This window comes from Streptomyces sp. NRRL F-6676 (assembly GCF_000725625.1).
In the GTDB taxonomy this organism is placed as follows: domain Bacteria; phylum Actinomycetota; class Actinomycetes; order Streptomycetales; family Streptomycetaceae; genus Streptomyces.
Genome location: NZ_JOHS01000024.1, coordinates 1 through 86368, shown reverse-complemented (window position 1 = coordinate 86368; position 86368 = coordinate 1). Strand labels below are relative to the sequence as shown.

At 73.7% G+C, this 86368-nt stretch carries 72 protein-coding genes and 2 pseudogenes; 43 read left to right on the top strand and 31 right to left on the bottom strand.

Going from position 1 to position 86368, the window contains the following annotated elements:
* Positions 1-152 precede the first annotated feature (152 nt).
* Complete coding sequence (locus IO29_RS17440) at positions 153-1001, bottom strand: helix-turn-helix transcriptional regulator (protein WP_030380339.1); 849 nt, start codon at positions 999-1001, stop codon at positions 153-155.
* Between the two features lie 135 nt (positions 1002-1136).
* On the opposite strand from IO29_RS17440, the gene IO29_RS17435 reads away from it, so the two are divergent.
* The 5 genes from IO29_RS17435 to IO29_RS17415 all read left to right on the top strand — a co-directional run bounded on the left by IO29_RS17435 (position 1137) and on the right by IO29_RS17415 (position 7150).
* Positions 1137-1595 carry a nuclear transport factor 2 family protein gene (locus tag IO29_RS17435; RefSeq protein WP_030380340.1) on the top strand — a complete coding sequence of 153 codons (459 nt, stop codon included), beginning with the start codon at positions 1137-1139 and terminating at the stop codon, positions 1593-1595.
* Positions 1592-2446, top strand: a complete 855-nt coding sequence (locus IO29_RS17430; RefSeq protein WP_030380341.1) for an NAD(P)H-binding protein — start codon at positions 1592-1594, stop codon at positions 2444-2446. The genes IO29_RS17435 and IO29_RS17430 overlap by 4 nt, the downstream gene beginning before the upstream one ends.
* A gap of 37 nt (positions 2447-2483) precedes the next feature.
* Positions 2484-5411 (top strand): FAD-binding and (Fe-S)-binding domain-containing protein, encoded by a 2928-nt coding sequence (locus IO29_RS17425; RefSeq protein WP_078618313.1) that lies wholly within the window; start codon positions 2484-2486, stop codon positions 5409-5411.
* A gap of 198 nt (positions 5412-5609) precedes the next feature.
* Entirely contained in the window at positions 5610-6599 is a 990-nt protein-coding gene (locus IO29_RS17420; RefSeq protein WP_030380343.1) for an EamA family transporter, read from the top strand.
* 116 nt (positions 6600-6715) lie between these two features.
* Complete coding sequence (locus IO29_RS17415) at positions 6716-7150, top strand: hypothetical protein (protein WP_033226944.1); 435 nt, start codon at positions 6716-6718, stop codon at positions 7148-7150.
* Between the two features lie 25 nt (positions 7151-7175).
* On the opposite strand, the gene IO29_RS35565 is transcribed toward IO29_RS17415, so the two are convergent.
* On the bottom strand, positions 7176-9545 hold the full coding sequence (locus IO29_RS35565; RefSeq protein ID WP_051742681.1) for an NACHT domain-containing protein: 2370 nt from the start codon (positions 9543-9545) through the stop codon (positions 7176-7178).
* A gap of 352 nt (positions 9546-9897) precedes the next feature.
* Between IO29_RS35565 and IO29_RS39460 the strand changes: the two genes are divergently transcribed.
* The 9 genes from IO29_RS39460 to IO29_RS17360 all read left to right on the top strand — a co-directional run bounded on the left by IO29_RS39460 (position 9898) and on the right by IO29_RS17360 (position 20244).
* Entirely contained in the window at positions 9898-10563 is a 666-nt protein-coding gene (locus IO29_RS39460) for a TetR/AcrR family transcriptional regulator (protein WP_051708034.1), read from the top strand.
* 424 nt (positions 10564-10987) lie between these two features.
* Positions 10988-11800: a TIGR03084 family metal-binding protein gene (locus tag IO29_RS17395; protein WP_030380347.1), complete on the top strand. Its 813-nt coding sequence runs from the start codon at positions 10988-10990 to the stop codon at positions 11798-11800.
* The gene (locus tag IO29_RS17390; protein WP_078618315.1) at positions 11710-13719 is read left to right on the top strand and encodes an acyclic terpene utilization AtuA family protein; all 2010 of its coding nucleotides are present in this window, start codon (positions 11710-11712) and stop codon (positions 13717-13719) included. The genes IO29_RS17395 and IO29_RS17390 overlap by 91 nt, the downstream gene beginning before the upstream one ends.
* Entirely contained in the window at positions 13716-15314 is a 1599-nt protein-coding gene (locus IO29_RS17385) for an acyl-CoA carboxylase subunit beta (RefSeq protein ID WP_030380349.1), read from the top strand. Before IO29_RS17390 ends, IO29_RS17385 begins: the two co-directional genes overlap by 4 nt.
* Positions 15315-15334: 20 nt before the next feature.
* On the top strand, positions 15335-17203 hold the full coding sequence (locus tag IO29_RS17380) for an acetyl/propionyl/methylcrotonyl-CoA carboxylase subunit alpha (protein WP_030380350.1): 1869 nt from the start codon (positions 15335-15337) through the stop codon (positions 17201-17203).
* Between the two features lie 233 nt (positions 17204-17436).
* On the top strand, positions 17437-18609 hold the full coding sequence (locus tag IO29_RS17375; RefSeq protein ID WP_030380351.1) for an acyl-CoA dehydrogenase family protein: 1173 nt from the start codon (positions 17437-17439) through the stop codon (positions 18607-18609).
* Positions 18610-18636: 27 nt separating this feature from the next.
* Positions 18637-18867 carry a hypothetical protein gene (locus IO29_RS17370; protein ID WP_030380352.1) on the top strand — a complete coding sequence of 77 codons (231 nt, stop codon included), beginning with the start codon at positions 18637-18639 and terminating at the stop codon, positions 18865-18867.
* Positions 18864-19613 (top strand): enoyl-CoA hydratase family protein, encoded by a 750-nt coding sequence (locus tag IO29_RS17365; RefSeq protein WP_030380353.1) that lies wholly within the window; start codon positions 18864-18866, stop codon positions 19611-19613. The genes IO29_RS17370 and IO29_RS17365 overlap by 4 nt, the downstream gene beginning before the upstream one ends.
* A 37-nt stretch (positions 19614-19650) precedes the next feature.
* A complete protein-coding gene (locus IO29_RS17360; protein ID WP_030380354.1) occupies positions 19651-20244 on the top strand; it encodes a TetR/AcrR family transcriptional regulator in 594 nt (197 codons plus the stop codon).
* Positions 20245-20282: 38 nt separating this feature from the next.
* Here the strand turns inward: IO29_RS17360 and IO29_RS17355 are convergent, their stop codons facing one another.
* Together IO29_RS17355 and IO29_RS17350 are read right to left on the bottom strand one after the other, a co-directional pair.
* Entirely contained in the window at positions 20283-21161 is an 879-nt protein-coding gene (locus IO29_RS17355) for an alpha/beta fold hydrolase (RefSeq protein WP_030380355.1), read from the bottom strand.
* 517 nt (positions 21162-21678) lie between these two features.
* Positions 21679-22371, bottom strand: coding sequence for an iron-dependent transcriptional repressor DtxR (locus IO29_RS17350; RefSeq protein ID WP_030380356.1), 693 nt, complete (start codon positions 22369-22371; stop codon positions 21679-21681).
* Positions 22372-22619: 248 nt separating this feature from the next.
* On the opposite strand from IO29_RS17350, the gene IO29_RS17345 reads away from it, so the two are divergent.
* Positions 22620-23390: an SIS domain-containing protein gene (locus IO29_RS17345; protein ID WP_030380357.1), complete on the top strand. Its 771-nt coding sequence runs from the start codon at positions 22620-22622 to the stop codon at positions 23388-23390.
* Positions 23391-23753: 363 nt separating this feature from the next.
* On the opposite strand, the gene pdxH is transcribed toward IO29_RS17345, so the two are convergent.
* Positions 23754-24392: a pyridoxamine 5'-phosphate oxidase gene (gene pdxH, locus IO29_RS17340; protein WP_030380358.1), complete on the bottom strand. Its 639-nt coding sequence runs from the start codon at positions 24390-24392 to the stop codon at positions 23754-23756.
* Between the two features lie 286 nt (positions 24393-24678).
* On the opposite strand from pdxH, the gene IO29_RS17335 reads away from it, so the two are divergent.
* Positions 24679-25797, top strand: coding sequence for a citrate synthase 2 (locus IO29_RS17335; RefSeq protein WP_030380359.1), 1119 nt, complete (start codon positions 24679-24681; stop codon positions 25795-25797).
* Positions 25798-26060: 263 nt separating this feature from the next.
* Here the strand turns inward: IO29_RS17335 and IO29_RS17330 are convergent, their stop codons facing one another.
* The 4 genes from IO29_RS17330 to IO29_RS17315 form a co-directional block, all read right to left on the bottom strand.
* Positions 26061-27524 (bottom strand): PAS domain-containing protein, encoded by a 1464-nt coding sequence (locus IO29_RS17330; protein WP_030380360.1) that lies wholly within the window; start codon positions 27522-27524, stop codon positions 26061-26063.
* Between the two features lie 200 nt (positions 27525-27724).
* Positions 27725-29362, bottom strand: a complete 1638-nt coding sequence (locus IO29_RS17325) for a hypothetical protein (protein ID WP_051707796.1) — start codon at positions 29360-29362, stop codon at positions 27725-27727.
* The gene (locus IO29_RS17320; RefSeq protein WP_030380362.1) at positions 29359-30159 is read right to left on the bottom strand and encodes an ABC transporter ATP-binding protein; all 801 of its coding nucleotides are present in this window, start codon (positions 30157-30159) and stop codon (positions 29359-29361) included. Before IO29_RS17320 ends, IO29_RS17325 begins: the two co-directional genes overlap by 4 nt.
* A gap of 158 nt (positions 30160-30317) precedes the next feature.
* On the bottom strand, positions 30318-30995 hold the full coding sequence (locus IO29_RS17315) for a bifunctional DNA primase/polymerase (protein WP_199806892.1): 678 nt from the start codon (positions 30993-30995) through the stop codon (positions 30318-30320).
* Between the two features lie 362 nt (positions 30996-31357).
* Between IO29_RS17315 and IO29_RS17310 the strand changes: the two genes are divergently transcribed.
* A complete protein-coding gene (locus tag IO29_RS17310) occupies positions 31358-32779 on the top strand; it encodes an NsdA family TPR-like regulatory protein (RefSeq protein ID WP_030380364.1) in 1422 nt (473 codons plus the stop codon).
* Positions 32780-33177: 398 nt separating this feature from the next.
* Positions 33178-34659 (top strand): hypothetical protein, encoded by a 1482-nt coding sequence (locus IO29_RS17305; RefSeq protein WP_030380365.1) that lies wholly within the window; start codon positions 33178-33180, stop codon positions 34657-34659.
* Between the two features lie 27 nt (positions 34660-34686).
* On the opposite strand, the gene IO29_RS17300 is transcribed toward IO29_RS17305, so the two are convergent.
* A complete protein-coding gene (locus IO29_RS17300; protein ID WP_030380366.1) occupies positions 34687-36003 on the bottom strand; it encodes an ABC transporter substrate-binding protein in 1317 nt (438 codons plus the stop codon).
* Positions 36004-36120: 117 nt separating this feature from the next.
* On the opposite strand from IO29_RS17300, the gene IO29_RS17295 reads away from it, so the two are divergent.
* Together IO29_RS17295 and purU are read left to right on the top strand one after the other, a co-directional pair.
* On the top strand, positions 36121-36621 hold the full coding sequence (locus tag IO29_RS17295) for an SCO4402 family protein (RefSeq protein WP_030380367.1): 501 nt from the start codon (positions 36121-36123) through the stop codon (positions 36619-36621).
* A 133-nt stretch (positions 36622-36754) separates the two neighbouring features.
* On the top strand, positions 36755-37648 hold the full coding sequence (gene purU / locus IO29_RS17290) for a formyltetrahydrofolate deformylase (RefSeq protein ID WP_030380368.1): 894 nt from the start codon (positions 36755-36757) through the stop codon (positions 37646-37648).
* 13 nt (positions 37649-37661) lie between these two features.
* Here purU and IO29_RS17285 read toward each other — a convergent pair whose 3' ends face one another.
* Positions 37662-38972 (bottom strand): anti-sigma factor family protein, encoded by a 1311-nt coding sequence (locus tag IO29_RS17285; protein ID WP_030380369.1) that lies wholly within the window; start codon positions 38970-38972, stop codon positions 37662-37664.
* A 125-nt stretch (positions 38973-39097) separates the two neighbouring features.
* Positions 39098-39685, bottom strand: a pseudogene (locus IO29_RS17280) (sigma-70 family RNA polymerase sigma factor); the annotation flags it as partial.
* 407 nt (positions 39686-40092) lie between these two features.
* On the opposite strand from IO29_RS17280, the gene IO29_RS17275 reads away from it, so the two are divergent.
* From IO29_RS17275 to IO29_RS17265, 3 genes are all read left to right on the top strand, one after another.
* Complete coding sequence (locus IO29_RS17275) at positions 40093-40467, top strand: STAS domain-containing protein (RefSeq protein WP_030380371.1); 375 nt, start codon at positions 40093-40095, stop codon at positions 40465-40467.
* 189 nt (positions 40468-40656) lie between these two features.
* Complete coding sequence (locus IO29_RS17270) at positions 40657-41169, top strand: EF-hand domain-containing protein (protein WP_030380372.1); 513 nt, start codon at positions 40657-40659, stop codon at positions 41167-41169.
* A 440-nt stretch (positions 41170-41609) separates the two neighbouring features.
* The gene (locus IO29_RS17265) at positions 41610-42104 is read left to right on the top strand and encodes an ATP-binding protein (protein WP_078618317.1); all 495 of its coding nucleotides are present in this window, start codon (positions 41610-41612) and stop codon (positions 42102-42104) included.
* A gap of 409 nt (positions 42105-42513) precedes the next feature.
* Here IO29_RS17265 and IO29_RS17260 read toward each other — a convergent pair whose 3' ends face one another.
* On the bottom strand, positions 42514-43521 hold the full coding sequence (locus IO29_RS17260) for a GlxA family transcriptional regulator (protein WP_030380374.1): 1008 nt from the start codon (positions 43519-43521) through the stop codon (positions 42514-42516).
* A gap of 164 nt (positions 43522-43685) precedes the next feature.
* Here IO29_RS17260 and IO29_RS17255 point away from each other — a divergent pair, with 164 nt between their 5' ends.
* Complete coding sequence (locus IO29_RS17255; RefSeq protein ID WP_199806896.1) at positions 43686-44969, top strand: MFS transporter; 1284 nt, start codon at positions 43686-43688, stop codon at positions 44967-44969.
* Positions 44970-45006: 37 nt separating this feature from the next.
* On the opposite strand, the gene IO29_RS17250 is transcribed toward IO29_RS17255, so the two are convergent.
* Together IO29_RS17250 and IO29_RS17245 are read right to left on the bottom strand one after the other, a co-directional pair.
* The gene (locus IO29_RS17250) at positions 45007-45219 is read right to left on the bottom strand and encodes a nuclear transport factor 2 family protein (RefSeq protein WP_051707793.1); all 213 of its coding nucleotides are present in this window, start codon (positions 45217-45219) and stop codon (positions 45007-45009) included.
* A gap of 52 nt (positions 45220-45271) precedes the next feature.
* Positions 45272-46045 carry a helix-turn-helix domain-containing protein gene (locus IO29_RS17245; RefSeq protein ID WP_030380377.1) on the bottom strand — a complete coding sequence of 258 codons (774 nt, stop codon included), beginning with the start codon at positions 46043-46045 and terminating at the stop codon, positions 45272-45274.
* Between the two features lie 321 nt (positions 46046-46366).
* Here IO29_RS17245 and IO29_RS17240 point away from each other — a divergent pair, with 321 nt between their 5' ends.
* On the top strand, positions 46367-46867 hold the full coding sequence (locus tag IO29_RS17240) for a glycine-rich domain-containing protein (protein WP_234307546.1): 501 nt from the start codon (positions 46367-46369) through the stop codon (positions 46865-46867).
* Between the two features lie 73 nt (positions 46868-46940).
* A complete protein-coding gene (locus tag IO29_RS17235; RefSeq protein ID WP_030380379.1) occupies positions 46941-47570 on the top strand; it encodes a class I SAM-dependent methyltransferase in 630 nt (209 codons plus the stop codon).
* A gap of 92 nt (positions 47571-47662) precedes the next feature.
* On the opposite strand, the gene IO29_RS17230 is transcribed toward IO29_RS17235, so the two are convergent.
* Entirely contained in the window at positions 47663-47917 is a 255-nt protein-coding gene (locus tag IO29_RS17230) for a hypothetical protein (protein ID WP_158709358.1), read from the bottom strand.
* A gap of 257 nt (positions 47918-48174) precedes the next feature.
* Here IO29_RS17230 and IO29_RS17225 point away from each other — a divergent pair, with 257 nt between their 5' ends.
* A complete protein-coding gene (locus IO29_RS17225; protein ID WP_030380381.1) occupies positions 48175-48423 on the top strand; it encodes a GntR family transcriptional regulator in 249 nt (82 codons plus the stop codon).
* Between the two features lie 58 nt (positions 48424-48481).
* Here the strand turns inward: IO29_RS17225 and IO29_RS17220 are convergent, their stop codons facing one another.
* Positions 48482-49681, bottom strand: coding sequence for a flavin-containing monooxygenase (locus tag IO29_RS17220; protein WP_030380382.1), 1200 nt, complete (start codon positions 49679-49681; stop codon positions 48482-48484).
* A 144-nt stretch (positions 49682-49825) separates the two neighbouring features.
* Here IO29_RS17220 and IO29_RS17215 point away from each other — a divergent pair, with 144 nt between their 5' ends.
* The gene (locus IO29_RS17215; protein ID WP_078618318.1) at positions 49826-50551 is read left to right on the top strand and encodes a GNAT family N-acetyltransferase; all 726 of its coding nucleotides are present in this window, start codon (positions 49826-49828) and stop codon (positions 50549-50551) included.
* A 55-nt stretch (positions 50552-50606) separates the two neighbouring features.
* On the opposite strand, the gene IO29_RS17210 is transcribed toward IO29_RS17215, so the two are convergent.
* Both IO29_RS17210 and IO29_RS17205 read right to left on the bottom strand, forming a co-directional pair.
* Complete coding sequence (locus IO29_RS17210; protein ID WP_030380384.1) at positions 50607-51290, bottom strand: pyridoxine/pyridoxamine 5'-phosphate oxidase; 684 nt, start codon at positions 51288-51290, stop codon at positions 50607-50609.
* 446 nt (positions 51291-51736) lie between these two features.
* Complete coding sequence (locus IO29_RS17205) at positions 51737-52384, bottom strand: TetR family transcriptional regulator (protein ID WP_078618319.1); 648 nt, start codon at positions 52382-52384, stop codon at positions 51737-51739.
* Between the two features lie 161 nt (positions 52385-52545).
* On the opposite strand from IO29_RS17205, the gene IO29_RS17200 reads away from it, so the two are divergent.
* The 3 genes from IO29_RS17200 (at position 52546) to IO29_RS17190 (ending at position 56560) form a co-directional block, all read left to right on the top strand.
* Positions 52546-53301: an AfsK-binding protein KbpA gene (locus IO29_RS17200; protein WP_199806891.1), complete on the top strand. Its 756-nt coding sequence runs from the start codon at positions 52546-52548 to the stop codon at positions 53299-53301.
* 210 nt (positions 53302-53511) lie between these two features.
* A complete protein-coding gene (locus IO29_RS17195) occupies positions 53512-55881 on the top strand; it encodes a protein serine/threonine kinase AfsK (RefSeq protein ID WP_030380387.1) in 2370 nt (789 codons plus the stop codon).
* 118 nt (positions 55882-55999) lie between these two features.
* Positions 56000-56560, top strand: coding sequence for a hypothetical protein (locus tag IO29_RS17190; RefSeq protein WP_030380388.1), 561 nt, complete (start codon positions 56000-56002; stop codon positions 56558-56560).
* Positions 56561-56720: 160 nt separating this feature from the next.
* On the opposite strand, the gene IO29_RS17185 is transcribed toward IO29_RS17190, so the two are convergent.
* Complete coding sequence (locus tag IO29_RS17185) at positions 56721-56912, bottom strand: hypothetical protein (RefSeq protein WP_030380389.1); 192 nt, start codon at positions 56910-56912, stop codon at positions 56721-56723.
* A gap of 240 nt (positions 56913-57152) precedes the next feature.
* On the bottom strand, positions 57153-60104 hold the full coding sequence (locus IO29_RS17180) for an SARP-family global regulator AfsR (protein WP_030380390.1): 2952 nt from the start codon (positions 60102-60104) through the stop codon (positions 57153-57155).
* Positions 60105-60354: 250 nt separating this feature from the next.
* On the opposite strand from IO29_RS17180, the gene IO29_RS17175 reads away from it, so the two are divergent.
* Positions 60355-60861, top strand: a complete 507-nt coding sequence (locus IO29_RS17175; protein WP_030380391.1) for a DinB family protein — start codon at positions 60355-60357, stop codon at positions 60859-60861.
* Between the two features lie 30 nt (positions 60862-60891).
* On the opposite strand, the gene IO29_RS17170 is transcribed toward IO29_RS17175, so the two are convergent.
* Positions 60892-61287, bottom strand: a complete 396-nt coding sequence (locus tag IO29_RS17170) for a nitroreductase/quinone reductase family protein (protein ID WP_030380392.1) — start codon at positions 61285-61287, stop codon at positions 60892-60894.
* A gap of 156 nt (positions 61288-61443) precedes the next feature.
* Between IO29_RS17170 and IO29_RS17165 the strand changes: the two genes are divergently transcribed.
* The gene (locus IO29_RS17165; RefSeq protein ID WP_030380393.1) at positions 61444-64032 is read left to right on the top strand and encodes a bifunctional FO biosynthesis protein CofGH; all 2589 of its coding nucleotides are present in this window, start codon (positions 61444-61446) and stop codon (positions 64030-64032) included.
* Between the two features lie 67 nt (positions 64033-64099).
* On the opposite strand, the gene IO29_RS17160 is transcribed toward IO29_RS17165, so the two are convergent.
* A complete protein-coding gene (locus tag IO29_RS17160; RefSeq protein ID WP_030380394.1) occupies positions 64100-64717 on the bottom strand; it encodes a TetR/AcrR family transcriptional regulator in 618 nt (205 codons plus the stop codon).
* 107 nt (positions 64718-64824) lie between these two features.
* Here IO29_RS17160 and IO29_RS17155 point away from each other — a divergent pair, with 107 nt between their 5' ends.
* The 5 genes from IO29_RS17155 (at position 64825) to IO29_RS17140 (ending at position 69407) form a co-directional block, all read left to right on the top strand.
* A complete protein-coding gene (locus IO29_RS17155) occupies positions 64825-65778 on the top strand; it encodes an amidohydrolase family protein (RefSeq protein WP_051707790.1) in 954 nt (317 codons plus the stop codon).
* A complete protein-coding gene (locus IO29_RS38545) occupies positions 65775-65918 on the top strand; it encodes a hypothetical protein (RefSeq protein ID WP_158709357.1) in 144 nt (47 codons plus the stop codon). The genes IO29_RS17155 and IO29_RS38545 overlap by 4 nt, the downstream gene beginning before the upstream one ends.
* Before the next feature lie 140 nt (positions 65919-66058).
* The gene (locus IO29_RS17150; protein ID WP_030380396.1) at positions 66059-67174 is read left to right on the top strand and encodes an ADP-ribosylglycohydrolase family protein; all 1116 of its coding nucleotides are present in this window, start codon (positions 66059-66061) and stop codon (positions 67172-67174) included.
* Positions 67175-67273: 99 nt separating this feature from the next.
* Positions 67274-68728, top strand: a complete 1455-nt coding sequence (locus tag IO29_RS17145) for a sensor histidine kinase (RefSeq protein WP_199806890.1) — start codon at positions 67274-67276, stop codon at positions 68726-68728.
* A gap of 7 nt (positions 68729-68735) precedes the next feature.
* The gene (locus IO29_RS17140; protein WP_030380398.1) at positions 68736-69407 is read left to right on the top strand and encodes a response regulator; all 672 of its coding nucleotides are present in this window, start codon (positions 68736-68738) and stop codon (positions 69405-69407) included.
* Positions 69408-69452: 45 nt separating this feature from the next.
* On the opposite strand, the pseudogene IO29_RS36660 reads toward IO29_RS17140, so the two are convergent.
* The 5 genes and pseudogenes from IO29_RS36660 to IO29_RS17115 form a co-directional block, all read right to left on the bottom strand.
* Positions 69453-70142 (bottom strand): annotated as a pseudogene (locus tag IO29_RS36660) (phosphatase PAP2 family protein); the annotation flags it as partial.
* A gap of 115 nt (positions 70143-70257) precedes the next feature.
* A complete protein-coding gene (locus tag IO29_RS17130; protein ID WP_051707788.1) occupies positions 70258-71841 on the bottom strand; it encodes a sodium:solute symporter family protein in 1584 nt (527 codons plus the stop codon).
* 359 nt (positions 71842-72200) lie between these two features.
* On the bottom strand, positions 72201-72410 hold the full coding sequence (locus IO29_RS17125; protein ID WP_030380401.1) for a DUF397 domain-containing protein: 210 nt from the start codon (positions 72408-72410) through the stop codon (positions 72201-72203).
* Positions 72411-72666: 256 nt separating this feature from the next.
* The gene (locus IO29_RS17120) at positions 72667-73536 is read right to left on the bottom strand and encodes a helix-turn-helix domain-containing protein (protein ID WP_030380402.1); all 870 of its coding nucleotides are present in this window, start codon (positions 73534-73536) and stop codon (positions 72667-72669) included.
* Between the two features lie 336 nt (positions 73537-73872).
* On the bottom strand, positions 73873-74625 hold the full coding sequence (locus tag IO29_RS17115) for a GOLPH3/VPS74 family protein (RefSeq protein ID WP_030380403.1): 753 nt from the start codon (positions 74623-74625) through the stop codon (positions 73873-73875).
* A gap of 228 nt (positions 74626-74853) precedes the next feature.
* Here IO29_RS17115 and IO29_RS17110 point away from each other — a divergent pair, with 228 nt between their 5' ends.
* Both IO29_RS17110 and IO29_RS17105 read left to right on the top strand, forming a co-directional pair.
* A complete protein-coding gene (locus IO29_RS17110) occupies positions 74854-77277 on the top strand; it encodes a D-alanyl-D-alanine carboxypeptidase family protein (RefSeq protein ID WP_030380404.1) in 2424 nt (807 codons plus the stop codon).
* A 279-nt stretch (positions 77278-77556) separates the two neighbouring features.
* Entirely contained in the window at positions 77557-79407 is a 1851-nt protein-coding gene (locus IO29_RS17105) for an MFS transporter (protein WP_030380405.1), read from the top strand.
* Positions 79408-79464: 57 nt separating this feature from the next.
* Here the strand turns inward: IO29_RS17105 and IO29_RS17100 are convergent, their stop codons facing one another.
* Positions 79465-79983 (bottom strand): glutathione peroxidase, encoded by a 519-nt coding sequence (locus tag IO29_RS17100; RefSeq protein WP_030380406.1) that lies wholly within the window; start codon positions 79981-79983, stop codon positions 79465-79467.
* Positions 79984-80073: 90 nt separating this feature from the next.
* On the bottom strand, positions 80074-81051 hold the full coding sequence (locus IO29_RS17095) for a winged helix-turn-helix domain-containing protein (RefSeq protein WP_030383467.1): 978 nt from the start codon (positions 81049-81051) through the stop codon (positions 80074-80076).
* A gap of 83 nt (positions 81052-81134) precedes the next feature.
* Between IO29_RS17095 and IO29_RS17090 the strand changes: the two genes are divergently transcribed.
* A complete protein-coding gene (locus IO29_RS17090; RefSeq protein ID WP_078618597.1) occupies positions 81135-82499 on the top strand; it encodes an MFS transporter in 1365 nt (454 codons plus the stop codon).
* On the opposite strand, the gene IO29_RS17085 is transcribed toward IO29_RS17090, so the two are convergent.
* Positions 82393-82695 carry a zinc-ribbon domain-containing protein gene (locus IO29_RS17085; RefSeq protein ID WP_030383465.1) on the bottom strand — a complete coding sequence of 101 codons (303 nt, stop codon included), beginning with the start codon at positions 82693-82695 and terminating at the stop codon, positions 82393-82395. The two genes, IO29_RS17090 and IO29_RS17085, sit on opposite strands and share 107 nt — an antisense overlap.
* A 496-nt stretch (positions 82696-83191) precedes the next feature.
* Here IO29_RS17085 and IO29_RS17080 point away from each other — a divergent pair, with 496 nt between their 5' ends.
* Both IO29_RS17080 and IO29_RS17075 read left to right on the top strand, forming a co-directional pair.
* Positions 83192-84718 carry an FAD-dependent monooxygenase gene (locus IO29_RS17080; RefSeq protein ID WP_234307713.1) on the top strand — a complete coding sequence of 509 codons (1527 nt, stop codon included), beginning with the start codon at positions 83192-83194 and terminating at the stop codon, positions 84716-84718.
* A gap of 30 nt (positions 84719-84748) precedes the next feature.
* Positions 84749-86131, top strand: coding sequence for an SGNH/GDSL hydrolase family protein (locus IO29_RS17075; protein ID WP_051708044.1), 1383 nt, complete (start codon positions 84749-84751; stop codon positions 86129-86131).
* The last annotated feature ends 237 nt before the right edge of the window (positions 86132-86368 follow it).

Here is an 86368-nt window from a genome sequence, read left to right as displayed (position 1 = left end):
GCGCGTGGGGGTTCGAGGGGGGTGCGGGGGTGCGGTCACGCGGGCGTGCGCGCGAGGATCTGATGGCCAAGGTCGGCAGCCACCGGACCCACGCGGGCGTGCGCGCGGGTGTGCGGGTGTGCGGGTGCTTCGGGTGTTTCGGAGAGGCGCGCTCACGCCCCCGTGCCGTCGACGCGCAGCCGCTCCAGCGCGGCCGCGCTCGGACTGCCGGGCTCCGCGCTGTAGAGCACCAGCCGCAGCTCGGTGCCGGGCACGAGCAGCGTCTGCACGTCCAGGTCGAGCTCGCCCAGTTCGGCATGGTGCAGGCGCTTGCGCAGCGCCGGCCGGGGGTCCACCTCGTGGCTGCGCCAGCCGGCGCGGAAGTCCGCGTCGTGCGCGGCGTACGCGTTGACCAGCTCGCCCAGCACGCGGTCGCCCGGCAGCCGGACACTGGCCGCCCGCAGCTGGGCGGCGGACTGCCGGGCGAAGCCGCCCTCCGCGCCGGCGGGCGCCGAACAGAGGGTGCCGCCCAGCCGCACGGCCAGGCGCACGGTGTTGCGCTCACGGACGGGCAGCCGGCCGAAGTCGGTGATCAGCGCGGCCGCCGCCGTGTTCCAGGCGACGATGTCCTCGTGCTCGTCCACCAGATAGGCGGGCAGCGGACCGAGCCGGTGCAGCAGCCGCAGGGCGGCGTCGGGCACGGGTGCGCGGACCGCGTCGTCCGTGCGGGGCGGAATCTGCCCGGCCAGCCGCGCCAGGTGCTCGCGCTCCGCGGCGGTGAGCCGCAGCGCCGTGCCCAGCGCGGTCAGCACCTGCGGCGAGGGGCGCGGCGCGCGGGCCTGCTCCAGCCGCTCGTAGTAGCTGGTGGACATCCCGGCCAGGGCGGCCACCTCCTCCCGGCGCAGTCCGGGCGTGCGCCGGGGGCGGCGGCCGGGCGGATGGACGGCCCCGGCCGGCATCCGCCCGGGGTGCAGCGCCTCGCGCCGGCGGCGCAGGAAGTCGGCCAGTTCCGCTCTGCTCATCCGGCCAGGTTGGCACAGCGGCCCGCCGCGTAGCCACGGACCAGTGGTCCGGGGCTCGGCCGTGGGTGCCACGCCCGGGCTCGGGCGCCCAGTCTGAGGTGGTCATCCCGTTTCGCCGAACACTGGAGAACCGCCGTGCCCTCACGCACACCCGAACGCACACCCGAAGAGACCTTCCGCCGGCTGCTGGAGCTGTTGCGGGCGAAGGACATGAACGCCGTCGCCGACCTGTGGGCGGCGGACGGCACGGCCGAGTTCCCCTTCGCCGTGGGGGACGCGCCGCGCGAGCTGAACGGACGCGAGGCCGTACGCGCGTACCTGGCCGGCTACCCGGACCTGGTGGACGTGCGGGAGATCCCGGCCGTCACCGTGCACCGCACCGACCGGCCGGACACCGTCGTGGTGGAGTTCACCGCGCAGGGCCGCACGGTCGCCACCGGCGAGCCCTACCGGCTGGACTACATCACGGTGGTCACCACCCACGAGGGCCTGATCACCCGCTACCGGGACTACTGGAACCCGCTGGCCGTCGCCTCGGCGGCCGGCGCGCTGCCCGCCCTGCTCGGCGCGCTGCGTACGGAGGCCGTCCGATGACCGGCGTACTGATCACCGGCGGTACCGGGAAGACCGGCAGCGCCCTGGCCGGGCTGCTGCGCGCCGACGGCGTGCCGGTACGGGTGGCGAGCCGCACCCCGGCGGCCGACGACCCGGACGCCGTCCGGTTCGACTGGGCCGACCCCGCCACCCACCGGGCCGCGCTGCGCGGCACGGACCGGGTCCACCTGGTGCCCCCCGTGAACACCCTGGACCCGTTGCCGCTGGTCGAACCGTTCCTGGCCGAGGCCGACCGGCTCGGCGTGCGCCAGATCGTGCTGCTCGGCTCGGCCCTGGTGTTCCCCGGCGCCCCCGGTGCCCTGGAACTGGCCGCGCGGGTGCGGGCCAGGCCCGGCGGGGTGGTGCTGCGCGCCTCCGGGTTCATGCAGAACTTCCTGGCACCGCACCCCATGGGGGAGCGGATCCGGCGGGAGGGCGAGATCCGTACCGCCTCGGGCGACGGCCGGGTCGGCTGGATCGACGCACGGGACATCGCGGCGGCGGCCGCCGCGGTCCTGACCGCACCGGAGGACGCTCCTCACGGCCACACCGACGACCGGAGCGATTATCTGCTCACCGGTCCCGCGGCGCTCAGCTACCGGGGCGCGGCCGAGATCCTCACCCGGCACATCGGCCGGACGGTGCGGGTCGTGCCCGTGAAGCAGGAGGAGTTGGCGGCCGCCTACCGGGCCACGGGCCTGCCGGACGCCTTCGCGGCCTCGCTCGCCGCCGTCGACGCCACCATTCGGGACGGCCGCGACGACCAGGTCAGCACCGCCGTACTGGACCTGACCGGACACCCGCCCCGCACCTTCGCCGAGTTCGTCCGGGAGCACGTCGCACGGTACTGAACCGGTCACTGTCAGTGGTCGGTGGCATGGTGGGGGCATGACGGATCACGGGGAGTTCGGGGTCGGTGCGGGGGCGGCCGTGCCGTCCTCCGGTGTCGTGCGGGACGCGTTGCGGAAGGCCGTGCGCGGCGAGGTCGCCTTCGACGCGACCGCACGCGCCCTGCACACCATGGACGCGTCCAACTACCGCCGCGTCCCGCTCGGCGTCGTCGCGCCGCGGGACGCGGACGACGTGGCGGCGACGCTGGCGGTCTGCCGGGAGCTGGGGGTGCCGGTGGTGCCGCGCGGGGGCGGTACGTCGATCGCGGGGCAGGCCACCGGCACCGGCGTCGTGCTGGACTTCACGCGGCACATGAACCGCCTCCTCGACCTGGATCCGGGCAGCCGTACGGCCGTCGTGCAGCCGGGGCTGGTGCTCGACCGGCTCCAGGAGGCCGCCGCCCCGCACGGACTGCGCTTCGGCCCCGACCCCTCCACGCACGGCCGCTGCACCCTCGGCGGCATGATCGGCAACAACTCCTGCGGCTCCCACTCGGTCGCCTGGGGCACCACCGCCGACAACGTGGAGGAGCTGTCCGTCCGCACCGTGCGTGGCGACCGGCTGCGGGCCGGGCGGGACTGGCGGGGCGCGCCGGACGGCCTGCGGGCGCTGGTGGAGGGCGAGTTGGCGCGGCTGCGCACCGGCTTCCCGGAGCTGCCGCGCCGCATCTCCGGGTACGCGCTCGACGCGCTGCTGCCCGAGCGGGGCGCCGACGTGGCCCGTTCGCTGTGCGGCTCGGAGGGCACGCTCGGGGTGCTCACCGAGGCGGTCGTACGGCTCGTCGAGGCGCCGCGCGCACGGGCGCTGGCCGTGCTCGGGTACGCCGACGAGAGCGCGGCGGCCGACGCGGCGGCCGGTCTGCTGCCGTACGGGCCGCTCACGGTGGAGGGCATGGCCGCCGACCTCGTGCCCGACACCGCCGGGCTGCCCCGGGGCGGCGCCTGGCTGTTCGTGGAGGCCGGGGGCGACAGCGCGGGCGAGGCACGCGCGCGTGCGGAGGCGCTCGTGCGCGCCGCCGACGTCACGCAGGCCGTCGTCGTCACCGACCCGGCCGGGCAGCGCGCGCTGTGGCGGATCCGCGAGGACGCCGCCGGTACGGCGACGCGTATGCCGGACGGCAGAGAGGCCTGGCCCGGCTGGGAGGACTGCGCGGTGCCGCCCGCGCGGCTGGGGGCGTATCTGAAGGAGTTCCGCCGCCTGCTCACCGCCCACGGTCTGCGCGGCACGCCGTACGGGCACTTCGGCGACGGCTGCATCCACGTCCGCATCGACTTCGACCTGCTCACGGAGGGCGGTGTCGCGCGGTTCCGGCGCTTCTCGGAGGAACTGGCCGCGCTCGTCGTGGCGCACGGCGGCTCGCTGTCGGGGGAGCACGGCGACGGGCAGGCCCGCGCGGAGCTGCTGCCCGCGATGTACGGGCCCGAACTGGTGGAGCTGTTCGCCCGCGCCAAGGCCGTCTGGGACCCGGACGGCCTGCTCAACCCGGGCATACTAATCCGCCCCCACCGGCTCGACGAGAACCTGCGGTTCGCGCCGCTGCCCCGCCGCCCGGTGGACGTCGCCTTCGGCTACCCGGCCGACGGCGGGGACTTCACGGCGGCGGTGCGCCGGTGTGTCGGCGTCGCCAAGTGCCGTACGACGGAAGCCGGTTCGGGGGTCATGTGCCCCTCGTTCCGGGCCACAGGGGAGGAGGAGCACTCCACGCGCGGCCGGGCCCGGCTGCTGCACGAGATGCTGGCGGGCGAGGTCGTCACCGACGGCTGGCGCTCCACGGAGGTCCGGGACGCGCTCGACCTGTGCCTGTCCTGCAAGGGCTGCCGCAGCGACTGCCCGGTCGGCGTCGACATGGCCACGTACAAGGCGGAGTTCCTCCACCACCACTACGCCGGACGCCGCCGCCCGGCCGCGCACTACACGCTGGGGTGGCTGCCGCGCTGGCTCGCGCTCGTCTCCCGTACGCGCACGGCGGGCCTGGTCAACGCCCTGGCCGGGGTGCGCCCGCTGGCCGCCGTCGCCAAGCGGCTCGGGGGGATCGCCTCGGAGCGGGACGTGCCGCGGCTGGCGGGGGAGACGTTCGGGCGGTGGATACGGAGGCGCGGGCCGGTCAAGGATGGTGCCGGCAGTGCCAGTGGTGCCCGCGGTGCGCTCGTCGTGCTGTGGCCCGACACCTTCACCGAGCACTTCTCGCCCTCGGTCGGCCGGGCGGCCGTACGGGTGCTGGAGGCGGCGGGGCTGAGGGTCGTACCGCCGCCGCGGGCACGGTGGGGGGCGGCGATCGGCGACGGCGGCTCGCGCACCGTGCGGGCACTGGCCGCCGGGGCGCGCCGGGGCCGGGTCTGCTGCGGGCTGACGTACATCTCCACCGGCCAGCTCGACCGGGCCCGTACGGTGCTGCGCCGCACGCTCGACCTGATGGAACCGGTGACGGCGGGCGGCGCACCTGTCGTCGTCCTGGAGCCGAGCTGTGCCGCCGCGCTCCGCGCCGACCTGCCGGAGCTGCTGTCCGACGATCCGCGCGCGGCCCGGCTCGCCTCCCGCGTCGTCACGTTCGCCGAGGCGCTGGAACGGCACGCCCCGGACTGGCGGCCGCCGGTGGTGGACCGTCCGGTGGCCGGCCAGACCCACTGCCACCAGCACGCGGTCCTCGGCGACGCGGCCGAGCGCCGGCTGCGGGCGGCGGCCGGGCTCACCGGCGAGCTGAGCGGCGGCTGTTGCGGCCTCGCGGGGAACTTCGGCTTCGAGCGCGGGCACTACGACGTGTCGGTGGCCTGCGCGGAGGAGCAGCTCCTGCCGTCCGTACGGGCGGCGGGTCCGGAGACGGTACTGCTCGCGGACGGCTTCTCCTGCCGTACCCAGCTCGGCCGGCTCGCGGGCCGGGAGGGAAGACATCTGGCGGAGGTGCTGGCGGAGCACCTGGAGGACTGAACGCCTGGACAGGCCGGATATCCGGACGGACCGAGCCGCCGTGCCCGGTGCGGCCGCGCTGGGCAGGCAGTCCGTGACAGCCCCATCACCCCTACACACACCTGACCCAGTCCACTACCCTGGACCCGTCAGTACATCGCGATGGACGCCTCCCATCCGGACCCGTCCGCCGCGCTACTCCCAGCCCCTGGACCGCCCGTGAGCACCCCCAGCGCCGCCTCCACGCCCTCACCGGCCCCGCGCACGACCGCCGACCCGGCCGTCGGCCCGTCGTCCGGAGCGGCCGGCGACTCCCCGCACCGGTGGGGGTCCTTCGGCCCCGTCGGCCTGGTCCTCGCCGGCGGGGTGTCCGTGCAGTTCGGGGCCGCCCTGGCGGTGAACCTGATGCCGCGCGCCGGCGCGCTCGGCGTGGTCACGCTGCGGCTGGCGATGGCGGCGGTGCTGATGGTCGTCGTCTGCCGCCCGAAGCTGCGCGGCCACTCGCGCGCCGACTGGGGCACGGTCGTGGCGTTCGGTGTCGCCATGGGTGCGATGAACGGCCTCTTCTACCAGGCCGTCTCCCGCATTCCGCTCGGCCCCGCCGTCACCCTGGAGGTGCTCGGCCCGCTGGCCCTGTCCGTCCTGGCCTCGCGCCGGGCGGTCAACGTCGTCTGGGCCGGGCTGGCCCTCGCGGGCGTCTTCCTGCTCGGCGGGGGCGGCTTCGACGGCCTCGACCCCGCCGGTGTCGCCTTCGCGCTCGGTGCGGGCGCGATGTGGGCGGCGTACATCGTCTTCAGCGCGCGGACGGGCCGCCGCTTCCCGCAGGCCGACGGGCTCGCCCTGGCGCTGGTCGTCGCGGCGGCGCTGATCACGCCGCTGGGCATCGCCGAGTCGGGGTCGAAGCTGCTGGTGCCGACGACGCTGGGGCTGGGCGCGGCGGTGGCGTGCCTGTCCTCCGTCCTGCCGTACACCCTGGAACTGCTCGCGCTGCGCCGGCTGCCCGCGTCGACGTTCGCGATCCTGATGAGCCTGGAGCCGGCCCTCGCCGCGCTCGCGGGGTTCCTGATCCTGCACCAGTCCCTGTCGCTGCCGGAGGTCCTGGCGATCACCCTGGTCATCGCGGCGAGCATGGGCGCGGTACGCACACAGGTGGGCCGCGGCGCCCGGCGCGAGGGCCGGGTGACACCGGAGTCCGGGGTGAACGCCTGAGCGGAAACCGGGCGATCGCCGGCCGCGGGCACGTTACCTTTGACGGTCCGTGGACGTGTCGACCCCCGTGCGTGAGCGAGCGGGCGCGGTGGGCCGACAGGGTGAGGGGAGCGGCGATGGATCCGATCTCGGCGGCCGCGCTGGCGGCTCTGGCCGGGGGTGTCGGCGGCGAGGCCGGCCGGAACGCGTGGCAGGCGTTGAGCGCGCTGATCCGCCGCCCGTTCCGGCACGGTGAGGCCGACGGCGCGCCCGTGGTGAGTTCCGGCGAGGCCGAACTCACGGCGCTGACGCGGAGCCCCGGCGAGTCGGAGCGAGCTCAGCGGCTGAGTACGGCCCTCGCCGTGCGCGCCGCGCTGGACGCGGAGTTCCGCCTCGCCCTGGAGAGCTGGTGGCGGCAGGCGGAGCCGGCCTGTACGGGTGAAGGCGCGGTGACGAACCAGATCAGCGGGGGCACGCAGTACGGCCCCGTCGTCCAGGGCAGGGACTTCTCCGGTCTCACCATCACCGCGCACGCGACGCCTCCGGCCACGGGTGACACGCAGGAGGACTGAACCGGCGCCGCCGACGGGAACCGGCTCACGTCCTTCCGGCGAGGCGGCGCTGCAATTCGGCGTGGCGGAGCTGGTAGGTGGCTCCGACCTGCCGCAGCACTCCCCGCCGGTGCGCGTCCGCGAGAAACGACATCAACCGCCAGGGCACCCGGCCGCGCAGGGCGAGCCACCAGCGGGCGAGCGTGAACGATCCGTATCTGGCCTGGAGGAAGCCCCAGGCCAGACCGGTGGCCAGCCCGTCGGCCACCCCGGCCAGGGTCCCCCGCCACGGCCCCAGGACCGAGGAGATGACGACCGCGGCGGCGAGGCCGATGGCGAGGCCACCCGCCATGGCGGTGGTCAGGAACGTGACGCGGTCCTGGTCCAGTACGGTCTGCGGATCCGCCGCGACCGTCGCCTCGGCCGGCTTGGCCTCCAGCCCCGCGCCGAAGGAACCGCCGACGGCGGCGACCAGCCCCGACACGAGCCCGCCGAGCAGACCTGCCTGGAGGGCGACCGCGATCCCGATGGCCACACCGCCCCCGAGACCGGTGAGGATGCCGAGCGGTGACCAGCGGAGCCCTCGCGCCGGAAGGCGGCTGTGGCCCAGGGTGACCACGCAGGCGGCGGCGATGCCGAAACCGACGCTGTTGACCAGCGGCGCAGAGTCCCCCATCTCGGGTTCGCCGACGAACGCCCCGACGAAGGACGCCGCGAGGCCGCCTGCCAGCCCGGCCCGGAAACCGCCCAGGAACCCCGGCACCAGGCCCAGCGCGAGCCCGCTGACGAAATACCCCGCGGGGCTGTGGATCCCGAGCGCGAAACGCATGCCGAGCCCGAACGCGGAACCGAGAACGCTGCCGGTCAGACCTCCCGCCAGCCCACGGTTGAAGCTCAGGGCGGGCGGACTCCACCGTCGGCCGATCATTGCCACGGTGACGCCGACGAGCATGCCGACCCCGAGCCAGGCGCCGAACGGCATCAGCACACCGGCCGGCACCGCCATGAGTCCAATGGCCGCTCCCACCAGCATCCTCGGCGCCGCGTCGGCGAGGTCCCACCATCTGAGGTCGGTGGTGCCCTGCTGGCGATGTTCCAGGTCATGGGCGAGAAAGGTCAGGAAATGAGCCGCCTGGCCCCGTGTCCATCCGTGCCGTGATCCTGACGGCCCGGCCGGGGCCGGGGCCGAGGTCCGGTGCCGCGCGTAGGAGGCGGGGACGAAGGCGTCCAGCAGATGCGCCCGGATCGCCGTGGGCGTGGGGAACCGGGAGCGGTCCAGGAGTTCCAGCGGATGTCCGCCGGGTGCGTGGTGCTCGACGTCCTCCGCCGCGTCCGGCGAGGGGTTGTAGACGACGCGGGCGAGGTAGGCCATCAGCGGCGTCGTGAACAGCCGGCTCAGGGGATGAAGGTCGTGCTCGGCGGCCAGCGCCGTGAACACCTCCCGCCAGCGGGCCTCGTTGGTCGGTCCGCCGGCGGAGTCCAGTAAGTACGACGCGATGACGTCTAGGGCCAGCGGCTCGATCTCGACGCCCGCCGCTCCCGTCACCCGTACCTCGGGCCCTTCGCGGGGGCGGACGGTGGCGGCGAAGGAGGCGCTGCGGGAGCTGAGGACCATTCCGAGGTCCGGGCGGAGGCCGAGCGCGTTGTTGATCCGGGCGATCGCGCGGCCGCGCACGCGATCGGGGATCTCGTCCAGACCGTCCAGCACCAGCATGATTGCGCCGGCATCCAGCAGTTCCCGCCCTCTCTTGGTTCCCGTCCGGCCGGGTTCCCCGAGCCACGGGTAGTCGATCCCCAGCCGCTGCTCCAGCCACAGATCGAGATCCTCCCGGTCCGGGTCCCACGAGGCGAGCGAGACGAGCACGGGCACCGGGTCCCCGTGGCGGCGGTGCGCGAGCAGGTCCAGCACGAGCCGCACCAGCAGCATGCTCTTGCCGGATCCCGGTTCCCCGAGCACGACCAGGCGGCCCGTGGGCACCCTGGTCAGCACCTTCACCAGATCGCCGCCGCCTCCGGACAGCGCCTCCGGCCCGGAGGCCCAGCCGGACGGTGAGGCCGAGGAGGCACGGCCGACTCCGGTGGTGGCCAGCCGGACCAGCGAGCGCCAGGGCTCCATCAGCTCAGGAGGGGCGGGCCGCCACCGGACCGGAAGCGGATACGGATCGTTCAGCCGCCGCAGCGCCGCCTCCTCCCGCCACTGACGTCTGACGGCGAAGGCGAGGTCGTCCGCGGCCCGGGTCAGTGCCGCGTCCTCGGCGGACGAGGCCGGAGGACCGACGAATCCGTTGATCGTGACGTCACCGAGGAAGTCCCGCCCCTGGATCACGGGTCCGCCGGCGCCCGAGAACTCGTTGCGGATGTCTCCGTCCCCTGTGTTCCCCCCGGTGTTCCCCTCCCCCTGCACATCACGCTTCACGAACGTCCCCCTTCCGCCCGAGAGCCCCTGCCGCGTCTCGCACCGGCGCACACCTCGCCACCGGCCACCGCGTACGCGGCTGGTGAGTGGATCAGGTTACCCAGTCACCGGCCAACTCGGGCAGACCCGCGCATACTTGGCCGCTCCGTTGGTCCGCGGGGCCGAATGCCGTAGGCTGCGCAAAGCGGAAACTCTTTCCGTTACTGGTCGCGAGGGAGCCGTCGCCGGTCACGCGGGCGCGGACGGAGGTGATGTGGTGCCCCGGGAGAAGACCGCACGGGCGGGAAAGACGGCACAGGCGGGAAAGCCGGCCCAGGCCGGAAAGCCCGCACGGGCGGGAAAGCCCGCACAGGTGGGTAACCAGGAGCCCGGCACGACGACGGAGGAACCCCCCGGCGTCGCACCGGACGCCGCCGACCCGGCCCCCCGGCAGCGCCGCCGCCGTGCCGACGCGCGGCGGAACGTCGACGCGCTGGTCGAGGCCGCCCGCACCGTCTTCGCCACCTCCGGGGTCGACGCCCCGGCGAAGGAGATCACCGACCTGGCCGGCGTCGGCGTCGGCACGCTGTACCGGCACTTCCCGCAACGCGCCGACCTGGTCAAGGCGGTCGTGGAGAGCGGCATCGACGCCGTCGCGGACGCGGGTCCCGAGCTGAGCGCCGCACACCCCCCGGCGGAGGCGCTCGCCCGCTGGACCCACCGGTTCACCGCGCTCCTCGCGACCAAACGGGGCCTCGCCTCGGCACTGCACTCGGGCGACCCGGCCTTCGCCGGCCTGCCCGACTACTTCCTGCAACGCCTGGGCCCGGCCCTGGCCGCCCTGCTCGCCGCGGCGGTCGCCGACGGCACGGTCCGCGACGACATCGACGCCGAAGACCTGCTCCACGCCCTCGCCCAGCTCTCCCAACCGGTCCCGGGCCGAAGCGCCGAACAGACCCGGCGCATCGTCGACGTCTTCGTCGACGGGCTGTACCGGGGCAGCGCCGCCGGTCACGCCCCCGCCGCCCCGCCGGCCTGAGCCGCCGGTCCCCGCCGGTCCCCGCCGGCCCCCGCCGGCCCCCGCCGGTCTCGTCGGTCCCGCCGGCCCCCGCCGGCCCCCGCCGGTCTCGTCGGTCCCGTCGGCCCGCCGGCCTGAGCCGTCGGCCTGCCCTGGCAGTCCGTCGTGAGCCACCGGCCCGCGCGGCAGCGTCGGCGGCTCCGCCCCGCCGGCCTGGGCCGTCGGTCCCGCTGGCCCCGCCGGCCTGAGCCGTCGGTGCGTGGGCGGTGGCCGGTTGCGGGCCGGGGCGCTTCCCGTCCGGCAATCATGCAAGCACGCTTGCTTGTTTTCCGTGCCGCTGCCATGCTCCCTCGCACACCGCCGGGCCCCGACGGCCGGTGGTGTCGTACCGCCGTGCCGTGACCGTGTCCGTCCGTGCCGTGCCGTACCGGAAGGGGAGTGCCCCGTGTCCGATCCGACGCCCGTGTTCGACGATCTGCACGACGAGGGCGAGGAGCTCGACCGGCTCGTCGCGGGGTTGCCGGGGGAGCGGTGGGGCGGGGCCACCCCCGCGCCGGGCTGGAGCATCGCCCACCAGATCGCGCACCTCGCCTGGACCGACCGTTCCGCGCTCGTCGCCGTCACCGATCCGGACGGCTTCGGCCCGCTCGTCGAACAGGCGCTCGCCGCGCCCGACGCCTTCGTGGACCGGGGCGCGGAGGAGGGGGCCGCGCGCCCGCCGGACGCGCTGCTCGCCCACTGGCGCGAGGGGCGCGCGGCTTTGCAGAAGGCGCTGCGCGCCGCGCCCCCCGGCGCGCGCTTCCCCTGGTACGGGCCGCCCATGTCGGCCGCCTCCATGGCGACCGGGCGGCTGATGGAGACCTGGGCCCACGGCCAGGACGTCGCCGACGCACTGGGCGTCACCCGCACCCCCACCGACCGGCTGCGCCACGTCGTGCGCATCGGGGTACGGGCTCGCGACTACTCCTTCATGGCGCACCGACTCACGCCTCCGGCAGAGGAGTTCCGCGTCGAGGTCGTCGCACCGGGCGGGGCGTTGTGGACCTACGGCCCCGAGGACGCCGCCCAGCGGGTCACCGGAGCGGCGCTCGACCTCTGCCTCCTGGTCACCCAGCGCGCCCACCGCGCCGACCTCGCCCTACGGGCGGAGGGCGCCGACGCCGACCGATGGCTGGACATCGCCCAGGCGTTCGCGGGACCGCCGGGCACCGGGCGTGCGCCCGGGGGCGCGGGGTCCGCGGGGGGAGCCCGTCCGTGACCGAGCCCCCGCCCACCGCGCCCACGACCGCCCCCCTCCGCATCGGCAACGCCTCCGGTTTCTACGGCGACCGCTTCGACGCCCTGCGCGAGATGCTCACCGGCGGCCCCCTCGACGTCCTCACCGGTGACTACCTCGCCGAGCTGACCATGCTCATCCTCGGCCGCGACCGGCTGAAGGACCCCGTCGCCGGGTACGCCCGCACCTTCCTGCGCCAGCTGGAGGAGTGCCTCGGCCTCGCGCACGAACGGGGCGTGAGGATCGTCAGCAATGCCGGGGGGCTCAACCCCGCCGGGCTCGCCGACGCCGTCCGCGCGCTGGCCGGGCGGCTCGGCATCCCCGTCCGTGTCGCGCACGTCGAGGGCGACGACCTCACCGCCGCGCACCCGGGGACCCTGGCCGCGCACGCCTACCTCGGCGGCCACGGCATCGCCGCCTGTCTGCGCGCGGGCGCCGACGTCGTCGTCACCGGGCGGGTCACCGACGCCGCGCTCGTCACCGGGCCCGCCGCCGCGCACTTCGGCTGGGCGCCGGACGCGTACGACGCCCTCGCGGGCGCGGTCGTCGCCGGGCACGTACTGGAGTGCGGCACGCAGGCCACCGGCGGCAACTACGCCTTCTTCACCGAGCACCCGCGCGCCCGGCTGCGCCGCCCCGGCTTCCCGCTCGCCGAACTGCGTGCCGACGGCAGCGCCGTGATCACCAAGCACGACGGCACCGGAGGCGTCGTCGACCTCGGCACCGTCACGGCACAGCTCCTCTACGAGACGGCCGGCGCCCGGTATCCGGGGCCCGACGTCACCGCCCGCCTCGACACCGTGCGCCTCACCCAGGAGGGCCCCGACCGGGTCCGTGTCGAGGGCGTGCGCGGGGAGGCGCCGCCGCCCACCCTCAAGGTCGGCCTCAACCGCCTCGGCGGCTTCCGCAACGAGGTCGTCTTCGTCCTGACGGGGCTGGAGGTGGAGGCCAAGGCCGCCCTCGTGCGCGCACAGATGGAGGACGCGTTCGCCGTCGCCACGTGCCGCCCCCGGCATGTGCGGTGGGAACTCGTCCGCACCGACCGGCCCGACGCCCGCACCGAGGAGACCGCGAGCGCGCTGCTGCGGCTCGTCGTCCGCGACCCGGACGCCGACGCGGTCGGCCGGGCGTTCAGCGGCGCCGCCGTCGAACTCGCCCTCGCCAGCTACCCCGGCTTCCACGTCCTCGCCCCACCCGCCAAGGGCACGCCCTACGGCGTCTTCGAGGCCGCCCGCGCCGACCAGGGCGCCGTACCGCACCTCGCCGTCCTGCCCGACGGGCGGCGGATCGCCGTCGGCCCGCCCGCCGACAGCCGCGTACCCGACGCCGTCCCCGAGCCGCCGCTGCCCGCGCCCCTGCCGCCGGGGCCGACCCGGCGGGCGCCGCTCGGTCTCGTCGCCGGAGCCCGCAGCGGCGACAAGGGCGGCGACGCCAACATCGGCGTCTGGGTGCGGACCGAGGCCGCCTGGCGCTGGCTCGCGCACGAACTGACCACCGAACGGCTGCGGCAACTCCTCCCCGAGACGGGGACGGGGGCCGAGGGCGGCACCGGGGCCCCCGGTCTCGCTGTCACCCGCCATGTCCTGCCGAACCTGCGCGCCCTCAACTTCGTCGTCGGCGGCATCCTCGGCGAGGGCGTCGCCGCGCAGGCCCGCTTCGACCCCCAGGCCAAGGCGCTCGGCGAATGGCTGCGCTCCCGCCACCTGGACATCCCGGAGACCCTGCTGGACACCCCGGAGGCCCTGGGCGGCCCGCCGGACGATCCCCACGCCCCGCCGGACGATCCCCACGCCCCGCCGGACGACCCCGACGCCCCGCCGAAGGCCACCCCGGAACCCCCGCCGACGGCAACCCCGGAATCCCCGCCCGCGGCGACCGACCCTCCGGAGGACCCCCGATGACCGTCCTGACCTCCGCCCTCGACACCTCCACCCCCCAATACGCCCAGAACCGCACCGCCATGCTGGAGAAGCTCGCCGCGCTCGACGCCGAGCACGCCAAGGCGCTCGCCGGGGGCGGCGAGAAGTACGTCGAACGCCATCGCGAGCGCGGCAAGCTGCTCGCCCGCGAGCGCGTCGAACTCCTCCTGGACCCCGACACCCCGTTCCTCGAACTGTCCCCGCTCGCCGCCTGGGGCAGCGACCACACCGTCGGCGCCTCGCTCGTCACCGGCATCGGCGTCGTCGAGGGCGTCGAGTGCGTGATCACCGCCAACGACCCGACCGTACGCGGCGGCGCCAGCAACCCCTGGACGCTGCGGAAGGCCCTGCGCGCCAACGAGATCGCCCTCGCCAACCGGCTCCCCTGCGTCAACCTCGTCGAGTCCGGCGGCGCGGATCTGCCCTCACAGAAGGAGATCTTCATCCCCGGGGGCGCCCTCTTCCGCGATCTGACCCGGCTGTCCGCCGCCGACATCCCCACGATCGCCGTCGTCTTCGGGAACTCCACCGCCGGCGGCGCCTATGTGCCCGGCATGTCCGATCACGTGATCATGGTCAAGGACCGCGCCAAGGTGTTCCTCGGCGGCCCGCCGCTGGTGAAGATGGCCACCGGCGAGGAGAGCGACGACGAATCCCTCGGCGGCGCCGACATGCACGCCCGCGTCTCCGGCCTCGCCGACCACTTCGCCGTCGACGAACCCGACGCGCTGCGCCGCGCCCGCCGTGTCGTCGCCCGCCTCAACCACCGCAAGGCCCATCCCGATCCCCCGTTCGCGGAGCCGCCCAAATACGACAACGGCGAACTTCTCGGCATCGTTCCCGGCGACCTGAAGATCCCCTTCGACCCGCGCGAGGTCGTCGCCCGCGTCGTCGACGGCTCCGACTTCGACGAGTTCAAGCCGCTCTACGGACCCAGCCTGGTCACCGGCTGGGCCGCCCTGCACGGCTATCCCGTCGGCATCCTCGCCAACGCCCAAGGGGTGCTGTTCAGCGCCGAGTCGCAGAAGGCCGCCCAGTTCATCCAGCTCGCCAACCAGCGCGACATCCCGCTGGTGTTCCTGCACAACACCACCGGCTACATGGTCGGCAGGGAGTACGAACAGGGCGGCATCATCAAGCACGGCGCCATGATGATCAACGCGGTCGCCAACTCCCGCGTCCCGCACCTCTCCGTCCTCATGGGCGCCTCCTACGGCGCCGGCCACTACGGCATGTGCGGCCGCGCCTACGACCCCCGGTTCCTGTTCGCCTGGCCCAGCGCCAAGTCCGCCGTCATGGGCCCCCAGCAGCTCGCCGGCGTGCTCTCCCTCGTCGCCCGCCAGTCCGCCGCCGCCAAGGGCCGCCCCTACGACGACGAGGCCGACGCCGCGCTGCGCGCCATGGTGGAACAGCAGATCGAGTCCGAGTCGCTGCCGATGTTCCTGTCCGGACGCCTGTACGACGACGGCGTCATCGACCCGCGCGACACCCGCACCGTCCTCGGCATCTGCCTGTCCGCGATCCACACCGCCGACTACGAGGGCGCCCGGGGCGGCTTCGGCGTCTTCCGCATGTGAGAGGCGAAGGAAAACCAGTGATGATCACCTCGCTGCTCGTCGCCAACCGGGGCGAGATCGCCTGCCGGATCTTCCGCACCTGCCGCGACCTCGGCATCCGCACCGTCGCCGTGCACTCCGACGCCGACGAGAACGCCCTCCACGCGCGCGTGGCCGACGCGTGCGTACGGCTGCCGGGCGCGGCGCCCGCCGACACGTATCTGCGCGGCGACCTGATCGTCGAGGCCGCCCTCGCCGCCGGGGCCGGCGCCGTCCACCCGGGCTACGGCTTCCTCTCCGAGAACGCGGGCTTCGCGCGCGCGGTGCGCGAGGCGGGGCTGACCTGGATCGGTCCCTCCCCGGAGGCGATCGAGGCGATGGCCTCCAAGACGCGCGCGAAACAGCTGATGGGCATCAAGCCGCTGGACGCAGGCGAGATCACCGAGGCCGACCTCCCGGTACTGGTCAAGGCCGCGGCGGGCGGCGGCGGGCGCGGCATGCGCATCGTCCGCGCACTCGACGCGCTCGACGCCGAGATGACCGCCGCGCGCGCGGAGGCGCTGAGCGCCTTCGGGGACGACGAGGTGTTCGTCGAGCCCTACAGGGAGGGCGGCCGGCATGTGGAGGTGCAGATCCTCGCCGACGCGTACGGAACGGTCTGGCCGCTCGGCACCCGGGACTGCTCGCTGCAACGCCGTCACCAGAAGGTCGTCGAGGAGGCCCCGGCGACCGGCCTCTCCGACGAACTCACCGACGAGCTGTACGAGCTGGCCGTACGGGCCGCCCGCGCCGTCGACTACACGGGCGCCGGGACCGTCGAGTTCCTCGTCGCCGACGGGCGGGCGCAGTTCCTGGAGATGAACACCCGGCTCCAGGTCGAACACCCGGTCACCGAGGAGGTGTTCGGCCTCGATCTGGTGGCGCTCCAGGTGCGGATCGCCGAGGGGCACGCACTGGAGAAGTCCCCGCCGCCCGCGCGCGGACACGCCGTCGAGGCCCGCCTCTACGCGGAGGACCCCGCCCGGGGGTGGACGCCGGGCACGGGCACGCTGCACCGGCTCACCGTGCCGGAGGGCGTGCGGCTGGACACCGGGTACGCCGACGGGGACGAGGTCGGCGTGCACTACGACGCCCTGCTCGCCAAGGTCGTCGCCCACGGGGCGACACGGGCGGAGGCGGTGCGCAGGCTCGCGGGGGCGCTGGAGCGGGCGGAGGTGCACGGGCCCGTCACCAACCGCGAGCTTCTCGTGCGGTCGCTGCGGCACGAGGAGTTCGCCCAGGGGCGGATGGACACCGGGTTCTACGACCGGCATCTGGCCGCGCTGACGGTGCCGGACGTCGATCCGTGCGTGGCGGTGGCGGCCGCGCTGGCCGACGGGGTCGGGCGGTCGCGGTTCGGCGGGGGTGTCGGGGGGTGGCGCAATGTGCCGTCGCAACCGCGGGTGAAGCGGTTCCGGGTGGCGGGCCAGGAGTGCGAGGTGCGGTACCGGTGGGGGAGGGAGGGGGCCGTGGTGGAGAGCGGCGGTGGCGTGCGGGTGGTGCGCGTCGGGGCGGAGGAGGTCGTGCTGGAGGTGGCCGGTGTGCGGCGGGCGTTCGCCGTCGCGCGGTACGGCGAGGCCGTGTACGTCGGCAACACGCGGGTGGAACCCCTGCCGCGGTTCCCGGACGCCGCCGTCGAGCAGGCTCCCGGGTCGTTGGTGGCGCCCATGCCGGGGACGGTGGTGCGGGTCGCGGACGGTGTGCGGGTGGGGGCGCGGGTGGTGGCGGGGCAGCCGTTGCTGTGGTTGGAGGCGATGAAGATGGAGCACCGGGTCGCGGCGCCTGTCGCCGGCACGGTGTCGGTGCTGCACGCCGTGCCGGGTGAACAGGTGGGGCTGGGCTCCCTGTTGGCGGTGGTGCGGGAGGAGTGAGGGCGCGCCCTTGTTTTTTCGCCCCCGCCGCCCCTACCCGTCCCATCCCCGGGGGCTCCGCCCCCGGACCCCCTTTTCGTGCGTGGTCGGCTGCGGGCCGGTGGGGGCCGTTCGCGCAGTTCCCCGCGCCCCTTGAAAGCCAGGGGGTGCCCCCCGTCTTCCAGGGGCGCGAGCAACCACGAACCAGCCGCAGCCTCCCGACAACACTCACCCCCTCCCCCTTAGGAGCCCCCATGTCCCCCCTCATGGAAACCGACGACCACAAGGCCCTCCGGGCGGCTGTCGCCGCGCTCGGCAACCGCTACGGCCGCCCGTACTTCACCCGCACCGTCACCGCCGGAGGCGCCCCCACCGAACTCTGGAAGGAGGCCGCGGACCTCGGGTACCTCGGCGTCAACCTGCCGGAGGCATACGGCGGGGGCGGCGCCGGCATCGTCGAGCTCTCCCTCGTCCTCGAGGAACTCGGCACGGCGGGATGCCCGTTGCTCATGCTGATCGTCTCCCCGGCGATCTGCGGCACCGTGATCGCCCGGTTCGGGACGGACGAGCAGAAACGGGAATGGCTGCCCGGCCTCGCCGACGGCAGCCGGATCATGGCCTTCGGGATCACCGAACCCGACGCCGGCTCCAACTCGCACCGCCTCACCACCACCGCCCGCCGCGACGGCACCGGACCCGGCGCCGACTGGATCCTCAGCGGCCGCAAGGTCTTCGTCTCCGGCGTCGACATCGCCGACGCCACCCTCATAGTCGGCCGCACCCACGACGCTCGCACCGGCCGCCTCAAGCCCTGCCTGTTCATCGTCCCGCGCGACGCCGACGGCTTCACCCGGCGCCGTATCGACATGGAACTCAGCGCCCCCGAGAAGCAGTTCGAGCTCACGCTCGACGACGTCCGGCTGCCCGCCGACGCGCTCGTCGGCGACGAGGACGCGGGCCTGCTGCAACTGTTCGCCGGACTCAACCCCGAGCGCGTCATGACCGCCGCCTTCGCGATCGGCATGGGCCGCTACGCCCTCGGCCGCGCCGTCGCCTACGCACGCGAACGCACCGTCTGGCAGCAGCCCATCGGCGCGCACCAGGCGATCGCGCACCCGCTCGCCCAGGCGCACATCGAACTCGAACTGGCCCGGCTGATGACGCAGAAGGCCGCACAGCTGTACGACGCGGGGGACGACGCCGGCGCCGGGGAGGCCGCCAACATGGCCAAGTACGCCGCCGCCGAGGCCTGTGTGAAGGCCGTCGACCAGGCCGTGCACACCCTCGGCGGCAACGGCCTGACCAGCGAGTTCGGCCTCGCCTCCCTCGTCAACGCGGCCCGGGTCGCCCGTATCGCACCGGTCAGCCGCGAAATGATCCTCAACTACGTCTCGCACCAGACCCTGGGCCTGCCGAAGTCCTACTGAGGACCGGGGCCGGCACGAGGAGGAACCGTGTTCCGCAGCCAGTACGCAGACGTACCCGTCCCCGGACTCCCCCCGCACGAGGCGGTCCCGGGGCGCGCCGCCGGGTCCGGTGACGCGCGCAACGGGACGGCGGCCATGAGGTACGACGCCGAGCGCGTCGCCCCGTACCCACGCGTCCGCCGCGTCGCCTTCGCCGACCGGGTGCCGCGCGCCGTCTCCGGCACGATCCGCCGCCGCGAACCCAGGGAGCGCCCGTGACCACGACCGCCCTCGTGGGCCGCTCCCGGGACCGGGGCGTCGCCACCCTCACCCTCGACTCCCCGGCCAACCGCAACGCCCTGTCCGGCGCCCTCGTCGGCGAACTCGCCGCCGCGCTGGAGGAGTGCGGCGCCGACCCCGGTGTACGGGCCGTCGTCCTCACCCACACCGGTACGACGTTCAGCGCGGGCGCCGACCTGCGCGACCCACCGCCGCCCGAGGCGCTCGTCGCGCTGCTGCGGCGGATCGTGGAGCTGTCCACACCTGTGGTGGCCCGGGTGACCGGGCACGTCCGGGCCGGCGGCCTCGGGCTGCTCGCCGCCTGCGACATCGCGGCCGCCGCCGGCACCGCCGACTTCGCCTTCACGGAGGTCCGCATCGGCGTCGCCCCCGCCGTCGTCTCCCTGCCGCTGCTGCCCCGCGCCGACCCGCGCGCGCTCGCCCTGCACTGCCTCACCGGGGCCCGCTTCGACGCCGCCGAGGCCGTCCGCACCGGGCTGCTGACCCTCGCGGGCGACGACGTCGACACCGTCCTCGCCCCCGTCCTCGACGGGCTGCGCCGGGCCTCGCCGCAGGGGCTCGCGGAGACCAAACGGCTGCTCACGGCCGGGGTGCGGGAGGCGTTCGACCGGGACGCGACCGCCCTGACGGCACTCACCGCACGGCTGTTCGCCTCCCCGCAGGCGCGCGAGGGCATGACGGCCTTCCTCGAACGACGGGACCCGGTATGGATGGACTTCACATGAGGGAGACCGGCGCGGGCGGAAGGGGCGCGGCATGGAGATGACAGCGGTCGACCGGGCGCCCAAGCAGGACCGCAGCCGGGCCACCCGGCAGCGGCTGCTGGCCGCCGCCGTCGCCTGCCTCGCCGAGCGCGGCTGGGCCGGCTCCACCGTCTCCGCCGTGGCGCTGCGCGCCGGCGTCTCCCGGGGCGCCGCCCAGCACCACTTCCCCACCCGCGAGGACCTGTTCACCGCGGCGGTCGAGTACGTCGCCGAGGAACGCTGCCAGGCGTTGCGGGCCCTCTTCCCGCAGGGGGCCGCGGCCGACCGGCGCGCGGTGGTCGCCGCCCTCGTCGACGGCTGCACCGGCCCGCTCTTCCGCGCCGCGCTGCATCTGTGGGTGGCCGCGTCCAACGAGGACCAACTGCGCGCCCGGGTCACGGAACTGGAGGCCCGGGTGGGCCGCGAGACCCACCGTGTCGCCGTCGAACTCCTCGGCGTCGACGAGTCCCGCCCCGGCGCCCGCGAAACCGTCCAGGGCCTCCTCGACATGGCCCGCGGCCTGGGCCTGGCCAACCTGCTCACGGACGACGGGGCACGCCGGGAACGGGTGATCGAACAGTGGGCGGGGGTGCTGGACGGGGTGCTGGGGTGACGGGGCCCCGGCGGCGGACACCGGGGCGGCGGGGCCCTTCAGGCGTCCGCGCCCGTCAGGACCCCCTCCAGGAACGGCTCGACCGCCGCGCGCCAGGCCTCCGGCTGGTCGTAGTGGACGAGGTGGCCGGCGTCGGCGACCTCGGCGTAGCGGCCGCGCGGCAGGACGCGGACCATCTCCTGCGACTCGGCCCGGCCCAGCTCGCCGTCCAGGCCGCGGACCACCAGCGTGGGGCACCGCACCTGCGCCAGCTCCTCCCAGTGCGCGTCGTACACCCACGTCTCGCGGGACCTCAGCATCTGCGCGGGGGTGAAGACGGGGCGCCAGCCGTCGGACGACTCGTGCATCACCTCGGCGTAGAACTCGCCGCGCGCCGGGTTGGGGCGCTCCACCCTGGGGTCGTCCTCGCCGAACCACCTGCGGACGTCGGCGAGCGTGGCGAACGGCAGCGGCCAGGTGCGGAACCAGTCCTCCCACTCCCGCTGCGAGGCGGCGCCCAGCGCCGAGGCCCGCATGTCGCAGATGACCAGGCCGCGCACCAGGTCGGGGCGGGCGGCGGCGAGCTGCCAGGCGGTCAGGGCGCCCATGGCGTGGCCGATGACGACGGCCGGGGCGAGCCCGAGCTGCTCCAGCGCGGCGGCCGCGTCCTCGACGTACGCCTCGCGGGTGTGCGCGGCCTCGGGGGGTTTCTCGCTCTGGCCGTGGCCGCGCTGGTCCAGGGCGACGGGGCGGTGCCGCTCGGCGAGCCAGCGGGCGGTGGACGCCCAGTGCGAGGCGCGGCCCATGAGGCCGTGCAGTAAGAGCACGCCGGGCCGGTCGGCGCCGGCCGCCGGGTCGTCGCCCTTGGGCGGGTCGCCGAACTCCCATGCCGCGAGGCGTACGCCGTCCGTTCCCGTCACGTCGATGCGCCGCACCATCGTTCTGGCACCCCCCTGGCTCCGCCCGGACCGTCCGTGCGTGTCGCGGAGACGGTCCGGACGCTCCTCGTGCTGTTGCCGCCGTGCTGGTTCGTCCTGCTGTGGTCGTCACGCTATCGAAAGCTCATTCGAAAATGGGCTTTCGGTCGCCAACACCCCTCCTTCGAGTGACACCGGTCGGGGATTGGCCGACGTCACCGAGGGGAGATCTTCAGCGGGGGGCGGACCGCTCGGGGAAAAACGGTCCGAGGGGGATGACCCTGGGAGCTCGGGGCTCCGGGTCAGCACAGGGGAGGACAGGCCCCGGCGCCATCGAGCGCCGGGGCCCTCTCCATGTCTGCGGCACATCGTCCCGCTCCCCTCCCCGGCCGCACGGCTCCCGCTCTCCGCGCCGGCCCAGAGCCCTCAGGTCATATGCCTCACCCGACAGCGTGGCACGGGAACGGGGTTCGCGCTGCCATTCGGCGCACAGAATGTGCGCGGGGGCGGGCAGCCGGCCGCCGGGGCGCCGCCCCCGTCAGCGCTTCGCGACGAAGACGTGGGAGGCGGTTTCCGACTCCAGTTCGGCGGCTTCGCCGCTGCTGCCGACCAGGACGCCGCCCGCGGACTCCGTCACGCTGACGACCGAGCCGGGCTGCACGCCCGCCCGGCGCAGGGTGTACATGAGCTGCGCGTCCGTCTGGATGGGCTCGCCGATGCGGCGGACGACCACCGTCTTGCCCTCCAGGCCCGGGTCGAGGTCGGCCAGCGAGACCATGCCCTCGTCCAGGAACGGAACCGTGCCGTCCTTCTCGCCCAGCTCCTCCAGGCCCGGGATCGGGTTGCCGTACGGCGACTCGGTGGGGTGCCGCAGCAGCTCAAGGACGCGGCGCTCGACCGCCTCGCTCATCACGTGCTCCCAGCGGCACGCCTCGGCGTGCACCTGCTCCCACTCCAGCCCGATCACGTCGACGAGCAGGCACTCCGCGAGCCGGTGCTTGCGCATGACGCGCGTGGCGAGGCGGCGGCCCTCGTCGGTGAACTCCAGGTGCCGGTCCGGTGCCACGGACACCAGCCCGTCGCGCTCCATGCGCGCGACCGTCTGGCTGACCGTCGGACCGCTCTGGTCGAGCCGCTCGGCGATACGGGCGCGCATGGGCACGACGCCTTCTTCCTCGAGCTCGAGGATGGTGCGGAGATACATCTCCGTGGTGTCGATCAGTCCGGACATACGTGCCCCTCGATTGAGATCTGCCGGAGGCTCGGCGGCCTCACCGGCGTGTGCGCTGGCCCTGGATTCAATTCTGACGCATCCCACCGACAACCGTGCCGTGCGAGAAGAACGGCCACCGCCGGCCCCGTCGCGGCGGCCGTATTGACACGGCACTGGTCCAGACCGCACCGTGATCCGCGACACGGACGGGCCCTGCCGGGTCCCGGCCGCCGGACGAAGCGTTGCGAAGGTGAGGAGCGTCGCCGATGAGCCAGGGGACGGGGGGCGCGGACGGGCCGGGCGAGCGGTTCTTCGACGCCGCGATCGAGCTGCTGCGGCAGGTGCGGGACGGGGACGCCGCCGAGATCACCGCGGCCGGCGAACTGATCGCCGACACCGTCGCCGCCGGCGGCCGGCTCTTCGCCTTCGGCGCCGGGCACTCCTCGCTCGCCGCCCAGGACGTCGTCTACCGCGCCGGCGGACTGGCCCTGATGAACCTGCTCACCGTGCCCGGCGTGACGGGCGTCGACGTGCTGCCCGCGACGCTGGGCTCGGCGCTGGAACGCGTCGACGGCCTCGCCGCCGCCGTGCTCGACGTCGGCCCCCTGCGCGCCGGCGACCTGCTGGTGGTCATCTCCCTCTCCGGCCGCAACGCCCTCCCCGTCGAGATGGCGACGCACGCCCGCGCGCGCGGCGTGAAGGTCATCGGCGTGACCTCGGTGGCGTACGCCGAGCGGACCGCCTCCCGCCACTCCTCGGGCACGTTCCTCAAGGACCACTGCGACGTCGTCCTGGACTCGCGCATCCCGCTCGGGGACACCGTTCTGACCCAGGACGGCATCGACGCCCCCTTCGCCCCCGCCTCCACGGTCGTCACCAGCGCCCTGATGCAGGCCATGATCGCCACGGCCGCCACCACCCTGGCCGCCCGCGGCCTCACCCCGCCCATGCTCCGCTCGGGCAACGTCGACGGCGGCCTGGAATGGAACGACCACGTCTTCGACACGTACGCCGACCGCATCTTCTACCGGCACTGACGGGCGCCTCACCGGGGCTCCGCGCCGGGCCGGAACCGGGAGCCGAACCCCGCTCGCGAACAGGCTCCGAGCCGGGTCCCGAAAAAAACGGTTGAACGTGGCGCGGACGGTTCCTAGTGTGGTGAGCACACTGAAGGGAGGTGGTTCGGCAGATGTATGCATACCGGACGCGTGAGGTGGCTGCGGGCCAGTAGCCCGCCGTCGTACTCGGTTCGGCGCCGGACCAGCGCGTGTTCGAAGCGCGCAACCGGCCCAATCCAACGCAGTCACCCGGCCCGTGGGCTCGCCGGTACGTCCGGCCGGCTCCTCGTCGTCAGACGAGGACCTGAGCCCACGGGTCGTCCGCGTGTCCGGGGCCGTTCCTCAGGGGCTCAGCCGGTCCACGTGCCAGGTGCCGTCCGCCGCGGCGGTGTACCTGAGGCGGTCGTGGAGGCGATTGGCGCGGCCCTGCCAGAACTCGACCGACTCCGGGGCGACGCGGAAGCCGCCCCAGTGCGGCGGGACCGGGACCTGCTCGCCCTCCGGATAGCGGGCGCCGAGCTCCTCGTACGCCGTGTCCAGGACCGTGCGCGAGGGGATCACCGCGGATTGGGCGCTCGCCCAGGCGCCGAGACGGGAGCCGTGCGGGCGGGTGCGGAAGTAGGCGGCGGTCTCGTCGCGGCCGGTGCGGCGGGCGGTGCCGGTGACGATCACCTGGCGGGCCATCGGGTGCCAGGGGAAGAGCAGCGAGACATACGGGTTGACGGCCAGTTCCCGGCCCTTGCGGGAGTCGTAGTTGGTGTAGAAGACGAAGCCGCGGGCGTCGTAGCCCTTCATCAGGACCGTGCGGGAGCTGGGGCGGCCGCCGGCGTCGGCGGTGGAGACGACCATGGCGTTGGGTTCGTAGAGCATGCCCCGCACGGCCGCCCGCGCCGCCTGTTTGAACCAGCGGTCGAACTGGTCCATGGGGTGCGGGGCGAGGTCGGTCTCGTCGAACCCCTCGGCGCGGTAATGGGCCCGCATCGCGGCGGGGTCGGCGGCCGGTTCCCCTTCCGGGGCGGGGCCGGACGGCTCGCGTTCCCCGGCCTCCTGTGCGGCTTCGGCGGCGGCGCGTTCGACGAGGGGTTCGATCACGGGTTCGTCCGGGAAGTGGTCGCTCACGCGGTTATCCTGCCGCATGGAAGCGGTCGTCCGGGGGGAGCGGTGGGTTCCGTCACCTCCCTGGCACTGAGTGCCGCGAGTACTCCCCAAAGGTGGCACTCGGGGATATCGTGCTGCTTCCGGTCCGCACCTATCGAGGAGCCGCCAGATGTCCGACTTCGTACCCGGGCTCGAGGGAGTCGTCGCGTTCGAGACGGAGATCGCCGAACCGGACAAGGAGGGCGGCGCACTCCGGTACCGCGGCGTCGACATCGAGGAGCTGGTCGGCCAGGTGTCCTTCGGAAACGTCTGGGGACTGCTCGTCGACGGCGCCTTCGACCCCGGTCTGCCGCCCGCCGAGCCGTTCCCGATCCCCGTCCATTCCGGTGACATCCGGGTGGACGTGCAGTCCGCGCTGGCCATGCTGGCGCCGGTGTGGGGTCTCAAACCGCTGCTCGACATCGACGCCGAGCAGGCGCGCGAGGACCTGGCCCGCGCCGCCGTGATGGCGCTGTCGTACGTCGCCCAGTCCGCGCGCGGCCAGGGGCGGGCGATGGTGCCGCAGCGGGAGATCGACAAGGCGCACTCGATCACCGAGCGGTTCATGATCCGCTGGCGGGGCGAGCCGGACCCGAAGCACGTGGCCGCCGTCGACGCGTACTGGAGTTCGGCCGCCGAGCACGGCATGAACGCCTCCACGTTCACCGCCCGCGTCATCGCCTCCACCGGCGCGGACGTGGCCGCCGCGCTGTCCGGCGCGGTCGGCGCGATGTCGGGTCCGCTGCACGGCGGGGCGCCCTCGCGGGTCCTCGGCATGATCGAGGAGATCGAGCGGACGGGCGACGCGGCCGGCTACGTCAAGCGCGCCCTGGACCGCGGCGAGCGGCTGATGGGCTTCGGGCACCGGGTCTACCGCGCGGAGGACCCGCGCGCCCGGGTGCTGCGGCGCACGGCGCGCGAGCTGGGCGCGCCGCGCTTCGAGGTCGCCGAGGCGCTGGAGAAGGCGGCCCTGGAGGAGCTGCACAACCGCCGCCCGGACCGGGTGCTGGCCACGAACGTGGAGTTCTGGGCCGCGATCATGCTGGACTTCGCGGAGGTCCCCGCGCACATGTTCACGTCGATGTTCACCTGCGCCCGCACGGCCGGCTGGTCGGCGCACATCCTGGAACAGAAGCGCACGGGCCGCCTGGTCCGCCCGTCGGCCCGCTACGTGGGCCCGGCACCGCGCAGCCCGCGCGAGGTGGCGGGGTTCGAGGGCATCGGGGACGGCGGGGCGGGGACGCGGTAGGGCTGCCGACCGGGTCCTGCCCGGCGCTCGGGCTCGGCCTGCCGGCCGGGTTCGGCCTGCCGGTCGGGTTCGGGCGGGCGGGCCGGTCTTCGGGTGGGTGGCCCGGCTTTCGACTCAGTCCGGCTTTGGCGGGGCGGTGACGCGGTAGGGCTGCCGGCCGGGTCCTGCCCGGCGCTCGGGCCTGGCCCGCCGGCTGGGTTCGGTCTGCCGGTCGGGTTCGGGCGGGCGGGCCGGCTTTCGGGCGGGTGGCCCGGCTTTCGGCCTCAGTCCGGCTTTGGCGGGTCCGTCGTCGCCAGGTCCAGGCAGAGGGCGATGCGGGACGCCACGTCCTCCGCGTAGAGGGCGTCGGGGCGCTCGAAGGGGGCGCGGGCGGCGGCGCGCAGGAACGTCACCACGCCGAGCGTGCGCCCCCGGCTGCGCAGTACCGCGCACAGAGCGTGCACCGTGTCCTCCGGCCACTGCCGGGAGCGGGCCCACGCGCGGGCCCGTTCCGCGTCGGCCCGGCCGGCGCTCGCGCGGACCGAGCCCGCCCGCTCCGCGCACTGCACCGCCGGGTGCGTCTCCCCGTAGTGCACCGGCAGCCCGGACGCGCCCGCGAGGACGCCCGGTCCCGGCGTCCCCGACGGGGTCGACGCGGCGCGGACCAGCCGTACGGGCACCTCGGGGTCGTCGACGGCCGGGGCGCCCGCGACGCGGTCGATCAGCGCGTGGTCGGCGAAGCCGGCGAGCGCGAAGTCGAGGTGGACCGTGGCCGCCTCCCACGGGTCCTCGCACTCCGCCGCCGTCCGGGCCGCCCGGTGCGACTGGTTGGCCCGGAACCGGGTCTGCGACGCCTCCTGCTCGCGCCGCCGCGCCTCGGTGACGTCCTGGAACAGCCAGCCCACCCCCAGCGGCACCGGCTCCTCCGCGAGCGGCGAGGCCAGCCGGAGGAAACCGTTTCGCCAGCAGCGCCGCTGCTCGCCCTCCGGCGTCCGTACGCTCACCCACATCTCGGCCGGCGCGGGCGGCGCGCCCTCGCTCAGCACATGCGCCAGCGCGCTCTCCAGCTCCTCCACGCCCTGCGCGAGCAGCTCGCCCAGCGGCCGGCCCAGCACCGCTGTGCGGCCGACGCCCAGCAGCCGGGCGGCGTGCGCGTTGACGACGGCGGGCCGCAGATCGGCGTCGACGAGGACCACGCCCCAGCCGGCCTCCTCCAGCAGCGCCTCGCTCAGCGCGATCGACCGCTCCAGGTCGATCTGCGTGTGCACCTCGCTGAACGCGCAGTACACCCCGGCGGGCGTGCCGTCCGGGCCACGCACGGCGGCGGACTGCGTACGGACCAGGACGCGGCCGCCGTCCTTGGTGACCAGCGCGAACTCGTGCACCTGGCGTCCTGGCGCCCGCATCGCGGCCATCAGCCGCCGTTCGACCTCCTCGGCGTCCGCGCTGCGCACCGCCCAGCCGGCGAAGCCCTGCCGGCCGACGGCCTCGGCCGCCGTCCAGCCGAGGATGCGTTCGGCCTCGCGGTTCCAGTGGGTGACGACGCCGTCCGCGTCGAACGCGCACAGCGCGGCGTCCATGCCGTCCAGGAGGGCGGCGAGCAGGTCGGAGCCGTCCGGGCCCGAGGGTTCGGGTCCGGGGTCGGACTCGCCGTGATCGGGAGGGCGGGGGCCGCCGCCAGGGCCGGTGGGCTCGGGCTCGTCCGGCCCCAGCTCGTCGGTGGTCCCACTACGCCGGGAAGCACTCACCTGGACCCCCTGCCGGCCGCTTCCGCGTCCGCGGTCGCGTTGGTTCGTTGCTCGCAATCATTCAACGTGAACGTGACTCAGCACACAGCGGGTTCCCGCAATGTGGGAGGCAATCGTTGCACGAGGGGTCTCATGGGGGGCGGCCGTGCCACCGGTGTGCGCCCTCGGCGCACAGGGGGGCGGGGGCGGGGTGCCGGCCGTCATCCCTTGCTCACCGCCGTCAGGATCTCCGGGAGGCGGGCCGCCGTGCGGGGCGCCGCCAGGCGCAGGCCCGCGACCGTGAGAGCCGTGCCGTACGCCGCGCCGCCGGGGAGGAGGAGCCAGGCCCAGTCGTCGCCGCCGGCGCTCACGTTGAGCCAGATCGTGGCCGCGATGACCGGTGCGGACAGCAGTGCCGCGGCGATCATGCCGCCGAAGACCGAGAGCCAGGCGACGCCCACCTGCGCGGGGACCACATTCTTGTAGCCCTCCTGCGGGATCGAGTACGGGAACCGCGCCGACGTCCACGCCCCCGTCGCCAGCATCGCCCCGAGCAGCGCGAACGACAGCCCCAGCACCTCCGGCAGCTTCGCCCAGGCACCGAGCATCGCCGTGGTCAGGACGGTGACCAGAGCGGTGTACGGCAGGGTGATCAGCAGTAGCGCCAGCGCCCTGCCGCGCAGTTCGGCGAGGGCGTCCCGGGGGGAGGAGATCGTCATGGCCACCGTCCAGAACGCGGAGGTGTCCTGCCCGAACTGGTTGTACATCTGGATGCCGAGCATCCCGGAGGCGAAGCACGCGAAGTAGACCGAGCCGGTGCCCTGGAGCGCGTTGAAGACGGGCACGATCAGGCCGATGGCCAGCGACGTCGCCCAGGCCGACTTGGTCTTCGGGTCGCGCCACACATAGCGCAGGCCGCGCTCCACGACCGGGCCGGTGCGCCCGGCGGGCAGCAGCCGGGCCAGGCCCCCCGCGCGCCCGGCCTTCTCGCGGGCGGCCGGCTCGGCGGCGTTCAGCGTGGAGGCGTCGGGGGCCGTCATCAGCCGGGTCAGCGTCCGCGTCCACAGCGCCAGCAGCCCGGCGAGCGCGGCCGCCGACAGCAGCAGCTGCACCGCCGCGACGCCGTACGACCCGTCGCTCACCGAGTCCACCGCGCCGACCGCGGCGGCGGGCGGCACCCAGCGCAGTACGGCGGCCACCGGGTCCAGCGGCTCCAGGCCGCCCGCCGAGCCGAGCCGCTGCGCCCCGAAGTTGACGAACTGCGCGCCCACCGCGATCACCAGCCCGCTGAGCACCGCGAGGTCGCGGCCCCTGCGGCTGGTCAGCAGCCGGATGTTCGCGGCGGCCACCGCGCGCGCCAGGGCCACGCACACCAGCAGCCCCAGTACGACCGCGACGACACCGACGGCGTACGCCGCCGCCCCGTGCGCCACGGAGACCACCGAGCCGGCCAGCAGGCACAGCGTGAACAGCGGGCCGATGCCGATCAGGGAGCCCGCCAGCAGCGCCCGGACCAGCGGCCGGGGCCGCAGCGGCAGCATCACCAGACGGGTCGGGTCGAGGGTCTCGTCGCCGCCGGGGAAGAACAGCGGCATCACCGCCCACCCCAGCCCGAGCACCGCGAGCAGCAGGACGGTGACGGAGTCCGCGTGCGCGTTGCCGCGCAGCGCGATCAGCCCGGCCAGCTGGAGCAGGGCGAACAGCAGGACGAGGACGAGCGAGGTGACGTACACGGCCCGGCGTCCGCCGGACTGCCGCAGCCCGTTGCGCAGCAGGGACAGCTTCAGCCGTACGACGACGGGGGTGAGCGCCACCGTGCCCGGGCCGGCGGGGGCGGCGGTTTCCGTGGCGGCGGTCATCGGGTGCCGCCGCCGAGCCAGTCCAGGTCGGTACCGGCGGACCGGCCGCCGGCCCCGACGAGTTCGAGGAACGCCTCCTGCAACGAGGACGCCCCGCCGCGCACCTCGGCGAGCGGCCCGTCCGCGCGGATCCGGCCCGCCGCCATCACCGCCACCCAGTCGCACAGGGACTCGACGAGCTCCATGACGTGGGAGGAGAAGACGACCGTGGCGCCGGAGCCGGTGTACCGCTCCAGGACACCGCGGATGGTCTGCGCGGAGACCGGGTCGACGCCCTCGAACGGCTCGTCGAGGAAGAGGACTTCGGGGTTGTGGAGGAGGGCGGCGGCGAGGCCGATCTTCTTGCGCATGCCGGTCGAGTAGTCGACGACGAGCTTGTGCTGGGCGCCCGCGAGGTCGAGGACGTCGAGCAGCTGGGTCGCCCGCTTGTCGACCTCGGCACCGGGCAGCCCGCGCAACCGCCCGGTGTAGGAGAGGAGTTCGCGCCCCGACAGCCGCTCGAACAGCCGCAGCCCCTCGGGGAGCACGCCGATCCGGGCCTTGACGGCCACCGGGTCGCGCCACACGTCGTGCCCGACGACCTCGACGGTGCCCCGGTCCGGGCGGAGCAGCCCGGTGACCATGGACAGGGTGGTGGTCTTCCCGGCCCCGTTCGGGCCGACCAGCCCGACGAACTTCCCGGCGGGCAGCACGAGATCGACCCCGCCCACGGCGATCTGCTCCCCGAACCGCTTCCAGAGCCCCTGGACCCGCACGGCCGGACGCCCGCTTTCGCTCGCCACCACTCCCTCACCCATACCAACACCCTAGGGGCCAACGCCCTTCCTTCGGGGGCGCGGGACTGTGTCCGATCTGCGGCTCCGCCGCGTGCGCGCGACAAGCCACGACGGCGCCGTACCCGGCAACGAACCCCGACCCCGCGGACGCGACCCCGCCACGCCTCCCTCACACCGCCCTATCGATCCCTCCCGCACGCGTAGGAGAGGGAGGAGACCATCTCCTCCACGTCCGGCAACCACCGATTCACCGCGGTGGGCCGGCAGGCCCACTGCACCGCCCCCCGCGCCCCGAACCGCGACGGCGGCGCCGCCACGTACGTGCCCTCGCCCAGCCCGGCCATGTCCAGCGACTCCGGCGTCCAGCCCAGCTTCCGCACCAGCTCGGGGAGTTTGGCCGCGCCGCCCGGCAGGACGAAGAACCGCATCCGGCGGTCGGGGGCCAAGGTGACCGGGCCGAGCGTCAGTTGCATCCGCTCCATTCGGGCCAGCGCCAGGAACCCGGCCGTCTCGGGGACGTCGACCGCGTCGAACGTGCGCCCCGTGGGCAGCAGGATCGAGGCCGTCGGCTGCCGGGACCACAGCCGGCGCGCGACGGTCGCACTGCCCGTGGCCTGCGTCGTCCAGTCCTCGCGGGCCGGGTGCACGCCCGGCTCCGGACACGCGGGGTCCGCGCAGGAGCAGCGCTGCACACCGTCGACGACTTGCAGCCAGGTGCCCGGGACGACGTCCCAGTGGCGCTCCTCGGCATAGCGCACGGCGGTCTCCAGCAGGGATTCGCCGCGCTGCTGGGGGATGTGGGCAGCTTGGGTGGGGGCGGTTTCGGCGCCCGCGATGGTCTCTTCCACGAGGAACACAACTCCCGCCGTCACTGGGGGTTACGCCCACCCGTGCGCGGGGGAGGGGCACCCCTTCGAGCGGCGGGGCGCACGGATGCACGTACGGGGGCGCGTACGAGGAAGGACACCGTCGAACGGGTAGCCAGGAAGGGCAGACAAGGGCCGGGTGGGGGAGGGACGACGGCCCGGGCCGTCACCATTACCCGGCAAGCCTGGCATGTCCCGCATTGTCGGCATGTAGCGCATGCAGTGCGTGCGGGCGGGGCATTGATCTTCACGGCCGGATCCTTGCGGTGCCCGACGGAAGGCGCCGGCCGCCGAAGGCACGTCAAACGGTGCGTGGGCAGGCACCGCAGCCGCCAGAAACAGGGGGTTTCGCCATGGCCGCAAGGCCTCTCGTCGCCAGGCAGCCGAACGAACGGCTCCAGGCGCTCATCCAGGAAGCGGGCTGCTCCAACGCCGGTCTGGCCCGCCGGGTCAACATGTGCGGCGCGGAGCACGGGCTCGATCTGCGCTACGACAAGACGTCGGTGGCCCGTTGGCTGCGCGGACAGCAGCCGCGCGGGCGCGCCCCGGCGATCATCGCCGAGGCGCTCGGCCGCAAGCTGGGCCGTACGGTCACGATCGACGAGATCGGCATGGCCAACGGCAAGAACCTGGCGTCCGGTGTGGGGTTGCAGTTCTCGCCGACGGTGCTCGGCGCCATCGAGCAGGTGTGTGAGCTGTGGCGCAGTGACGTGGGCCGGCGGGACTTCCTGTCCGGGTCCTCCGTCGCCGCCTCCGCGCTGGTCGAGCCCAGCCGGGACTGGCTGATCTCGACGCCCGACGCCCAGGTGGGGCGGACGGGCGGGCCGAGGGTGGGCGCGTCCGACGTCGCGGCGGTGCGGGCGATGACGCAGGCGCTGGTCGACCTCGACCACACCTACGGCAGCGGGCATGTGCGTCCGGTCGTCGTGCACTACCTCAACAGCGTCGTCTCCGGGCTGCTCGCCGGGTCCTACCGGGAGTCCGTGGGGCGGGAGTTGTTCGCGGCGGTGGCCCGACTGACCGAGCTCGCCGGGTACATGGCGGTGGACACGGGGCAGCCGGGGCTGGCGCAGCGGTACTACATCCAGGCGCTGCGGCTCGCGCAGGCGGCGGGGGACCGGGGGTACGGAGGGTATGTGCTGGCCGCGTCCATGAGCCATCTGGCGGCGCAGCTCGGCAATCCGCGGGAGATCGCGCAGTTGGCGCGGGCGGCGCAGGAGGGGGCGCGGGGGCAGGTGCCGGCGCGGGCGCAGTCGATGTTCTGTGCGGCGGAGGCGCGGGGGCATGCGCTGATGGGGGACGTGCGGGGGGCGCAGGCCGCTGCGGGGCGGGCGGTCGCGGCGATGGAGGCGGCGGGGGGTTCGGGGGGCGCCTCCGGTGCCGGTTCCCCGGCCGACGCCGGGTCCGGGGACGATCCCGTGTGGATCGCGCACTTCGACGAGGCGTATCTCGCCGACGAGTTGGCGCACTGCCATCGCGATCTGGGGCAGGCGGACGCGGCGGAGCGGTGTGCGCGGGAGGCGCTCGCGGGGCATCCGGAGGGGCGGGTGCGGCGGCGGGCGATCGGGTTTGTGCTGCTGGCGACGGCGCAGGTGCAGAAGCGGGAGGTGGAGCAGGCGGTGCACACCGGGATGAAGGCGGTGGAGCTGCTCGGGGGGTTGCGGTCGAATCGGGGGGCGGAGTATCTGGAGGACTTCCAGCAGAGGCTGGAGCCGTTCGGGGAGGAGGCGGTGGTACGGGAGTTCGGGGCGCGGCTGGAGTTGCGGGCGGCGTGATGTTTCTCGCCCCCGCCGCCCCTACCCTTCCCATCCCTTCAAGGGGCTCCGCCCCTTGGACCCCGGGGGTTCGTTGTCGGCTGACGGCCGGTGGGGCTTCTCGCGCAGTTCCCCGCGCCCCTGAAGACTCGGGGCTTCGCCCCTCGATCAGGGCGCGTCGCAGCCGCACGCGCCCACGCGGCGGAGCCGCGGATGCCTTTGAGGGGCGCGGGGAACTGCGCGACCGGCCCCCACCGGCCGTCGGCCGACTACGTGCCGAACCGGCCCTCGGGGGAACCGTCGTGACGGTTCCCCCGAGTCCCGGGTGACCGCCGGAGGCACTCCGCATGGCATGCCCGCGCAGAGACCCGGTAGCGTGAGCCGCTGATTCTCTTGGTCGCCCAGTCGGAGGAGTCCCGGTGACGCAGAGTGGACAGGGTGGGGAGCCCTCGGCGCGGCCCGCGCGAGAGGGCATCGTGCTGCCCTCCGACGGCGGTGCCCCCCTGCTGCCGGGCAGCCAGGCCGAGCCGCCCGCCCCGGCGGGCGGCCGGTCCTGGGGCGGGCCCTGGGGCCCGGACCAGCAGGCCGCCCCCGCACCGCCCCCCGCCCCGGGCTGGGGCGAGGACCCCGGCCCCCAGTGGGGGGCGCCGGGCGGCGCACAACTGCCCCCGGAGAGCGCACAGGCGTCCCCAGGGGGCGCACACCCCGGGCACGGAGTCGCACCGCACGCCGGGCACGCAGCCGCCACCGGCGGCTACTCCGCCCCGCTGCCCCCGGCCGCCCCGCCCGGCGCGCAGCCGCAGCCGTACCCCTCCGGTTCCGGAGCCTTCCCCTCCGCTCCGCTGCCCGCCACGAACGAGGGAGCGACGCAGTACCTACAGTCGCCCGCGGACGAGGGGGCGACGCAGTACATACCCCCCGTCATGAACGAGGGCGCGACCCAGTACATACCGCCGGTGACCGACGAGGGCGCCACCCAGTACATTCCGCCGGTTCCGGGCGGCGCGGGCCCGATGCCGCCCGCCGCGGGGCCGGACGCGCAGGCCACCCAGTACCTCCCGCCGGTCCCGGGCGGCGGCGCCCCCGCGCAGCCCGCCCCGCCGGCCGAGTTCGACAATCTGTTCCGTACCGAGGGCGCCCCCGCCCCGGCCCCCGCCACCGAGCAGCTGCCGCAGATCGGCGAGGCCGTCTCCGTACCGCCCCCGGGCGGCGGCCGCGCCGGCGCCCGGCGGGGCGGCGACGAGGGCGGCGGCAACCGCGGCGTCGGCGGCGGCCGTTCGGGGTCGCGCGTGCCGCTGATCGCCGCCATCGGCGTCGGCATCGTGGTCCTCGGCATCGGCGCCGGCGCGCTGCTCGGCGGAGGTGGCGACAGCAAGGGCGACGACAGCAAGAACGTGTCGGCGACCGGCCCCGCCACCGCCGACTCCTCCGCACCCGCCGCCGACCCGGCGAAGGCGCAGGCCGACGCCCTGGACAAGCTGCTCGCGGAGAGCGGCAACAGCAGGCAGAGCGTGATCGGCGCGGTGGCGAACGTCCGCGCGTGCAAGAACCTCGACCAGTCGGCCACCGATCTGCGCTCCGCCGCCAAGCAGCGCAACGGCCTGGTGACGAAGCTGTCCGGGCTCGCCGTCGACAAGCTCCCCGACCATGCCGCGCTGACCGCCTCGCTCACCGCCGCCTGGCGGGCCTCCGCCTCCGCCGACAACCACTACGCGGCCTGGGCCGATCAGGCCAAGGGCAAGAAGGTGTGCAAGAAGGGCCACGCCCGCACCACCAACCAGACCGTGGCGGGCAACACCGCGAGCGGCACGGCCACCGAGCAGAAGAAGAAGGCGGCCGCGCTGTGGAACGCCATCGCGAGCAAGTACGGACTGACCCAGCGTCAGCCCACTCAGCTCTGAGCGCGCGGTGGCGCCGAGCCGGAGGCTCTACGACGACGCCGGCGTCTCCAGCGTCTTGGAGACGTTGACGAAGCCCTTGCGGGCCGAGACCAGCCGGCCCCCGCGCACGACCTGGTAGGTGACGTCCGAGTTGACCAGGCGGGGGTAGTCGATCACCGCCGCCAGGTCCTCGAAGCGCCAGCTCAGGGCGGGGGTGAGACCGCCGGTGGTGACCTTCGCACCGCCGTCCAGGGCGTGCTGCACCGCGCGGGCGGTCACCTCGCCGTCGCCGAGGGACCGTACGACCTGGCGGAGCGCGGTGTAGGCGAGCCAGGTCGTCTGGACGCCCGCGTCGGCGGGGTCGATCCGGTTGTCGCCGAAGGCGTTGTCCTTGATGACCTTCTTCATGGTGTTCCAGCGGGCGTCGCTCGCCACCGGGTACCAACTCGTCGCGTACGCCCCCTCGTACGGGCCGGACGCCCCGCCGGCGGCGTCGACCACCGACTGGTCGACGCTGCCGAGGACGGAGGCCGTGCGGACCTCCGGGTAGTCCGCGCGGATCCGGCGGAAGGAGTCCACGAACGTGTCCGTGCGCTCGCCGAGCACCGGGACGACGCAGCCCTTGCCGGAGGTGCCCGTGGTGTCCCCGGTGACCGTCGCCAGCGCCTGCTTCGCCTGGTCGTCGTAGGCGGTGGCGCCCTCGGTGGCCCGTACGTCCGTCGCGGCGGCGTGCCCGGAGGCCTTCAGGCCCGCGTTGAAGGGCACGGCCAGTTCGTCGCCCGCGATCGTGTCGGGCCGTACCAGCGCCACCCGGCCGCAACTGCGGCCCAGTTCCTCGCCGAGCCCGGCCAGCAGCGCGGGCTCCCCGCCGTTGACCGGGTACGACAGCGGGCTCTCGAACTCCTCCTGGGTCAGGCCGTAGCCGCCGAGGTAGGGGATGCCCGCCGACTCCAGCGGGCCGAGGAAGGAGTCGCTGTGCTGACTGTAGGAGCCGACGACGGCGACGACGTGCTCGTCGGCCGCGCGGCGGGCGCACGCGGCGGCGTCCGCCGAGCTGTTGTGGTCGTTGCAGACCAGCACCTTCAGCGTGCGGCCGCCCAGACCGCCGTGCGCGTTGACCCAGCGGGCGTAGGCCTGCGCCATCGCCGGCATGCCCGGCTTGTTGGTGGCGGAGGTGTCCTGGGGCGCCCAGGTCATGACGGTCACGGTGTCGCTCCCGCCGCCCATGACGCCGGGGACGGCACCGCAGCCGACGGCCACCGCCCCGCAGACGGCGAGCGCGCCCGCGGAGAGCAGGGCGGTCCGCACGGAGCGGGTGCGGCGGGAGCGGGGGGTGGTCGTGGACGTGCGTCGCCTGCCGGTCATGGTTCCGCACGATTCCGGCACATCGTCAACTGGAGAGTGAGCGAAGGGCAACGCAGGGTGACGGGGAGGTGAATTGCGGGGGCCGGTGATCACTCCGGCGGGCGGAACGTACGATCGATGACCGTGCAAGCTCCGGAGAACCCTTCCCGTCGCGGGCGTCGCTCGTCCACCATGGGCGCCATGCCCCTCAACGACATGCCGTGGTGGCGCTGGCGCAGCAACGTGCGTTCCGCGCTGCACATGCTTTCCGACCCGGCCTTCCAGCGGGACGTCTGGCTCGCGGGCACCGAAGGGTACGGGGACGTGACCGACGCCGTGTACCGGCTGGTGGAGGACACCTGGCTGGACAACTGGTCGGCCGAGAAGTACGTCGGGACGATCTTCCGCGACGCCCAGGAGGCGGCGCTGGTGGACACCGCCGTGCTGCGGGTGCTGCGGATCATGCACCAGGTCGGGCCCGACGCGCCGGTCTCCACGTACCTCGAGAACCCGTCCTGGCCGGACGCGGTACGGGCGGCCCGGGAGGCCCACGTCCGGCTGGCGACGGCGGACGGGGAGGACCCGGAGGCGCCGCCGCGCTCGCTGGAGGTACTGCGGATCATGACGCGCTCGGCGTGAGCGGCGGCCGTGCCGGCGTGACAGGACCGGCCGGCGTGACACGACCGGCCGGCGTGACCGGATCCGGCCCACGGAGGTTCCGGCCCTTGGGACAGTTGTTCACCGCCGTCGGCCGTGTGCGACCCTGTGCTGCATGACTGAGCAGTCCACGCGAGACGCAGGCGCCGCCGCCGACACCGGTGAGCAGTACGTCCTCACCCTCTCCTGCCCGGACAAGCAGGGCATCGTGCACGCGGTGTCCAGCTATCTCTTCATGACCGGCTGCAACATCGTGGACAGCCAGCAGTTCGGTGACCAGGACACGGGGCTGTTCTTCATGCGGGTCCACTTCTCCGCGGAGCCGTCCGTGACGTCGGAGAAGCTGCGGGCGAGCTTCGCCGCGATCGGCGACTCCTTCCAGATGGACTGGCAGATCCACCGGGCCGACGAGCGGATGCGCGTCGTCCTCATGGTCAGCAAGTTCGGCCACTGCCTGAACGACCTGCTGTTCCGGGCGCGGACCGGGGCGCTGCCGGTCGAGATCGCGGCCGTCGTCTCCAACCACACGGATTTCGCCGAGCTCGTGGCGTCGTACGGAATCCCCTTCCACCACGTGCCGGTGAAGCGGGACACCAAGGCGGAGGCGGAGGCGCGGCTGCTGGAGATCGTGCGCGAGGCGGACGTCGAACTGGTGGTGCTCGCCCGCTACATGCAGGTCCTCTCCGACGACCTGTGCAAGCAGCTGAACGGGCGGATCATCAACATCCACCACTCCTTCCTGCCGAGCTTCAAGGGCGCGAAGCCGTACCACCAGGCGCACGCCCGGGGCGTGAAGCTGATCGGTGCGACGGCGCACTACGTCACGGCGGACCTGGACGAGGGCCCGATCATCGAGCAGGAGGTCGAGCGGGTGGGCCACGACGTGACCCCGGACCAGCTGGTCGCGATCGGCCGCGACGTGGAGTGCCAGGCACTGGCCCGCGCGGTCAAGTGGCACGCCGAACGCCGCATCCTCCTGAACGGCCACCGCACGGTGATCTTCGCGTAGTCCCGCCGGGCCCCTACAACCGGCTCAACGACGCCGTCGCCAACAGGACCTCCTGGATGGCCGTGCGGTCGCCCGAGCGGCCGGCGGCGGCTTCGGCCGGGGGGACGTGGCCCGCGGCCAGGCGGCAGAACTCGACGCCGTCCAGGGCGATGTGGGCCACCGTGTGGTCCAGGGACGCCGCCGCGCCGGGGGAGTCGAGGGGGATCAGCCACTCGCCGCCGCCCAGTCCCTCGATCTCCAGCCGCAGGCTCCGGCCCGGCGCGCCCGCCGCCACCAGGTGGCGGCCGCGTGGCGCCGGTTCCGCCAGCCCCGCCCGGCGTCGTGCGGCGAGCGACAGCGGCAGCATCCGGGCGGCCAGGTCGATCATCCCGTGCAGATGCCGGGGCGCGGGCGGCACGTACGGGTAGTCGACGGCCTCCGCGATGTCGTCCGCGTGCACCCAGCACTCGAAGGCGCGGTCCAGCAGCGCGTCCCGCAGCGGCAGCGTGAAGTCGCCGTACGGCACGGCCAGTTCGCCGCTGCTGCCGCCCGCGAACGCGGCCGTGCGCACGACGGCGTGACTCTGCTCCCGCCAGGGCCCGCGCACGGCCCGGGTCGGCGGCACCCGTGCGGCGTTCCAGTACGCCTCCGTCCGCCCGGTGGGGGAACCGGTCGCGGCCGTGTGCGTGTGCGCGGCCGTGTGCGTGTCCTCGTCCGGGGCCTCTTGCGTTTCCGTCTCCGCGAGCGGGTCCTCCAGGCCGAGTGCCGCCGCCACCAGCCCGTCGACGCACCGCAGATGGGTGATGACGCCGGCGACCGTCGTGCGGCGGGTGGCCGGTGCCCGCCCGTCGAACCAGCGCAGCCGCACCGGCGCGTGCCACTCCGCGTCGCCGAAGTCCTGCAACAGCGCGTCGAGGCGCGCCGTCTCCGCGTCGTACGGGGCCGCCCAGCCGGGCACGGGGATGCGCGGCCGGCGGCGTTCGAGGCAGGTGTCCAGGACGCGGGTGCGCAGCCCGGGGTCGAGGTCGAGGCTCTCCGGCGGGTGCAGCAGCCCGACGGCGTCCCGCAGCCGCAGGGCCTCCTCGGCGCAGGCGCCGCAGTCGCCGAGGTGCTCCTCCACCGCCGCCGTCTCCTCCGGCGAGCAGGCGGCCAGCGCCCAGGCGCCGAGCAGCGACATCAGTACCCGGTGCTCCAGCACGGGCACGGCGGCCGGCCGGGGCGCCGGGGGCAGCGGGCGGCCGCCGTCCTCGACGGATGTGCGCGGCGGCGGGATGCGCGGCGCGCCGTCCCGTCCGTCGCCGTGCGCGCGTGACTCCTCGGGGTTCCCCGGTCCGCCGCCGTTCACACCGGACCCCCGGGTTCCGGAAGGCCGCCGGGGCCGCCGGAGAAGCCGGGGCCGCCGGGTCCGCCGGGTCCGCCGGAGAAACCGGTTCCGCCGGGTCCGCCGGAGAAGTCGGTACCGCCGGAGAAGCCGGTTCCGCCCGGCGTGCCCGGGCCGCCCGTGTCGTGCGCCGTGGCCAGCAGTTGCAGGCCGAGCCGGAGCCGGCGGCGCGCCTCGTCCTCCGTGATGCCGAGGTCGGCGGCGGTCTGGCGGTAGTCACGGCGCTGGAAGTACGCCCGCTCCAGCGCCGCCTTTAGCGGGGCGGGCAGGGAGGTGACGATGTAGTCCGCGCGGGCGGCGACGGACGCGTGGCGCACGGTCCGCTCCAGTTCCGGTTCCGGTTCCAGTTCCAGGTCCCGCTCCGGTTCCGGCTCCGCACCGGCGCGGGCCCCGCCCGCCCGCAGCCGCCGCACCGCGAGCCGGTGGGTCACCGCCGCGACCCAGGAGCGCAGCGGCCCCTGCTTGGGGTCGTACGTGTCCGGGTGCTCCCAGAGGTGGACGAACACCTCGCGCGTGAGGGCGTCCGCGGCGCGGTCGTCGCCGAGGACGCGGTGGGCCAGCCCGTGCACGAGGGAGGCGAACCGGTCGTAGAGCTCGCCGAGCGCCGCCGCCTCGCCGTGCGCCAGCCGCTGCTGCATCCGCCGGTCCCAGCGGGGTGGTGCGTCCTTCGTCGCCATCCGGTTCCGCCCCCTCCCCGGTGCGGTCCGCGGTGCTGCCCGCGGCCCTGTCCTGGTCCAGCCTGTGCCCAAGGCCTTCTCGAATGTAGTCGGCACGTCCGACGGCGCACGCCCCTTTGTGACAATGCGCGCCCCCCTGCCGACCACGGATGGTAGGGGGCCCGCCCGCAGGGCCGTCCGCCGGAGCCGACCTAGATCAACTCTGCCCAAAGATGACCGTACGCGACCGAAGTTGTTCGGAATGGCTCATATACCACAGGCATTGGATCGAGAACAGGTGTTTCATGGTGAGGCGGTGGGGAAGGCGCGCCGACGAAAAACGTAGGGGCGGGTTCCGGTTGAGAGTGCGGACCAGGGCGCCCGCCCCGACGGTCGGTGGACGGGCGGGCGAGCGGGAGGCGTTGGCGGTGGCGCTCACGGTGACGGAGGCCGGGCACGGCGAGTGGGCCGTGCTCCGTGTGACGGGCGAACTGGACCTGGTGAGTGCGCCGGCGCTGCGCGGGCGCGTGCACGACGTGGTGGCGGACGGCCGCCACCGGCTCGTCCTCGACCTCTCCGGGGTCTTCTTCTGCGACTCCAGCGGCGTCGGCGTACTCATCGCCGCCCGCCGTCTGATCCGCTCCTGCCGGGGACGGCTGCGGCTGATCCTGCCCGCGCACGGCTCGGAGGAGGGCTCCCACGTCAACCGGGTCCTCGCCGCGCTCGGTGTGCGCCGGCTGTTCGACGTGTACCCGGACGTCACCGTCGCCGTCACGGAGGACGCCGACCCGCTCTCGGTCTGAGCCGACAGGCCCCACCGCCGCCGCCACTCCCGGCGGTGCGCGTCACACGCGTGTGCGGGTTTTCCCCAGAGTTGTCGCGGAATTCCCCCGGTCCTGGCACAAGCGTGGTTTTCCCGCTCCCCGGGCCGCCCCGGCGTCGTACGCTCCGGGCGAGAAGGACCCGACGTCATGTGAGGCGGCGCAGAACACATGGTCAGCACCGAGTACGAGCGCAGGATCGCGGCCCGGTTCGCCGGCTTCGACCAGGACGGCAACGGCTGGATCGACCGCGAGGACTTCAACGCGGCGGCCAAGGCGCTGCTCGCCGAGTTCGGCACCACGGCCCGTTGCGACAAGGGCCAGGCCCTCTACGCCGGGGCCGAGGCGTTCTGGCAGGGCATGGCGGGGATGGCGGACCGGGACGGTGACCAGCGCATCACGCGCGAGGAGTTCGTCGGCGGCGCCGTCAAGCGGCTGCGGGACAACCCCGAGCGGTTCGCCGAGATCGCCCGCCCCTTCCTGCACGCGGCGTTCGCGGTGGCGGACGGCGACGGGGACGGCGCGGCGACGGTCGAGGAGACCGTACGGGTGCTGAGGGCGCTCGGCGTCCCGGAGCCCATGGCCGCGACGGCCGCGGCGGCGCTGGACCCCGACGCGGACGGCCGCATCGCCGAACCGGACGTCGTCACGGCCTTCGCGCGCTACTTCACCGTCCCGGAATGACCGGTTCCGCGGCGAGGGCCGGATGTGGTGACGGAACGTAGCCACGGAACCGCCACCCGCCTCCGACCCGTCACGGACCGTCGCCGGCGGGTGTCTCCGGTACCTTGTGGTGGATGCGAGTGGTGCACAGGCCGAGCCGTCGTGGCGCGGCGCCGCGGACGGCGCCGGATCGCGCCATGTACGCCGCTCGCAGGGCAGGGCGGACCGTCGCCACTGCTTGTTCGACTCACCGGAGCAGGCGTCGCACAGTATGCCGTACGCGTACTCCTTCGCGCTGGAATATGCCCGAAGCGCTTGTTGAGGTGACTGTACGTCAACCATGCTGCCGTGCAAGGGAATCACGGTCCGTGATCCCGGTTCCGTGCGTGCAGAGGATGACCACGACCGTGGCGCCCATGGGGCGCGAGGCGATGTGTCCGCCGGTTCGGATGGTGTGAGCGGTGCAGGTGCTTCAAGTGCAGCTGGAGATCCGGCCCGACCCCGCTGAGGTGGGGCGGGCCCGGAAGTGGGCCCGTTCGCGGCTCGCGGGGTCGGGCATAAGCGCCGACGAGCCCGTCGCCGAGACGCTGGTGCTGCTCGTCTCCGAACTCGTCACCAACGCCGTCGTGCACACCGGATGCCCGGCCGTGCTGCGGCTGCTGCTGACGGGCGTGCGCGAGGACGCCGGCGGTCCGGCCGGGACGGTACGGCTGGAGGTGGCCGACTCCTGCGACCGGGCGCCGGTGCCGAGACACGCCGACGGCGACGCCACCGGCGGCCGCGGCCTCGCCCTCGTCGACGGCCTCGCCGACCGCTGGGGCTGGGCCCCCGAGGGCACCGGCAAGCGCATCTGGTGCGAGATGGACCGTGCGACGGCCGGGGACCCCGCGGACGGCCCGGGCAGCCCCGACGGCACGGCCGCGACGCACGGGGGCTTCGCCTACGAGGCGGTCTAGACGCTCCGGGGACCGGTCGCAGGAGCGGCGTCCGGCGCTCCCCGGGGGCGCTCCCGGGAGGCGCGCGCCTGGGCATGCGACCGCACGGGCGCCCTCCCGCGCCGCGAACCCGAGCCGGATGCGCCCGGGTGTGCTTCCGTACGCGGAATCACGAAAAGTACATAACGGACCATTCACGCAATGGGTGTTGACGTCAGGTGTCCGTTTGATCACGCTTGTGGTGAGCGATTCGCGGCGAGGGGACGGCGAGGGTCCCGGTGACGGAGCACCCTCGGCGAGTGCGGATCGTGTTCGGCGGCGCGCGGTCCCGTGCTCGGGGCGGCCGGCAGCGCGCCGCCGGCCGGACCGTACGGGGTGACGCCGACGCGTTGTCCACACCCTGTGGACAACTTCGCGCCACCGCGCGGGCCTACGCCGCGGTGTCCGTCCCGCCCGTACGGAACGTCCTGCGGTACGCCGTCGGGGTCACCCCCAGAACCGCCTGAAGGTGCTGGCGCATCGACTGGGCCGTGCCGAAGCCCGCGTCCCGGGCGATCTGGTCGATGGACAGATCGCTGGACTCCAGCAGATACCGGGCCCGTTCCACCCGCTGCCGCGTCAGCCACTGCCCCGGGCTGATCCCGGCCTCCTCACGGAACCGCCGCGTGAAGGTCCGTACCGACATCGACTCCTGCTCCGCCATGTCCCTCAGCTGGATCGGCTCGTGCAGCCGGCCGAGCGCCCACGCGCGCGCCGCCGCCGTGCCCGCCTGCTGCGGCTGGGGCAGCGGCCGCTGGATGTACTGCGCCTGCCCGCCGTCCCGGTAGGGCGGTACGACCGTGTGCCGCGCGACCTCGTTGGCGACGGCCGTGCCGTGGTCCCGTCGCAGCAGATGCAGGCACAGGTCGATGCCGGCCGCGACCCCGGCGGAGGTGAGTACGTCGCCGTCGTCGACGAACAGCACGTCGGCGTCGACCCGAACCTTGGGGAAGAGCCGCTGGAAGTGCTCGGCCGATGCCCAGTGCGTGGTCGCCAGCCGGCCGTCGAGGTGCCCGGCGGCGGCGAGCACATAGCCGCCGGTGCAGATGGCGACGAGCCGGGTGCCGGGCCGGATGTGCGTGAGGGCGGCGGCCAGTTCGGGGGTGAGCCTGCCCTCCTCGTGCACCGGGCCCAGCTCGTAGGAGGCGGGCACGATCACGGTGTCGGCGGTGGCCAGCGCCTCGGGGCCGTGGGCGACGAGGAGGTCGAAGTCGGCGTCGGTGGCGACCGGGCCGGGCGGCCGTACCGAGCAGGTGAGCACGTCGTACAGGTGCCGGCCCTCGGCGTCCCGCGCGCGCCGGAAGATGCGCTGCGGGATGCCCAGTTCGAAGGGGAGCAGTCCGTCCAGGGCGAGGACGACGACGCGGTGCGGGCGGAAGGGCGTGCCGGCGGTGGCCATGGCCCGATCCTAGCGAATGCTGGCTTTCGGGCCACTCGTTCGGGACGGCCGTCTCACGGAAGCTCTGTGACGTGAGTCAGACAGCCGACAACACCGCCGAAGCCGCTGAAGCAACCGGTGTCGCCGATGCGGCCGGCGTCGCCGAAGCCGCCGAGAGCGCCCCCGTGAGTCCGCGCCCCGTCCCCCGGGCGCGGGTGCACCGGGCCTGGTTCGTGGCCGCCGTCACCTTCGTCACGATCGTCGGCGCGGCCGCCTTCCGGTCGCTGCCGGGGCTGCTCATCGACCCGCTGCACGCCGAGTTCGGCTGGTCGCGCGGCACGATCGGCGCCGCCGTCTCGATCAACCTCGCGCTCTACGGGCTGACCGCGCCGTTCGCCGCCGCGCTCATGGACCGCTTCGGCATCCGCCGGATCGTCGCGGGCGCGCTGGTCGTCATCGCCGTCGGCTCGGGCGCCACCGTGTGGATGACCGCCGCCTGGCAACTGCTGCTCTGCTGGGGCCTGCTGGTCGGGCTCGGCACCGGTTCGATGGCGCTGGCCTTCGCCGCGACCGTCACCAACCGCTGGTTCACCGCGCGGCGCGGGCTGGTCACCGGCATCCTGACCGCCGCGTCCGCCTCCGGGCAGCTGGTGTTCCTGCCGGTGCTGTCCTGGATCGTCGAGACGCACGACTGGCGGCCGGCCGCCGTGACGGTCGCCCTCGCCGCGCTCGCGGTGGTCCCCTTCGTCTGGCTGCTGCTGCGCGACCACCCGGCCGACGTCGGCCGGGCGCCGTACGGGGCGGCCGAGTTCGTGCCGAAGCCGGAGCCCGTACGGGGCGCCGCCCGGCGCACGGTGGGCGTGCTGGCGTCCGCCGTCCGCACCGGCCCGTTCTGGCTGCTGGCCGGGACCTTCGCGATCTGCGGCGCCACGACCAACGGCCTGGTCCAGACGCACTTCGTGCCGGCCGCGCACGACCACGGCATGCCGATCACGGCGGCCGCCTCGCTGCTCGCGGTCATCGGGGTCTTCGACGTGCTCGGCACGATCGCCTCCGGCTGGTTCACCGACCGCATCGAACCGCGCCGCCTGCTGGCGCTCTACTACGCGCTGCGGGGCGTGTCGCTGATGTTCCTGCCGGTGCTGCTCGGCCCGTCGGTGCACCCGCCGATGGTGTTCTTCATCGTCTTCTACGGCCTCGACTGGGTGGCGACGGTACCGCCGACGCTGGCCCTGTGCCGCGAGCAGTACGGCGAGGACAGCGCGATCGTCTTCGGCTGGGTACTGGCCTCCCACCAGGTGGGCGCGGCGGCGGTGGCGTACGCGGGCGGCGTGGTGCGGGACGCGACGGGCTCGTACGACGTGGTCTGGTACGCGGCGGGCGCCCTGTGCGCGGTGGCGGCGCTGATGTCCCTGACCATCCGCCGCGTCCGCGGCGAGCGGCGCCCGGGGCTCGCGGTGCCGGCGTGACCGCGTACGCGCCCCGGGGGCCGTACGGCCACCGACGTCAGTGGGGCAGGGATTCCAGGACCGCCATACTCTCCGGGGAGAGCAGACGTGCATTGTGCAGCGCCTCGACCACCCAGCGGTCCTCCCGCCACACCACGACGAAGAGCCGCATCGACGAACGCCTGCGCGACGGTTGCTCCTCGCCCGGCATGAGGATGCCGACGCGGCTGTGGATCACGCCGATGCCGGGGCCGACGACCTGGGTGAACATCACCTCGCCCCCGCGACCAGCCGGGCCCCGCGCCCTCGGCAGCGCGTCGAGCTCACGTCGGTACGGCTGAGTACCGTTCGATGCTTGCGCGACCCGTAGACCGGTCGAGCAGGTGCAGCTCCCACGGCCCCGTGTTCACATCGAAGTCCTTGCCGAACCCGACCCACTTGCCCGCCATACGTCGGCCCGTCGGCTCGATGAGCAACTGAATCGCACCGTGGTACCGGGCGCCCTGGTAGTAGCCGTCAGTCGCCGTCTGCTCGGTCCACGTACCGGTGACGACGTTCCGTTCGACGGTGAGATCCAGAGACAATGGGCTGTCCGGGTTGGTCGATGCTCCGGGCAGGCTCTGAGCTGTCAGCCGGTTGCCGTGCTGGATGAGCACGACGTGATGCTTGCAGTCGAACGTCTCGTCGCGGCTGGACGAATAGAACTCGTACCGGGAGAGCCAGATGCCCGCGTACTCGGTCTGCGGCTCCGTCTCCGGGATGGTGACAGAGTCGGCCGTGCCGACTGCCTCAGCTTCCATGTCGTGGCCTCCTGACCCGTCTGAGTGGACGCGTGCCATCGGGATCGCGAACCCCAGCGACTCAGGGGAACGGCCGGTGAACTGCTTCAGCGCCCGCGCATACAGCGGGCGGCATGTCCTGGTCTCCCCGGACTCCCAGCGTTGCACGAGTCGCTTGGAGGCGTCGTTCGGCTCCCCCAACTCTTCGCCTGCGCCGCGTAAGCCCCGGGCGAACTCGTCTTGGCTGAGGTTCATCGACTTGCGCAACGAAGTCAGCACGTCGTTCGGGATTCGCTCCCGCTCGGCCGGAGTCGTCATGATCCGAGGGTAGCCATGTCACGCCTCCAATGACACCGGTTTGACGCCCTTGGGGTGGCACCGACATGACGCCCGAGGGGCGCCTTGAACGTCGCCGCAATGGTCGTGATCGATCCGGAACATGGTCGTCATGTCCATCCGCATCAGCGCTTACACGGTGAGAGCCGACGGCACCCAGACCAAGCCGCGAACCCTGTACGAGGGTGAGGGCGGGGAACCCCTCGCTACCGGCCTGATGCCGCCGTGCCTGTGCCCCAAGTGCAGGGGTGGGCGAAATGACCGCAGCACCACGGACCCCCAATTGCGTGGAGGCAAGCCAGCATGAGCACGGCAGTAGTGATCCGCGACCCGAAGGCGTACGTCACCCCGGACGTGTGGGAGCGGGAGGTGGCCCTCCTCCTCCGCAACCCGGAGAACACGCGCGAACTGGCAGAGGCCACGTTCGGACAAGCCATCGCCTACCTGGTCACGTGTGGCGAGAACCCGGACCTTCTCATGGGCCCGTCCAAGCAGGTGGACGAGGCATGGCACTCGTTCATGCTCGACTCGATCCCGTACCACCACTTCACCAGCCGGCACTTCGGCCGGTACATCCACCACGTGCCGGAGCTTCCGGGGGCGGCGGTCGGAGTCCTGTGCGTCACCGACGACGAGGTGACGCAGGACGGGCACGACTCCAAGACCGGCGGCCCGCTCGTACTGGAACAGACGATCAGGGCCATCAAGGCGGCCGGGTTCGAGATCGACCCCTCCCTCTGGGGCATGGAGGACGCTGCCGACTGCAACCAGTGCCACGCCGGGTGCCACGACTCGCCCAAGTAGTAGTGAGCGGCCTGTGAGTTGGGGCCTGTCCCCGTACGTTGGGGGTGGGCCTCTCTTGCCGGAAGGATCACGTATGTCATTGGTTGAGTCCTGGGACAGGTACGCGGTCGCGAGCAAGCCGCGACGGGCCGTGAACGCCACGGGCGACACGACCTGGCTGAACTGGACTCAGTACGCCGATCACGGCCCGAACGAGAGCGTTCTGGGCCCCATGACCGGACGCCGGGTGCTGGAACTCGGCTCCGGGAGCGGTAGTAACCTCGCGCACCTCGTGACGCTCGGCGCGACCGGTCAAGGGGTGGACATCGCCCCCGCCCGCGAGGCGGTCGCGCGGGAGCGCTGGGGCCATCTGCCGGGCCTTGAGTTCCGTACGGCGGAGGCGACGGCGTTCCTGAGCGAGACGGACAAGACCTTCGATGTTGTGCTCTCGATCTTTGGCGCCGTGTGGTTCGTCGATCCGGACACCTTGCTCCCGCTGATCCACTCGCGCATGGCACCGGGCGGCATCCTGGCCTTCTCGCATTTGCCTCCGGCCGGCCAGGGGCCCATGCCTGCCGCAGCCGGACCGCGGCACGACCGAACCCCGTATGAGTGGGAGCGCATCCTGACCGGGCACGGCTTCTCCGACGTACGCGTGTCTCTGATCGACCCGCCAGAGAGTAGGGCCGTGGGCACGATGCTCGTCCGTGCCCTGGCGGCCTGACCCTCCTTCTCTTGCCGCGCGCCCGCGGCCGGACGCTGCCTTGGTCGTACGGGGGCCGTCGGTAGGAGGCGGCGTCCGGCCGTGAGGTGGTCTCAGTCGTCCGCTGCCGCAAGCCGTTCGCCGCGCAGCTCGGCGACGTTCACCGCGTCCGCCAGGCACTCCGCCGTTCGACGCAGCATGACCACACTCTCGTCCGCCGTGAGGTGCGGTCCGTCGAGGACGGCGCGCACCAGCCTCAGGACGACGGCCGCGGACTCGATCAAGTCGTTCTCGATGGCGTCGCTCAACGCCGCGACCATTCCGCCGGGCTGGCAGAAGCCCGTGCGCCCGTCCGCACCAGGCGGCATGCGGCGAAGGCCCCTCATGCCGACACCCCCATGGTTGTGCGGTGCGGTGCGCGGTGCCTTCCCTTGCCGGGGTCGAGCACGCGAAGAAGTGCGCGCAGTAGGGTCGTCATCAGCCGGAGTTCCCTTCCGGTCAGCCCCAGGTGCCGGACCTTGCCCGTCCGCCCTGGGGTGTTTGCGTTTCCTGGGCCACCATACCCGTAGTTATCCGCAGTTATCCACGGATGCGTGCGAACCCGTGGTCACCCACGCTTGGAGGCATGGAGCTTGATCGCATACGTCCGCTGTGGCGGCAGATCGCGGCGGAGATCATCCGCCGGATCGAGAACGGGACCTATCCGCCGGGCAGCCGTGTGCCGTCCACGCTGGAGATCGCCCGCGAGTTCGACGTCGTGAACGCGACGGCGGCGAAGGCCATGCGGCACGTGCGCGAGGAGGGGTGGACGCGCGGGGAGGTCGGGCTCGGGACCTTCGTCGCGGACCCGTTGCCGGGGGCCGAGCCCCGGTGACCTCGTTGGGTGACCTCGGTGTGGGCGCGGTCCGGAGGCGGACGCGGCGGCCCTGCGCTCAGCCCCCCGCCCGTACCGTCTTCGCCACCGCCCGCGCGATCCGTTCCGCGTCCCGGGCCATCTCGCGGAGCATGCCGCTGATGGGGTTCGTGTAGCCCGTGAAGTAGAGGCCGGGGGCGGTTTTCGGGGTGCGGGGGCCGCTCACCGTCGGGCGGCCCCGTCCGTCCAGTACGCCGAGGTGGCCCAGCAGGGGTTCCAGGCCGCGGGCGTAGCCCGTCGCCGCGATCACCGCGTCCGGTACGACGCGGCTGCCGTCGGCGAGCAGTATGCCGTCGGCGTCGAAGGACTCGACCGCCGCGACGATCTCGACCTTCCCCGTGCGGACCACGTCGATGATGCCGACGTCCTGGACCGGGATCGCGCCCTGCTTCACCCTGCTGTACAGCCCCGTGTCGGGGCGCGGCAGGCCCTGGGCGGCGAGGTCCGGGACGCTGATCCGGCACATCACCTCGGACATCCGGTCCACCAGCCGCACCGGCAGCCGCCGCACCAGGACCGCGCTGTACTGCGCGGCCCACCCCGCGGTGGACCGGCGCACGATGTGCGGCACCGTCCGCACCGCCAGCCGCACCCGCCGTGCCCCGCCCTCGACGAGGTCCACCGCGATCTCCGCCCCGGTGTTGCCGGCCCCGACGACGAGCACGTCGCGCCCGGCGTACGGCTTGGCCGAGCGGTAGCTCCCGGCGTGCAGGAACTCGCCGGTCCAGTCCTCCCGTCCGGGCCACTCGGGCACGTACGGCGTGTGGTTGAAGCCGGTCGCGACGACCACCGCGCGCCCGGTCAGCTCGCGGCCGCCCGACGCGCGCAGCAGCCAGCCGGCGCCGTCCGGCGCGGGCTCCACCCGGGAGACCTCGACCCCGGTGACGATCTCCAGCTCGTGGTACTCCGCGTACTTCTCCAGGTAGCGGACCACGTCGTCGCGCGCCACCCAGCGCCCGAAGGAGCGAGGCATCGCCAGGCCGGGCAGTGCCGACAGCCGCCGCGTGGTGTGCAGATGGAGCCGGTCGTAGTGGCCCCGCCAGGACGAGCCGACCCGGTCGGACTTCTCCAGCACCACCGCCCGTACGCCCTGCGCGCGCAGCGCCTGCGCCGCGGCCAGGCCGCCCGGGCCGCCGCCGATCACATAGACGGGACGGTCCTCCTGGCTCGGCACCGCGCGCGGCCCGGAAGAAGCGGAGGAAGCAGTCGAGTCGGCCATGAGGGCGAGCGTAATGACGCCCCGGCTTGATGGGTATCGGTCAAGACCGGAATCGGTTGCGAAACGATCACGGGTGGGAGGAGGGGAGTCCACGGACCGCTCCCCGGACGTGTCACCTCGCGGGGTACGGGTTTCAATGGACCGATGCCCCATATCGACGCACACGTCCCGGCCCGGCCCGGTGACCCCGCCCCGTCCTCTCCCGCCCCGTCCTCTCCCGCCCCGTCCTCTCCCGGCCCGTCCTCTCCCGGCCCGTCCTCTCCCGGCCCGTCCTCTCCCGGCCCGTCCTCTCCCGGCCCGTCCTCTCCCGGCCCGCGCGGCCACGGTCTGCGCCTGCGGTCCTGGGACCCCGGCTCCGACACCGACGCCGAGGCCTGGCTGCGAGGCCACACCGACCCGGAGTTCCGGCGCTGGAACACCCCGCTGCGCCCGGTCCGCGACATCGACGGCGCCATGGAGTCCTTGCGGGCGCGGGCGGAGAGCGTGGCCAAGGGGACGAGCGTCGCGTACTGCGTCACCGACGAGGACAGCGGTGCGGTGCTGGGGCACATCGGCCTCAACGAGATAGAGCCCGTGGTGCGCTGCGGCCGCGTCGGCTACTGGGTGCTGCCCGAGGCGCGCGGGCGCGGGGTCGCCACCCGGGCGCTCGCCCTGGCCGCGCGCTGGGCGTTCACCGACCTCGAACTGCACCGCCTCGAACTCGGCCACGCCCTGGGGCACGAGGTGTCCTGCAAGGTCGCCGAGCGGTGCGGCTTCCGTTACGAGGGGACGCTGCGGGGCGCGATGTTCGAGGCGGAGCGGCACGACGCCTTCCGCGACGTCCATCTGCACGCCCGCCTCGCCACCGATCCGGAACCCGTACTGGGGTGACCGGCGCACGCGTTCCGGCAGCCGTACCGGCCGTGACCGGCGTCCGCGCCCCGGGTCACGGCCACAGCAGCTCCCGTACCCACGCCCCCGCATCCGCCGCCGCCCCCGCCTCGCGCCGGTAGCGCAGGCGGACGTGGCGGCGGCGCGGGTCGCCCTGGAAGAACTCGGCCTCCACCGGGGCCAGCCGGTAGAGGGTCCAGGTGGGGGCCGGGGCCTCCGGCTCCGCGGCGGCCCGCTCCCAGGCCGCGTCCGAGCGCGCCGCCAGCTCCTCCGGCGAGCCCAGCACCTCGCTCTGCCGGCCCACCAGCGCGGCCGCCAGCGCGCCCGTCGAACGGGCGTGCAGATCGGCCGCGCCCTCGGCGGCGGGGGCCCGCGTCACCGGGCCGCGCAGCCGGACCTGACGGCCCAGCGCCGGCCAGTAGAAGCCGAGCGCGGCCTGCGGGCGGGCGGCGAGCTGACGGCCCTTGCGGCTGGTGTCGTGCGTGCCGAACGACCAGCCGGCCGCGTCCGCGCCGTGCAGCATCACCGTGCGGACGTCCGGCAGCCCCTCCTCGTCCACCGTCGCCAGCGACATCGTGTGCGGCTCCCGCTGACCCGCCGCCACCGCCTCCGCGAACCACGCGTGAAACAGCGCGAGCGGTTCGCCGGGCGCCCCGGCCGGGTCGAACCCCCGCAGTTCGGTGACCTCCGGGTCCCACACCCGCAACGATCTCAGCAACGCCTGAAGGTCTTCGGTCATGCGTCGAGTATCACTGGACGAACAGCGGGGGACCCGGTGACGGTCGGCGAGGGCGAGGGCGAGGGCGAGGGCGTACGGCGGGGGTGGCGCTGGGCGGGTCGCTGCTCCCGGCGAGAGCCGCACCTTGGACTTCACGCTCGATCCGGACCGGGCGGGGGAGGGCACGGTGGCGCTGCGGCCGGGGAGGACGGCCCTCGACCGGCGCGATCCGCGGCCGGGGAACGAAACGGCGAGGGTCAAGGTGGAGCGCTGAGCCGACGGCTGTCTGAGCTACCCGGTCTACCTGCGCTGCCTGGACTACCTGCGCTGCCTGGACTACCTGAGCTGCCTGGGCTACCCGGGCGGTCTCGGCGGTCGTCCGTCCGGCCGTCCGCATGACAGGACTCGGACGTCCGGACGGTGGTGCCGGGCGCGCTGTTGCCGCTCTTGCCCCGCCTTGCCGCGTCCTACTTCGTCGGCTTCTTGCCGGTGACGCCCAGGTACACCAACAGGGCGAGGTTGGGCCGCAGTTCGGCGGCCTTGATGCCGAAGGACTGGGGGCCCTTCTGGTGTGAGGCGACCGCCGCGAGCATCGTCACGATGGAGCCGGCCATCGCCGCGGGGCTGACGTCCTTGTCGACGCGGCCCTTGGACTGGAGTTCGGCGATCGCTTCGGAGAGCGAGCCGTGCAGCGCGTTGAGGGTCTTCGATCTGATCTTGTGGAAACGTTTATCCCCTTCCGCGGCACCGAGTTCGACCACCCGGAGGATGGCGTCGTTTTTGCGCCAGAAGTCGAGGAAGCCATCGACGAATTCCTGGGCGGTTCCCCAGCCGGAGCGGCCCACCCAGGAGCGTCCCTCGACCAGCTCGCCCAGCACCGCGCTCTCGCCGGCCATGCGCTCGGCGATCTCCAGGACGGCGCCTTCGACGTCCGGAAAGTACTGGTAGAAGGTCGCGGGTGACGTGCCCGCCTTCCGTGCGACGTCGATGACCTTGACGTCCCGGTAGGGCGAGGAACTGAGCATCTCACCGAGGCAGTCGAGCAGTTTCTGCCGCGTCGCCTGCCCGCGTCGACCGGCCACGCGGCCGTCGACGGTACGCACTTGTCCTGTCATGTCGTCAGCTTACCGAGGGGTGATCGGAGCGCGATTCGGCCGACTGCAAATGGGGAGTGCGGTCTTTGTGACCCCCTTTCCGGGGGGTCGCGCGGCCGGGTGGGAGCCGGCCCGGAGCAACCCCGCGCGCGAGTCGGCGCCCGCGCGGCTACGTTCACCACATGGCCGAAAACCCGCCCCCCGGCACCGACGCGCGAGACTCCGAGGCCGGTCCCGCCTTCGCCGAAGGCGTTCCCTGCTGGATCGAAGTGCAGCTTTCCGACGTCGAGGCCGGGCGGCGCTTCTACGGGGAGCTCTTCGGGTGGAGCTTCGAGGCGGCCGACGACGACGTGTGGTGGGCCTGCCGGGACGGCGGGTCCGTCGCCGCGCTCGCGCCCAAGGGCGACGGGCGGATGCCGACCGTGTGGACCGTGTACTTCGCCGCCCCCGACCTCCCCGCCCTCACCGGACGCATCCGTGCGGCCGGCGGTCAGGTGATCACCGGGCCGAGCGCGGTGGGCGCGCTCGGCGTCATGGCGCTCGCCGCCGACCCCGAGGGCGCCGTCTTCGGGCTCTGGCAGCCCGGCACGCACGCCGGGTTCGCGTGCCGGCACGAGCCCGGCACCTTCACCTGGGCCGAGCTGTACACCCGGGACACCGGCACCGCGAACGACTTCTACGCCGGGCTCTTCCACGACGCCCTGTTCGGCCCCGGCGCCGCCCCCGACTTCGGCCGCGCCGCCGTCGCCGACGTGTTCCCGCCCGAGATGCCCCCGCACTTCCTCGTCCACTTCGGCGTCGGCGACGTGGAGAAGACGCTCGCCACCGTTCACCGTCTGGGCGGCCGTACCCAGGCCGGCCCGTTCGGGACGTCGTACGGCACGGTGGCGGTCGTCACCGACAATCAGGGCGCGTCCTTCGCCCTGCTGGAACGGTAGGGCGCTCCCCGACGTTCACCGGACGCGCCCGCGGGGCCGCGCCCGGCCCTTTTGTCCGACAACACCCCGTTCCGCCCGCGGGTTCGCCTCAGGGGCTCCGGACAGGAAGAATCGGGGTGCGTGCCGCCATGGCGGTGCGGTGGTGAGACGCTGCACGGGGTCGCGTACTGGACGAGGGTCACGCGGGCCGTACGGGGAGGTGGCAGGCAAGTGGTGGATCAGCTGACGCAGCACGATCCGCGGCGTATCGGGCCGTTCGAGGTACTCGGGCGGCTGGGCGCGGGCGGCATGGGGCTGGTCTATCTCGCGCGCTCGGCGTCCGGGCGGCGCGTGGCGATCAAGACGGTGCGCACGGAGCTGGCCGAGGACCAGCTGTTCCGGGTGCGGTTCACGCGCGAGGTGGAGGCGGCCCGCGCGGTCTCCGGCTTCTACACGGCCGCCGTGGTCGACGCCGACCCGCGCGCCGCGGTGCCCTGGCTGGCCACCGCCTACGTGCCGGCGCCCTCGCTCGAGGAGATAGTGAACGACTGCGGGCCGCTGCCCGCCCAGGCGGTGCGCTGGCTGGCCGCCGGTGTCGCCGAGGCGCTCCAGTCGATCCACGGCGCCGGACTGGTCCACCGCGACCTGAAGCCGTCGAACGTCCTCGTCGTCGAGGACGGCCCCCGGGTGATCGACTTCGGCATCGCCTCCGGCGTTTCGAACACCCGTTTGACGATGACGAACGTCGCCGTCGGCACCCCCGCCTACATGTCGCCCGAGCAGGCCAAGGACTCCCGCAGCGTCACCGGCGCGAGCGACGTCTTCTCGCTCGGCTCGATGCTGGTCTTCGCCGCCACCGGCCATCCGCCCTTCCACGGCGCCAACCCGGTCGAGACGGTCTTCATGCTGCTGCGCGAGGGCCCGGACCTGTCCGGGCTCCCCGACGAGCTGCGCCCGCTCATCGAGTCCTGCATGCGGATGGAGCCCACCGCCCGCCCCAACCCCGCCGACCTCCAGGCCCAGCTCGCGCCCCACCTGTTCGGCGCCGGCACCGACGACAGCGGTACGGCCTCGGCGTGGCTCCCGGAGTCGGCCGTCGGCCTGATAGAGACCCGGCGCGGCGGACGGACGACCGTACGGCCCCCGGCACCGCCCGCCCCGCGCGGCGGCGGACCGGCCGCCCCCGTGGTGCCGCCCCCGCCCTCCCACGACCCGGCGCCCGTGCCGCTGCCGGCGACCGCCCCCGGCCCCGGCCCCGGCGGTGCGCCCGACACCGGTCCGGTGCGGCTCGCGGGCGTCCCGGTGCCGATCGGGCCCGGCCCCCGCGTCGTCGACATGCGGGCCACCGCGATCAAGCCGCTGCCGCCCGAGTCCGCGCTCACCGCCAGCTGGTCCAAGCCGCGCCCCGGCGTCAACGGCGCCGACCCGGCCCCGACGGCCGCTCCGCCCGCCCCGCCGGAGGCCGCGCCCGCCGGCTGGCGGCCGTGGCGCTTCCGCATGTCCAACGACGTGTGGGGCACCCCCTCCGTCGCCGGCGACCTCGTCTACGTCACCTCCTTCGAGGTGCACGCGCTCGACGTCGCCACCGGCCGCCGCCGCTTCAAGACGCGCGACGTCGCCTGGTCGATGACGGTCGCCGACGGCCGTATCCACGCCTCCGACGGGCCGACGCTCGTCGCGCTCGACGCCCGCGAGGGCGGCGACCTGTGGCGGGTCTCCACCGACGCCTGGGTCTACTCGCTCCAGGCCGACCGCGGCACGGTCGTCACCGGCACGCGCGGCGGCGGCGTCCAGGCCTGGGAGGCGTCCACCGGGCAGAAGCTGTGGGAACTGACCGGCGCCCAGACCGACTTCGAGGCCCCCGAGGCGGGCCCCGCCGTGCACGACGGCACGGTGTACGTCTGGAAGGACGCCCGGCTGCGCGCGCTCGAGGCCCGTACGGGCGAGGAGCGCTGGTCGTACCCGATCGGCGACGCCGCGTCCTGCGGGGGAGTGCCGGTACGGCTCACCCACGCCCCGGACGGCTTCGTCTACGTCTCGGCCGGCACGCGGGTGATGGCCCTCGACGTGGCCGGCGGGCATGTGCGCTGGCACTTCGAGGCGCCCGCCGTCTTCCTGTGCCCGCCGATGTTCGTCCCCGGCCCGGCGGTCACCGGCGGCGGCGTCTACCTCGCCGACTACCTCGGCACGGTCTACGCCCTCGACGCCACCGACGGCCGTGACCGCTGGCGGATCGCCACGGAGGCGCGGGCCTCGATCGAGCCCGTGCTGGTGGCCGGCGGGCATGTGCACGTCGGCAGCGGCAAGGGGCTCTACACGCTGGACGCGGTGACCGGCACGCCGAAGTGGCGGTTCCAGGCGGGCGGCGACGTCGTGGGCGCGCCGGTGGTCGCGGAGGGCCGCATCCACTTCGGCTCCACGGACCACCTGCTGTACACGCTCAAGGCCGACGACGGCCGGCTGCGGTGGAAGCTGGCGACGGGCGGGGAGATCACGGGGTCGCCGGTGGTGCGGGACGGGGTGGTCTACGCGTGCAGCAAGGACCGGTGCGTGTACGCGCTCGACGCGGAGAAGGGGACCGGTACTGCGCGTACGGCGTGACGTGCCGTCGGCTTTGGGCGCCTAGTGGGGTGGGGGTGCGCCTGACAGCGCGGGTGCGGGGCCGTCGTGGCTTGTCGCGCAGTTCCCCGCGCCCCTTAAAGGCACCTAGGGTGGTCGTATGCGTATACGGGGGACCACACTCAGGCTTGCCGCTGTCTTGGCGCTCGTCGTCCTCGCCCTGACCGGGTTCTCGAGCCGGGGGCACGGTGGGCACGGGCACGGTGGAAGCGGTGGCGGCGGTTGCAGTAGTTCCAGTCAGGATCACGACAGCTACCACGGCAGCGACGACGACAGCGACGACGACTCGTACGGCGGCAGTTCCGGCGGGTACCGGGACCGGGATCCGTACGACGACAACGACGACGACTACTACGGCGACGGCAGCGGCAGCAGCACGGCGTCCTCTCTCGACGACGCCACCGTGGAACTGGTCGACTGCGCGACCACGAGCAGGCCGTACACCAAGGTCCGGGTGACCAACCCCAACGGTACGAAGGGCACGTTCACCGTCACCGTCGTCTTCAAGGCCGACCTGACCTACGAACTCGACACCGTGCGCAAGGACGTCGAGGTGCCGGCCAACGGCACGGTCACCGCGAAGGTGAGACCCAGCGACGACTCCTTCGCCGCCGAGATCGAGGAGTGCGACCCCGCACCGCGGGCCCCGGAAGCCTCCTGACCCACCGTCCCGCGGACACACCTCGGCCCCGGCGTCTCCCCAGACGCCGGGGCCGATCCCCGTGTGGGTCCCTCCCCGTGCGGGACCCGGTTGCGCCCGGCCGCGGCGTGCTCCCCCAAGCGGTGCCGCGGCCGGTTTCCCCCGTGCGGGAGAGGTTCGGTCAGACCGGCTCGTCCGTGGCGTGGACGTTGTCCGTCGACGCCTCGCCGGTGTCGCCGAGCTTCGCCGGCTCGATCGTGGCGTGGACGTTCTTCGCGGCCACGGGCTCGCCCGTCGCGTGCACGTTGCCCTGCGGCTCGGCGACCGGCTCGCCGGTGGCGTGGACGTTGTCCGTGGTGTTCTCGTCGCTCATCTCGAGTTCCTCCCCTGAATGTTGCGGAACAACTGTGCGGTGGAGGGCGGGATCCGCCCGGCAACTCCCCCGTGGACTGCCGGACGGCTCCCGCCTGGCCGGTTCACCATGAGTACCCGGCCACTCGCCGGTCCGCCTGCCCCCCGACGCGACGGCTCGACATGTCGAGAGTGCCGTACGGCGATAAACGAACGATGAACGTCCGCCGCCGGCCCCGACCCGGCCCGGCGAACGCCCCGCTCACGCGACCGACGCCGGGTTCAGCAGCGTCCGCACCTCGTCCGCCTCCGGTGCGCCCAGCGCCTCGAACAGGTCCAGCGCCTCGCGCCAGCAGACCTCGGCGCGGCCGTGCTGCCCTATGCCGTGCAGCGCGCGTCCGAGGGCGGTCAGGACGTTGCCGCGTCGCCAGTCGCCGCCGATGCCGCGCAGCAGCGTCAGCGCCATCTCGGCGTTGGACGCCGCCTGCGCGGGGCGGCGCGCGGTGAGGTCGAGTTCGGCGAGCCGGAAGAGGGTCATGCCCTCCCACAGCCGCTGCCGGGAGTCCCGGAAGACGAGCAGCGCCTGCTGGAGGCAGTCGGTCGCCTCCACCAGCTTGCCGCTCGCGGTGAGCGCGAGGCCCAGCGCGTAGCGGCCGTTGGCGCCCTTGAGGGCGTGCCCCATGTCGTCGTACATCGCCGTGCCCTGGCGGGCCAGCGCGACCGCGCTGCCGGTGCGGCCGGTGGCCAGGTGGATGCGGGAGAGGTTGCACAGGGCGCTCGCCTCGCCGGGCCGGTCGCCGAGCGCGCGGAAGCTCTCGATGGCGCGGGTGAAGTGCTCCTCGCCCTCGTCGTGGCGGTTCTGGTAGAGCGCGACGACGCCGCTGATGTTCGACGACCAGCAGCCGGTGAGCGGGTCCCCGGCGGCCCCGGCCAGTTCGGTGGCCCGCCGGGCCTCCTCCACCGCCACGTCGAAGCGGCTGCCGGAGATGTGGTGGACGAACGCCAGCGCGGTCAGCGCCCGCGCCTGGGTGCGCGCGTCCCGGGTCTCCTCGGCGACGTCCCGCAGCAGTGCCGCGACCGCCTTGTACTCGCGGGAGTTGGCGCCCGACTCGGCCAGGTCGACCGCCGCCCACAGCACGTCGGCGGCGCGGCGCAGGGTGCCGGGGCGGGCGGACTGCCGTACACAGGCCAGCAGGCAGACGGCCTCCGCGTACAGCCAGTCCTGCGCGGCGTGCCGGTCGGAGAAGGTCAGCCCCGGATAGGCGGCCCGCTCCAGGTGGTCCACGAGCCGGTCGCCGGGCCGCTCGATGGCGTACACGCCCGCGACCGTGGCCAGGTAGAAGTCGAGCAGCCGGGACAGCGCCTCCTCCCGCTCGCCGGGGGCGCTCTCGTCGCGTTCGGCGCAGGAACGCGCGTAGAGCCGGACGAGGTCGTGGTAGCGGTAGCGGCCGGGCGCGGCCGATTCCAGCAGGGACATGTCGACGAGGGACTCCAGCAGGTCCTCCGTCTCGTCGGCCGGCAGGTCCAGTACGGCGGCCGCGGCGGCGAGCGAGAGGTCGGGGCCGTCGGCCAGGCCGAGCAGCCGGAACGCGCGCGCCTGGGCGGGCTCCAGGGCGCCGTAGCCGAGTTCGAAGGTGGCCTTGACGGCGAGGTCGCCGGCGCGCAGCTCGTCCAGCCGGCGGCGCTCGTCGGCGAGCTTGGCGGCCAGCACCGACACCGTCCAGGTGCGGCGGGCGGCCAGCCGGGAGGCGGCGATGCGGATGGCGAGCGGCAGGAAGCCGCAGGCGGCGACGACGTCGAGCGCGGCCTGCCGCTCGCCGGCCGCCCGCTCCTCGCCGACGATCCGGGTGAAGAGCTGGAGCGCCTCCTCGGGGGACATCACGTCCAGGTCGACCAGGTGCGCCCCGGCCAGGTCGACCATGCGGATGCGGGAGGTGATCAGCGCCGCGCAGCCCTCGGTGCCGGGCAGCAGCGGGCGGACCTGGGCGGCGTCACGGGCGTTGTCCAGGAGGACGAGGACGCGGCGGCCGTCCAGCAGCGAGCGGTACAGGGCCGACCGCTCGTCGAGGGAGTCGGGGATCGCGGAGTCGGCGGTGCCGAGCGCGCGCAGGAAGGAGCCGAGGACGGTCTCCGGTTCGGCGGCGCGGGGTCCGGCGCCCTGGAGGTCGACGTAGAGCTGGCCGTCGGGGAACGCGGCACGCGCCTGGTGCGCCACGTGCACGGCGAGGGTGGTCTTGCCGACGCCGCCGATGCCGGCCAGCGCCGAGACGGCCATCACCCGGCCGTTGCCCTCGGCGGAGGCGAGGACGTCGCCGAGCTCGTTGACGAAGGACGCGCGGCCGGTGAAGTCCGGCACGGTGGCCGGGAGCTGGGCGGGCCGTACGGGGGCGGCGGCCGGTTCCTGGGCGGGCGCGGGGGGCTCGGCGAGGGCGGGGTCGGCGCGCAGGATGCGCTGCTGGAGCTCGCTGAGGTCCGGGCGGGGGTCGACGCCGAGCTCCTCCGCGAGGAGGCGGCGGGTGTCGGCGTAGACCGCGAGGGCCTCGGCCTGCCGGCCGCTGCGGTACAGCGCCAGCATCAGCAGTTCGCGCAGCCGTTCGCGCAGCGGGTGGGTGGCGGTCAGCGCGGTGAGCTCGGAGACGGCCTCGCCGTGGCGGCCCTGCTCCAGGTCCATGTCGAGCCGGGACTCCAGGTGTTGCAGCCGCCACTCCTCCAGGCGGGTGCGCTGGGTCTCGGCGTACGGGCCCGGGACGTGCGCGAGCGATTCGCCGTCCCACAGGGCCAGCGCCTCGTCGAGCAGCGCGCGGGCCCGGGCCAGATCACCGGAGGAACGGGCCTTCTCGGCGTCGGCGACGAGTTCCTGGGCGCGCAGCAGGTCCAGCTCGTCGCCCTCGGACAGCCTGAGCGCGTAGCCGCCGGACTCGCTGTGCAGCACCCCGGAGCCGAGCGTCTTGCGCAGCCGGGAGGCGTAGGTGCGGATGGTGGCCAGGGCGCGGGAGGGCGGTTCGTCGCCCCACAGGGCGTCGATCAGTTCGGACGCGGTCGCCGTGCGGCCCTCGCGCAGCAGCAGCGCGGCGAGCTGGGCGCGCTGCTGGGGCGAGCCGGTGGGCAGCGGTTCGCCGCCGCGCCAGGCACGCACCGGGCCGAGCACGCCGAAGCGCAGCGCCGCCGTCTGCTCGGCCCGCCCCTGCTCCGGCACCCGCGGTCCACCGTCCATCGCCGCCTCCGCCCCCCTGCGCCACCGACATCATGTCAACGAGGCAAGTCTGCCCTGTCCTTGGCGAATGCGTCAGCCGTGCGAGACCGCGATCACAGGCGGCCGTACGGCATACCACCGAACCCGCACACGCTCCCCACACGTTCGCACGTGGAAATGGAGCCCGTGGGGCCCGAGTGGGGGACGGCTGTCCCGCCCGGGCCGGGAAATGCCTCGACAGCGGGCCCGGGGATCGGGGACCCTTCGCGCGATGACCAGAATCGACGACACGCCTCCCGCGTGGGACGAGCGCACCCAGCTCACCACGTTCCTCGACTACGCCCGCGACACGGCCCGTGTGAAGTGCCAGGGGGTCTCCGCGGAGCACGCGCGCAAGGCACTGCTGCCCGGCTCGCCGCTGATGACCATGAGCGGGGTGATCAACCATCTCCGCTGGGTCGAGTACTACTGGTTCCAGGTGGTCTTCCTCGGCGAGGAGGACAAGGGCCCCTGGACGGAGGAGGACCCCGACCGCGAGATGCGGATCGCCGTCGACTTCCCGCTGCCGCAGTTGCTCGACGAGTACGCGGAACAGAGCGCCCGGTACCGCGATCTGGTGGTCCGCAACGCCCTGGGCAACCGGGCCCGGCGCCCCGTCCGCGACGGCCTCCACGTCGACCTGCGCTGGATCCTCCTCCACCTCACGGAGGAGACGGCCCGCCACAACGGCCACCTGGACATCCTGCGCGAGATGCTGGACGGCACGACGGGCGACTGAGCCCTCTGCGGCGAGCCCGTGTGAGGCCGGTCAGCCGTCCAGATCCACCCGCACGGTCAGCAGGTTCGTCCCCAGCGCCCGGACGACGCCGCTGTTGCCCCGGGGCAGCGTGCGCAGCCGGGCGACGGGGTCGTCGTCGGGCAGCGGGTGCGCGGTCCCGGTGTGCCAGCGCCCGCGCAGACGTACCCGGACCCGGGGGTCGGCGAGGATGTTCCGCACGTACTGCGCGCGCTCCCCGAACTCCGACACCAGCCAGAACGCGTCCCCCACCCGCCGCCCCCCGACCGGTGTGCGCCGGGGCAGCCCGGACACCCTTCCGGTGGTCTCCAGCAGCACCTGACCCGGCATCCGCCGCGTCAGCGGATTGGCGACGTACCGCTGGAAGGCGGTGGTGAGACGGAAACGGAGATCGACGTCACGGGTCATGATCCTTACGGCTCCTTCGGGGCGGCGGACGCGGACGGGACCGTACGGCCACCCTACGCATTCCCCGGTCACTCGTACGATGACCCGCGCACTCCGCCCGCCCACTCGCCCCGCCGCCCCCGTTCCCCCTGATCACCGCCTACGTATCCTCGAAGGATGACGACTTCCGCGACCTTCGGGACCGGGTACCCCAGCGAGAACTCCATGCGTCGCGCGCTCAGGCGCGCCCGGGACGGCGTCGCGCTCGACGTCGCCGAGGCCGCCGTGCTGCTGCGGGCGCGTGGCGCGGCGCTCGACGATCTCGTCGCCTCCGCCGGGCGCGTGCGGGACGCGGGGCTGGAGGCGGCCGGCCGGCCCGGGGTCATCACGTACTCCAGAAGCGTTTTCGTCCCCCTCACCCGGCTCTGCCGGGACAAGTGCCACTACTGCACCTTCGTCACCGTCCCCGGCAAGCTCCGCCGCGCCGGGCACGGGATGTTCATGTCGCCGGACGAGGTCCTCGACATCGCCCGCAAGGGCGCCGCCGCCGGCTGCAAGGAAGCCCTGATCACCCTCGGCGACAAGCCCGAGGACCGCTGGCCCGAGGCCCGCGAGTGGCTCGACGCGCACGGCTACGACGACACGATCGCCTACGTCCGCGCCATCTCCATCCGCATCCTGGAGGAGACGGGGCTGCTGCCCCACCTCAACCCGGGCGTCCTGAGCTGGACGGACTTCCAGCGGCTCAAGCCCGTCGCGCCCAGCATGGGCATGATGCTGGAGACCACCGCCACCCGCCTGTGGTCCGAGCCCGGCGGCCCCCACCACGGCTCCCCGGACAAGGAGCCCGCCGTCCGGCTGCGGGTCCTGGAGGACGCCGGCCGCTCCTCCGTGCCGTTCACCTCCGGGCTGCTCATCGGCATCGGGGAGACGTACGAGGAGCGCGCCGAGTCGCTGTTCGCGCTGCGCCGCGTCTCCCGCGCGTACCACTCGATCCAGGAACTGATCATCCAGAACTTCCGCGCCAAGCCCGACACCGCGATGCGCGGGATGCCCGACGCGGAACTGGACGAACTCGTGGCGACGGTGGCGGTGGCGCGGCACATCATGGGGCCGGCCGCCTGCCTCCAGGCGCCGCCCAACCTCGTCGACGACGAGTACGAGCGGCTGATCGCCGCCGGGATCGACGACTGGGGCGGGGTCTCGCCGCTCACCATCGACCACGTCAACCCCGAACGCCCCTGGCCGCAGATCGATCTGCTGCGCGAGCGTTCCGCCGGCGCCGGGTTCACGCTGCGGGAACGCCTGTGCGTCTACCCGGAGTTCGTGCGCCGCGGCGAGCCCTGGCTCGACCCCCGGCTGCGCCCGCACGTGGCGGCCCTCGCCGACCCGGAGACCGGGCTCGCCCTGGCGGACGCCCTCCCGCGCGGCCTGCCCTGGCAGGAACCCGAGGAGGCCTTCACCGCCACCGGCCGCACCGACCTGCACCGCACCATCGACACCGAGGGCCGCACCGCCGACCGCCGCGACGACTTCGACGAGGTCTACGGCGACTGGGGCGCCCTGCGCGAGGCCGCCGTCCCCGGCATGGCACCCGAACGCCTCGACACCGATGTCCGCGCCGCGCTCGCCACGGCCGCCGACGACCCGACGAAACTCACCGACGACGAGGCCCTCGCCCTGCTCCACGCCGACGGCCCGGCCCTGGACGCCCTCACCCGTATCGCGGACGACGTGCGCCGGGCGGCCGTCGGCGACGACGTCACCTACATCGTCACCCGCAACATCAACTTCACCAACGTCTGCTACACCGGCTGCCGGTTCTGCGCCTTCGCCCAGCGCCGCACCGACGCCGACGCCTACACCCTCTCCCTGGACCAGGTCGCCGACCGCGCGCAACAGGCGTGGGACGTGGGCGCGGTGGAGGTCTGCATGCAGGGCGGCATCCACCCCGACCTGCCCGGCACGGCGTACTTCGACATCGCGCGGGCGGTCAAGGAACGCGTCCCCGGCATGCATGTGCACGCCTTCTCCCCGATGGAGGTCGTCAACGGCGCGACCCGCACCGGGCTTTCGATCCGCGAGTGGCTGACCGCCGCGAAGGAGGCCGGCCTGGACTCCATCCCCGGCACGGCCGCCGAGATCCTCGACGACGAGGTCCGCTGGATCCTCACCAAGGGCAAGCTCCCCGCGGCGACGTGGATCGAGGTCGTCGAAACGGCCCACGAACTCGGCATCCGGTCCTCGTCCACGATGATGTACGGCCACGTCGACCAGCCCCGGCACTGGCTCGGCCACCTCCGCACCCTCGCGGGCATCCAGCAACGCACCGGCGGGTTCACGGAGTTCGTCACCCTGCCGTTCATCCACACCAACGCCCCGGTGTACCTGGCCGGCATCGCCCGCCCCGGCCCGACCAACCGCGACAACCGCGCGGTCACGGCGATGGCCCGGCTCCTCCTGCACCCCCACATTTCCCACATCCAGACCAGCTGGGTGAAGCTGGGCACGGAGGGCGCCGCCGAGATGCTCCGCTCCGGCGCCAACGACCTGGGCGGCACGCTGATGGAGGAGACCATCTCCCGCATGGCGGGCTCCTCCTACGGCTCCTACAAGTCCGTACGCGACCTGATCGCCGTCGCCGAGACGGCCGGCCGGCCGGCCAGACCCCGCACCACGCTGTACGGCGAGGTCCCGCCCGAACGCCAACAGGCGGCGGCGTCCTCGGACGGCCATCTGCCGGAGCTGCTGCCGGTGCTGGAGTAGTACCCGCGGCCGACGAGAGGCGGACGCGGGCCCGCCGGCACCGGCGGGCCCGCACCGCGCACGGGCCTCACTCGCCGGTGCCCGGTGCGCACGCGCGCAACAGCCGCAGTGCGGCGTCCAGGGACTGCCTCAGCCTCTCGACCGACCGGGACGCCTGCATGAGGACGAGGCCCCCTTGGGTGAGGGACAGGACGGCGGCCGCGAGCTGCCGCGCGTCCGTGTCGGCCGCCAGGTCGCCGTTGCGGCGCATGGCGGCGATCCCCCGTTCGAACGCGGCGGCCCACGCGTCGTACCCGGCCTCCATCAGCCGCGCCGCGGCCGGGTCGTTCTCCGCGAGCTGCGGGACGAGCGAGCCCAGGGGACACCCCCCGGCCGCGCCACGGGCCGTGTGCACCGCGAGCAGGTGATCGCGCCACCGCTGCCAGGACTCCCAGGAGTCCAGCGCCCGGAGTTCGGGGCCCTGGTCGTCCAGCGCCTGCCGCGCCTGTCTTTCCACGACGGCTCTGAGCAACTCGGCCCGCCCGTCGGGGAAGTAGTGGGCGATCTGGCCGTGGCTGGTCGAGCTGGCCGCCCGCACGTCGTTGATCCCCACCGACGCGATGCCGCGCTCATGGATCAGCCGTGCGGCCGCGTCGATGATGCGGGACCGGGTCGCGGCCCCCTTCGCCGTCCATCCTTCGGACACGTCGTCTCCTTCTCCCCGGACAGCCTACCGAAATTTCTGGTGTTGCCTACCCAGAAACCCGGTGCTAGCTTTTTGGATAGATCAACCCAGAAACCGAGAGGCTGCTCATGCCCAAGATCGACGTGCACACGCACTTCCTGCCGGAGCCCTACATCGAGACGCTGGTCCGGCACGACATCAACTGGACCGGCGGGGTCGACCTCGAACCGTGGACCCCGGCAGCCCACCTGCGCTTCATGGACGACTGGGGGATCGACGTCGGCGTGCTGTCCTGTCTCGCCGAGACCGGCGTCTACTTCGGCGACCAGCGGGAGGCCGACGAACTGGCGAGGAACGTCAACGACATCGGCGCCGACGTCGTCCGCAGGCACCCGAAGCGCTTCGGCGTGTTCGGCGCGGTCCCGCTGCCGGCGGTGGACTCCGCCCTGGCCGAGATCGACCACATCTACGACGATCTCGGCCTGGACGGGGTGTACGTGGTCTCCCAGGTCGACGGGACCTATGTGGGGGACCCGAAGTGGGAGGCGGTGTACGACGCGCTCGACAAGCGGGGCGCCACCGTCCTGCTGCACCCGGTGGAACCGAAGCAGACGCCCGACCTGCCCTGGCAGCACTGGATCGGCGAGTACGTCTTCGACACCACGCGCGTCTTCATGACCCTCGTGTTCAACGGCGTGCTGGACCGCTATCCCCACATCAACTGGATCCTGTCGCACGGCGGGGGCACCGTCCCCTACCTCGGCCACCGGCTCGCCGCCGCTCCCCGGGTCGTCGCGGCCTACCGGGAACTCGTCCGCCGTCCGATCCCGGAGTACCTGCGTTCCGTCCACTACGACGTGGCGGTGGCCGACTCCCAGGTCCAGATCAACACGATGGCCGACGCCGTCGGCACCGACCGGATGCTCTTCGGCACCGACTGGATCTACGCCGACAAGCTGTTCGACCACGCACGGACCGGGGAGCACGACCTGACGCGCCTGCTCGGGGCCGACGCCGCACGACGCGTCGCGGGCGACAACGCGCTCCGTATCCTTCCCCGCCTCGCGGAACGCCTGCGGTGAGCACGGTCCTCACGTGTCTCTACGGCCTGGCGGGCGCCGTGGGCCTGATCATGGGCACGACCACGGCCCTCCGCGCCGCCGCACTGCTCTCGGCGCTGGTCTGCGCCGCGCGCCTCGTCCTCCTGCCCCGCCTGCGCTGACCTGACGGCACGCCACCGCGCCGCGCCCCCGCCGATGTGGGGGTGTGGCGCAGGTGGGCCGGGGGGCCGAAGCACAGCGTCTCCGTTCGATTACAGTGCCTGCCGTCGGGCATGCGGACGGTGGCCGTGAGGAGGCCTGGGTGGGTGCGACAGCCGGTGCCGTCTGGGGCCGTACCGAACAGCAGGACTTCCGCAGCCGGGTACGCGGAACCCTGCTCGGCGCCGCCCTCGGCGACGCGCTCGGCACCCCCCTCGACGCCCTGTCCACGACCCGCATCCACGAGGAGTACGGCACCGACGGCCCCGTCGAACTCGCCGTCCACCACGGCCGGCGCGGCACCGTCTCGCACCTCACCCAGCTCACCCTGTTCACCCTGGACGGCCTCATCCGCGCCCAGGTCCGCCGGGACACCGGCGCCTGGCACCCGCCGACCGACCTGCACCGCGCGTACCGCCGCTGGGCGGCCACCCAGCGCGACTGGGGCCCGGACCTGCGGCGCGCGGAGGACGGCTGGCTGGCCCACGAGGAGTGGCTGTACGCCCGCCGCGCCCCGACCCGGGCCTGTCTGCTCGGCCTCGGCGACGACGTGATGGGCACCCCGGCCACCCCCAAGAACCCGGCGGCGGTGGGCCCCGAGGCGGTGGCCAGGTCCGCGCCGTTCGGGCTGCTGGTGGGCTGGGAGCCGCAGCTCGTGCTGCAACTCGCCCTGGAGTGCGCCGCCCAGACCCACGGGCACCCCACGGCGTACCTCGCGGCGGGCGCGTACGCCGTCGTCGTGCACGCGCTGGCCCGCGGCGAGGACGTGGACGCCGGGGTGCAGCGCGCACTGCACCTGCTGTCCGTACGGCCGGGGCAGGCGCCGGTGGCGGAGGCGCTGCAACGGGCACTGGGGGCGGTGCGGCAGGGGCTGCCGTCGCCGGGGCGGGTGGAGGAACTGGCGGACGGCGGCTCGGCGGAGCGGGTGCTGTCGGCGGCGGTGTACTGCGCGCTGGTGGGCGAGGACGTACGGCACGGGCTGCGCCTGGCGGTACGACACGGGGGTGCCTCGGGCACGGTGGGCGCGCTGGCCGGGGGCATGCTGGGCGCGCTCTACGGAGAGACGGCGCTGCCCCCGGCATGGCTGGTGGAACTGGAGGGCCGCCCCACGATGCTCGTCCTCGCGGACGACTTCGCCATGGAGATGACCCAGGGCCCGTCCCTGCACACACCGACGGGGGCGGCCCCGGGCTGGCTGGCCCGCTACCCGCGGGCGTGAGGGGACCCCGTGAAAGGGGCTCCGGGGCACGCCGTCCGCCGGAGCGCATACGACTTTCGGCAGTGTCGGACGGCGCCCGATGTCCGTACCGTCGCCTTCGTGCACAGGACGACGAGCGACGGTGACACGGCGTCCGGGACCGCCGCGCTGCGGCGGGCTGGGGACCCCGGGCTCCTTCTGACGGCGGCTGCCGCGGCGGCCGCCGGTCTGAGCGTGGTGAATCCGTGGTGGGCCGTCGCGACCGCCGTCGCCGCGTTCCTGGCGGGGCGGCGGCCCGGACGGACCGCGCCGACGGCGCTCGCCCTGACGGCGATCCTCGCGGCCGGCGTGGTGGCGCTGTCCGTCGCGCCGGCCTGGCTCCCGCTGGCGGGCCGGTTCGTGACGGTGGTGGTCCTCGCCACGATGCTGCCGTGGTGCGCGGGCCGGTTCTGGTGCCAGTACCGGCAGCTCGTCCGGGCCGGCTGGGAGCGTGCCGAGCAACTGCGGCGTGAACAGCGGCTGATCGCCGACCAGGCCCGGCTGCGCGAGCGGGCGCGTATCGCCCAGGACATGCATGACGTGCTCGGCCATGACCTCAGCCTCATCGCCCTGTCGGCCGGTGCCCTCAAACTGGCGCCGGACCTCGAAGAACACCACCGCGGGGCCGCGGGCGACATCAGGGCCAGAGCCGCGGCCGCGGTGGAGCGCCTCGGCGAGGTGATCGGAGTGCTGCGCGAGGAGGACGACTCCGCGCCGGGGGACCCGGGCGGCGCCGGGCTCACGAGGCTGGTCTCCGAGGCACGCACGGCCGGTCTCGCGGTGGACCTGCGCATCGACGGCACGGCGGACGACCTGCCGCCCGTGGCCGGACGGACGGCGCACCGGGTCGTGCGGGAGGCGCTGACCAACGTCGCCAAGCACGCGTCCGGCGCGAGGGCGACCGTCCAGGTGACCCACACGGCGACGGAGACGAGGGTCGTGGTGGAGAACGGCCCGCCGTCCTCGGCGGCCGATCCGCAGCCCCGGCCCCGCGCCGGAGGGCGTGGCCTGATCGGTCTCGAAGAACGCCTGCGACTGGCCGGCGGTTCGTTCGCCCACGGCCCGCGCGACGGAGGCTACGAGGTCCTCGCGCGCATCCCGCACACGCCCTCGCCCCTCTCCTCCGTTCCACCGCCGCCCGCCGCATCCGGCGGTGACGGGGTCCCGAAGGAACACCGCCGCGCCCGGCGCCGCGTCCACCGGGCCCTGGTCGCCGCGGTCATGGTGCCCCTCGTGACGGGAGCGCTGCTGAGCGGCGCGCTCGTGGGCTGGGAGATGTTCTCGGCGTCACGGTCGGTCCTGGAACCGCGCGACTACGCCCGCCTGCACGTGGGGCAGGATCGCTCCGAGGTGCGGCGTTTCCTGCCGGACCGGCAGACGGACTACCGACCGCTGACTCCCGAGCCGACAGGAGACGGCACGACGTGCGAGTACTACGCGATGACGGCCGACCGCTTCGACGACCGGTCGGGCGACGCCTACCGGCTCTGCTTCCGGAAGGACACCCTGGTGTCCCTGGACACGATCACCCCGTGAGCGTCCGGTGATCCGGGTGCTGATCGCTGACGACGAGCCGATGATCCGCGCGGGGGTGCGCGCCGTTCTCGCCACGGACCCGGACATCGACGTCGTCGCCGAGGCCGTCGACGGGCACCACGCCGTGGAGCTGGTCCGGCGCCACCGTCCCGCGGTGGCCGTGCTCGACATCCGCATGCCGGGGATCAACGGCATCGAGGCGGCCGCGGAGATCCGCGGCACGGTGCCGGCCACGCGTGTCCTCATGCTGACGACCTTCGGCGAGGACGACTACATCCTCCAGGCGCTCGGCGGTGGTGCGGCGGGCTTCCTGATCAAGTCGGGCGAGCCGGAGGAACTGATCACCGGGGTCCGCGCGGTGGCCGAAGGCGCCGCCTATCTGTCACCGAAGGTCGCGGCCCGGGTCATCACGCACCTCGCCGCCACGGGTGCGGGCACCCTGGCCGGCCGGCGCTCCGCCGCCCGCGACCGGGTCGCCGCCCTCACCGCCCGGGAACGGGAGGTGCTGGCCTTCCTCGGGAGCGGCCTGTCCAACGCGCGGATCGCCCGGCGGCTGCGCGTGGTGGAGGGAACGGTCAAGGCCCATGTGAGTTCCATCCTGGCGAGGCTGGGTGTGGACAACCGGGCCGCTGCCGCGGTCGTGGCCCACGAGGCCGGGATCGTTCCGCCCCAGTCCTGACGGTCCTGACAGTCCTGATGGTCCTGACATCCCTGACAACCCTGGCAGCCGGGACACCGCCCACCGGGCACCCGGCACGCACACGAGCAGCACGGCCGCCACCACGGTGCCACCGAGCGTCGCACCGGCGAGCACATCGTGCGGGTAGTGGACCCCCACCAGCACGCGCAGGAGCGCGGCGGCCCCGGCCAGCGGCAGCGTGAGCGCGGCGAGGCGGGGCCACAGCACGGCGAGGCCGACGGCCAGCCCGGCGGCCAGGGTGGCGTGGTTGCTCGGGAACGACCAGTCACCCACCGCGGGACACTCCGCGACCGGGCCGGCCCCCGTGTGCACCGCACGGCAGGGCCGCTCCTCGTCCACCACCAGCTTCACCGCCTCGCTCACCGCGTAGGCCGCGACGGTGCCGAGTCCGGTCAGCACGGCTCCGGCGACCCCTCGCGCGTCCCCGCGGCGGACCGCCGTCCACCCCTTCCAGACCAGCAGCAGCCCGAGGAGCACCAGAGTGCCCTCGGTCGCCAGGTCCAGAAGGGTGCCCAGCCACGACGGCGCGTCCGCCACCACCCCGGTCAGCGAGCGGTACGCGGCTGCCGAAGCCCCACCCGTGACCTCGACCGGACCGGCCTCGCCCAGCCCGCCGGGGGACAGCCATGTCACCACTCCCGCACCCGCGCCCAGGACGCCCGACGCCCCGAGCAGCCGGCCGGCCCGGACCTTCTCCAGCGGTTCTCGTTCCATGAGGCCCGAACGTAGAACCGGGAACAGGAGGGCACCCGGGCCGAACGGCAACCCCGGACCCTGACGATCGTCAGGGTTGACGGCCGCGGGGCAAGGCGGACGTGTCGCCGCCCCCTCAGTCCCGCACCGTCGAGTCGAGGGTCGGCTTGCCCTCCGGTGGGCCCGCCGGCTCGGCCGGGGCCGGCACCGCGGCATGCGCGCCGTCGTCGTCCGTGTTCAGGATGTCGATGACCGCCACCCGCTCCGGGGTGTCCTCCGCCTTCAGGAAGCCGAGTCCCACGTACAGCACCAGGGAGATCACCATCGGCACCGCCACCTGGTACTCGAGGCGCACGTCCGTACGCTGCGAGAAGTCCAGGTCGTAGTTGACGAGGAAGAACGCCAGCAGTCCCGCCGCCCAGCTCGTCAGGGCCGCCGTCGGGCCGGAGCGGCGCAGCGGCCGCAGCAGGCCGAGGATGAACGGGATCGCGATCGGGCCCATCAGGCCGGCCACCCACTTGATGACGACCGTGATGATGTCCTTGAACGTCGGCGAGTTGACCTGCGTCGCCACCGCCATGGACAGCCCGAGGAACGCCAGCGTCGTCATGCGCCCGGCGATCAGCCCGGCCCGCGAGTCCCATGCCCGCGCCGCCCGCGACAGCACCGGCATCACGTCCCGGGTGAACACCGCCGCGATCGCGTTCGCGTCGGAGGAGCACATCGCCATGGTGTGCGAGAAGAACCCGACGACCACCAGACCCAGCAGCCCGTGCGGCAGCAGCTGTTCGGCCATCAGCCCGTAGGAGTCGGAGCCGTCCGGCTTCTGCGCGGTCACCAGCAGCGGCGACAGCCACATCGGCGTGAACAGGATCACCGGCCACACGAACCACAGCGTGGCTGACAGATACGCCGACTTCCGCGCCATCCGCGCATCGCCCGTGGCCATGTAGCGCTGCGCCTGGTTCCACATGCCGCCGTTGTACTCGAACAGCTTGATGAACAGGTACGCGATGAAGAAGACGGTGAGGTACGGCCCGGCGAAGCCGTTGCCGTGCCCGTGCAGCTTCGGCGAATCCAGCGCGTCGCCCAGACCGCCCTGCTTCGAGATCTCGTGCAGCGCGATCACCAGCATGGCGAGGCCCGCCAGCACCTGGATGACGAACTGCCCGAGCTCGGTCAGCGCGTCCGCCCACAGCCCGCCGATCGTGCAGTACACCGCCGTGATGCCGCCGGTGATGATGATGCCCTGGGTGAGGGTGACCCCGGTGAAGACGCTCAACAGGGTCGCGATCGCGGCCCACTTGGCGCCCACGTCCACGATCTTCAGCAGGATGCCGGACCAGGCCAGCGCCTGCTGCGTCGGCACGTTGTAGCGGTCCTTGAGGTACTCGAGCGGCGAGGCCACGTGCAGCCGGGAGCGCAGCCGGTTCAGCCGGGGCGCGAACAGCCGGGCCCCGACCAGCACACCGATCGCGATGGGCAGCGCCCAGGTGACGTACGAGGTGACGCCGTAGGTGTACGCGATGCCGGCGTAGCCGGTGAACATCACCGCGCTGTAGCCGGACATGTGGTGGGAGATGCCGGAGAGCCACCAGGGCATACGGCCGCCCGCGGTGAAGAAGTCGCTCACGTTGTCCACGCGCTTGTGGGACCAGACGCCGATCGCCGTCATCACACCGAAGTACGCGACCAGGACGGCCCAGTCGAGACCGTTCATGTGCCCCCTTCCAGGGTCCGTCTTCTGAACATCGCTCAACGGGCTGGCACTTCGCCTCATGGGCCGGCAGAACCGGAAGTAGCCGCTGGAGACCGCGGAAGGCCGTGAAGTGCCCGCTCATCCTGGGTTCGGGGCCCGGCGGGCGGCAAGCGAGCGGAAGGTCAAGTCGCAGTAAAATAGTTCGCATCCATGAACAATTTTCCCTCACGGGAACAGCCCGCGGAACCGGCGTTGTCCTGAAAAGGACGTTTGTCGGGCAGGGAAAAGCCCCCTCGGCTGGGACGGCGGCCAGTCGAGAGGGCGTCAGCGGTGGTGCGTGAAAAGGGTGGTGCGTGTGTCGTGACTACGGTGACGTGCGCTCAGCCCATGTCCGGCGTGCGCCGGCCCACCTCCGTCACGAAGGCGTTCCACGCGTCCGCCGGGAAGGCCAGGGCGGGACCCTGGGGAACCTTGGAGTCCCGTACGGCCATCGCCGCCGGAACCGGGGACTTGACCTCGACACACGCGCCGTTTCCCGTGGAGTACGAGGACTTGGTCCAGGTCTCGGTGGCGCCCTGCTGAATTGCCATGTTCGCTCCGCTAGTGCTGTTCGGCCGGTCGTGAGGTGCTGTCTCCGTGCCGCGGACCCGCCTCGCGGACCCACGGCACGGTTTTCGCCAACGTTGCTGCTCCATTGGCGTGATCGACGCTACTCGTCACGATCGGCGGGCGGAGTGACCATTCACTCGACCGGGTGGCATATTCCAGAGGGACTTACGCCGGAACCACCCAAGGTGTACCGTCCGGCCTTTCCTCGCCCCGCGCCCGTCGGCCCCCCGGCCCGCCTCAGCCCCGGTACTCCCGCGCGTACTCCTTGGCGAGGCGCGAGATGACCTCGCGGGACTGCTCCACGTTCAGCGCCTGCGCCCGCAGATGCTCGTACATCACGCTGTACTTCTGCACGTCCGCGGCCTTCTCCAGATACAGGTCGCTGGTGACGCCCTCGATGTAGACGACGCTGGAGTCGGCCGCGTCCGGGAACTCCAGGATCGCGTACTGCCCGTTGAGCCCGGGGTGCGCGCCCATCTCGAACGGGATCACCTGCACGGTGACGTGCGGCAGCTGGGACTGCTCGATGAGGTGCTCCAGCTGCTCCCGCATCACCAGCCGGCTGCCGACCACCCGGTGCAGCGCCGCCTCGTCCAGCACCGTCCACAGACGCAGCGGGTTCTCCGGCGCGGAGATACGGTCCTGCCTGCGCATCCGCACCTGCACCCGTTTGTCGATGTCCGCCTGCGCGGTCTCGGGCAGCGCGCCCGCGATCAGCGCCTCGGCGTACGGGCGGGTCTGCAACAGCCCGGGGACGACCTGGGGGTCGTAGATGCGCAGCGAGGCCGCGTCCGTCTCCAGACCGATGTAGACGCTGTACGGGATGTCGCCGAAGGAGTGCCACCAGCCCTGCTGGCGCGAGTCCTTGGCCATCTGCATCAGCGAGTCGACGATCCGGACGTCCTCGACCTCGTACACCCCGCACAGATCCCGCACGTCGCGCTGGCTGATGCTGCGCCGTCCGTTCTCCAGACGGCTGATCTTCGACTGCGAGACCAGCAGCCGCTCGGCCACTTCCTCGGCCGTCATGCCCTTCAACTCGCGGAGCCGGCGCAGCTCCTGGCCCAGCCGGCGGCGCCGGACGGTGGGATTGACATTGGACGCCACGGGACGTGCACCTCCGGCTGCCTGCAAGGCTGACTATGCGTATCTGCTGTTGAGCAGATTGCCACCAAGGTGCTTACTACCGCTGGGAAACGGTGGATATGCGGCACGTACACGCCAGTTCGGCACCGCACACGCCCGGGTGGGAACCCGTGGGGCCCCCGGGGCCCGGGACGCCGTACGGGGCCGGGCGGACGTGCCCGCGCGGGGGCGGCGGTGCCGTGACGGCGCCCCGGACGCGCGGTGCGTCCGGGGACGTACGGCCCCACCGCCCCGCGCGGGCCTGCGGCTCCCGGAACGGGTCGTGGGGACTGCGGTGCGGCGGTGGCGTGGCGCTTGTCAGTGCGCCACGACGCGTGCCATGGGGCTGGAGCCCCGGTGCGGCTGCATCGGCACCCCGCGTGCGGGCTCGGGACCGGCGGGGCCACCGGCCGGCCGCCCGTTCGCCGGGCCCCGGCGGGGCTGTCCGGCCGCCCCGTTCTGGACGTCCATCACGGCGTGCGCCACGAGGCCGCCCATCGGGTCGTGCCGGATCAGGTCCCGCAGCCGGGAACGGGACGAGCGTCCCTCGTTGCCCGGGTACAGGTGCTTGCCGAGGCCGACCGCGTGGGCCAGCGCGGCGAGCGCCGCGGTCCGCGGGTCCGGCGGTACGCCGGTGCGGATCGCGGAGTCCAGCCGGGTCCTGATCTCCCGGCTGATCGCGTTGTCCGTCGCCTGGTAGCGCGTCGTCGGCAGCACCCCGCACATCTGGCCCGCCACGGCATGCACCATGCCGCACCGCTCCAGGTGCGAGAGATACGTCTGACGCAGCCCCAGCCGGGGCCCGCCGATCCAGTGGACCGCGCGCACCGGAGCGCCGCGCCTTCGCAGCAACTCCAACGCGCAGTCCAGAGTCGGATCTCCTGTCGGCCGTGGTACCACCACGGCGATACGATCCCCGTCCGGGGCTATCCGTCCGGCCAGCGCCAGCTCCACTAGCTGTGCTCCGGCCAGACCCAGGTCGAGCGACTGCGGCTGCGCAGTGGTACCCGTGGCCGGGTCCAGTGCGAGCAACAGAAGCTCCTCCGGAAGTGTTCTGCGGCTCCTGCCCATCCATGCCTCCCCGCGTGGATGAATGACAGGGTGACCCCTCTCACATTGGTCTGTCGAGGGTGCGTGACCGGTTCGTAGTGGAACCAGTAGGTATGTCGTTTCCATCTACACCGGGGGGCGAGCCCCCACACAGGACACTGGTACATGGTTCGGACAGCGGTGTCCGGGCGGCGGTTCACGGTTCGGGTCAGGGCGCACGGGTGAGTGTGCGCGATGGAGGAGGCATCGGTGGCGGGCGAGTCCCCCGACAGGTCGAAGCAGCAGGAGTCGTCGAAGGAGCCGACGTCGGGGAGTGGGTCGGCGGTTCCGGGCCCGGCCCGCCCGTCGGAGAGCGGGACGGCCCCGGCACCGGCGGACCCCCGGCTGACGGTGGCCCGCGAGCGGGTACGGGTCGACCAGGCGACGGCTGTTTTCTCGACGCGCGCGCTCAAGGAGGCCGTACGGCCCTCCGGGGCGGGGGCGGAGGCGGAGGACGGCGCCGAGGGCACGGACGGCGCGGACGGCGCCGAGGGGGCCTCCGGCGGCCCGAAGGCTCCCGGCGGGGCCGGGAAGCCCGCGGGGGCCGACGAGGAGGACCGCAAGGCCGCGGTGGCGTCGTGGGTGCGGAGCGCGGACCGGGAGGACGACGGGGGCGACGGGGACGGCGTGCGCGACGAGCGCGGGGAGGCGGAGTCGGACGCGGACGCGGACGCGGCTGACGCCGCCGAGGCGTCCGACGACGCCGACGGCGACCGCAAGGACACCGGGTCCAAGTCCGACACCAACGCCGAGACCAAATCCGAGACCGAGACCGAGTCGAAGCCCGGGAGCGAGCCCGAGCCCCGTCCCGCCGTCGATCAGGCCACCGCCGTCTTCAAGGCGCCGCGGCCCGCAGTGGACCGTCCCACCACCACGCTGAAGCGCGGCGACGGCGACGGTGGTGGCGACAGTGCCGACAAGGCGCCCCCGAAGGACACCAAGACCACCACCCTGCGCAGGCCCAAGGACTCCGGCACCGCCAAGCCGGCGACGGCCGGCAAGCCCGGCTCCGCCGAGCCCGCGGCCGACGCGGTCGACGCGGCCGACGCGGTCGACGCGGCCGACGAGCCCGCGTCGGAGGCCGAGCGTACGAGTACCTTCGTCCCGCTCAGATCGCTGGACGACCCCGAGGCCGGCAAGCCGCGCCCGACCCCCTCCGCCACCGCCGGCCGGACCGACACCAAGAACAACCTCACGGCCCCCAAGGACGCGAAGTCCCCAGCGGCTCCGCCGGCCGCCAAGGGCACCGCCCCCAAGGACGCCAAGGCCGCCGCCACCCCCGTCCCGCCCCCCGCCCCGACCGGCGCGTTCCCGCGGGTCGGGCCCGAGCGCACCACCCAGCAGCCGCTTCCCCCGAAGCCGCCGCTGGATCTGCTCGCCGAGCTGACCAACACCCCGCCGCCCCCGGAGACCCGGGTGCGCACGCTCGTGCGGCGGGTCAAGATCTGGACGCCGCTGGTCGTGCTGCTCGCGATCATCTTCGCGGTCGCACAGAGTCTGCGTCCGCTCCCCGAGCCCACCCTCGACCTCACCGCCCAGTCGTCCTACGCCTTCAAGGGCAGCGCGGCGGACATGCCCTGGCCGTCCGAGGGCCAGGCCGCGCTGGACGTCCTCGGCATCGGCTCCTACGGCTCCTCCGGCGAGCAGAAGCCGGTGCCGATCGCCAGTGTCACCAAGGTCATGACGGCCTACCTGATCCTCAAGGACCACCCGCTCAAGGGCGGCGACGGCGAGAAGATCAAGGTGGACCAGCCGGCCGAGGACCAGGCGACCAACGACGGCGAGTCGACGGTCAAGGTGCACGCCGGTGACAGCATCACCGAGAAGGAGGCCCTCCAGGCCCTCCTCATCGCCTCGGCCAACAACGTGGCCCGGCTGGTGGCCCGCTGGGACGCCGGCTCCGAGAAGGCGTTCGTCGCCAAGATGAACACCACCGCCAAGCAGCTCGGCATGACGAACACGACGTACACCGACCCCTCGGGGCTGGAGAAGACGACCGTCAGCACCGCCAAGGACCAGGTCAAGCTGGCCAAGGAGGCGATGAAGAACGACAGCTTCCGGCAGATCGCGGCGATGATGCAGTACACCGACTACAAGGGCGACAAGCACAGCAACTGGAACCGCCTGGTCGGCTACAACGGCGTCGTCGGCATCAAGACCGGCACCACCACGGCCGCGGGCGGCAACCTGGTCTTCGCGGCGGTCAAGAAGGTCGGCGGCGAGACCCGCACGATCGTCGGCGCGGTGCTGAGCCAGGGCCCGGGCGGCGAGGACAACACCATCCTCAGCGGCGCGCTGGACGCGAGCGACAAGCTGATCCGGGCCGCGCAGGACTCGCTGGAGTCGGCGACGATCCTGAAGAAGGGCACCGTCGTCGGAGCCGTCGACGACGGTCTCGGCGGCCGTACGCCCGTGGTGATCACCAAGGACGTCAAGGCGGTCGGCTGGCCCGGGCTCACGGTGAAGCTGCGGTTCGCCGCGGACGACGACCTGCCGCACACCGCGAAGACCGGTGCCACCGTGGGCTCGCTCACGGTCGGTGACGGCACGGGCAGCGCGGTCAAGGTGCCGGTCAGCCTCCAGCGGAACCTCGAGGAGCCCGGCTTCACCGACAAGCTCACGCGCGTGAGCTGACCTCCCGTGTCCCTGTCCGCGCCACCGCCGTGTGGTGCGGACAGGGGCGGGGAAGACGTTCTCCTGGTGGAGGGCGCGAGCCGCGCGGTGCCCGGCACGGACGCTGTCCGGGTCCTGTCCGGGCCCCGTCGGGGTCCTGTCCGGATCCTGTCCGGTTCAGGCGGCGGGGGTGGTGCGTGCTAGCGTCGCGAGACCGGGAGAGGCCGGGGAACACCGGGGGAGCGGTCGGGCGGGGGCCCGATGGACATCAGGAAGACGGGACACGGGGAGTGCCTTGACGTGGCCGCAGCGGAGCCGACACATGCCGACGACTCCCGTCCGGGGAGCCGGCCCCCTTCGCGAATAGCGCTGCCCGCCGACGGACCGGCGGCCCCCGGGGCCGAGGACCGGCGCGGCGGTCGCTTCGCCGTCGCCTTCGCGCCCCTCGTCCGGGTCTTCCGCAGGCGCCCCGTGCTGGCGGTCACGGTGCTCTCCGGGGTGCTGCACCTCGTCTGGTTCTTCACGTTCGCGAACAGTGGCGGCGACCTCGCCGCGCAGGACGCGTGGGCCGAGTTCGTCGGCCGGCACCCCGACTCGGCGTACAACCTCGCCTGGTACGGCGGCATGCACCCGGTGTCGTACAGCGTCGTCTCGCCGTATCTGATGTCCGTGCTCGGCGTCCGTACGACGATGATGATCGCGGGGACGCTCTCCGCCGGGCTGCTGACCATGATCCTGATCCGCAGCCGCGCGGTCCGCGACCCCCTGGGCCCCGCGCTCGCGGGCGTCTTCGCGCTGCTGTGCAACGCGGCCTCGGGCCGGGTGACCTTCGGCCTCGGCATGATGTTCGGGCTCGGCGCGACCGCCGTGGTGTTCTGCTGGCCCCACCGCTGGCGCTACAAGCGGTGGGCGAAGGCGCTGTGCGCGGCACCGCTCGCCGCGCTCGCGACCATGGGCTCACCGGTGGCCGGGCTGTTCGTCGGCCTGGTGGCGGTCGCGCTGTTCCTCCAGAAGCGCCGGCCGGGCGCCTGGGCGCTGGGTCTCGCGCCGAGCCTGGTGGTGGCGCTGTCGGCGTGGCTGTTCCCCTTCTCCGGCACCCAGCCGATGTCGATCGGCTCGGTGATCCTGCCGTTCGTGTACGCGGCACTGGTCTACGCACTGGTGCCGAAGAAGTGGAAGACGGTACGGATCACGGCGGCGGTGTACGGCGTCTCGGTCGTCCTCGTCTGGCTGATCAACTCGCAGATCGGCTCGAACATCACACGGCTCGCGATGCTGTTCGGCGGCGCCGTGCTGCTGGCCGCGCTGCCGTTCACCGTGCCGCGCAGCCGCAAGTGGTACGCCATCGTCATCGCCAGCGTGGGCTTCGCGACGTGGATCGGGTTCAAGTCGGTCGACGACATCGTCCACACCACCCCCGCGGCGTCCTGGGCGCGCGAGCTGGCGCCGCTGGTCAACCAGCTCCAGACGGTCGACGCCGACAAGGGCCGCGTCGAGGTCGTCCCGGCCCGCTCGCACCGCGAGGCGTCCGCGCTGGCCCCCTACGTCAACCTCGCGCGCGGCTGGAACCGCCAGGCCGACATGGAGCGCAACCCGCTCTTCTACGACGACACGCTCAACTCGGCCAACTACCACGAGTGGCTGCGCCGCTGGGCCGTCCACTACGTCGTCCTGCCCAAGGACGAGCCGGACGGCGACGGCGGCGAGCGGGAGCGGCAGCTGGTGCAGCGCGGGATGCCGTATCTGAAGCAGGTGTGGGGCGACACCAACTGGCAGCTGTTCGCCGTGACCGACCCGATGCCGCTCGCCGACCCGCCGGCCGTGGTGGACCGCGCGGACCAGGGCGAGCTGACGATCGAGGTCAACAAGGCGGGCCGGGTCCTCATCCGCATCCCGTACTCGCCGTGGCTGGGCCTGGTCGACGCGGACGGCAAGGGCGTCAAGCCGCCCCAGGAGACGGAGGCGTCCAAGCACCGCGCGGAGGGCGAGCCCAAGTCGTTCGACAACGTCAACGGCTGCCTGCTGGAAACACCGGAAGACGCCTCCGGCGACAAATGGACCGAACTCCTGGCCCCGAAGCCGGGCGTCTACCGCCTGGGCGCCCCGTACCAACTCCCCCGGGGCACACCGTGCCCGGAGGAGCTGCGCTGAGGGCTCTCGGCTTTCAGGGGCGCGGGGCTGTGTCGGTGTGCGGCGGGGGCGAAGAACTCACCCCAGCGCCCCCTCCACCGCGGCCACCACCTCCGCCGACTCCGGCTCGACCTGCGGAGCGAACCGCCCCACGACCGCCCCGTCCCTCCCCACCAGGAACTTCTCGAAGTTCCACCGCACGTCCCCGGTGTGCCCCTCCGCGTCGGCGACATCCACCAGCCGCGCATACAGGGGATGCCGCCCCTCCCCGTTCACCTCGACCTTCTCGGTCATCGGAAAGGTCACCCCGTACGTCGCCGAGCAGAACTCCGCGATCTCCTCGGCACTCCCCGGCTCCTGCCCGAGGAACTGGTTGCAGGGCACCCCCAGCACGGTGAACCCCCGCGAGGCATACCGCTCCTGCAACCGCTCGAGCCCCTCGTACTGCGGCGTCAGCCCGCACTTGGAGGCGACGTTCACGACGAGGACGGCCCGGCCGGCGTACTGCGCCAGATCGGCGGAGCCGCCTTGCAGCGCACCGATCTCGACATCGAGGACGGAGGACGTGGGGGACCCGGAATTCTCTACGGTCGTCATGCCCGGATGCTAACTCTCCACGCGCCCCCCGCCCTCCACGCGCCCCCCCGCCCTCCACGCGCCCCCTACCCCGTACGCGCCCCCCGCCCCCTACGCGTCCCCCGCTCGCTGCGCGGCGACCAGCGCCTCCCCCGCCCCCGTCCGCCCGTACAGCACCGACCTGCCCACCCGCCGCCGCTCCACCAGCCGCGCATCCCGCAGCACCCGCAGATGCCGGCCGACGGAGCCGAGCCCCTGCCCCGTCAGCGCGACCAGCCGGCTCGTGCTGTGCGGGGAGTCGAGCAGGACGAGCACCCGCGCCCGCGCGGTCCCGAGCAGCGCGCCGAGCCCCTCGGGCACGACGGCCCCGCCGGGATCGGCCAGCGCCCCGGCGCACGGGTAGACGACGGCGTACCGCTCCGGCTCCTCCCAGGACACCCACCCGATCCGCTGCGGCGTGACCGGAACGAAGGCGAGCCGGGCCCCCGCGATCTCCTGCGGCGGATACGCGTGCGTGTTGACCTGGAGCCGGTTCCCGCCGAGCCACCGCTTGCCCGGCCCCAGCCCGTCCAGCGCCGCCGCCCAGCCGCCCCGGCCGACCTGCTCCGTACGGGTGGCGACGTCGGCCTCCAGCACGCGGCGCCGCCGGTCCCAGTCGGGCCGTACGGCCTCGGTCCACACGGCGGTGAGCAGGGCGGCGGCGCGGGCGGGCAGATCGTCGCGGTCGAGGGCGGCGGGGAGCGGGGCGCCGCGCAGTGCGCGCCGGAGGTGGGCGCGGGCGGCGTCGGGGCGGGCCTCCCGCACCCGTGCGACCTCCTGCTCGAAGGTCTCGCCGCCCCGGGGCGTGGGCGTGAGGAAGTCGGCGATCCAGTCCGGCCCCAGCCCGGCGCGGACGAGCAGCGCGGTGACCGGGTCGGCCGCCAGCCGCCGCCGGTGGGCGGGCAGCCGGGCGTCCAGCCAGGCCCGTTCGCCCGGGTGCCGGGCCTGCCCGGTGTGCAGCAGCCGCAGCGCGGCGAAGGTCTCGGCGAGCGGCGAGACGATGAACCGGCTCCCGGCGAGCGTGTCGGCGTTCACCTCCCACCAGCCCACGGCAGCCGCCCCCTTCCCCCTGACGTTTCGCGGAACGGCGAAACAATAACCACCTCACCGCCCCCCTCCCCACACTTCCGGACATGCGCAGCCACTCCGCGGGCTACTCCGCCCTCTTCCGCACCCGGGAGTTCACGCCCCTCTTCCTCTCCACCGCCCTCCAGACGGCCGCGTCCACGATCGGCGGCCTGGCGCTCGGCACGCTGGTGTACCGCGCGACCGCCTCGCCCCTGCTCTCCGCGGTGAGCATGTTCGGCCCTCAACTCGCCCAGGTGGTGGGCGCGTCGACGCTGCTGTCCGGCGCGGACCGGCTGCCGCCGCGCACCGCGCTCACCGGCGTCTCGCTGTGCTTCGCGCTCGCCACGGCGTCGATGGCGGCGCCGGGCCTGCCGCTGGGAGCCCTCTTCGCGCTGCTCCTCGTCCAGGGTTTGGTCCAGTCCCTGGCCGGCGGCGTCCGCTGGGGCCTGCTGAACGAGATCCTCTCCGCGGGCGTCGCCGAGTCGTCCGCCGAGGAGTCCGCCGCGGAGACTGCCAAGGATTCCGCCGCGGACGTCGTCAAGGGCGGCTATCTGCTGGGGCGTTCGACGTTCAACATGATGAGCGGCCTCACCCAGATCACGGGCTTCGCCACGGGCGGCGTCCTGGTGACGGTGCTGTCACCCCGTACGACGTTGCTGACCTCGGCGGCGCTGTACGCGGCGAGCGCGCTGCTCACCCGTACGGGACTGTCCCGCCGGGAACCGAGGGCGACGGGCCGCCCGTCGCTCGCCCGCACCTGGCGCACCAACGTCACGCTGCTCGCCGACCGCCCGCGCCGGCTCGTCTACATGGGGCTGTGGGTCCCCAACGGGCTGATCGTCGGCTGCGAGTCGCTGTACGTGTCGTACGCGCCGGACCGCGCGGGTCTGCTGTTCGCGTGCGGGGCGTGCGGCATGTTCGCCGGGGACGTCGTCACGGGCCGCTTTCTGCCTCCGGCCGCCCGCGCCCGTCTCGTCACACCGCTGCTGCTCCTCCTGGCCGCCCCCTACCTGCTGTTCGCGCTGCACCCGGCGGTGCCGGTCGCGGCGGCGTGCGCGGCGCTGGCCTCGGTCGGCTTCGGCGCGAGCCTGCTCCAGCAGGAACGTCTGATGTCCCTCACCCCGGGCGCCCTCACCGGCCACGCCCTCGGCCTGCACTCGGCGGGCATGCTGACGATGCAGGGCGTCAGCGCCTCGGCGGCCGGCACGCTCGCCCAACTGACGTCCCCCGCCACGGCGATGACGGCGATGGCGGCGGCCTCGCTCGCCGTGACGGCCTCGCTGGCGCTCGCGGCGCCCGGGTCCGCCCGGCCGCCGGCCGCGCTCAGGGCTGGTACGGCGGCTGCGCCTGCTGCGGGGACTGCTGCGGCTGCTGGGCGGCGGCCTGGCCGGCGGCGGCGTGGGCCAGGAGCTGGTCGGCCTGCTCCTTGATGATCTTCTGCTCGGCACCGCAGAACGTGCACTGCGTCGCGTACTTCACCGACACGGGGAACAACGGGACGAAGAACAGCGTGAACTTCGTGACGCGCTTCCTGAGCGTGTGCGCGGCGGGGTTGCCGCACCGCCCGCACACCAGCGTCAGTATCGCGAGCTGGTACAGGTATCCCCTGGTGCCGAAGATGATCACTGTGCCGGTCCTTCCCGGTTCGGTGCCCCGCACTGGGCCGTGGACCGCCGCTCACCCGACCGGTGGCCCGACCGGTGGCGCGGGCGTCGTCGGCGTACAGGGTACGCCGGGCGCCGACAGCCTGCCGCCATGGTCACACCGCCCCTCCCGCGCCCCCCTTCAGCCCCACCGTCGCGCTGCTCACGGTGGCGGGGGAGGCGCTGCCGGCCCGGGCCGGGGAGGCGGCCCGCTCGCGTCGGACGGGCCGGACGGGGCGAGCGGGCGGGAATCGTCAGACAGGGCCCGGTGCCCCCGATTCTGTCCCCGTGTCCCTGTGCCCGGTGGCGGGGGAGCCGCAAGCTGCCCGTGCGGCCACTGAGACGGCACGTGCCACCAACCGTCTCAGTGCATGACAGCCCCGTGTGCGGGCGGTGCCAGGGAGCCCCGGCACCGTGGGTGCCGAGGGCGGGGCCCGTACGGCCCCGGCACGGGAAACCAGGACGGAGACACGAGGACCATGAGCGATTCCGCGGCAGCGCACGGCAGGCACGAGCAGCAGGGCATGCGGGAGCAGCCACCCGTGCGGGAGGCGGCGCACGGGGACGCGCATGACGGCACGTTCGACGGCACGTACGACGTCGTCGTCGTGGGCGCCGGGCCGGTCGGGCTCTTTCTCGCGACCGAGCTGCGGACCGCCGGTGTGCGCCCGGTCGTACTGGAGCGGCTCGCCGAGCCCGACCTCGGCATCAAGGCGGCCGCGATCGGCGCGGTCGCGGCCGAGGCGCTGGAGCGGCGCGGCCTCGGGCCCGCGCTCGACAAGGCCGAGGTGACGCTGCCGATGGCCAAGGCGGCGCGCGCCCGCCCCGGGAAGGCGCGGAAGCCGGGCGGCCACTTCTCCGCGCTGTTCGTGATCGACCAGGACCTCCAGCGCGACCCGGACCGGCACAGCCGCATGGTGCCGCAGGACGCGCTCGAACGGATCCTGACCGCCCGCGCGGTCGAACTCGGCATCGAGATCCGCCGCGGCGTCGCCGTGGAGGACCTCACGCAGGACGACGAGGGCGTGCGTGTCGGGACGACCGCCGGCCCGCTGCGCGCACGGTACGTCGTCGGCTGCGACGGCGGCCGCAGCACCGTCCGCAAGCTCGCCGGCTTCGCGTTCCCCGGCACCGACCCGACGCTCACCGGCTACCAGGCCGCCGTCGAGCTGGACGCGCCCGAGAAGCTCACGCCGGGCTGGCAGCGCACGCCGCGCGGACTGATCACCTCCATCCCGGGACGCGTCTTCACGGCGGAGTTCGACGGCCCGCCGGCCGACCGCGACGCGCCCCTCACCAAGGACGAGGTCGAGGCGGCGATCCAGCGGGTCAGCGGCACGGACGTCCGCGTCCTGTCGATGGAGAAGGCGACCCGCTGGACCGACCACGCGCGCCAGGCGGCCACCTACCGCGACGGCCGCGTCCTCCTCGCCGGTGACGCCGCGCACGTCCACTCGCCCTTCGGCGGCCAGGGGCTGAACCTCGGCATCGTCGACGCGGCCAACCTCGGCTGGAAGCTGGCCGCGGCGGTCGGGGGCCGCGAGGAGCTGCTCGACTCCTACACCGCCGAGCGCCACCCCGTCGGGGCACGCGTCCTGGAGAACACCCGCGCGCAGGTCGCGCTCGTCCGCCCCGACCCGCTCACCGACGCGCTCCGCACCATCGTCGCCGACCTCATCAGGGTCCCCGAGGGCAACCGCCTCGTCGGCGAGATGCTGTCGGGCGTCGGTATCCGCTACGACCTCGGCGACGACGACCCGCTCGTCGGCACCCTCGCGGCCGACCGGCTCCTCACCCTCGCCGACGGCACGGTGGAGTACCTCTACGTGCTGATGGAGGAGGGCGGCGGCCTGCTCGTCTCGCCCTCGGTACGCCCGCTGCCGCGCGGCGTGCACCACGCGCACACCAAGGAGGGCCCGTCGCTGCTCGTGCGCCCCGACGGCTGCGTCGCGTGGACGGACGCGTCGGAGGCGTCGCTCGAGGAGGCGCTGGGTCGCTGGTTCTGAACTCCCTTGCCGTACGGGAGGGTTGAGGTCATGGCGGAGCGCAGCGGCAAGAGCGACGACCTCAGCGACGGCATCGACGAGATCGACGGCATCGACGAGATCGACGACATCAGCGACGACGACAGCGACGACGACAGCGACGACGACAGCGACGACGACAACAGCAGGGACAGGCACATGGACCACTGGATCGCCACCTGGGGCACGGCGCAGCAACTGGCGCGACCCGCCGAGCCCGGGGGAGGGCCACAGCTGCCGGACGAGCCGCCCGAGGAGGCGGCGGTCGACGAGGCGACGGCCGAGGAAGCCCCGGCCGCGCCGGCGAAGGTCGGCGCGGCGACCGTCCGCATGGTGGCACGCGCCACCGCCGGCGGCACCGCCGTACGCATCGCGCTGTCGAACTCCTTCGGTCACGCGCCGGTACGCATCGCCGCCGCACGCATCGCACGGTACGACGGCGGCGCGGCGATCCGCGCCGGCAGCACCCGGACGCTCACCTTCGGCGGACGCGAGGAGGTCGTCCTGCCGACCGGCGCGCAGCTGCACAGCGACCCCGTCGCGTACGACGTCCCGGCGGGGACCGACCTGGCCGTCTCCCTCCACGTCCCCGACCAGGACGTCACCCCCACGACGCACGACCTCGGGCTGCGCCCGGCCTGGCTCGCCCCCGGCGACCAGACCGACGCGCAGGACCTGCGGGCCGCCACCGGGTTCGCGTCCTATCTGTGGCTCGCCGGCATCGACGTACTCGCGTCGCCCGGCGCCGCGACCGTCGTCGTCCTCGGCGACTCCCTCGCCGACGGCGCCGGCACCACGCCCGGCGCGGACCGGCCGTGGCCCTCGGTGCTGGCCCGCCGGCTGGCCGCCCGGCCGGACCTGCCGCCGCGCGCGGTGGTCAACGCGGGCATCGCGGGCAACCGCGTCCTGCGCGAGACCGACGGCCTCGGTGCGAGCGCGCTGGCCCGCTTCGACCGCGACGTACTGGCCCGGCCCGGCGTGCGCTGGGTGGTACTGGCGGAGGGCGGCAACGACATCGGCTTCGGCTTCATCCCCGGCATGCCGGCGAGCGAGCGGGCGACGGCCCAGGACGTCATCGCCGGTCACCGCATGCTGATCGCCCGCGCACAGCTGCACGGCCTGAGCGTCATCGGCTGCACGGTGACGCCGTTCGGCGGCACGTTCGTGTACGGGGAGGAGAGCGAGCGGATGCGCCAGGAGGTCAACGGGTGGATCCGCGGCAGCGGCGAGTTCGACGCGGTGGTCGACACCGACGCAGCCCTCCGCGACCCCTCCACCCCGACCCACCTGCACCCGACCTACGACTCCGGCGACCACATCCACCCCAACGACGCCGGCAACGAGGCAATCGCAAAGGCATTCGACCTGGAGCTGTTCCGGGAGGCGGTGGGGTAGGGGGGGCGCGAGCTGCGGGGGGGGGGCGTGACAAGGGGGCGCCGGTAAGGGACGCGGGGCTGCGCTGAATCTGCGGCTACCGCCGGGTCGGGCGCTGGGCATGTGCGCCGGTAAGGGGCGCGGGGCTGTGCCGGATCTACGGCTCCGCCGCACAGGCGCGAGCACCCGCGCCCGTAAGGGGCGCGGGGAACTGCGCGACCAGCCACCTCCCACCCGCACCCGCCCACGCACCCCACC

What these genes read in the sequence shown, in the direction of transcription:
- IO29_RS17440 (WP_030380339.1), bottom strand. Translation starts at nt 1,001, where the DNA reads ATGAGCAGAGCGGAACTGGCCGACTTCCTGCGCCGCCGGCGCGAGGCG.
- IO29_RS17430 (WP_030380341.1), top strand. Translation starts at nt 1,592, where the DNA reads ATGACCGGCGTACTGATCACCGGCGGTACCGGGAAGACCGGCAGCGCC.
- IO29_RS17425 (WP_078618313.1), top strand. Translation starts at nt 2,484, where the DNA reads ATGACGGATCACGGGGAGTTCGGGGTCGGTGCGGGGGCGGCCGTGCCG.
- IO29_RS17415 (WP_033226944.1), top strand. Translation starts at nt 6,716, where the DNA reads ATGGATCCGATCTCGGCGGCCGCGCTGGCGGCTCTGGCCGGGGGTGTC.
- IO29_RS17390 (WP_078618315.1), top strand. Translation starts at nt 11,710, where the DNA reads ATGGCTGGACATCGCCCAGGCGTTCGCGGGACCGCCGGGCACCGGGCG.
- IO29_RS17385 (WP_030380349.1), top strand. Translation starts at nt 13,716, where the DNA reads ATGACCGTCCTGACCTCCGCCCTCGACACCTCCACCCCCCAATACGCC.
- IO29_RS17380 (WP_030380350.1), top strand. Translation starts at nt 15,335, where the DNA reads ATGATCACCTCGCTGCTCGTCGCCAACCGGGGCGAGATCGCCTGCCGG.
- IO29_RS17375 (WP_030380351.1), top strand. Translation starts at nt 17,437, where the DNA reads ATGTCCCCCCTCATGGAAACCGACGACCACAAGGCCCTCCGGGCGGCT.
- IO29_RS17360 (WP_030380354.1), top strand. Translation starts at nt 19,651, where the DNA reads ATGACAGCGGTCGACCGGGCGCCCAAGCAGGACCGCAGCCGGGCCACC.
- IO29_RS17355 (WP_030380355.1), bottom strand. Translation starts at nt 21,161, where the DNA reads ATGGTGCGGCGCATCGACGTGACGGGAACGGACGGCGTACGCCTCGCG.
- IO29_RS17350 (WP_030380356.1), bottom strand. Translation starts at nt 22,371, where the DNA reads ATGTCCGGACTGATCGACACCACGGAGATGTATCTCCGCACCATCCTC.
- IO29_RS17345 (WP_030380357.1), top strand. Translation starts at nt 22,620, where the DNA reads ATGAGCCAGGGGACGGGGGGCGCGGACGGGCCGGGCGAGCGGTTCTTC.
- pdxH (WP_030380358.1), bottom strand. Translation starts at nt 24,392, where the DNA reads ATGCGGGCCCATTACCGCGCCGAGGGGTTCGACGAGACCGACCTCGCC.
- IO29_RS17335 (WP_030380359.1), top strand. Translation starts at nt 24,679, where the DNA reads ATGTCCGACTTCGTACCCGGGCTCGAGGGAGTCGTCGCGTTCGAGACG.
- IO29_RS17325 (WP_051707796.1), bottom strand. Translation starts at nt 29,362, where the DNA reads ATGACCGCCGCCACGGAAACCGCCGCCCCCGCCGGCCCGGGCACGGTG.
- IO29_RS17320 (WP_030380362.1), bottom strand. Translation starts at nt 30,159, where the DNA reads ATGGGTGAGGGAGTGGTGGCGAGCGAAAGCGGGCGTCCGGCCGTGCGG.
- IO29_RS17310 (WP_030380364.1), top strand. Translation starts at nt 31,358, where the DNA reads ATGGCCGCAAGGCCTCTCGTCGCCAGGCAGCCGAACGAACGGCTCCAG.
- IO29_RS17300 (WP_030380366.1), bottom strand. Translation starts at nt 36,003, where the DNA reads ATGACCGGCAGGCGACGCACGTCCACGACCACCCCCCGCTCCCGCCGC.
- IO29_RS17295 (WP_030380367.1), top strand. Translation starts at nt 36,121, where the DNA reads ATGACCGTGCAAGCTCCGGAGAACCCTTCCCGTCGCGGGCGTCGCTCG.
- purU (WP_030380368.1), top strand. Translation starts at nt 36,755, where the DNA reads ATGACTGAGCAGTCCACGCGAGACGCAGGCGCCGCCGCCGACACCGGT.
- IO29_RS17270 (WP_030380372.1), top strand. Translation starts at nt 40,657, where the DNA reads ATGGTCAGCACCGAGTACGAGCGCAGGATCGCGGCCCGGTTCGCCGGC.
- IO29_RS17260 (WP_030380374.1), bottom strand. Translation starts at nt 43,521, where the DNA reads ATGGCCACCGCCGGCACGCCCTTCCGCCCGCACCGCGTCGTCGTCCTC.
- IO29_RS17250 (WP_051707793.1), bottom strand. Translation starts at nt 45,219, where the DNA reads ATGTTCACCCAGGTCGTCGGCCCCGGCATCGGCGTGATCCACAGCCGC.
- IO29_RS17245 (WP_030380377.1), bottom strand. Translation starts at nt 46,045, where the DNA reads ATGACGACTCCGGCCGAGCGGGAGCGAATCCCGAACGACGTGCTGACT.
- IO29_RS17240 (WP_234307546.1), top strand. Translation starts at nt 46,367, where the DNA reads ATGAGCACGGCAGTAGTGATCCGCGACCCGAAGGCGTACGTCACCCCG.
- IO29_RS17235 (WP_030380379.1), top strand. Translation starts at nt 46,941, where the DNA reads ATGTCATTGGTTGAGTCCTGGGACAGGTACGCGGTCGCGAGCAAGCCG.
- IO29_RS17230 (WP_158709358.1), bottom strand. Translation starts at nt 47,917, where the DNA reads ATGCCGCCTGGTGCGGACGGGCGCACGGGCTTCTGCCAGCCCGGCGGA.
- IO29_RS17225 (WP_030380381.1), top strand. Translation starts at nt 48,175, where the DNA reads ATGGAGCTTGATCGCATACGTCCGCTGTGGCGGCAGATCGCGGCGGAG.
- IO29_RS17220 (WP_030380382.1), bottom strand. Translation starts at nt 49,681, where the DNA reads ATGGCCGACTCGACTGCTTCCTCCGCTTCTTCCGGGCCGCGCGCGGTG.
- IO29_RS17215 (WP_078618318.1), top strand. Translation starts at nt 49,826, where the DNA reads ATGCCCCATATCGACGCACACGTCCCGGCCCGGCCCGGTGACCCCGCC.
- IO29_RS17210 (WP_030380384.1), bottom strand. Translation starts at nt 51,290, where the DNA reads ATGACCGAAGACCTTCAGGCGTTGCTGAGATCGTTGCGGGTGTGGGAC.
- IO29_RS17205 (WP_078618319.1), bottom strand. Translation starts at nt 52,384, where the DNA reads ATGACAGGACAAGTGCGTACCGTCGACGGCCGCGTGGCCGGTCGACGC.
- IO29_RS17200 (WP_199806891.1), top strand. Translation starts at nt 52,546, where the DNA reads ATGGCCGAAAACCCGCCCCCCGGCACCGACGCGCGAGACTCCGAGGCC.
- IO29_RS17190 (WP_030380388.1), top strand. Translation starts at nt 56,000, where the DNA reads ATGCGTATACGGGGGACCACACTCAGGCTTGCCGCTGTCTTGGCGCTC.
- IO29_RS17185 (WP_030380389.1), bottom strand. Translation starts at nt 56,912, where the DNA reads ATGAGCGACGAGAACACCACGGACAACGTCCACGCCACCGGCGAGCCG.
- IO29_RS17180 (WP_030380390.1), bottom strand. Translation starts at nt 60,104, where the DNA reads ATGGACGGTGGACCGCGGGTGCCGGAGCAGGGGCGGGCCGAGCAGACG.
- IO29_RS17175 (WP_030380391.1), top strand. Translation starts at nt 60,355, where the DNA reads ATGACCAGAATCGACGACACGCCTCCCGCGTGGGACGAGCGCACCCAG.
- IO29_RS17170 (WP_030380392.1), bottom strand. Translation starts at nt 61,287, where the DNA reads ATGACCCGTGACGTCGATCTCCGTTTCCGTCTCACCACCGCCTTCCAG.
- IO29_RS17165 (WP_030380393.1), top strand. Translation starts at nt 61,444, where the DNA reads ATGACGACTTCCGCGACCTTCGGGACCGGGTACCCCAGCGAGAACTCC.
- IO29_RS17155 (WP_051707790.1), top strand. Translation starts at nt 64,825, where the DNA reads ATGCCCAAGATCGACGTGCACACGCACTTCCTGCCGGAGCCCTACATC.
- IO29_RS17130 (WP_051707788.1), bottom strand. Translation starts at nt 71,841, where the DNA reads ATGAACGGTCTCGACTGGGCCGTCCTGGTCGCGTACTTCGGTGTGATG.
- IO29_RS17125 (WP_030380401.1), bottom strand. Translation starts at nt 72,410, where the DNA reads ATGGCAATTCAGCAGGGCGCCACCGAGACCTGGACCAAGTCCTCGTAC.
- IO29_RS17115 (WP_030380403.1), bottom strand. Translation starts at nt 74,625, where the DNA reads ATGGGCAGGAGCCGCAGAACACTTCCGGAGGAGCTTCTGTTGCTCGCA.
- IO29_RS17100 (WP_030380406.1), bottom strand. Translation starts at nt 79,983, where the DNA reads ATGACGACCGTAGAGAATTCCGGGTCCCCCACGTCCTCCGTCCTCGAT.
- IO29_RS17090 (WP_078618597.1), top strand. Translation starts at nt 81,135, where the DNA reads ATGCGCAGCCACTCCGCGGGCTACTCCGCCCTCTTCCGCACCCGGGAG.
- IO29_RS17080 (WP_234307713.1), top strand. Translation starts at nt 83,192, where the DNA reads ATGAGCGATTCCGCGGCAGCGCACGGCAGGCACGAGCAGCAGGGCATG.
- IO29_RS17075 (WP_051708044.1), top strand. Translation starts at nt 84,749, where the DNA reads ATGGCGGAGCGCAGCGGCAAGAGCGACGACCTCAGCGACGGCATCGAC.